Here is a 115,343-nt window from a genome sequence, read left to right as displayed (position 1 = left end):
AACCGAGCAGGCCTATTGCGTCGATCAAGTGCTGACGCAGGTTTGCCAAGGATTCAGGGGAAAGATCCGGGCCGTGTTGTTCGAACCACACGCTCATTGCTGCCTTGCCGCAGGAAATGATGGATCCGGCCAAGGCCCGCAAATAGAGCTCGTTGGTGTCCGGTCCCAAGCGGTGCCGGGCGGCGTCGATGATCTGCGTGGTGCAGTGGTCCCAAGCTTCGAGTTCGGAGCGTGCCAAGGCCCGGTTGTCCTGGGTCAGGCTGAAGAGCTCGGCCATGGGGGAGACCGTCATGGGGTCAGCCAATGCCATCAGGGCAGCGCGGGCGGATTCGAGGATAGGTTCACCTGACGGGCGCAGGCGGAACTGTTCCAGCGCATGGTCCAGGAAGCCCTCGGTCACGGAGGCCAAGGCGGCTTCGAGGCTGGGGAAATAGTTGAAGAACGTCCGCCGGGATACGCCGGCCTCTTCCGCGATGTCCTCCACCGTGAAATTTCCAACTCCCTTGCTGCGCAACACAGCGAGGGCCGCGTCAGCGATCGCTTGGCGGGTGGCCAGTTTGTTCTGTTCCCGGCGCGAGGGGAGCGCAGCGGTTTCGAGAGTGCTCACTTAGTTACACTAAGTGCAACTTTGCACTCTGGGCAAGTTAAATTTTCGCTCACCAGAGCAACCGGCCGGAGACGCCTGTGCGTCGCCGGCCGTTGCTGACTGCCCTACTGCTGGAAAGGTTGCTGGGGAGAGTGCGGAGCGGGCTGCTGGAACTGTCCGGGCGCTGGCGGTGCCGGCGGCGGCGTTTGTCCCGGCGTCGCGGGCTGCTGGGCGGATTGCTGGGCTGCGGCGCTGGTCAAGTAGATCGATTGTCCTGTGGCACCGGGCTCGCCTTCGGCCAAGGGGATGGCGAAGACCGCGGTGCCATAGGCGCACACCTCGGTCCAGTTGCCGCCCATCTCGGACGTGTCGAAGCGCATGGCCACGATCGCGTTGGCGCCACGCTGCTGCGCCTCGTTGACCATGCGGGCCATGACTTCCTGGCGGCTCTCATAGAGGGCCTTGGTCATTTCGGGCAGTTCGCCGCCGCCGAGGGAGCGGAAACCGGCCATCACTTGGGCGCCGATATCCCGGGAGCGGACGGTGAGGCCCATGACTTCGCCAAAGACCGCGTCGATCCTGTGGCCCGGAATCTTGTTTGAGGTGACGATCAGCATGGACAAAGCCTATCCAGAATTCACCCGTTCGCACCGTTAAAAGGACGAATCCCCAGGCCATTCCCGGGGATTCGTCCTTGCGATGGTGGGCCTCCGCTAGGCCTTGGCGTCCGCGAGTTCGCGACTCCTGTCAGCCGGCTCCGAAGAGACTGCGTCGTCCTCAGTGGCGAATGCCTTTCCCTTGCGGGGCGCGTTGTAGAGCGATTCGTCCAGGATGCCCTGGCGTTTGGCGACGATAGCGGGAACCAGAGCCTGTCCGGCCACGTTGACAGCTGTGCGGCCCATGTCCAGGATGGGGTCGATAGCCAGGAGAAGCCCGACGCCGGCGAGCGGCAGTCCCAGCGTGGACAGGGTCAGGGTGAGCATGACCACGGCGCCCGTAGTGCCCGCAGTTGCCGCAGAACCAAGAACCGAAACCACCACGATCAGCAGGTACTGGCTGATGTCCAGGTTGACGCCGAAGAACTGGGCCACGAAGATCGCCGCAACGGCCGGGTAGACGGCTGCGCAACCGTCCATCTTGGTTGTCGCTCCCAGTGGGACGGCGAATGAAGCGTAGCCCTGGGGAACGCCGAGGTTACGCTCCGTGACGCGCTGCGTGAGCGGCAGCGTGCCGATCGAGGAGCGCGAGACGAATGCCAGCTGCACGGCCGGCCACACGCCCGAGAAGTACTGCTTGACGGACAGTCCATGGGTCTTGACCAGGATGGGGTAGACCACGAACAGCACCAGGGCAAGGCCTACGTAGATCGCCACTGTGAACTTGCCAAGCGAGCCAATGGTGTCCCAACCGTAGACTGCCACAGCGTTACCGATCAGGCCGATGGTGCCCAGCGGGGCGATCCGGATGATCCACCAGAGGACCTTCTGGATGACGGCCAGGGCGGAGGCATTGAGGTTCAGGAACGGTTCGGCTTGCTTGCCGACCTTGAGGGCTGCGACTCCGACGGCGATGGCGATCACCAGGATCTGCAGGACGTTGAAGCTGACCGAAGTGCTAGCACCACCGTTGGTAACGGTGGTGCTAGCGCCCAGGCCCAAGAAGTTCTTCGGGAACAGGCCGGTGAGGAAGGCCCACCAGTCGCCGGTGGTCCCGGCATATTCGGCCTTCTTGGTGATGCCCGTACCGGCGCCCGGCTGCAGGAGCACGCCTAGTCCGATGCCGATCAGCACCGCGATGAGCGAGGTGATGGCAAACCAGAGCAGGGTGTTCCACGCCAGCCTAGCCGCATTGGACACCTGGCGAAGGTTCGCGATGGAACTCACCACGGCGGTGAAGATCAAGGGCACGACGGCGGTCTGCAGCAGCGAGACGTAGCTGGAACCGATGGTTTGCAATGTGGCGCCGAGTCCGTTGGGAGCCGTCTTGGTGCTGCCGGTGGCCTTGGCTAAAAGGCCGAGCGCCAGGCCGATCACCAGGGCCGCGATGATCTGGACGCCGAAGGACGTTGCCCACTTGGGAAGCCGGGACGCAGTCGTGCCGGCGGAAGTCAAAGTGTTGGATGAATTGCTCACCGGAACAAACTAGGCCCCGACAAATACCACCGCGACCCGACGTTGAGAAATGTTACGTTATCAAATTCGAGCAACTACCCAAGAAGCTTGCGAATTCGCCGCCGATTCACCCATTTATGAAGTTATTCCCAGACAGAATGTGGGAAAGATCTCGTATGGTCAACCCATCTAGTCCCCACCGCCACCCTCGCCTCGCAAGCTCGGCCAGGGAACCCTGGCGGCGTGGGCCCCCGCATTTGTTGTCGTTTTGAGCGTTCAAAACGACAACAAATGCGAGTCAGTTGGGTCACCCCAGCAAAGCGCGCTTGAGCGTATCCAGGCCAACAGAGCCGATGTTCAGCGCGTCTGTGTGGAAGGACTTCAGGTCAAAGCCGTCGCGGCGCTCAAGTTCAGCCCGGATCTTCCCCCACAACCGTTGGCCTACCTTGTACGACGGGGCCTGCCCCGGCCAGCCGAGGTATCGGGTGAATTCGAACTGGAGCTGGCCCGCGCTGATGGGAAGGTTGGCCTTCAGGAATTCGAAGCCCTTTTCCGATGTCCATGGGCCGCTGCCCCAACGCTCCGGTACTTCCAGCTCAAGGTGGACGCCGATATCGAACACCACGCGGGCTGCGCGCATGCGCTGCATGTCCAGCATGCCCATGTGGTCGCCTGGATCCTTAAGGTAGCCGAGCTCCAGCATGAGCTTCTCGGCGTACAGGGCCCAGCCTTCGCCGTGTCCGGAGACCCAGCAGACGTTGCGCCGCCAGTTGTTAAGGAGCTCGCGGCGGTAGACGGCGGTGGCCACCTGGAGGTGGTGACCGGGCACGCCTTCGTGGAAGACCGTGGTGGTCTCGGCCCAAGTGGTGAACGTGTCTTCGCCTGCGGGGACGGACCACCACATGCGGCCAGGCCGGGAGAAGTCGTCCGAGGGGCCGGTGTAGTAGATGCCGCCTTCGTCTGTGGGCGCGATACGGCATTCGAGCGTCTTCATGATGTCGGGGATGTCGAAGTGGACGTCAGCCAGTTCGGATACTGCGCGGTCGGAGAGTTCCTGCATCCAGGCTTTGAGGGCATCGGTGCCCTTGATCTGCCGGCCTGGATCGTTGTCGAGGATTGCTTTGGCCTCCTCGATGGATGCGCCGGGCTTGATTTGCTCGGCCACGCGCTCCTGCTCGGCGATGAGCCTGTCGAGTTCCTGCACACCCCAGGCGTAGGTTTCCTCCAGGTCCACTGTCGCTCCAAGGAAGGAACGCGAGGCAAGAGCGTAGCGCTCGCGGCCCACGGCGTCCTTTTCCGGCGCAAAGGGCAGGAGCTCCGCTTGGAGGAAGGCGGCCAGGCGCGAGTATGCGGACCGCGCGACGGCGGTACCGGCGTCGAGCTTTTCCTGCAGTTCCGCCGGCAGCGGCTGGCCGTCGATGGCGGCTCCGGAGGCTAGCTTGGCGAAGAAGCCGTCCTCGGCCGCGTATTTGCTGGTCTGTTCGATGACGATCTTGACTTGGCGGACCGCGGAGACTTTTCCTGCGTTCAGGGCGAAACGCAGCGAGGCGATGTACCCATCGATCGCCGCTGGAACGTTGGCCGCCCGGCCGGCGATGTGCTCCCAGTGTTCGGCTGTGTCGGTGGGCATGAGGTCGAAGATCGCGCGGATGGTTTGGGCCGGAGATTCGATGTTGTTCAGCTCCGCGGCGTCCCAGCCGGACTCGTGGATCTCGAGTGCCAAGCCTAGCCGTTCGCGCATCGCGTCAAGGGTGATGGCATCGGAGGCGTCCGTGGGTTCGAGGGCGGCCAGCTCGTCGAGCGTTCGGCGTGCTGCCTTGGCGAATGCCGCCGCGCCCGCGGGCGAGAAATCCTGGTACTCGGTTTCGTGTCCGGGCAGGCCGAGGGTAGTGGCGAGGCTCGGATTGAGGGCAAGGAGGGTGTCCGTGTAGGCGTCGGCGACCGCGTCGATGGCAGTCTGGAGGCGTGCCGGAACTGTGTTAGGAGTAGTCACTCCAAGAGCCTAACCGCGACAAGAATCTTGTGAAAGGGTTGTTGCACTCTTCGGCCAACCCAACTGGCTGGCATTTAATGTCGTTCTGAGCCTTCAAAACGACATTAAATGCGACTCAGTTGGGTACCGCGGAACCTAGCCCCGACTCCGCTTCCAGGCGCCCGGCCCCGGGGTGGGGTCCAGGCGCAGTTGCTGCCGCCGCAGCCAGTGCCGGGTGCTCTGTTTTGGAGTTTCGGCTTCCTCCGGGGATCCCAGGGAGGCGACGACGGCGGCAAGCGCCGCGAGCTCTTCCGGCGTCGGGCTTCCCTTGACCACTGAAAGCAACGGCTCGGCCGGCCCCACGTCGGTGGAATCTGGCCCGGAGGCTGAAAGGTTCTGTTCGACGCTCACAGGGGGATGTTTCCGTGCTTCTTGGTGGGCAGGCTGGCGCGCTTGTCGCGGAGGGCGCGGAGGCCCTTGATGATCTGCAGGCGCGTCTCCGACGGCGCGATGACGGCGTCCACGTAGCCCAGCTCGGCTGCCTGGTAGGGGTTGAGGAGTTCTTCCTCGTACTGGCGGATGATCTCGGCACGCTTGCCCTCGACGTCGCCACCGGCCTCGGCGACGGCGGCAAGATCGCGGCGGTACAGGATGTTGACGGCACCCTGGGCGCCCATGACGCCGATCTGTGCCGTGGGCCAGGCCAGATTGAGGTCTGCGCCGAGCTTCTTGGATCCCATCACGATGTACGCTCCGCCGTAGGCCTTGCGGGTGATGACCGTCAGCTTGGGCACGGTGGCTTCGGCGTAGGCGTAAAGCAGCTTGGCACCGCGGCGGATGATGCCCTGGAATTCCTGGTCTTTGCCGGGCAGGAAGCCGGGGACGTCCACCAAAGTGATGATGGGAACGTTGAAGGCATCGCAATGGCGGACAAAGCGGGCGGCCTTTTCCGAGGCGGAGATGTCCAGCGTGCCGGCGAACTGCATGGGCTGGTTGGCCACGATACCGACGGTGTGGCCTTCAACCCGGCCATAGCCGATGATCACGTTGGGGGCATAGAGCGACTGCATTTCGAGGAAATGGGCGTCATCCACGATCTGCTCGATGACCTTGCGCATGTCATAGGGCTGGTTGGCCGAGTCCGGGATGAGCGCGTCCAGGGCGAGGTCGTCGTCGTCGAGCTCTAGTTCTTGCTCGTGCTCCAGGACGGGTGCCTCGGAGAGGTTGTTGGACGGCAGGAAATCCAGGAGTTCGCGGACGAACTCGATCGCGTCCGCTTCGTCGCTGGCGAGGTATGTGGAAGTGCCGGTGGTGGCATTGTGCTGGCGCGCACCGCCAAGGGTTTCCATGTCCACGTCTTCGCCGGTGACGGTTTTGATGACGTCAGGGCCGGTGATGAACATATGGGAGGTCTTGTCCACCATCACCACGTAGTCGGTGAGGGCGGGGGAGTAGGCGGCGCCGCCGGCGCACGGGCCCATGATGAGGGAAATCTGGGGGACGACGCCGGAAGAGTGGACGTTGTTCCGGAAGATGTCGGCGAACATCGCCAGCGAGGCGACGCCTTCCTGGATGCGCGCGCCGCCACCGTCGTTGATGCCCACCATCGGGCAGCCGTTGCGGAGGGCGAATTCCTGGACCTTGACGATCTTCTCGCCGTTGACCTGGCTCAGGGAACCGCCGTAGACGCTGAACTCCTGGCTGTAGATGGCAACGAGGCGGCCGTCGACAGTGCCATAGCCCGAGACGACGCCGTCGCCGAGGGGCTTTTTCTTTTCCATGCCGAACGCGGTGGAGCGGTGGACTGCCAAGGCGTCGAATTCTACAAAGGAGTCTTCATCGAGGAGCAGGTCGATGCGTTCGCGGGCGGTGTTCTTGCCGCGGGCATGCTGCTTCTCGATGGCTTCGGGGCCGGAAGGTTGTTCTGCACGGGCCTGGCGGTCGCGGAAGTCGGCAATCTTTCCCGCTGTCGTTGTCAGATCGTGGCTCATCAAATGTCTCCGGCTCTGTAGCTGATTTACGCTGGCACTGCTTCGTTAGGCATGCGCTCTTAAGTAGCATCCGTACAAAGTGCGGGCCCTGTTGGCTAGTCTAATGACGCAAAAGCCACAGACCGCTGTAGAAACCCTACAATTTTCCGACTTCAAGTCGAGCATCAAGCAATGTTACTCGCCGGTAATATAGTTGGGCTACAGTGTCCTCATGACCTCAAGCAACGACGCTTCTGCAAACCCTGCCCTTCCTTACCAGGCACGTGGATCACTGAGGGGCCGCACCATCCTGATGTCCGGCGGCAGCCGAGGCATCGGCTTGGCAATCGCCACCCGCGCGGCCCGCGACGGCGCCAACATCGTTCTCATGGCCAAGACCGGAGAACCCCACCCCAAGCTGCAAGGCACGGTCTTCACGGCTGCCGAGCAATTGGAAGCAGCCGGCGGCCAAGCGCTGCCGCTCGTCGGGGATGTCCGCAACGACGGCGACGTTGCCGCGGCGGTTGCCGCCGCCGTCGAACGCTTTGGCGGGATCGACGTCGTCGTCAACAACGCTTCGGCGATCGACCTCTCCCGCACTGACGCGATTGACATGAAGCGCTATGACCTCATGCAGGACATCAACGTCCGTGGCACCTTTTTGCTGTCCAAGCTCGCGCTGCCCGCCCTGCGGAAATCCGGCAATTCTCACATCCTGACTCTTTCTCCGCCCTTGAACCTTGATCCGAAGTGGGCTGGCATGCACCTTGCCTACACCATGGCCAAGTACGGCATGAGCCTCACCACGCTGGGCCTCGCCGAGGAACTCAAGAACGACGGCGTGGCGGTCAACTCCTTGTGGCCCTGCACGCTGATCGACACCGCAGCCATCCGAAATATGCCGGGCGGGGAACAGATTGTCCAAGCCGCCCGAGGCCCTGAAATCATGGCCGACGCGGCCCACGCCGTCCTGACCGGGTCACACTTGACCGCAGGCTCGGCCGGTTCAACCAGCAAAACCGGCAACTTCTACACGGACGAACAGGTACTCAGGGCCGCAGGGGTCACAGACTTCACGCCCTACAGCCTGGGAGCCCCGGAGGAGAAGCTGGTGGCCGACATCTTCCTCTAAGCGGACATCTTCTTCCGGGACCAGCTTGGCTGGATAGGATTCTGTCTATGGACGCCGAACAGCCTGCCAGCAGCGAACCACGTGACCCGCGTTTGGGCCTGGACCGCGATGCCCTGCTTCACCCCGAGTTCCTCGCGGCCGCTGGTATTTCGCAACTGAAGATTGTCGAGACCACCGGCTCCACCAATGCCGATCTGCTGCGCGCTGTCACCACGGAACCCAAGGAGTGGACCGACCTCGCGGTCCTCACCGCCGAGCACCAGACGGCGGCGCGGGGCAGGCTCGACCGTCACTGGGAGGCTCCTGCCCGCTCGGCGATCTCCGTTTCGATCGTCCTGCGTCCCGTCAATTCCCAAGGCTTGCCTGTTGCGACCCAAAGCTACTCCTGGCTGTCCCTGCTGGGTGCGCTTGCCTTGCGGGAGACGCTCCTGGAAACGGCTGGCCTTCCCGCCGAGATCAAGTGGCCCAACGACGTCCTGGTGCGCGGCAAGAAGATCGCAGGAATCCTCGCCCAGATGGGGCCGATGGGGGACGGAACAGTTCCCGCCGTGATCCTGGGTACCGGCCTCAACGTGACGCTCCGCGGGGATGAATTGCCTGTCCCTACGGCGACGTCCCTCCTGCTCGAGGGCGCCACCACTACGGACCGCACCGTGATTCTCCAGAACTATTTGTCACGTTTCGCAGCGCTCTACCGCAGTTTCTGCAATGCCGACGGCGACCCGACTGCGGGATTGGCTGGCGGCTCGTCCCTGCACAAGCGGGTGGAAGCTGTCATGGTCACCTTGGGACGCGAAGTGAAAGCCCATCTGCCCGGCGACCTCGAGTTGGTGGGGCATGCGTCCAGGTTGGATGAGTATGGTTCCCTTTTGGTGGTGGACCATGGTGGCCGCGAGCACGTGGTGACCGCCGGAGACGTCGTCCACCTGAGGGCCACAGAAAGCGGTTATGCGTAGAGAGCTCCTGCGCGGGGAGCAAGTCATCGTGATCACGCGGCAGCAGCCAAGGATGCTCTTTGGTCCCGTTCTGGCATTCATACTGGTCCCCGCTGCGGCGGCCTTCGCCTGTGCATGGATAGTCAAAGGCGGACCGGCCAAGTTGCTTCCCGTCATCACGAGTGAGTGGACCCAATGGCTGGTGGGCGCGTGCCTGGCTATTGTGGCGATCGTGCTGCTCGGTTACAGCCTCCCCGCGTTCATTCGCTGGCGTGGCATACGGTACATCCTGACCAGCGGACGGATAGTTGCCCGTTTTGGAATGCTTCGCAGGGGCGACTGGCAGGTGCCGTTGGTCGCGGTGCGCAGCGTGGGGATCAAACAATCGCTGCTCCAACGGATATTGCGCTCCGGGAATATATCCTTGGATACCGGGCACCCCGGCGACGCCGTTCTTGCGGATGTCCCGGAGGTCGGCAAATTCAGGAGTTTCATCCTGGAAGCCATGGCCGAGCTTCCGGCGGGTGCCAGGTTTGAGCCCGGCGCGGTGACGGGGACTGACGGTGTTACCGAGTACCCGAATGAAGCGTTGCCCTGGGATGTGAGAGAAGGTGGAAGAGATGAGCGTTGACGAGCAGGAGCCTGAGTACATGGACCACGAGCCCGACGCCGTGCCCGAACCTTCCGTGGACCCCGCCGCGACGGGGGTCCTCCCCGTCGTGTCCCCGCCCACCGGCGCCCTGTCAGCCGAGCGGCTGGCCATCAAGGCGCTTGAAAGCAGGTTGCTAGGCGGCGAACGCAAACTCCGGCGACGTGAAGTGGCTGCGGGTGCAGGTGTCTCCTTGCTGTCCGCCCGCAAACTGTGGCGCGCGCTGGGTTTCCCCAACTTCGGAGACCAAGACGTAGCATTCACGGAGCGCGACCTCGCCGCGCTGTCCACCATTCTTGATCTTGTCCGTGCTGGCAAGCTCACCGAGGAAGCCGCCATTTCCGTGACGCGTGCCATCGGCCAAATGACCGACCGCATGGTGGTGTGGCAGGTCGAGGCGTTGATCGAGGACATGGTGGTGCAACAAGGCATCCCCGATGCGGTTGCTCGCAAGCAGTTGGTCAATGAACTGCCCAACCTCGTGGATGCCATGGAAGAGATCCTCTTGTACTCGTGGCGCCGCCAAATGAACGCCGGCGTGCAGCGCTTGGCCGTCCGCGCCGAAGCCGGCTTGCAGGCCAGCGAGGCAGGCCGCGAAGGCGACGAAGACGACGCCCCCTTGCCCTTGGCGCGCGCCGTGGGCTTTGCCGACCTTGTCTCCTACACGAGCCTGTCCCGCCGCATGAACGAGAAGACCCTGGCCCAGCTGGTCCAGCGCTTCGAGAACAAGTGCGCGGAGATCATTTCCATCGGCGGCGGACGCCTCGTCAAGACGGTCGGCGACGAAGTCCTCTACATTGCCGAGACGCCGGCCGCCGGCGCTGAAATCTCCTTGGCGCTCGCTCAGGCCTTCACCGAAGACGAAATCCTGCCCGAAGCCCGCGTGGCCATGGTCTGGGGACGGATCCTTTCCCGGCTCGGCGACATCTACGGCCCCACCGTCAACCTCGCGGCCCGCCTCACTGCGCTGGCGGAACCGGGAACGGTCCTGGTCGATGAGATGACGGCGGCAGCCCTGGGCCAGGACGAACGTTTCGTCCTGGTTCCCCAAACCGCTGAGAACGTTCGTGGCTTCGGGGAGATCCTCCCCGTCCGGCTTGCACGCGGCCTTGGCAAAGGCCTGGTTCTCGACTGATCCGGGAGAGGCGCTCATGGGGAGTCCTCCCCATGGCGTGCCCCGGGAACTTCGGCCTACGCTGGATTGCCTTCGTGGTTAGGCCGCTCTTGGAATAGCAGGGTCTCACATGCGATAGTCGTAGGGACTCAATTCCGCCGCCGTATGGGGGTACGGCGGAATCTCACGAGCACCGGCGCAAGCCGCAAAGTTCGAGGGCCGCCTGGGGGTGGCTGTGATGCAAGGGATTGAAACGCTGTGACGGCATTATTCGGCAAGTGGGGGCTCAAGAAGCGCCGAAGCAAGTTCATCACCATCACCGGTCTTACGGCGGCAACTGCGTTGCTTGTGACCGGTGCCGTACTGTACCCGGGATTCAAGACAGCCGAGGTTGATCTTAACGACGGCGGCGTCTGGGTGGTCAGCAAAACCAAGAACGCCGTGGGACGGTTGAACTATCCCTCCAAAGTCCTCGACGGCGCCGTCACCCCGGCCAGTACCAACTTCGATGTCCTCCAGGATGCCGGCGAAGTTTTCGTTGATGACGGCTCGGGGTCCACCATCAACCAAGTGTCCGCAGCGAACATGCGTCTCGGCGGCGACAAACAATTGCCGCCTTCCTCTGAAGTGAGTTTCGGTTCCCGGGTGCTGTCTGTGACGGATCCCGTCCGGGGGAAGGTGTGGGCACTGTCCCCCTCCACGGTCAACGCTTTCAACGAGGGATCCACCGACGCCGTCCTTCTAGGTTCGGCAGGGACGGTTTCCGCGGTAGGAACCGACAACCGCATCTACAGTGCAGACCCGCAGAAAGGCGAGGTCACGGTCACAACGGTGGACGCCAACGGTGAAAAGACGGACGCCCAAGTGACCCGGATTGAGGAACTCAAGGGAGCAGGAGACCTCCAGATAGCAGTGGTGGGGGACGAGCCCGTGATCCTGGATGCTGCACGCGGGAACCTTTTCCTGCCGGGCGGTCGCCGTCTTTCGCTGCAGGATGCCCGCGATGCCAAGCTTCAGCAAAGCGGCGCAGAAAGCGGTTTCGTGGCCATTGCCACCCAAAAGGCGCTCATCAAGCAGCCGCTCGATGGCTCCACAGCTGCCACCGTGACCTTCGATGGGCAGGGCATTCCCGCCGCGCCGGTCCAGGTTTCGGGCTGCGTACATGCGGCTTGGGCAGGCGCCAACAAGTACATCCGCGATTGCGCCAATGATGCTGACGACAAGAACGTGGACGTTCCGAAGGCCAGCTCGGCCCCAAGCTACGTCTTCCGGGTCAACCGCGATCTGGTGGTGCTCAACGACGTGAACTCGGGCAACGTCTGGTTGGTCAACCAGAACATGCAGCTCGTCAACAATTGGGATGATGTGGTCCCGCCCAAGAACCAGTCCAACGACCAGGACAAGGATTCTGCGGATAACAACACTATCAACGTCCTGCCGGACCGTACCAAGCCCAATAGGCCGCCCGAAACCAAGCCCGATGAGTTTGGTGTGCGGCCCGGGCGCACCACCGTCCTTGGTGTGCTGGATAACGATACGGACCCCGACGGCGACGTACTCACCGCCTCGGTAGGCGGCAACGGCCCTAAATCGGGCGTCCTGGAGAGCATTTACGGCGGCTCGGCCTTCCAACTAACCGTGCCCGCCGATGCCAAGCCGGGTACGGAAACCTTCGACTACAGCGCCGCGGACGGCCGCGGGCTGTCCGCGAGCGGAAAGGTCACGCTCCACGTCGTGGGTCCCGACGAGAACAAAGCCCCGGTCTTCAAGCGCTCCGATCCCACCACGTTGCTGGTCGAGCAGGGCAAGACGGTGAGCCAGAACATTCTTTCTGACTGGATGGACCCGGACGGCGACGACCTTGTCCTGATGGATGCCAAAGCCGACAACGAACAGGACCAGGTCAAGATCCGCAGGGACGGGCTCCTGACGTACCAGGATTCGGGGGCCACACCGGGTAAGAAAAACGTCACCGTCACCGTGTGGGATGGCCGCGCCACCACAACCGGCCGCGTGGTGGTCAACGTCCAGCCTCCGGGCGCCCTCGCTCCGGTGGTCAACGCCGATCACGTCACCGCCGTCGTCGGGCAGGATCTGGTGATCTCGCCGCTGAAGAACGACGTCGACCCCAACGGCGGCGCCTTGCGGCTCGCCCATGTGGAGGCCGCGGGGCCGGCGGAACTCGGTCCCGTGACCGACGGCGGAACGTTCACCTTCCGCAGTTCCACTCCGGGACCGGTGTACTTGAGCTACATTGCGAGCAATGGCCCGCAGAGCAGCCAAGGCCTCATCCGCGTCGATGTGGAATCCGGCAAAGATACCGGTTCGCCCGTGGCCGTGCATGATGTGGCCCTTTTGCCGGTAGGTGGCAGCGTCCTCGTGGATCCGCTCGCGAACGATTCCGACCCATCCGGAGGAGTGCTGGTCCTGCAGTCGGTCTCGCTGCCGGAGAACAGCACCGTCTCGGTCAACGTGATCGACCATAGCGTGCTCCGCGTCAGCGACATCGTGGGCACCAAGGAACCGCTTGTCTTCCACTACACGATGTCCAACGGCCGCAAGTCAGCCACCGGAACGGTATCCGTCGTCCCGGTGCCGGCTCCTGCCGTCGTGGAGGCTCCGCAGCCCAAGCCTGACGAAGTCAACGTTCGGGTCAACGACGTCGTCACCATTCCCGTTCTTGCCAACGACACTCACCCGCAAGGCGAGAAACTCTCGGTGGATCCTGTGCTCGCCCAGCCCATTCCCGAAGCGGACGGCAAGGCATTCGTCTCCGAAGACACCTTGCGGTTTATCGCCGGTCCCGTTCCAAAGACCGTGCGCGCCATCTACAACGCCGTGGATCCGCAAGGGCAGAAGAGCGCGGCCGCTGTGACCATCCACGTCCTTCCCCTTGAAGGGGCCACGAATTCGCGGCCCCAGCCGCAGAACCTTACTGCCCGCGTGGTGGCCGGTGGCACCGTCAGGATTCCAGTGCCCTTGGACGGCATCGACCCCGACGGCGATTCCGTCCAGCTGACCGGAATCGACAGCACTCCCGGCATGGGAACCGCGACTGTGGGCAGCAACTTCATCGACTTCGTGGCCGCCGGCGACGGTGCGGGCACGGACACCTTCCGCTACAAGGTGGTCGACCGGCAAGGAGCAGTCAACACCGGAACCGTGACGGTGGGCATTGCTCCTCGCGGCGACGAGAACCACAAGCCCGCCCCTGTGGACGACGAGGTGAACGTCCGCCCAGGCCGGCAAATCGCGGTGGACGCCCTTGCCAACGACACCGACCCTGACGGCGACCCCGTCGGAATCAAGGGCGACAGCATCGAGGCCGACCCCGCCCTGCAGGCCCACGTCAGCAAGAGCAGCGGAAGGATCCTGTTGACGGCGCCCAACAAAGAGGGCACGGTCAACGTCGGGTATTCCGTGGTTGATGACCGCGGCGCGGTGGGAGACGCAAGCATCCGCGTGATCGTCAAGAATGACATCCCGCTGCGGGCGCCCATCGCCCGCGACGACCGCGTGACATCCGCCCAGACCCTTGGCAAGACCGCCGTCGACGTGCCTGTCCTGAAGAATGACGAAGATCCCGACGGCGTCGGCGAGAATCTCAAGGTCTCCACGGACGCCGCAACGGCCAAACCCGGCCCCGACGGCCACGTCGTGGTGCAGCTGACCGAAAAGCCCCAGCTGATTCCCTACACGGTGGAAGACGTGGACGGTTTGAAGGCCACAGCGATCATTTGGGTTCCGGGCGTTGGGCAACAGATCCCGACCTTGGCAAAGGACGACATTATCGAGCTGCTCGCCGGCCAGTCCGTTACGGCGGATCTTGGAGAATGGGTGAAAGTCCGCGAAGGGCACAGCCCACGCCTGACACAGACTGACCGGATCAAGCTCATCGGTGCCGATGACGGGGACCCCGTGGCCAACAACGGCACCGCGATCAAGTACACCGCAGGCAAGGACTATGTGGGTCCGGGCTCCATCACCTTCGAAGTCACCGACGGCTCCGGCCCCGACGATCCCAATGGCTTGAAGTCCATCTTGAGTATCCGCACCAAGGTTCTCCCGGACCCGAACACTAACCATCCGCCCACCTTGCTGGGCAGCAGCATTGAGGTTCCACAAAGCGACACTGTGGGAACCGATTTGGCGAAGCTCACCTCGGACCCTGACCAAGACGACGTCCAGAAGATGCGCTACGAGATTGTCGGCGGCAGCCCTGCGGGCTTCACCGTTGGCATCGAAGGCCAGACCTTGAGGGCCTCGGCCGACAACGGGACTCGCCCCGGGACCAATGGAACCGTCCAGGTCAAGGCCAAAGATCCGCGCGGACTTGAAGCGACGGCAAGCTACAAACTCAGCGCGACGGCGTCGAACCGCCCCAAAGCGGTAGCCAACGACGACGTCGAGCCCAATGCGGCGGCCGGAAAACCGGTCACCATCAATGTCGTGGACAACGATTCCAATCCCTTCCCGGAAACGCCGCTGAAAGTTGTCAGCGTTGCAACTGAAACGGGCCAAGGAACTGCGGCGATCAGTGGAAACTCGGTGACGGTAAACCCAGCCTCGGGCTTCACCGGCACCATGGTGGTTTCGTACACGGTGGCGGACAAAACCGAGGAAACGTCCCGCTATGCCACCGCACGGATTCGCCTGACCGTCAAAGACAAGCCCCTTGCACCCACAACTCCCCAAGCACAGAGCGTGGGGGATAGCACCGCCTTGCTCAACTGGAACGCTCCGGCGGACCGCGGTGCACCCATCACCAAGTACACGGTGCGCGGAGAACGCTTCCAACAGGATTGCCCGGCCAATACGTGCACCCTCAACGGGCTGAGCAACAACGTGAAATACCACTTCACTGTGACCGCCACCAACGAGTTCGGTGAATCCGCGCCATCGGCGGCCTCAGCGGAAGTTCGGCCGGACGTGAAGCCGGACACCCCGGCTGCTCCGGTTTTGAAGTTCGGCGACAAGCAGCTCACCGTGACCTGGGTGGCTCCTGCCAGCAAGGGTTCGCCCATCAAGTCCTACGACCTCGAGATCTCGCCCGCGCCCCCAGGTCAAAACCCGCAGATCCAGAACCTGGCATCTGCCAGCTACGTCTGGAAGGGACTGCAGAACGGCGTTTCATACAAGGTGCGGGTCCTGGCACGCAATGATGCCAAGGAACCCTCAGAATGGAGTCCGTATTCCGCGGCAGAGGTTCCCGCAGGGGTCCCGGCAACGCCGTCGGCTCCTATGGTCTCGGGTGCACAACCAGTCGGGAACCAGAGCCAGTTGCGGGTTAGCTGGAGTCCGCCCAACAACAACGGCGACGCCGTCTCTTCCTACACGCTGACCACGCTGCGGGGCGGCGCCGTCGTCGCCACCCAACAAGTGCCGGCAACGTCGCAGAACGTGGTGGTGGATAACTCAGAGGCGGACTACACGTTCACGGTGTCCGCCACGAACAAGGCCGGGACGAGTCCTACCAGCCCGGGCTCGGCGCCCATCCGGGCGGCAGGCAAACCTGGCACCGTCAATAGCGGGACGGTCACGGCTCCCGGCAACAGCGGACAGCTCGACGTGACGTTCACCCCGTTGACCGCCGCGCAACGCAATGGCTCCCAGGAAACCGAGATCCGCTACAGCTACACGTCGAGCACCGGCCAATCCGGCTCCATCGCAGCAGGCGGGGGCACCATTTCCGGCCTGCCGAATGGGCAGAATGTCACGATTAATATCATTGCCACATCCATCAAGAACAACTTCTCCGGGGACTCCAAAGCGATCGGCACAGCCAATCCGTATGGCCCTCCGAACGCTCCGAATGTGGATGGCCAACAATCCCGTGCAGGCGATCAATCCGTGCACTGGACTTGGAACAACCCGGCAGCCAACGGCCGGAACATTCAGCGCTTCGAAGTGAGCTACGACGGCGGAGCCTGGACATCAGTTGGGCTAGCCAACAACTACGACCGCAACACAGGCAATTGGAATGTCACCAAGCAGCTTCGCGTCCGCGCGTGCTCGGTGGACTGCGGGCCGGCCGGAAGTGCCTCGGCGACATCGGGAGCTGATCCTGTGCCGCCCTTGTCCACCATCCAGGTCAAGGCCGCCGATCAGCGCAGTTGCCCGGGGAAACCGGGGCAGCCTGATTCGTTTTCTCCCAACCCCCCGAGTTGCGGGGTCGGTTGGGTGGAGCGGTCCTGGGGTCCTATCCAAGTTCAATGCTGGTCGAATATCTACGGCAACAGCACAAAGTGGTATCTCATGACCAACCAGGCGAAATCGGGCTGGTACGTGAAGGAGACAACCATCGACCTCGTCAGCGGCAACTGGCCAGGCAAATGCTAGCCCACGAATAGCCCCATGCCACTGAGAGCCCTACCAACAACAACACCAGGGAAGAAGAGGAACCACCCATGACAATGACAACCGAGCAGGCAGTTTGGTTTGCGGGGACATTCGAGAAGCTCGTTGCCAACGTCGGGCAGGCCGTGCTGGGCAAGTCGCACGTTATCCGGCTGACCTTCACGGCCATGTTGGCCGAAGGGCATGTGCTTTTCGAGGATGCGCCCGGCACCGGAAAGACGTCCCTGGCGCGTGCCCTCGCGGCCACAGTGCAGGGTTCACACAACCGCATCCAGTTCACGCCGGACCTGCTGCCGTCGGACGTGACCGGCGTGACCATCTATGACCAGAAGACGCAGAAGTTCGAGTTCCACAAGGGTCCGATCTTCAGCAACATCGTGCTGGCGGACGAAATCAACCGTGCATCACCCAAGACCCAGTCCGCCTTGCTTGAGGTCATGGAAGAATCCAGGGTCACGGTGGATGGCACTACCTACGAGGCAGGCCGCCCTTTCATGGTGATGGCCACGCAGAACCCCATCGAGCAGGCCGGCACCTACCGCTTGCCCGAGGCCCAGCTGGACCGTTTCCTCATCAAGACCTCCATCGGCTACCCGGATCACGCCTCCACGGTCCAGTTGCTGGGCGGAAGCAACCTCAAGGATCGCTCCAAAGACCTGTCGCCCCTTATCACCACCCAGGCAATTGCGGACATGGCGGATCTCGCAGCCACAACGCACATTGATACCGCCGTGCTGGAATACATCTCCAGGCTGTGCGAGGAAACCCGCAACGCGCCCGAGACCCGGTTGGGTGTCTCGGTCCGGGGCGCGCTCGCCATGGTGCGGGCAGCGAAGGTATGGGCCGCGGGCCAAGGCCGGAACTTCGTCCTGCCGGACGACATCAAGGAACTCGCCAGCGTGGTCTGGACCCACCGGTTCGTGATGGACCCGGAAGCGGAGTTCTCGGGTGCAACACCGGAAGCCATCCTGAACCGGGTCCTGGCCGACGTTGCCGCTCCCCAGCAGCGCGCCAGCGCCTGAACCAGCAACCCACAGCACCGGCACCACGAACAAAGGTCTTTATATGTCCACCGGCAAACCCTTTCAACGGGCTGCTGCACTACTCAAACGTCCTGCGGCGAAGCTGCGGGGCAAGGCGAAAGCCGGCCAGCTTAAACCGACCCAGTCAAAAAACACGCCGGCTAAACTCCACCCGGCCGCCGTCTGGGCAGAGGCCACCCAAGCAGGCGGTGAGTTGCTTGCCCCGGCATGGGAAAAGGCTTCTGGCTTCTGGCTGCGCTTCGTGTGGCCCGTGTTGTCCGTTGTCAGCGTCCTGGGGTGGCTGGTGCTGTCGGCGTCGCTTGCCTTGTGGATCGCGGGACAATCGTGGGGCTGGCAGGAAGCAAAATCGGCGGCGCTTGTGGCCTTCTTGCTCTTCATTTTCGCCGTGGCGTTCATCGTGGGGCGCTCGTCCTACGGGGTGATTCTGGACTTGGCGAGGACCCGTGTTGCGGTGGGTGACGACGCCGTCGGAAGTATTGCGGTCTCCAATACGTCGGCGCGGCCGCTGCTGCCGGCAGATCTCGAACTCCCCGTGGGCAGCAACACCGCTGTGTTCCACTTGCCTCGCATGAAACCGGCCCAGGTTCACGAAGACCTGTTCACCATTCCCACGGCACGCCGCGCCGTAATCGTCGTGGGACCGGTCCGCTCGGTACGGGCCGACCCGCTTCACCTCCTACGCCGGCGTGTTCTCTGGACCAGCCCCGTGGACCTGTTCGTGCACCCGAAAACCACCCCGCTCGCCGGATCGGCTGCCGGGTTCATCCGTGACCTCGAAGGCATGCCCACCACCGAGTTGTCCAGTGCCGACGTCTCGTTCCATGCATTGCGCGACTATGTGCCAGGGGACGACCGCCGGCATATCCACTGGAAGACCACGGCACGCACCAACAAGCTCATGGTCCGGCAATTCGAGGAGACGCGCCGGGCCCACCTCGCCATTTCCCTGTCCATCAATACGGATGAATACGCTTCCGACGCCGAATTCGAGTTGGCCATCTCGGTTGCGGCGTCGATTGGACGCCAGGCCATCCGGGAACAACGCGAACTGGACGTTCTGACCCAGAAAGGTCCGTTGCGCTGCGAAACCGGCCGCAATCTGTTGGATGACATGACCAGGATCGTGGGCGCACCCACGCGCAGGACCGCCGTCGACCTCGCTCGGACGCTGTCCGACACCGTGCCGAACGCATCGGTGGTGTTCTTCGTGGTGGGGAGCCATGTGAGTCCCACGCAATTGCGGTCCGCAGCAGCCTCCGTCCCACCGGGCGTTCGCAGCCTCGCGGTGCGGGTCCAATCGCGAGCCGCGCCCGCACGGGCAAATATTGCCGATCTGACCGTCCTGACCGTCGGCGACCTTGACGATCTTGCCTTGGTCCTTCGAAAGGCGGCCGCATGAGTTCCGCACCACCTGTCCGCTCCAGGACCCGTGCCAAAACCCCGGCCGCTGAGTCAGCCTTCGCAGACGGCCGTCCGCTCTGGCATTTCGCCGTCGACGCCGGTGCCTTGCTCTTATTGCTGTGCCTCGGGGTGTTGGGATTCAGCCTGAGTTTCGGCGGAGACCCGCACTACTTGCTGGCCGGGATCGGCGGGATCGTCCTGGGGCTCGGAATCGCGGCAGCCAACGCGCACCTCCGCCTAGGCATCGTGATCACGGCTGCGCTTGCTTTGGGTGCGTACATGGTCCTTGGTACCGCGCTCGCGGTGCCGGATGCCGCGCTTGCCGGAGTCGTGCCGAGCCTGGATTCCCTGCGCACCCTGCTTCTTGGCGTGGTGTTCTCCTGGAAGGACATGCTCACGGTGGGTGTCCCAGTGGGCACCGCCGGCGGCATGCTGATCGTTCCGTTCCTCAGTTCCCTGATTGCCGCCCTTGGCGCCGGACTGCTGGCTTGGCGGCTCAAAAGCCCGTACTGGCCGCTGCTGCCCGTACTCGCCTTGTTCGTCACCGGCATCTTGTTCAGCACGAGCGCAGGCTTCCTGAACGTGGAACGCGGCGTGGCCCTGACCATCGTGGCGATTGCCTGGGCGACTTTCCGTCGTGACGTTTTGCGCCGCAGGGACACGCGCTCGGTGTCTGCCAATCGACCTGGTTCTGCCAACCGTCTCGGCCCGGACGCCGGAGCGGCGCGCCGTGGCCGGATCCGCCGTCTGGGGACGGCAGCGACGGTGATCGCGGCCGCCGTCGGGATCACCGCCGTCGCTTCCCCCCTGGTCACGGCGAGCGATGACCGCAAGGTCCTGCGGAACAGCATCGTCCCGCCCTTCGACCCGCGTGAATACATCACCCCGTTGGCGAGTTTCCGCAACTTCGTCAAGGACAAGAAAGACGATGACCTTTTCAGCGTCAAAGGCCTCCCCAAGGACGGCCGGGTGCGTCTTGCGGCCCTGGATGCCTTCAACGGCATCAACTACAACATTGATCCGAACGGCTCAGGCAGCTTCAGCAGGGTAGGAGACGCCCGTTCGCTGAACACCCTGGCCGACACCGGAGCAGTGGGCACCGGGAGCGCATACACGCTGGATATCGCCATCGAGGACTACGAGGGCTTCTTTGTCCCGGGCGGCTTCCACACCACGGGGATCAGCTTTGCCAATGGTTCGCCCGCCGGATCCGGGCTGTATTTCAACTCCGGCACCGACACCGCTGTCACCACCAAAGGCCTTGCCAAAGGTGATGCGTACTCGGTGCAGGTTTCCGATCCTGGCAAGCTGGAGCATGGCCAGCTGACCCAGTACGACTTCGCAAAGATCAGCCTGCCAGCTCCCGAAGAGGTTCCGCCGGTGGTGGGTTCCCAGGCGAACGGACTCTCCGCCGACGCGCCGACCGCAATAGACCGGGTACGCCAGATCGAAGCACACTTCCAGAAATCCGGTGCCTTCAGCAACGGGCTGGTGTCCGACGGACAGCTTCCCAGCCTTCCGGGGCACGGCGCTGCCCGGATCCGGAGCCTGCTCACCGCGAAGCAAATGCTCGGCGACGACGAACAGTATTCTGTCGCGATGTCCCTCATGCTGCGCCACCTCGGTATTCCATCGCGCGTTGTGATGGGCTTCTACCCGGACCCCAAGAGCCCGGAGAATGGTGCCAGCCAGGTCCAGATCAAGGGCAAGGACGTGCACGCCTGGGTGGAGGTGGCCTTCGACCGGGTGGGCTGGGTTGCCTTCGATCCCACCCCTCCGAAGGACAACGTCCCCATTCCGCCGGATCCGCAGAACAAATCAAAGCCCAAACCGCAGGTGCTCCAGCCGCCGCCCCCGCCGCAGGAGCCTGCCCAGCTTCCTCCGGATTCCTCCCCGGACGCCTTGGACTCCGACGACAAGAAGAACAACCCCTGGCTGTTCTGGGGACCGTTGCTCGCTGCGATCGGCACCGCGTTGCTCCCCTTGGGCATCCTTGCCTTGCCATTGATGTTGATCCTGTTCTTGAAATCCCGACGCCGGAAGGGCCGCATGAGCGCAGGTGACGCTGCCCAGCGTGTCGGGGGAGGCTGGAGCGAAGTGGTCAGCCTGGCCACCGATATGGGCGCCGCGATTGACGGGAGGTCGACGCGAAGGGAATCGGCCTCCGTGATAGCTGGCGCTTTCCCGGAAACGGGAGCTAGCACAACGATTCTCGCCCACCGTGCCGACGCGGCGATCTTCGGGGCTGGACAGCCAGACGAGGACGAAGTGAAGGACTACTGGACCATCGTGGATTCTTCGCTCAACGACATCACAGGCAGCGTGGGGTTCTGGAAACGGCAGCAGGCCCGCTTCTCACCACGGTCCCTCCTCGCGGAAGCTCGGCTTGCCCTGCGCCAGGGCGGCCTGCGCCAAGGCTCCGCGCGCCAGGCCTCCGTGGGCGATGCCTCCGCTCGCGAGGGCAAGGTGAAGCCATGACCAGCGAAATCGAGCAATGCCCGGCTTGCCGCAAGACAGTTCCTCCAGGCGCGGCGTACTGCACGCATTGCGGCTCTCCGCTCAGCAATCGGGGCGCCAGGACCGGACGCAACATTGACCAGTCCCACAAAACCGTGGTGGATCGGGGCACCGGGCAGGCGCCACATCATGCCGGTAGGATCGCCATAGCGCCCGCAGCGGCAGGTCCTCAAGGGCCGTCATTGCCGCCAGGGCCTGGGGGAGGGACAACCATGAACGCCAAACTGGAGCTTGTGCCGGCATCCGCGGGCAAGCGGCTGGGAGCCGCCGTGTTTGACTGGCTTGGGCCGGCGGTGGTGCTGGGCATTGCCTTTGGAATCGGCTTCGCAGGCATCACGCAGAGCCGCAGCAATGGGTTCATTGTCTACGACACCGGCCTTCTCGTGCTTTTGGGCAGCATCGCATTGGGCATGACGATCGTGTACACCTGCGTCCTTTTGGGCCTCGAAGCCCATAGCGGTACCACCATCGGCAACGGCCTCATGGGCATCCGCAGCACTGATACTGACGGGTACGCACCCGGCGCCGGCGTCGTCTTTGTCCGCGGCATCATCACCGGCGGGATGCTTCTGCTCGCTGCACTGGCTTCCGCCGTCCTGTTGCTCCTGGGTTGGTTAGGCGTTGCTGTGCTCTTGCTGGTTCCTCTGCTGGCTCTCGCGGCCGCATGGGCTGTTGTTGTGGTGGTTTCCAACACGTGGGACAAGGACGGCAAGGCGCGCGGCTGGCAGGACAAGGCAGCGAAATCCTTCGTCTTCGACATCTCGGCCGGCCGCAACCCCGTGGTGACCGGGGGGATCCAGGGCCCCTACAGTTTCGCTCCCGTGGAATTGCCTCCCGTCCAGCACGTTTCCTCTCCGGCGGCCGTCCCCCACACCAACCCGGCAACGTCTCCGCCGTTGCGGCCGCAGGCTGTTCCGGCGCAGGGAAACACAGCGCCGTTGCCGCCGCACAATCGGAATCAATGGCAGCCTCCAGCGGCCGTCCGCCCCCTGTCCGGCATGGCCCAGCATCCGGACGACGACGTCGACCGCACCCAGTTGCGGCCCGACGCCCAGATGCCGCAAGCGCGCGCCGTACTGCGGATCCGGATGGACGACGGCCAGGACCTCCAAGTAGCCAACTCGGCCTTGGTGGGCCGGAACCCGGCAGCCATGGCTGGCGAAACAGTCGTGCAACTCATCGCTGTGGCCGATCCTGGGCGTTCCATTTCCAAGACGCACCTCCACCTGCGGGGCGATGGAGACGGCGTATGGATCACCGACCGCAATTCCACCAACGGAAGCGCGGTGACCACGCCGGACGGCGTCCAAACCCGGCTGCTTCCGGGCGAGCCTCTCTATATCCGCCCTGGTTCCACGGTTCATTTCGGTGACCGCACTTTTCACCTAGGACAAGCATGAACGCAAAGCCGGCAGCTTCCCCCGCAACCGCCCCAGAGTCCGGATTTGCCTTGAGCTATGGCTACGGCACAGATCGCGGACTCAGACGGGAACTCAATGAGGACTCGTTCATCGCCTCGGACCCCGTGTTTGCCGTGGCGGATGGCATGGGTGGACATGAGGCTGGCGAGATCGCGAGCGGGCTCTGCGTACGCACGCTTGGCAGCATGCCTCAATTGGCCACGGGGGTCCGTTCGGCGACGGCGGTTGAGTTGCAGGACTGCATCTTGGCCGCTGATTCCCGGATCCGTAGTGCAACCGGTGCCAGGGCCGGGACCACACTGTCCGGAGTCGTCGTCGTCGAGCAAATGGGCGTTCCGTACTGGCTGGTCATGAACATTGGTGATTCGCGGACGTATCGGCTCAGCCAAGGTGATTTCACCCAGATCAGCGTGGACCATTCGGAGGTCCAGGAGCTTGTGGAAGCCGGCAGCATTACGCACGAAGAGGCCACCGTACATCCACGCCGCCATGTAGTGACCCGGGCACTGGGCACCGGGGACGAGACCGAAGCGGACTTCTGGTTGCTGCCCATCCAGGAAGGGGACCGGATCCTGATCTGCTCGGACGGGCTTAACGGGGAACTGAGCGATGAGCACATGTTCCGTATCCTCAGCACAGTGGGACACCCGCAAGACGCGGTGGATGCCCTGATCCAAGCGGCGCTGCGCAGCGGCGGACGGGACAACGTCACCGCGGTCATCGTGGACGCCAAGAACGTGTTGAACGACGCCGGAGTGGCCACCACCGCGCCCCGTCCGGCAATCGACGCCGAAGACGAGAACACGCTCCCGCGGCAAGGCAACGGGGACGGCGGCAATGGCGGAAAATAGCTACATTCCCGGTGAATGGTTTGGAATCGTCCGTGCCGGCACCGTCGTGCTGCTGGGGCCCGGAACCCGGCCGGAGCTGGTGGGTTCGCTGTGGTCCCTCCTTGAACAGTCTCCCGAAGCCCACGAGGTCTTGAATGAGGTCACTGGCAGTTTTGGGGTTTCACTCACGCGTATTCCTCCCTTCGGCATTATCGATGTCAAGGACTCGCTGCGCGTTTTTCTTCGAGGAGACCTTGAACTCAGCGTTGCCTTCCCTTCCGGCGGGCAAAGTTTCCACGGCCGCGAAGTCACCACCTGGACCGAACGCAGGCTGGATGTGCCGCGAGGGTACCGGCTGGCGCTTGGTTCTTCGGGAGTATCGAGCACAGCGGTGGAACTTCCCTTAGCTGAGGGCGTCGTCATGCTCTCAGCGTTGGCCGTCACGGTGGGCGGCTCGTCCCAAGGTCCCGGCGCACCTGCAGCCACCGATCCCGTCTTGGTGTTCCAGGACGACGATCCAGGGTTGACCATAGCGCCCGGGCAGCCGCTACCCGGAAGGGTCCGGCCCGTTCCGGGCCCCCTGGACCTGGAGCCGGAACCAGTTCAAGAGGCAGCCAACAAGCCAGCCCACGACGGCGGTGCTACTGAGGCGGAGACTGCGTCAGCTCCCAGCGAGGTTCCGGTGCACACGGAAACCACCGACGAACTGGTCCACAACATTGAAACAACCAGCAGCTACGACCACCTCTGGGAAAAGACCGTCATCCGGAACATCGAGGATGCCGCCGTCAGGCTGGAGCCCGTGGCAGAGCAAGAGGAAGCACGGCTCCCCACACAGGAGCGGGACCAGGCTGGACCCCAGTCCGGACCTGAACCCCAGGACGCATCTCCGGCACCCGCCGTCGCACTTCAAAGCCCTTACCCACCCGCACAGGTGGCCGCCTCGGTCCCCGGCAGCGGCACCACCGACACCGGAAATGGCTTCGTAGACTCCGGCCTCATAGACTCCGTGCCGTGGGCTGTGGGATCTCCCAGTGAAGGGGCGCAGCGGCAGGCCGCACCACAGCAATCGTGGCTACCTCCCTCGCCCGGCCCCGTCCCGGAATCGCTGCCCGAAGGCGATGCAGGGAGAGGCGGTTGCGGGGGAGACGGTTCCGAGGACAACCACCCGCTGGACAGCGATCATGACGGCCAAACCATCATGAAGCCCGGCCTCGCGCTACTCCCCGCAGACCCTGCCGAACCGGCCCGGCATATGGCGCCCGCGAGTGGCCCCATGGTGCTCGCCAAGGTGTGCCAGGACGGCCACGCCAATCCGCCCACCTACTCCCAATGTGCTGGCTGTGGCCTGGGACTCCCCGGCGACGGAGTCCAGGTCCCGCGTCCGCGGCTTGGCCGGATGCGCTTGTCCAGTGGTGAATTGATTGACCTGGACCAATCTCTCATCATTGGGCGTCAGCCGTCCGTATCGCGGGTCCAAGGCGGCGCCATGCCGCGGTTGGTCCAAGTGGACAGCCCCGGAGGGGACATCTCCCGCTCCCACGTGGAGGTCCGGCTGGAAGGTTGGCACGTCATGCTGTGCGATCTGAAAGCAACTAACGGCACCACGTTGATCCGTGAAGGCCAGGCCCCGCGACGCTTGGCCCAGAACGAGATGGCCATCCTCCTGGACGGCGACATCGCTGAGCTGGGAGACAACATTTCATTGCGTTTCGAGGAGATCCTGTGAGTTCCAAGCGGCCTGCCGCACCGCCGCCGTCCCTTCCGGGGTACAAATACATCAGCCTGCTTGGTTCCGGCGGTTTCTCCGATGTCTACCTTTACGAGCAGGACCGGCCCCGCCGCAGAGTGGCCGTGAAGGTACTGTTGTCCGATCTCAAGACCGAGGGCGCCCGCCGACGCTTCGAGTCCGAGGCCAACCTTATGGCGCAGCTGTCCTCGCACCCGTACATCGTGACGATCTTCGAGGCGCAGAGCACCGAGACCGGTCATTCCTACCTGGCGATGGAGTACTGCTCCCGGCCCAGCCTCGACGTCCGTTACCGCCGCCAGCGATTCAGCGTTGACGAGGTCCTGGCGGTGGGAATCCAGGTGGCGTCCGCTGTCGAAACCGCACACCGCGCTGGAATCGTGCACCGGGACATCAAGCCAGCCAATATCCTGGTGACTGACTACAACCGTCCCGCGCTGACGGACTTCGGCATCTCCGGCACCATTGGCGCGGACGCGGATGATGACGCCGGCATGTCCATTCCGTGGTCCCCGCCCGAACAATTCCGCGGCGGTCCTGTCGCTGGCGTGCCCGTCGACGTGTGGGCGCTGGGTGCGACCCTGTACACGCTGCTTGCCGGACGCTCTCCCTACGTCATGCCGGGACAGGACAATTCCCAGCGGGAACTCATTGCCCGCATCACCAACACGCCCGTTCCACGGCTTGGCCGCGCCGATGTCCCGGAATCGCTGGAGCTCGTCCTCTCCACGGCCATGGCCAAGTCTCCGGGGTCACGCTATTCGTCGGCACACGCTTTCGCCCTTGCGCTGCAACGCATCCAGGCTGAGCTGAACCTCTCGGTGACGCCGTTCGAGGTCCTCGAGGAACCGGGCCACGGCGAGGAAACGCACCCCGATGACACTGTTGAGGAGACTCGGGTCCGCAGCATCGCCTCGATCGACCCCGACGGCGGGGGGACCGCGTCGACGGCGACCGCGCCGACTTTTCCGGCACGAACTTTCCCCACCGTCGGGAAGGGAGCAGAGGGCGCCGCGCCGGCCCAGCCGGCCGCGGCTCCGCGGGTTCCGGAGGAGCAATCCGAGGCCACGGTTTTGCGTGGTTGGGCGCCCGCGGCACCGGGTTTTACCGACCCTGGGCAGCGTGCGGTGCCCCGCGAAACAGTTGACGACGGCGACGTCGCGGCCACCGTCAACCGGCCCGCCTACGCGGAGGACATCCCGGACGAAGAACCGCCCGCCGACCACCGAAAACGCAATCTCTGGCTTGCCGCCGCCGGTGCAGCGGTGCTGGTGGTCGCCGCCGTCGTCGGGATCGCGCTGGGCAGCACTGCGCAGCCAAAGGCCCTTGAGACGGGGCCGTCACACAAGCCAGCCGACGCCGTGGACACCGCGGAAGTCCCGGGTGTGACGGGGTTGAAAGGCCAGCGCACGGCGGCGGGCAAGGTTGCTTTCACGTGGACCAATCCACAGCCGAAGGCCGGCGACACCTACAAAGTCCAGCTCCTCACGGACAGCCCCAAGAGCGAGTTCCAGTCCGTGAAGGCTCCATCGGTGGAGATCACGCCCGATCCCGATCCTGCCAAGCCCACGTGCGTGCGGGTCGTCATAGTGCGCGCGGACGGTGCCACATCGTCGCAAGAGGATCCTCCCAAGTGCGTCTCTTCGCAGTAGTCCGGACACGCACAACATTTTGAAAGCAGGGAGGCAGGAACCATGGGAGATCTCGCAATAGATTTCTGCGGGGAGTGGCACGAGCCATCAGACGAGGACGTCTTCAGCATCGGGCGCGAAGGTGACCTTGAAGTCGACGACAACCCGTATTTGCACCGCCGATTCCTGCAGATAGCGCGCTACGACGGCATGTGGTGGCTGAGCAACGTGGGAAGCATGTTGTCAGCTACCGTCGCCGACGGCTCGGGCGGCATGCAGGCCTGGCTGGCGCCGGGGGCGCGCATTCCGCTGGTCTTCAGCCACACGAACGTGATCTTTACGGCAGGCCCGACGACGTACGAGTTCGCCGTGCATTTGAGGACGCCCTCCTTCCGCCAGGAAGTGCGCGACGACGACTCCGCCGGGGATACGACCATCGGGCCCGTGGTCTTCACGGATTCGCAAAAGGCACTCATTGTCGCTCTCGCAGAGCCGATGCTGCGCCGCGACGGTACCGGATTCAGCGCCATCCCGTCGTCCTCTGAGGCCGCCAAGAGGCTCGGCTGGGCGCTGACCCGCTTCAACCGCAAGCTGGACAACGTCTGCGACAAACTGGACCGCGTGGGCGTCGTGGGGTTACGCGGTGGCGGCGGAAAGCTGGCCACCAATCGCCGGGCCAGGCTCGTTGAACACGCCGTCACATCGCACCTGGTGACGGCAGAGGACTTGTACTTGCTCGAAAAAATGAGGGGAGACGACGAAGGGTGAAAATCCGACTGACACTACGGCGTGATCCAGCCGAAGCCAAGGATCTCGCCGTCACCGTCGATGGGCGGGCCACCGTGGCGGACATCGCCAGCGAACTGTGGATCGCCGACCCTGAACGCAAGGGGACGGAACCGCCTCCGAACCTCTCCTTGAGGATCGACGAAGCTTTTGTTGGCGGCGGGATGAGCGGCAAGGTGCTCGACCCTACCGGGAACCTCCTGGAGTCCGGCCTCCGGCCCGGTTCCAAAGTCTCCCTGACGCAGGTGAGCGAGGAGTTTGCGACGCCGGGAGCCAGCCGCGGCCCCGCTGCGGCGACCTTGCGTGTGCTCTCAGGGCCCGACGTCGGGAGCGAGTTTTCGCTGCCGTTCGGCACCAGCTACATTGGCCGGGACCGCGACGTCGATATTCGTTTGTCGGACCCCATGACATCGAAGCGGCATGCCCGCGTCACGGTGGCGGAGACCGTGGAGATCGTGGATACCAACTCCGCCAACGGCCTCTTGATGGAGGGATTGCCGGTGGCGCGGGCCACCCTGAATTCTTCGGACACCATCACTTTGGGCGACACCACAGTGGGAGTCGTGGCGCTGTCCCGCAACCACGGCGGCGCCCCCACCTCGCCCTTGGTCGATTTCAATCGCTCGCCGCGCGTTGTGCCCCGTTTCGAGCCGTCCAAGCGGGTAGTGCCTGCTGGCCCCAAGCGCCCTGACCATCAACCGTTCCCGTATATTATGCTCGTCGCGCCCATGCTCATGGGCGGCATCATGTTCGCCCTCACCCAGAACATCCTGTCCGTGGTGTTCATGATGATGATGCCGTTGTTCATCGTCGGACACTATGTGGACCACAAGATGCAGTCCAAACGGCAGATGAAGGAAGGCCACAAGCATTTCCGCGCTTCCATGCTGGCCTTCCGCGAGGACATTGCCGAGCTGCAGAACATCGAGCGGTCCGTCCGGCTGCAGGAATCGCCGTCGGTGAGCGACACCGTGGATGCCATCTACAAGCTTGGCCCGCTCCTGTGGACCCACCGCCCGGAACACGCGGGCTTCCTGGGGGTCCGGTTCGGACTTGGCACGGCGCCGTCGCGTATTCCCTTCGAAGAGCCGGGCAGCAATGACACCGAGCCGGAATACATGAAGGAAATCCAGGAGTGCCTGCAGCAGGTGCGGGTGGTGGACGGGGTACCGATCGTGTCGCAACTGCGCACCTCCGGCTCGTTCGGCGTCGCGGGGGAGCGGGGCCTCGCGGACGATGTTGCACGGGGCATGATGCTCCAGCTCGTTGGCCTGCATTCGCCGGCCGAATTGGTGGTCACTGCAATGACGTCGGCCCGTTCCCGCGATCGCTGGGACTGGTTGCAGTGGCTTCCACACGTTGGTTCCGGCCACAGCCCCTTGGGCGGCGATCACTTGGCCGCGGGACCTGCGGCTGGATCGTCCTTGCTTTCCCGGTTGGAAGACCTGGTGGAGCAACGCGAAGCAGCGGCACGGGAACGCCGTCCCGCACTGCGGCCTGCCTTGAAGGGCGATAACAATGAGGTACCGGGACCAATCCTCCCGGCCATTCTTTTGGTCGTGGAAGATGACGCCCCGGTGGATCGCGGGCGCCTAACCCGGCTCGTTGAGCGGGGCCCGGATTCCGGGATCCACATCATGTGGGTCGCCGCCAATGTGCAGTCCTTGCCCGCGGCGTGCCGCGATTTCATGGCGGTCGACGGCGACCACGGCACCACCACTGCCCAGGTCCGGCTCGGACGGCATAACTACCCTGTGAGTTGCGAAAGCCTCGACGCAGGACTCGCCGCCCAGCTGGCCCGCATGATGTCGCCACTGGTGGATGTGGGAAAGCCCGTCGACGACGATTCCGACCTCCCGCGCGCCGTCTCCTATGCGACGCTCATCGGCAAGGATTTCCTCGACAACCCCCTTGCCGTGGCCGATCGCTGGCGGGAGAACAACTCCGTGCACGCCTCGGCCGTGCCTAACCGCAAGGACAACGGCAGCCTGCGGGCGCTAGTGGGTTCCAAAGGCGTGGAACCGTTCTACCTGGACCTCAAGAACGAAGGTCCGCACGCCCTCGTTGGTGGCACTACCGGCGCCGGCAAGTCCGAATTCCTGCAGTCCTGGGTCATGGGCATGGCCGCCGCCTACAGCCCGGACAGGGTCAATTTCCTGTTTGTGGACTACAAAGGCGGAGCCGCTTTCGCCGATTGCCTCCATTTGCCACACACTGTTGGCTTGGTGACCGACCTTTCGCAGCACCTGGTACGGCGTGCCCTGACGTCCTTGCGTGCCGAGCTCCATTACCGCGAGCACCTGCTGAACCGAAAGAAGGCAAAGGACCTCCTGGCCCTTCAGCGCGAGGCCGATCCCGAAGCCCCGCCCTACTTGATCATCATTGTGGACGAGTTCGCTGCCCTGGCCACCGAAGTCCCCGAGTTCGTGGACGGAGTGGTGGACGTTGCCGCGCGTGGCCGGTCCCTCGGCCTGCACCTGATCCTGGCCACGCAGCGGCCCGCGGGTGTCATCAAGGACAGCCTGCGCGCCAACACCAACCTTCGGGTGGCATTGCGAATGGCTGACGAGGACGACGCCACGGATATCCTCGGCGTCCCCACGGCCGCGTACTTCGACCCCTCCATTCCCGGCCGTGGCGCTGCGAAGACAGGTCCCGGCCGGATCCAGGGCTTCCAGACCGGTTACGCAGGCGGCTGGACCACCGAGAAGCCCCAACGTCCACGCATCGACATCGTCGAAATGGCCTTCGGTTCCGGCCCGAGCTGGGAGGCTCCTGCGCCGCTGGGCGGCACCAAAGAGGAACCGGCGGGGCCCAACGACATCTCGCGAATGACCACCAACATCATCCGCGCGGCCGATACCCTCGGCATCCGGCCCCCGCGCAAGCCGTGGCTCAACGAGCTGGCAACAACCTACGATTTCTCCAAGCTGCCCAACCCGCGTTCGGACGCCCGGCTGTTGCTCGGCGTCGCCGACGACCCCGCGCACCAAGACCAGCCCACCGTGTTCTACGAGCCGGACAAGGACGGCAACATGGCCGTTTACGGAACCGGCGGCTCCGGCAAGTCGGCCGCACTGCGCGGCATCGCGATTGCCGCCGCGGTGACACCGCGAGGTGGCCCCGTTCACGTCTACGGCATCGATTGCGGTTCCTCGGGACTGAAGATGCTCGACGGTTTGCCGCATGTCGGTGAGATCATCAACGGCGACGACGTCGAACGCGTCGGGCGGCTTCTGCGCTGGTTGCGGGACCTGGCCGAGGATCGGGCGGCCCGCTTCGCGGAGGTCCGTGCATCCACGATCGTGGAGTACCGCGAGCTGGCGAAGCGTCCGGAAGAGAAGCGCGTCTTCATCCTGGTCGATGGCATGTCGGCGTTCCGGGAAGCTTACGAATACAGCCGTTTGTCTGCGCTGTGGGATATCTTCCTGCAACTGGCCACCGACGGCCGTCCCCTCGGAATCCACCTGGTTGTCAGCGGTGACAGGCCCAACTCGGTACCGGCGTCCCTCCTCGCCTCCATTCAGCGGCGACTGGTCCTCCGCCTGACATCCGAAGACGACTACCTCTCGCTGGACGCTCCCAGGGACGTGCTGAATCCGGCGTCGCCCCCTGGCCGCGGAATTCTGGGAAACCTTGAAGTGCAGCTTGCCGTGCTCGGCGGAAACTCCAACCTCGCCCTGCAAGCCCGCGAAGTCAGCAAATTGGCCCAGGCAATGCAGCGTCAGGGAGTGGAACCCGCACCCCGGATCCAAACGCTGCCGGAGCTTGTGGATCTGGACATCCTCCCTTCCGGCACGGTGGATCTGCCCGTTGTCGGAATCGACGACGAAACCCTGGATCCGGCCACGATTTCAGCCAAGGGCCCGCTTCTCCTGGCCGGACCTCCCGGTTCCGGGCGCACAGTGGCGCTCGTCAGCATGGCCTACGCCTTGCGCCGCTCCAATCCCGGGACGGAACTCGTGTACATCGGCGCGCGGCGCTCCGCGGTGGCTTCGCTGAAGATCTGGAACCGCTCCTTGGTGGGGCTGGATGCCGTCGAGGAAGCCGCGATGGATTTGGTGGAGCATTCCACCAGGAACCCGGGGACCATGGCCATCTTCATCGAAGGCCTGACCGATTTCACGGATTCGCTAGCGGAGCCGTCCATCAACAATGTGGTGACCGCTTCCATCAAGGCCGATCAGTGGGTCGTCGGTGAGTCGGAGACCTCCACCTGGTCGCAGGCGTGGTCCCTTGCCCAGCCGTTCAAGTCCGGGCGCCGGGGCCTTCTGCTCAACCCGGGCGACGTCGAAGGCGATAGCCTGCTCAACACATCGCTAGGCAGGGTCAGTCCTGAATTCATCCCGGGGCGGGGCTACGTTGTTGGCCGTGGAAAGGTCAGGAAAGTGCAGATTGCCATGCCTCCTGAGAACAGGGGGTAACCGCCCGGCAACCGTGAGCCGCGGGCGGGCCGGCAAGGGTTTTAGGGAACGGGATTTGCGATACGCCCGGACTTTGTAGGAAGATTCCGGTCAATACCACCCCAACTCCGGGCGGCCTGTGCCGTCCTGCAGAGGTAAACATGACCCAACGCTCCTCCGCGCGCTCTGGCGGCGCGACCCGCGCCGCCGTGCGACGCCCGTTCTCCGTGGCCCTCGCGGGCATTGCCATGGCCATGGTGATGTGCGCTTTCCCTTTGCTTTCGGCCCACGCCGAGACCGTTTGCCTGCCCACGCAGGAAACGTGCGGACAACAGCCCGTAGCCCCACCGAGCGCAACTCCTGCGCCCGCCAAGTCGACGCCAGCGCCTAGCAAGCCGGGCCCACCGGCACCCGTCGTCCCGGTTCAACCCGCCCCCGTGGCTCCCGCCCCGGCGCCGGTCCCCACGGTCGAGGTCACCGTGGCACCGGAACCCAGCGTGACGCCGTCGGACGCTCCTGCAGCCTCAAGCTCCGCAACCGCCTCGGCAAGCCCGACGGCGAGCAGCGCCTCGCCGTCGGCGTCGTCCAATTGGGATACTCCTATCCAGGACGGGCTCAAGGCCACCCAGGCGGCTGCGGTGAGCGGCGCCAAAGGGCCGGGTTCGGACATGTTCGGCGTGATTGCCATCATGGGCGGTGTGCTCTTGGTGGCGGCGGGCGGCATAGCCTTCGCTTTGTGGAGCCGGAACCGGTTCTCGCACTGACAGTTCCTTGTCTTGGAACGGCCCTAAATTGTCGGTGATTTACGGCAAGATAGGTACGTGAGCACAGCAGAGAGCGAAACCGCAGTTCCGGCCGAATCCGTGCGGGAAGAGTACGAAAACCTGGCAGACCTGGTCCGCAAGTACCGTTATGCGTACTACCAGGAAGATGCGCCAACGGTCTCGGATGCCGAGTTCGACTCCCTGTACCGCCGCCTTGAGGAACTCGAGGCACTGCATCCCGAGCTCGTCTCCAACGATTCCCCCACGCAGGAAGTGGGCGGCGAAGTGTCGGCCGCGTTCGCCGCCGTCGAGCATCTTCAGCGGATGTACAGCTTGGAGGATGTGTTCTCGCTGGACGAGCTCGAAGCGTGGGTCCGCAAGGCCGAGGCTTCGGTCGAGAAGCTGGGCACGGCGGCTACCCGCATTGCATGGCTGACTGAGCTGAAGATCGACGGCTTGGCAGTGAACCTGCTCTACCGCGATGGCAAACTGGTTCGGGCCGCCACGCGCGGAGACGGCACTACGGGCGAGGACATCACCCACAACGTGCTCACCATCAGGGAGATCCCGCGCCAGCTCAGCGGAAGTGGCTTTCCGTCCGAGGTGGAAATCCGGGGCGAAGTCTTTATTCCGTCCAAAGCTTTCGCTGAATTCAACGAGGCCCTGATCGAGGCCGGCAAGGCGCCGCTGGCCAACCCCCGCAATGCCGCGGCCGGCTCCTTGCGGCAGAAGGACCCGGCGGAAACGGCCAAACGTCCGTTGCGGATGTTCGTTCACGGCATCGGCGCCCGCGAAGGCCTCGATTCCAGCAGCCAGTCCGAAACGTACAAGCTGCTGGAGGAATGGGGCCTGCCGGTCAGCCCGTACCTGAAGGTCTTGGACTCCTTCGAAGAAGTCTTGGACTTCATCAAGCACTTCGGCGAACACCGGCACGACCTCCTCCACGAGATCGACGGCATCGTGGTCAAGATTGACGACTTCGCCACCCAGCGTGCCCTCGGGTACACCTCGCGCGTGCCTCGTTGGGCCGTCGCCTATAAATACCCGCCGGAGGAAGTCCACACCAAGCTGCTGGACATCCAGGTCAACGTTGGCCGCACCGGCCGCGTGACGCCGTATGGGGTGATGGTACCGGTCAAGGTCGCCGGCTCCACCGTCGAGATGGCCACGCTGCACAACCAGGATGTCGTCAAGGCCAAGGGCGTCATGATCGGCGACATCGTGGTGCTGCGCAAGGCGGGCGATGTCATTCCTGAGATCGTCGGGCCGGTCCTTGCGCTGCGTGATCAGCAGGATCCTCCGGTGCGCGAGTTCGTGATGCCGACGGAATGCCCGTCCTGCCACACGCCGCTGGCTCCGGCGAAGGAAGGCGACGTCGATATCCGCTGTCCCAACGCGAAGTCCTGCCCGTCCCAGTTGCGTGAGCGTGTCTTCCATGTCGCGAGCCGCGGCGCCTTCGACATCGAGGCTTTGGGCTGGGAAGCTGCCATCGCTCTCACCCAGCCCGCGGAGCCGGAAACGCCGCCCCTGCGCAATGAGGCAGCTTTGTTCAGCCTCAAGCCTGAGGACCTCGCCGAGGTCCGGATCCGCCGCGAGAAGCGCTCCAAGGGGGTAGGCACGGGAACGTTCGATCTGGTGCCGTATTTCTATTCCAAGGCCACCGCGAAGACCCCTTCAAAACCTACGGCCACCACGGAGAAACTGTTCAAGGAACTCGAGAAAGCCAAGACACAACCCCTCTGGCGCGTTTTGGTTGCCTTGTCCATCCGGCACGTTGGCCCCACCGCGTCGCGGGCGCTGGCCACGGCCTTTGGGAGCATGGAAGCCATCCGGGCCGCCCCTGAAGAGGAGTTGGCCAACGTTGACGGAGTGGGGCCGACCATTGCGGTAGCACTCACGGAATGGTTTGCCGTGGACTGGCACCAGGAAATCGTGGATAGCTGGGCGGCAGCCGGTGTCCGCATGGTTGACGACCGTGACGCCGGCATACAGCGAAACCTGGAAGGCCTCACCATTGTGGTGACGGGATCCTTGCCCACCCTGAGCCGGGACGAGGCCAAGGAAGCCATCATCATCAGGGGCGGTAAGGCCGCCGGTTCGGTTTCCAAGAACACCAGCTACGTGGTTGCGGGTGAAAACGCCGGGTCAAAGCTGGACAAAGCTGAACAGCTCGGCATCCGCGTGCTGGACGAGGATGGTTTCAGAGCGTTGCTCGATGGCGTGCTTGAACCGGCCGACGGTGCTGCACAAGATGAAGACGCAGCCGTCACTGTGGCCGAATTGGAAGCTTCCGAATGACGGCTGATGTCTTGGATCTTCTCGCCGTTGCCCGCGCAGCCGCTGAGGCCGGAGCTGGGGTTCTTGCCCGCCGGCCGGCAAGCGGCAACGCGGCGGGAGATCTCGGCGTCGTGAACAAAGGCGACGCCGGCGACTGGGTGACTGCCTTCGACGTCGCCGCGGAGAACGCAGTGCGGGAAGCCATTACCGCGGCCCGCCCGCACGACACCATCACGGGCGAAGAGCATGGCACCACCCGGCCGGAGCAGCCCAGCGGCTATCGGTGGTCCATCGACCCACTGGACGGCACCACGAACTTCATCCGGAACATTGTCTACTACGCCACGTCCGTGGCCGTTGCAGATGCCGACGGCGTGTGGCTGGCCGGGGTAGTCAATGCCCCCGCCTTGGGACGCGTCTACTCGGCCGCTCGTGGGCACGGGGCTTGGCTTGAAGAAAAAGGCCAGCGTACCCAGTTGAGCGGGCCGTTGTTGGGCCGGACCGGGCTGATCGTGGCCTCCGGGTTCAGTTACGATCCTGCCACGAGGGCCGAGCAGTTCGCCGGGCTCGGGACCCTCATGGAAGGCTTCGCTGATCTTCGTCGCTTGGGCTCTGCCGCGCTCGATCTCTGCCTCGTGGCCGATGGAACCCACGATGCCTTCGGAGAGCGCGGGCTCAACGAACACGACTACGCTGCGGGTGCCCTGATTGCCGAAGAAGCCGGTTGCTGGGTCCGCCGCCCGCGGTTGACCAGCCCGCTGGACGGCGGCCCCACTGACGCAGACCGCCTGGAAGCCTGGACCTGCGCAGGAACCCTGGAACTCTCAGGCAAGTTCCCGCTCTAACCCTTCGACGCTCGCTCACTTGTGTTGGTCTTTGGCGGGACGCTCGCTCACGTATGTTGGTCTTTGGCGGGACGCTCGCTCACGTATGTTGGCCTTTGGCGGGACGCTCGCTCGGGAGGCCCGACCGCCATCAAGCGCCCGCTCGGACGAGGGACTCGTCGGCGGAGAGGCGATTCGCAGGGCGCTCCAAGCCGTAATGTTCCCTCAGCGTGTTGCCGGCGTACTCCCTGCGGAACAGACCCCGCTTACGCAACACCGGTACCACTTGGTCAACGAAGGCTTCGAGCCCTGAGGGCAACACAGCGGGCATGATGTTGAAGCCATCAGCTGCGCCGTTTTCGAACCACAGTTGGATCTCGTCGGCCACTTGCTCCGGGGTGCCCGCGAAAGTCAGATGTCCCCGGCCGCCTCCCAGCCGGCCGATCAGTTGGCGTACCGTGAGCTTCTCCCGTCGGGCAAGCTCCACAATGAGCGTGTAGCGGCTCTTGGCGCCTTCGATCGAGTCCTCGTCCGGAAGATCGGCTGGAAGCTGGCGATCCAGAGGCAGATCCTCGGGCTTCACCCGGAGGGTCTTGGCTAGCTCAGCCCTCGCGTATTCTGGCCGGATGAGCTCATCCAGTTCACGCTCAAGGCGCAGCGCTTCGTCCTGGGTTGAGCCGATCACGGGGACAATCCCTGGCAGGATCTTGATGCTCTCGGTCGTCCGGCCCAGCCCGATGGTGCGGGTCTTCAGATCGGTGTAGAACGCTTGGGCGCCCTCCAAGGTTTGCTGGGCAGTGAACACGGCCTCGGCGTAGCGGGCGGCTAGGCTTTTGCCGTTCTCGGAGGAGCCCGCTTGGACAATCAGGGGATGGCCTTGGGGAGAGCGTGGCACATTGAGTGGTCCGCGGACCCGGAAGTGCTTGCCGACGTGGTCGATGGGCCGGACCTTGGCTGAGTCTGCCCAGATGCCGCCTTCCTTGTCCGCAAGCACGGCGTCGTCCTCCCAACTGTCCCAGAGCTTGGCGGCCACCTCCAGGAACTCGGCTGCCCGTTCATAGCGGGTCGCATGGGCGGGCTGATCGTCGATGCCGAAGTTCCGTGCGGCTTCCGGTCCGGCTGTAGTCACCACGTTCCAACCTGCCCTCCCGCCACTGACGAAGTCCACCGAGGCGAAGCGCCTGGCCAAGTTGAAGGGATCGTTGTAGGTGGTCGACGCCGTGGCGATGAGGCCGATCTTTTCGGTGGCAGCCGCAATTGCGGTGAGCAGCACCGTCGGTTCGAGTTTGCCCGCGGGCCGGCGTCCGACATCGCCGAAGATCACGGGGGAGTCGGCGAAGAAGATAGAGTCAAACGTGCCGCGCTCGGCGATCCGCGCAAGGTTTTGGTAATGCCGGATGTCGGTGCTGGCGCGCGGGTTGCTTTCAGGCAAGCGCCAGGACGCCTCGTGATGGCCGGTGCTCATGAGGAATGCGTTTAGGTGGAGTGTGCGTTGCTGGGGGCTCATGTGGGTTCCTTTCGTTGTGGCCTGGCCGCCAATCAACCACGAGACACCCGCCCCGCGCCAGCACTGCGAAACCTTCCCGCAACAGCAGGAAACCGGGCTTCACAGCCGGAAACCGGACTCAATCTGGCGCCACGGGAAGCAACGTTCGGGAGCAGACCGCGATGCTCGCTCACTTATATGGGCTATTCCCTCAACGCTCCTTCACATGTATCAGGGCGAGCACATCTATCTGAGCGAGCGATGGGGGATTGGGGTGTATATCTGCAGGAGCGTTGGGGGATTGGGGTGTATATCTGCAGGAGCGTTCGGGGGGGCGGGCGGACGCGGCGCCGCCACCGAGACTGACGCCCCCGGTGATAGTTCGGTCACGGAAACGGCGCTTTGGTAGGCCCGGCACTGCGGACGCGACTACCATGGATCAGTGCATTCGCAGATTTCCGTCCGTCCCGCCTTGCCCGAAGACTACGACGCCGTAGCCCGCATCACGATGGCCTCCTACGTGACCGCCGGCTACTACGGCAGCCCGGACCACCCGTATCTGCAGAAGCTCCGCGATGTGGCAGGCCGTGCTCGGCACGCCGACGTTTTCGTCGCCGAGCGCGACGGCCGAGTCATCGGATCTGTCACCTCGGCCAAGGCAGGCGGCGACTTTTCGGACATCGGATTCCCGGACGAGCTCGAAATGCGCACCCTGGTGGTTGACCCCGAAGTGCAGCGCTCCGGAGCGGGACGGGCACTTGTGCAGGCAGTAGTTGACCAGGCCCGATCCATGGAGGGCATCAACGCTGTTTCCCTCACCACGGGCGCCACGTGGGAAAGCGCCAACGCGCTCTATGCCAAGACCGGTTTCGAGCGCGAGCCCGAACGCGATTGGTTCGTCCCGGGGACCGACATAAAGCTGTTCGTTTACCGGCAGGATGTCCGTCAGCCTTAAAGTTTCCTCGTAAAGTCCCGGCCATCGTGCCGGGTGCGGAAAACTGAGAAAGGCGCGGCATGCGCAAGACATTCGGCACGGGTTCGGTCTGGGAACAGACCCTTGGATACTCTCGTGCGGTCCAAGTGGACAACACACTCTTCATTTCGGCCACGGCGGCGTCCGGGCCTGATGGCATTGTGGGCGACGACTTCTACTCGCAGACCAAATACATTCTCGAAAAGCTCGAAGCGGTCCTGGCCGACGCCGGGTTCTCCTACGAGGACGTCGTGCAGTCCAAGCTGTACCTAACGGACATCAGCAAGTGGGAAGACGCCGGTCGCGCGCATGGCGAGGTCTTCGGCGAGATCCGCCCCACTCTCTCCCTGGTCCACGTCCTGCCGTTCCTCGACCCGGAAATGCTCGTCGAGATCGAGCTGGTAGCCCAGAAGAGCGCCTAAGCAGCCCAACTAACTCGCAGTAGATGTCGTTTTGACGCCTCATAACGACATCTACTGCGAGTCAGTTGGGTGGGCTGCTACTTGGGGGAGAGCCGCGCGGGGACGCCGTAGCGGTGTTCCGGGCGGCCCGTGGTGCCGTAACGCAGTTGGATCTCGACGGCGCCGTCGTCGGCAAGCGAGGACAGGTACCGTTGCGCCGTGGCGCGTGAGACACCCACCCGTTCCGCCACTTCTGCCGCGGAGTATTGTTCCCCCGGTGCCAAGGAGTCAAGCACGGACGCTTCGGTTGCCGAACGAGGCTTGCCCGACGGCGCCACGTCACCGGCGATGAGTGCCCGTTTGGCCCGCTCGATGGTCTCCTGGTCCACTGCATGCTGTTGACCGAGGATCCGCCGGTAGCGGGCATAGGAACGCAGCTGCTGCGACAGTAATTCGGCGGTGAACGGTTTCAGGAGATAGGCCAAGGCTCCGCGGCGCAGGGCTGTCCTGATGGACACGGCATCGGAGGCCGCGGTCAGCATCATGGCATCCACATCGAGTTGCCCTAGGAGATCCAGGCCCGAACCGTCCGGCAGATACACATCCAGCAACACGAGGTCCGGCCGGAGACTGTGCACGGTCTGCAGCGCCTGAGCCGTGGATCCCACCGGAGCCAAGGCCAGGAAGCCGGCCACGGAATCCACGTAGGCTGCATGGAGCTTGGCGACGTGGAAGTCGTCATCCACTATCAACACCCTGAAGTCTTCGCTCATTGGTGTCCTTCCTTCGGTTCAGTTGCTGTGGGATGTTCGGTCAGCGGGGCATCGCTCGGCGCGCCGGTGACCCCGGGCATGGTTGCCATGAAGACGGCGCCTGGACCGCCGGGGGAGCCGGGCTCCAGGACGCGCACATCGCCTCCGCGACGCCGCGCGAGCTGCCGCACCAACGCGAGCCCCAGTCCCTGCCCGCCTGGGCTGGTGATTCCGCCTTCGGCTGGCTCCGCCGTCGTGAATCCTTCCACGAACACCCTCTCTGGCTCGACCTCGCCGAGACCGTCGCCGGAGTCCGCGACGACGATGTGCAGCGTGCCGCCGTCGGGCCCCGGTTGGTCAAGCAGCTCAACCTCCACCCAGCGTTGCGTCGAAGAGCCGGCGACGGCGGCGTTGACGGCGTTGTCGATCAGGTTGCCAAGGACCGTGGTGACGTCCTGCGGCTCGGTGACATGACCCCGCACCAAGGTTTCGGGACCGATACGCAAGGTCACGCCTCGCTCATCCGCCTCCACGCCTTTCGCGCCGACGAACGCCTGCAGATAGGGATCCTGCAGGAGCTCGGCCTGCTGCACAGGAAACTTCAGCGGGCCGGTGGCGGAGATCCTGGCGAGGTAGTCCTTGGCCTGGCCGTGTTGGCCGATGCTCATGAAGCCGGCGATCGTGTGGAGCTGGTTCGCGAACTCGTGGCGCTGGGCCCGCAGCGCGGCAGACATGGTGCCGACGGCGTCGAGCTGGCGCGTCAGCTGCTGCAGTTCGGTGCGGTCCCTGAGCATGACCACCCAGCCGAGATCCTCCTTGCGGTGCAGCGCCTTGCGGGCATTGGCTACGAGGACCCGCCCGGCGGCGACGATTTCCACAGCTTCGGCGTCGTGCGCCGACGGCTGAGTGAGTGCCTTCAGTTGGGCCGGGACGGCGGCCCTTTCCCAGCTGGTTCCCGTGAGGACATGTCCATCGGTGGCGCCAGCCATGGCGGGCGAACCGGGAGTTCCAGATTCTTCCGGCATGCCCAGCAGGCGCCTTGCCGCAGCGTTGAAGACCGTGATGCGCCCATCGGCGGAAACGCCGATCACGCCGTCGTCCACGCCTTGAAGCACGGCTATCTGGTCATGTACAAGGGTGCTGATTTCTTCGGGTTCGAGGCCCAGCGTCAGGCGTTGCAATCTGCGGCGCAGGAGGAATGACGCTAGGACACCGGCAACCAGGGAGCCCGCGGCCGTGAGCGCAATGGGGACGATGTCCTCGGCAAGGCTTTGGCCGAGCGACTCCACGGAATATCCCACACTGACTTCGCCCACCACGGTCGCCGCGGAACCGGGAGCCGCGGCGGAATCCGGCGCGAAGACCGGGACCTTGGCGCCCGCGGATGGTCCCAGGGTCCCGGTGTTCCGGGTGGTGATTTCCTTTCCGGACAGGGCATCCGAGGGGTCCGTGCTGACCCGTTCGCCAAGCCGGGCTTGGTCCGGGTGCGCCAGCCGCAGGCCGGTCTCGTCCGTGACCACCACGAACAAAGCGCCGGTGCGGCCCCTGGCAGCCTCGGCAGCGGCCTGGATGGGTCCGGCCGCGAGCACCGCAGGAGGCGGGGTTCCCGGCTCCTTGCTGATGGCTTGGACCTGGGATCGAATCACGGGGTCCGAGGCCACGGTGCGCGCCAAGGTCAGCGCCTGGTTTTCCGCCTCCGCGCCGATCCGCCCATAGACGAGCCACGCATGGACGGTGCCGCTAAGCAGCACCACCAAGAGGACGACGCCGAGCTGCAGGAGCAGGGTCTGCGTTGAGAACCGCAGGGCAAGCCTGGGCATCTTGCCTCCTTCCGGCTGGGATTGGCCGGCTGGAGCGGGGCAGCAGCGGCGCTGTATTTCTACGTCTACCTCTCCATTGAAGCATTGAGCACAATGAGCAAAATGCTCTCAATCAGCAGTATGTCCATCAAATCCCACAAACGCCTTGCTGTGAGCGTCGCCACTATACGTTCTGTATCGCGCATCACATCGACGTGATGCCGTTCACTGTAGTAAGGAGCCGGCTGTGCTGGTATTGCTTGGATTCGCAATGATTGCGGTGTTCATGGTCCTGATCATGACAAAGAAGTTGACGCCCGTTCTGGCGCTAATCATCGTTCCCACCATTTTTGGCTTGTTTGCCGGTGCCGGCCTCGGCATCGGAAGCATGGTGATGGATTCGATGAAGTCCATGACGTCCACGGCCGCCCTTTTGATGTTCGCGATCGTGTATTTCGGACTCATGATCGACGTCGGGCTGTTCGACCCGCTGGTAAAGTTCATTCTCCGCAAGCTGGGCAACGACCCCGCCAAAGTGGTCCTGGGTACCGCCATTCTGGCTGCCGCTGTTTCGCTCGACGGCGACGGCTCCACCACCTTCATCCTCACCACCGCGGCGATGCTGCCCGTCTACCTCCGTTTGAAGATGAGCCCCGTGGTCCTGACCTGTGTGGCCGGCCTGGCCAACGGCACCATGAACATCCTGCCCTGGGGTGGCCCCACGGCCCGCGCGGCCACCGCCCTCAAGATCGACGTCAACGACGTGTTTGTTCCGATGGTCCCGTCCCTCATCGCGGGCCTGGTGGTCGTCTTTGTCTTCTCCTGGCTCTTGGGCCTGCAGGAACGTAACCGCCTCCGCGCCACCGCTCCCGAGATCTGGGGCGATGTCGCCGACGCCGGGGACGTGTTCGACGGCGGCACGCGCCGCGGCGGTACCGGCACCGGATCATCGCGTGGTTCCGGCTCCACCCCCACTGCAGCTAAGCCTGGCACCGGCGGAGGCGCCGGCGTCGGCGTCCTGGAACGCACCGAAACCTTGGTGGACCTTGCCGACACCGGTTTGGCCGACACCGCACTCGATCCCAACCGCAAGACCCTGCGCCCCAAGCTCTTCTGGTTCAACCTCGGCCTGACCGTCGCAGTGATGGTCATGCTGGTGGCCAACCTGGTGCCGCTGCCCTACGTCTTCATGGTGGGCTCCGCTATCGCCCTGTTGGTGAACTTCCCCAAGGTCAAGGAACAAGGCGCGCAGCTGGTGGCCCACGCGCCGTCCATCGTGGCCGTGGTCAGCATGGTCATGGCCGCAGCCGTCCTCACGGGCGTCCTCAACGGCACCGGCATGGTCAAGGAAATGTCCGCGTGGCTGGTCCACATCATCCCCGCCGAGATGGGTCCCTTCATGGGCGTGATTACCGGCCTGCTCAGCATCCCGATGACGTTCTTCATGAGCAACGACGCCTTCTACTTCGGTGTCCTCCCGGTCCTGAGCGAAACCGCCGCGCACTACGGCATCAGCGGCGCAGAAATGGCCCGGGCCTCGATCACCGGCCAGCCCTTCCACCTGCAGAGCCCCCTGGTCCCCGCGATCCTGCTTCTCGTCTCCCTGGCCAAGGTAGAACTCGGTGACCACCACAAAAAGGTCCTGTGGCGCACAGCGGTCATCTCCATCGTCATGCTGGCAGTAGGCATGCTGACAGGAGCCATCGGCATCGGGTAACAAACCAACCACCCGCACCAGGCAACGCGGGGTCACTTACAGCCCATTCCGGACCTCCGGATGGGCCGTAAGTGACCCCGCGTTGTTCGTTGTCCAACCAACGTAGACTAGTCCGGAAAACCATTTGAACTTTGCAGGGGAGATCCATGGCTGCGATCAACCGTGACGACGTCGCGCATCTTGCGCGTCTGGCTCACATTGAAATGAGTGCCGAAGAGCTGGACAGGATGGCCGGCGAGCTTGCTGTCATCGTGGACTCGGTGAAGTCCGTCAGCGAAGCCGCCGGGGACGATGTCCCGGCTACGTCCCACCCGATTCCGTTGAACAACGTGTTCCGCGAGGACGTCGTGGGCCACACGTTCACGGCCGAGCAGGCTTTGTCCGGGGCTCCTGATTCCTTCGAGGGCCGCTTCAAGGTTCCGGCAATCCTGGATGAGGACTAAGCGAATGACTGAATTGAACAACTCCGAACTCATCCGCTTGTCCGCAGCACAGTTGGCCGCCAAGCTGGCCGCGCGCGAGGTCACGTCCGTCGAGGTCACCCAGGCGTACCTGGACCGCATTGCAGACGTCGACGGGCAAGTCAATGCGTTTTTGCATGTCAACGCTGAAGAGGCGCTCGCCGTCGCCGCCGAGGTGGACGCGATCCGCGCCGCTGGTGGTGCCGAAGCCGAGGCGTTGCACGAGCTCGCGGGCGTACCCATCGCCGTCAAGGACCTCATCGTGACGATCGGCCAGCCAACCACGGCCGGTTCCAAGATCCTCGAGGGCTGGCACAGCCCCTACGACGCGACCGTCATCAAAAGGCTGCGGGCGGCGAAGATGCCCATCCTGGGCAAGACCAACCTGGACGAATTCGCCATGGGTTCTTCCACGGAACACTCGGCGTACGGCCCCACCCGCAACCCGTGGGACCTGGACCGCATTCCCGGTGGCTCGGGCGGTGGCTCCGCGGCCGCCGTCGCCGCTTTCGAAGCTCCGCTGGCCCTCGGCACGGACACCGGTGGATCCATCCGCCAACCCGGCGCCGTCACCGGCACAGTTGGCATGAAGCCCACCTACGGTGCTGTTTCCCGCTACGGCGCAATCGCCATGGCGTCTTCGCTGGACCAGATCGGCCCCGTATCGCGGACCGTGCTGGACTCGGCCCTCCTGCAGGAAGTCATCGGCGGGCACGATCCCTTCGACTCCACCTCGCTGACGGACCCTTTCGACACGCTCGTTGCCGCAGCCAAGACGGGCAATGTCACCGGCATGAAGATCGGCATCATCAAGGAACTCCACGGCGAGGGCTACCAGGCCGGCGTCGAGAACCGTTTCAACGAGTCCCTTGAGCTTCTCAAGGAGGCGGGCGCGGAAATCGTCGAGGTTTCCTGCCCCAACTTCAAGTACGCGCTGGGCGCCTACTACCTGATCATGCCGTCCGAGGTCTCCAGCAACCTAGCCAAGTTCGACGGCGTCCGCTACGGCTTGCGTGTCCTGCCCAAGGACGGCCCCATGACAATCGAACGAGTCATGGCCGCTACCCGCGCCGCAGGCTTCGGCGATGAGGTCAAGCGCCGCATCATCCTGGGCACGTACGCCCTGAGCGCCGGCTACTACGACGCCTACTACGGCTCGGCCCAGAAGGTCCGCACGCTCATCCAGCGTGACTTCGAAGCCGCGTTCGCCCAGGCAGACGTCCTGATTTCGCCCACGGCTCCCACCACTGCCTTCAAGCTGGGGGAGAAGCTGGACGATCCGCTGGCAATGTACCTCAACGACGTCGCCACCATCCCGGCGAACATGGCGGGGATTCCCGGCTTGTCCCTCCCGGGCGGCCTGGCTGACGAAGACGGCCTGCCCGTAGGCATCCAGCTGTTGGCGCCTGCCCGTGAGGACGCCCGCCTGTACCGCGTGGGTGCTGTCCTTGAATCCTTGCTCGAAGAGAAGTGGGGCGGCCCCTTGCTGGACCGCGCCCCTGTACTGAAGGCGCCCGTTCTCGATTCCAGCTCCACCATCGCCGGAGGTTCCAACTGATGTCTACCGACGCCATCCTCAGCTTCGAAGAGGCCATGGAGAAGTACGATCCCGTCCTTGGCTTCGAGGTCCACGTGGAGCTCAACACCAAGACCAAGATGTTCTCCTCCGCCCCGAACGTCTTCGGGGACGAGCCGAACACCAACGTCAACGAGGTGGACCTTGGCATGCCCGGCGTCCTGCCCGTGGTGAACAAGACGGCAGTGGAATCCTCCATCAAGATCGGCCTTGCCCTGAACTGCAAGATCGCCGAGTCCTGCCGCTTCGCCCGGAAGAACTATTTCTACCCGGACACCCCAAAGAACTTCCAGACGTCCCAATATGACGAGCCCATCGCGTACGACGGCTACCTGGACATCGAGCTATCGGACGGTACGGTGTTCCGCGTCGAGATCGAGCGTGCACACATGGAGGAAGACGCCGGCAAGCTGACCCACATGGGTGGCGCCACGGGCCGCATCCAGGGTGCCGACTACTCGCTGGTGGACTACAACCGGTCCGGTGTTCCGCTCGTGGAAATCGTCACCAAGCCGATCGAAGGCGCCGGTAGCCGTGCCCCTGAACTCGCCAAGGCCTACGTTGCCGCTGTCCGCGAGATCGTCAAAAACCTCGGCGTTTCCGACGCCAAGATGGAACGCGGCAACGTCCGTTGCGATGCCAACGTCTCGCTGCGCCCGCACGGCCGCGAACGCTTCGGCATCCGTTCGGAGACGAAGAACGTGAACTCGCTGCGCGCCGTCGAGCACGCCGTCCGTTACGAAATCCAGCGCCACGCCGCCGTTCTGGACTCCGGTGAGCCGGTCATCCAGGAAACGCGCCACTGGCATGAGGACACGCGCACGACGACGTCGGGCCGGGCAAAGTCCGACGCGGACGACTACCGCTACTTCCCGGAGCCGGACCTCGTTCCGGTCCTCGCGTCCCGTGAGTGGGTTGAAGAACTCCGCGCCACGCTGCCCGAGCCGCCCGCGGCCCGCCGCAAGCGGCTCCAGGCGGACTGGGGCTATTCGGACCTTGAGTTCCGCGACGTCGTGAACGCCGGCGTCATGGACTCCATCGAGGAGACCATCGCCGCCGGTGCCAGCGCCTCCGTGGCCCGCAAGTGGTGGATGGGCGAGATCGTCGGACGCGCCAAGACGGCCGACGTCGATCCCTCCGAACTCGGCGTCACGCCGGAAACCATCGTGGAGCTCAACAAGCTCGTCGAGGGCGGCAAGATCAACAACAAGATGGCTTCCCAGGTGCTCGAGGGCGTCCTCGCCGGCGAGGGCACCCCGGCGGAGATCGTCGAGAAGCGCGGCCTCGCGGTCGTGTCCGACGACGGCCCGCTGCTGGAAGCGATCGACGCCGCACTGGCGGCCCAGCCGGACGTGGCGGAGAAGATCCGCAGCGGTAAGCTTCAGGCCATCGGTGCGATCGTCGGCGGAGTCATGAAGGCCACCCGGGGGCAGGCCGATGCCGGCCGCGTCAAGGAGCTGATCCTGGAGAAGCTCGGCGTCGAGGGCTGATTCCCCACCGCCTCCCAACCCAACTAGTCCCCACCGCCTCCCTAACCTCGCTTCGCTCGGCCAGGGAACCCTGGCGGCGTGGGCCCGGCAGTTGTTGTCGTTATGAGCCGTCAAAACGACAACAACTGCGACCTAGTTGTGTCTGGATCCACAGCCCTCACACAGCTTCAAGGCTCATCATGGAGTCATCAGTTCTTTGCTGCCCGCCCCTTACCGGTACGGGGAGGAGCGGAGAGAGGATTCGGCCGTGTCCACCATGACTCCGGGGCTTCGCAAGGCCCTCATCGCCGGCGGTATCGCCGTCGTCTTGAGCGGCGGTGGCGTGGCCGCAGTCTGGGCTGCCGGCCAGATCATCCCTTCGTACGTGGGCGCTGCGCCTACGAGCACAGCGTCGCCCGGAACAACGGCACCCGCCACCCCGTCACCCGGCAACGCCAAGCATTTTCCGGTACTTCCACGCGGCTTCGCAGGCCCGGGGATTCACGGTGAGTTCACTGTCAAGAACAAGGACGGCACGTTCACGACTATGGTGACGCAGCGCGGCACCGTGCAGTCGGTCAGCGCTGCGAACATTTCCGTGAAGAGCGATGACGGCTTCACGCAGAGCTACGCGATCACGTCGTCAACTACCATCGTTAAGTACCCTACAGCCGGAACGGGCACGCAAGGGCGTCGTCCATCGCTTCAAACCATCAAGGCCACTGACCTGAAAACGGGCGACACGGTTGCAATCTCCGGCACGAAGAGTGGCACTACAGTAACCGCCAACCGCATCATTTCAGGTACCCTGCCGGTTGCGCCCAATGGCGGCGGACGGCGGCTGGGCTACGGGGGCAGTGTCTAGGAAGGGGCCGCGGCGAGCCGGTCCCGCACGTGCCGGAGCATCGTGGTGACAGGCGCCCCGGGCACCAGTTCGCCGTCCCGCACGAAGCCTTCCTCGCGGCCCTGGAGGGTTTCCACCATGCGTGCGCGCCAAAGCTGCAACAACTGATCCGACTCGGGCTGGCCGGCGAGGTTGAGGCACTCGTGCGGGTCGGCGTCGAGATCGAAGAGTTCCTCCACGCCCTTGCTGGGTCCCGCAGATATGGGGCGAGCGACACGCCGTCGACTGAGTCGGGAATGTCCACCCCCGCGAGATCCAGGAGCGTAGGCATGACGTCGCGCAGCTCCACCACATGGTCCACGACGACGGCGCGAGCCGAGTTCCGCTGGGACGCCGCGTCCGCGATGATGAAGGGAACCCGCGCGGAACCTTCGTAGGGCACCGCCTTGCGGAACATATGGTGATCGCCCATCATCTCGCCGTGGTCGCTCGTGAAGGCAATGATGGTGTTGTCGTAGAGGCCGAAGTCCACCAGCGATTCCTTGATGCGGTTGATCTGGAGATCGATTTGCGCCATGAGTCCGTAGTAGCCTGCCCTGGCGCGGTGGACGGTGCGGTCCGGGAGCTCGCCGAAGGCTGCCTGATAGTCTCCGTCCTTCCTGAACTCGTCCCAGTGGTGCTCCCAATTTCCCTCGACTGGCCGGTATTCGGGGATGTCCAAATACTGCTCGAAGGCCCAGCGCGGAGGATCGTAAGGCGGGTGCGGCCGGTGGAAGGACAGGTAGAGGAAGAAGGGTTTGGTGGGGTCCCTCCGGTACATCCACTCCACGGCTTGGGTGCCGATCCAGTGGCTCGGGTGCAGTTGCTCGGGCTTGTCCCAGGGCCGGGCCACCACGGAATTGCAGTTGACGCCGTGGTCGAAATATTCCGCATCAGGGGTCTGACCCGGCTGGCGGCGAAGCCATGGAACATAGTCGTCAAAGAATCCGAAGTCCTGCAACTCGGGCAGGAACACACGTGGGCGTGGCGGAGTAGCCCTTCGAGAAACGAACTCCTTGGCGGGCCAGTTCGTCCAGGTGGGGTGTTTCCACGTAGGGGTGTCCGGCGGCGGAGAGACAGCCGCCCCGCCATTCGTCGACGCATATCAGGACGACGTTCGGTTGGCCCGTGGCGATGGCTTGCTCCTGGTTCTCTAGCGTACGCTACTTGGTCGCATACGCAAGAATCTGATTTAAGTTGGCTGATTTCCGTCAACTATTGTCAGTTTTGATCGCTTCGTCAAGGGCGGGCCACGTAGACTGCCTCGCGCCCGGTGACGAAATCTGATCTTCCAATCAAGTTTCAATCATGATCTTGCAAAAGGAGACAGGCGTCACTTATGGTTTGTTAAACGGTTAACGAACGTGGCAGTCATCACATGGCCATCCGAAACGTCGCCCCGGTTCCAGTGAACCCACCACGCGCCACGAAAACACGAGGAGAACGCATGAACTCGACGACGGAAGAAGCCCCGGCGCTGCCGGAGGCAGACCGCGTCCCGGCCCATGCCGAAGGGAAGCGGCTGAGCCGAGGCAGGCTGAGGCGGAGCAAGGCTCCCGTTCCCACCGCGCAATCGTTTAAGTCCCGGCTGCGACGCGACAAGCAGATGCTCCTGATGATGCTCCCGGGCATCGCGTTCCTGCTGTTGTTCTTTTACGTTCCCATCCTGGGCAACGTGATCGCGTTCCAGGACTACCAGCCCTATCTCGGCATCGGCGACAGCCTGTGGGTAGGTTGGCAGAACTTCGTGGACCTGTTCGGCAACCCGGACTTCGTCCACGCGTTCTGGAACACCCTGTACCTGGCCGCCTGGCAACTGGTCTTCCTTTTCCCGGTGCCGCTGGTGTTGGCATTGATCGTGGATTCACTGGTGAGCGCCCGGGTACGGAAGGTGTTCCAGAGCATCGCCTACCTGCCGCACTTCCTGTCCTGGGTACTGGTCATCGCTTTCTTCCAGCAAATGCTTGGCGGAGCGGGGTTTGTGAACAACACCTTGCGGCAATTCGGTATGGACGCCGTGCCGTTCATGACCAATCCTGAGTCCTTCCCTGTCCTCGTGGTTGCCCAGATGATCTGGAAGGACGCCGGTTGGGCCATGATCATCTTCCTCGCTGCACTCGCCAGCATCGATGCATCGCTGTACGAGGCAGCAGCGGCCGACGGGGCAGGCCGTTGGCGTCGCATGTGGCACATCACGCTCCCCGGGCTCCGTCCTGTCATCGTCCTCCTGCTCATCCTCCGTATCGGCGACATCCTCTCGGTGGGCTTCGAGCAGTTCATCCTCCAACGCGACGCAGTCGGGGCCGGAGCAGCGGAAGTCCTGGACACCTTCACGTATTACACCGGCGTCATCGGCGGCGGATGGAGTACCGGCGCCGCCGCCGGCCTCGCCAAGGGAGTGGTCAGCGCACTGCTGATCTATGCCGCCAACAAACTTGCCCATCGCTTCGGCGAAGACGGAATTTTTGCGAAGAAGGTCGGCTAGCCGCCCGACTGGCCCAGCCGGCACGCCCGCCGGGCCGCCTCACCCCGTCCGGAATTCGCACAAGGAGAACACCATGGCAACCACACTGCCCGCCAGAAAGACCCCTGCCTCCAGCGAGGCCACCCGCAAGGCCACCCGCAAGGTCGTCCGCAAGGTCAAGGAACTGAGTTACAACCCCAAACGGCCCGTCTGGAAAGAGCGGCCGTCGCCTCTCTACCAAACCATCAAGGCGCTGGTCCTGATTGTCTTCAGCGTCTCCATCCTGACGCCCATCCTGTTGGTCGTGTCCACCTCCCTGGCGGACAACGATCAGCTCATGCGGGCAGGTGGATTTGTCCTCTGGCCCGAACGGCCAACGCTGGACGCCTACGTCACCATCTTCAAAGGCCCCATGGTCATCCAGTCCCTCGGGGTGTCCTTGTTTGTCACCGCCATCGGCACGGTCTTGGCCCTCTTCGTCACCATCACCATGGCCTATGCCACCAGCCGTACAGTGCTGTTTGGCCGTCCGGTGATCCTCGGAGTGCTGTTTACCCTGCTTTTTGCCCCCGGGCTCATCCCGTCGTTCCTGATGATCCGCCAACTGAACCTCTTAGATTCCTTGTGGTCCCTGATCCTTCCCGGCATCTTCGGGGCCTTCAACTTCGTGGTCATGAGGTCCTTCTTCATGAACATCCCCGGTGAACTGATCGAGAGCGCACGGATCGACGGCGCCACCGATTGGCAAATCCTGTGGCGGATCGTGATGCCGCTCTCCAAAGCCGTGATCGCCGTCGTCGGGCTGTTCTACGCGGTGGGTTTCTGGAACTCATTCTTCAACGCCCTGCTCTACATCAACGATCACAGCAAATGGCCCATCCAGCTGCTCCTGCGGAACTTCGTCGTGCAGGGCAGCGGCGCCGCCGATCAGCTGGGAATCACCACCGCGCCGCCGCCGCAATCCATCCAGATGGCCGTAGTGGTAGTGGCCCTGGTCCCCATCCTCATGGTCTACCCATTCCTGCAGAAGCACTTCGCCAAGGGCGTCATTACCGGCGCAGTCAAGGGCTAACGCCGGCCCAAGCAAGAATCCCCGCACTTTTCACGCAACGAAACGCACCACCCACACCACCTCAGAAAGGGTTCTGCCATGACCAGTACCATCCCAGGCACTTCCGGCGTCAGCAGGCGCGGGTTCCTCGGCCTCGCCGGGTTGACCGTCGCTACCGTTGGGCTCGCCGCGTGTGGCGGAGGAGCCGGCGGAGCCGGAAACGGGGGCGCCGCTGCCTCTGCTTCCGTCAAACTGCCGACCTACAAGGAATTCACCGGCCTGACCCCGGACCTCCCCGGCAACGCCAAGGGCTTGCAGTCCGCGTACTTCAAGCTCCCCACACCGGTGCAATCCGTCACCTCCGTCCCGCTCAAGGGCAAGGTCACCGGCCTCACGGAGACCTTCGACACGATGAGCCCGGGGATGAAGGACAACGCCTTCTGGCAACGCCTCAACGCCAAGCTCGGCGGAGACCTGGAGCTGCAGATCGCCGAGGACATCGGTGACGGATACCCTGCCAAGTTCGCCACCGTCCTGGCCAGCAACGACCTCCCGGACATGATGTGGGTTCCGCCGAACCAGGGCATCCCCAATGTCGGTCCCATGCTCGAAGCCAAGTTCCAGGACCTCACCAAGTACCTTTCAGGGGACGCGGTCCTCGAGTACCCCAACCTCGCGGCGCTCAAGCCGGACTCCTGGAAGACCGCCGTCGTGAACGGCAAGATCTGGGGGGCTCCGATTCCGAGCACTCCTTTCGGCCAGGTCTACCTTGGCAACCACGCAACGTGGGACAAAGTGGGCGGTTTCAGCGCCAGCAATGCCGAGGAGTTCCTCGCGAAAGCCAAGGAAATCACGCGTCCGGGCGAACAGCGCTACGCCCTGGAACCGGCGTACATCAATGCCCTGCACATGGTCACCGAGTGGTTCGGCGCCCCGAACGGCTGGGCGGTGGGCAAGGACCGGTCCCTGAAGCACTTGTATGAAACGGATGCCTACGCGGCCGGCGTCGAGTTCACGGCGAAGATGTTTGCCGCTGGCGTCTTCTACCCGGACACGAAGGCCACAGACATCCGCAACCGCGTAGTCAACGGCACCGTTGGCGCGCAGGTCATCGTTGGTCCGCACGGCATGCGCCAGTACCGGGCCTTGAGCGAAACGGCGCAGTTCGACATCCTGGTGCCGTTCAGCGCGGACGGAAAGGCCAAGCCTACGTATGACATGGGCTACGGCACGGTCGGATTCACGCCGTTCAAGAAGGCCGACGAAAGCAAGATCCGCGAACTGCTGTCCCTCATCAACTACTTGTCCGCACCGTTCGGCACGGTCGAGTATATGCAGAAGAACTACGGCGAGCTCGGCAAGGACTACACCCTGGACCAGAAGGGCAGCCCGCAGATGACCGAATCAGGAGATACCAACATCCCCGGACTCGCGTCGGCTTTGAACATCATGTCCAGCCCGGAAAACGTCATCTTCAACCCAGGCTTCGATGAGGACACCAAATACATCATCCAGCAGGAACAGAAGCTCCTGGACCTGGCGTGGCGGAATCCGACCAACGGCACCTACTCGGACACCAACTCCAAGGTCGGGGCGAAAATCCAGGCGCCGTTCCGGGACAAGGTGGTGGACATCATCACCGGACGCGCCAAGATGGACGAATTGAAGGACGCGCTGAAGCGCTGGAAGTCCGACGGCGGAGACAAGATCCGTGACGAGTACCAGGCGGCATTGCCGTCCGACGTCCCGGTCTTCGGCGCCTGACGGGGCCAGACTTCTAGAAAATGATCGCCAGCGGTGGCGGTATCATTGCCGCCACCGCCGATAGGGGGAGACATGGTCAAGGCCACGGGCGCCGGAGTGCGCCCCACGATCCGCATGGTTGCGGCAGAAGCAGGGGTCTCCACGGCCACGGTGTCGTATGTGATGTCCGGACGCCGCGGGGAGGGCGGGCCGGGCGTGTCCGATTCGACGGCGGAGAAGGTGAAGTCCGCCGCCGAACGGCTCGGCTACCGCCCCAACCAAGCGGCCAGGGCTATCCGCACTGGACGGACCAACACGGTCATCCTGTCCCTGACCATGCTCTCCGATCCGTGGTCCTTGTCCGTGATCGAAGCCGTACAGCGGGCCGCCGCCCCCCTGGGCATCACCCCCATGATCCTCGGCGACGCGGACTGGGCCCGGGTCCTGCAAAGCCAGAATGCCGACGCCGTGTTCGTGGACGCCGTCCGCGGACCGGACCGGGGCGCCCTCGAGGAACTCGCCGGGCGTGGCACCACCTTGGTGGTATTCGACGAGATTCTCGAGCCTGCCGGTTTCGACGTCATTCGTTCCGTTGCCGGTCCGGGTTGCAAGCTTGCCGTGGAGCATCTTTTGAACGGCCACCGCGAGGTGGCGTGTTTGGTGCCCGCAGGCAGCGGGCGGCCCTTGGGCGGCCCGCGGTACCACGCCTACACCTCGGCGCTGGAAGAGGCCGGAATCCCTTTGAACAAGGACTTCGTGGGAACCTTCGACGGCACCACGCTCGGGGCCTATGCCGCTACCATGCGCCTGCTCAGCCTGAAGGACAGGCCCACGGCGATCTACGCGGTGACAGACTTTGCCGCCGTCAGTGCCATCAACGCCGCACAGCGCCTCGGTCTGACGGTCGGCCGGGACGTGGACATCATCGGTGTCGGCAACACCATTGAGGGCGAGCGGATGTCGCCGTCGCTGAGCACCGTGGGTCCGGTGGACTTCTTCGATCGGATTGCCCACCTCCTCCTGAAGCGAGCCGTCGACGGCGGTGCTCCCCGTGGCGGAGCGGGTGCCGGTCCCGCGGTCATGGACTTCCCCTGGCACCTGTTCGTGCGGGAATCGGCACCGCATCGCACCGCCGCAACACGACTTTTTTGAGAACCAACAGAAGGATTCACCAGCAAATGGAAACGGTTGACATGAAGATTGGCTTGGTGGGCTTCGGCCTGCGCGCGGGGCTGTGGCGCCACGCGCACAAGCCCGGCCAAGGCTCGGAAGTCACCATCGTGTGCGACACGAGCGAACGAGGCCGCTCGGATGCGTCCGAGCGCATCCCCACGGCCCGCGTGACGGCCGACCTTGAAGAGCTCCTGAACAGCGGTATCGACGCCGTTCTGGTCCTTACCCCGGACAACCAGCACGCAGCCGTCGCCGTCCGCACGCTCAAGGCAGGAATCCCGACGTTTTGCGAGAAGCCCCTTGACGTCACCATCGAAGCTGCGGACCTGATCCTGCGGACCGCCTACCAAACCGGCACCAGGCTCTATGTCGGCCACAACATGCGGCACATGCCCGTGGTAGTCCAGATGCGCCAGCTCATTGAAGAAGGCAGGATCGGCGAGGTCAAGGCCGTTTGGTGCCGGCATTTCGTGGGCCACGGGGGAGACTACTACTTCAAGGACTGGCACTCCGAGCGCGAGAACGTCACGTCGCTCTTGCTGCAGAAGGGGGCGCACGACATCGACGTCATCCACTGGCTCGCCAACGGGTACACCAGGCGCGTCTCCGCCGTCGGGGATTTGGCCGTCTACGGCTCGGTGACCAAGCGCAGCGACAACAGCGGCAAGCGCATGGGCGAGTGGTTTTCGATTGACAACTGGCCGCCCACCGAGCAGCAGGACCTCGCCGAGACCATCGACGTCGAGGACATCTCCATGATGAACATGGTCCTGGACAACGGTGTGCTGGCGTCCTATCAGCAGTGCCACTTCACGCCGGATTACTGGCGGAACTACACCGTAATCGGAACGAAGGGCAGGATCGAGAACTTCGGCGACGGTCCCGGGGAGCTGATCAAGGTCTGGACCACGCGCACCAGCGGTTTCGCTGAGCCGGATGACGTGATCGAGATCCAGGATGGCGAAGGCGGCCATGGGGGCGCCGATCCACGCCTGATCGCGGAGTTCCTCCGCTTCGCTGCCGAGGGCGGGCAGACCCAGACCAACCCGATCGCAGCCCGCCAGGCGGTTGCGGCCGGCGTTCTGGCCACGGAGTCCCTGCGCGGTGATGGTTCCGCCCGCGAAGTTCCGGCCCTGCCGCAAGACCTCGTGGAGTATTTCGAAGCCGGCCAGCCTGCCTTGGTCCCCAAGTAGCTTGCCAGTTGGATGAGGCGGTGCAGCGTCAGGCTGCGCCCGCTAGCTCGGTCATGACGGTCTGCAGTGCTTCGCAGACCGTCATGACCGATTTCCGTTTCAGGGTTTCCGGCCTGGCCAAGATGTCGATCTTGCGCACCGAATTCACCCCCGCCAGCGGACGCAGCACCACCCCTGCGTCCAGAACGCGTTGGGCAGTGAACCGCGGGAGCAATCCGATTGCTCCACCTGCCGCCACGAGCGAGGCCACCGTGGAGTAGTCATTGATGCGGTGGAGGACTTCCGCGGGCCGTCCGCTGACGGCGACGACGGCGGCCAGCACGTCCGCGGGGGAGTAGCCGGCGCGGCTGGTCACCCAAGGCTGCCCGACGACGTCGGTCGGCGCGAGTTGGCGGCGTTCCGCGAGCGGGTGGCCGGCGGGCAGCGCGACGTCGAGCGGTTCGTCGGCGAGCGGGATCACGGCTACCTTGTCGGTGGGCCACCCGGGGCTGTGTTCCATTCGATGCGCGAGCACGAGGTCGTACCGCGCCGCGAGTCCGGGAAAATCTTCTTGCGCTACGTCCTCGTCGGCGAGTTTCAAGCGGGGGACGCCGCGTTCAAGACTCGCGCTGCCGCGGGCTTTGGCCAGCAAGGCCACAAGCGGCGCGAACAGCGCTTGGCCCGCACTGTGGAAGGCGCTCACGGTCACGGTGGAGCCCGGGGAGTCGTGGTACGCGCCAATGGCCGCCCGGGCGTCAGCCATGGCGCTCACGACGGCGGCTCCGGCGTCGGCGAGGACCCGGCCCGCATCCGTGAGCACCAAAGCACGGCCTTCCTTGCGCGTCAGTGGCACGTCGACGGATTTCTGCAGGAGCGCGAGCTGCTGGGAGACGGCAGACGGCGTGACCATGAGTGTCTCCGCTACGGCCTTGACACTGCCAAGATCTCCTAGTTCCCTGAGCATCTGGAGCTGGTGTACTTCCATTTAGTAAATGCTAAATCGTTGATTGAGAAAAACCTAGTTGTGCTAAACCGTTAGTGGGGCTTCAATGAAGTGAAACGGCACACAAACGGCCCATCCCCTGAGTTAGGAAGACCCATGAAGGCTCTCTACAAGTCCGGTCCACACGCGGGTTTTGAACTCGTCGAACGTCCCGAACCGGAAGCCGGTCCCAGCGACGTGAAGATCCGGGTCACGACCACCGGTATTTGCGGGACGGACCTGCACATCCAGTCCTGGGACGCCTGGGCGCAGGGCATCATCGAGGCTCCGTTGATTGCTGGCCACGAGTTCTACGGTGAGGTGGTGGCGGTGGGCGAGGACGTCCGCGACGTCAAAGTCGGTGACCGCGTCTCCGGTGAAGGCCACGTGGTGTGCGGCATTTGCCGCAATTGCCGCGCCGGCCGCCGTCAGATGTGCATCCACACGGTGTCGGTCGGCGTGCAGCGCGATGGCGCCTTCGCCGAGTTCGTCGTCATCCCGGAGACCAACGTCTGGGTCCACCACGATCCCTCCGTCACTCCCGAGCTCGGTGCCATCTTCGACCCCTTCGGCAACGCCGTTCATACGGCCCTGAGCTTCCCCCTTGTCGGTGAGGATGTGCTCATTACAGGTGCGGGACCCATCGGGCTCATGGCAATCGCCGTCGCGCGCCACGCCGGTGCCCGCAAGATCGCCATTACGGACGTGTCGGCCCCCAGGCTCGAGCTGGCCCGGAAGATGGGCGTGGACCTCGCCGTCGATGTTTCGAAGATGCGCGTCAAGGACGCCCAGCGCGAGCTCGGCATGCTCGAAGGGTTCGACATCGGCTTGGAAATGTCCGGACATCCCACGGCGCTGCCTGAGATGATCGACAACATGAACCACGGCGGACGCATTGCCATGCTTGGCCTGCCTAGCCAGTCCATCGATATTGACTGGGGCAAAGTGGTTACCCATATGCTGACCCTCAAGGGCATCTACGGCCGCGAGATGTATGAGACCTGGTACGCCATGAGCGCCATGCTGTCCTCCAATCCCACACTCCACCGCAACATTTCCGCGGTCGTCACGGACAAACTGTCCGCTACCGACTGGGAAAAGGGCTTCGAGATCGCCCGCGCCGGCACCGGCGGCAAGGTAGTCCTCGACTGGACCGAAATCTAGTGGCCGTAAAGTCCGCCAAACCAGCACCCTACTCCCAGTACCAGGAGCCACCAATGTACTCAAGCATCAAAGACCAGCTGCAGGGCGAACTGGAAGAGATCCGAACCGCAGGACTCTTCAAGACCGAACGCCACATTGATTCGCCGCAGGCCAGCCACATCTCCGCCGGGCAGCTCGGCCAGCCCGCCAACACCGTCTTGAACTTCTGCGCCAACAACTACCTGGGCCTGGCAGACCACCGGGACATCATCGCCGCCGCCAAGGCCGCCATGGACGCGCGCGGCTTCGGCATGGCATCCGTCCGCTTCATCTGCGGCACCCAGGACCTGCACCTCGAACTCGAAGCCCGGGTCTCACAGTTCCTCGGAACTGAAGACACCATCCTGTTCTCGAGCTGCTTCGACGCCAACGGCGGAGTCTTCGAGTCCTTGTTCGGGCCCGAGGATGCCATCATCTCGGATTCCCTAAACCACGCCTCCATCATCGACGGCATCCGCCTCAGCAAGGCCAAGCGCTTCCGCTACGCCAACCAGGACATGGACGATCTCGAGACAAAGCTCGTAGAGGCCGCGGGTTCCCGCCGCAAGATCATCGTCACGGATGGCGTCTTCTCCATGGACGGCTACCTTGCTCCGCTCGAGGCCATCTGCGATCTCGCGGAAAAGCACGACGCGCTGGTCATGGTGGACGATTCCCACGCCGTCGGCTTCATGGGAGCCACGGGCGCGGGAACCCCGGAACACGCGGGTGTTTCCGACAGGGTCGATATCTACACCGGCACGTTCGGCAAGGCCCTCGGCGGCGCCTCCGGTGGGTACGTCTCCGGGCGCGGCGAAATCATCGCCATGCTGCGCCAGAAGGCCCGCCCGTACCTGTTCTCCAACTCTTTGGCCCCGGCCATCGTTGCAGCCACCATCAAGGCCATCGAACTGGTCCAGGGTTCCGGCGAACTCCGCTCCAAGCTCTTCGAGAACGCTGCCCTGTTCCGCCGCCGCATGAGCGAAGAGGGCTTCGAACTGCTCGACGGCGAACACGCCATCATCCCGGTGATGTTCGGCGACGCAGTGGTTGCCGCGAAGGTCGCCGACGAGATGCTCCACCATGGAGTCTTCGTCACGGCGTTCAGCTACCCCGTGGTGCCCAAGGGCGCCGCTCGGATCCGTGTGCAGCTCTCCGCAGCACACAGCGCCGAGGACGTCGAGGCGTGTGTCGAGGCGTTCGTGAAGAGCCGCGAAGCCGGGGGGCTCTGAGTTCCCATGATCCTCACCATCCTGGGCGGCGGGGGATTCCGGGTTCCCCTGGTCTATTCAGCGTTGCTGGCGGACCATGAACCCGGGCGCGTCACAGAGCTCAGGCTGTTCGATGCCGATTCCGCGAGGCTCGACGTCGTGGACAGAGTCCTCGCCGACATGGCCGAAGGGGTGCCCGATGCGCCTTCCGTACGGCTTTTCACGGAGCTGTCTGAGGCGTTGCCGGGTACCGACTTCATCTTCTCCGCCATCCGGGTGGGCGGTTTGGAGGGGCGTGCAGCCGATGAACGGATTGCCCTTGATCACGGGGTCATAGGCCAGGAGACCGTGGGCGCAGGAGGGATTTCCTATGCGTTGCGGACCATCCCCGTGGTCCTGGACATTGCCGAGGCGGTCAAGAAGCACGCTCCGGGCGCTTGGTTCATCAACTTCACCAATCCGGCGGGTGTCATCACCGAGGTCATGACAGGAGTCCTTGGCCGGAAGGTGGTGGGGATCTGCGATTCGCCGGTCGGGCTGGCGAGACGCGCCCTGGCCGCGGCCGGAATCCACCGAGGTGCGGCGGCGTTTCGCGATGGGTCCGTGGAGATCGACTACATCGGACTGAACCACCTGGGTTGGTTGCGTGGGCTGGTGGTTGACGGCGAGGACGTTCTGCCGCGCGTCCTGGCCGACGCGAACGCCGTCGAGTCCTTTGAAGAAGGCCGGCTGTTCGGCGCTTCGTGGATCCAGGCACTGGGCGCGGTTCCCAATGAGTACCTGCATTACTACTACTTCACGCGGGAAGCGCTCGACGCCGATCGGCGCGCTGAAACCACGCGCGGCGCCTACTTGGCGAGGCAGCAATCGTCCTTCTACAGCGGGCTAGGAGAAGGATACGACGGCGGTGCGGAGCCCACCCTCGGGGATCCGTCCTCGAAGCCTGCCCTCCGGCTCTGGGAAAAGACCAAGCTTGATCGCGAAGAGACGTACATGCAAAGCAACAGGGTCGCGGCCGGTACCTTCGAGCGCGACGCCGAGGACCTGGTGTCGGGCGGCTACGAGACCGTTGCTTTGGCCATCATGCGGGCCATCAGCCAGGGGGAAACGGCCCGCCTGATCCTGAACGTCCCCAATAGGGGAACCCTGGCTGAGCTCGATGCAGACGCCGTCATCGAGGCACCCTGCCTTGTGGATGCGGGTGGAGTCCGCTTGCTCCCGGCCAAGGCGTTGCCGGACTACGCGCGAGGACCGGTGATCAACGCCAAAGCCGTGGAACGCGCCACGATCGACGCCGCGCTCACGGGTTCCCGGCGTTCCGCTTACAAGGCGATGGCCATGCACCCCCTCGTGGACTCGGTCAGGGTGGCGGAAGCGCTCCTGGATGACTACATCCGTCATTTCGGGCAGCTCCAGTACCTTCGCTGAACCCCTTCGCTTAAGCCCTGTCCCGGGAAGGATCAGAGGCCTAGTATCTGCAGCATGGACAATGATGCAGCACAACCTGCAACCGAGGTTTTGGATTCCCAGCAATGCTGGGATCTCTTGAGGGGCGTGTCCGTCGGTAGGCTTGCAGTGTGGCTCGGAGACCACCCCGACATTTTCCCCATCAATTACGCCGTGGACCAGGGGACGGTTGTCTTCAGAACCCGTGCGGGCACAAAGCTCACGGCGGCCTTGGGCGAATTCCCGGTGGCGATGGAGGTGGACGGCGTCGACTCGAACACCGGAGTCGCATGGAGCGTCGTACTCCATGGCAAAGCAGCCCCCGTCAAGCAAATCGACGACGTGGTCAACTCGTTCTCCTTGCCGCTCTTTCCTTGGGAAGCCGGCAAGAAGGACCATTTCGTGCGGGTTCCCGCGGACTCGATCTCGGGGCGGCGCTTCACCGTCACGGAGCCGCTCACATGGTGGACGCCGTACAGCGGGATCAAGCGGTCCGCGGTGGAATAGGCGCCGCTGGAGGCCGTAACCGGCCCTCTCGCACCAGGTCTCCTCGCGACCGGTCCCCTCGCATATAGGCCTCCGCGCTGACAGGATGGAGGGATGGCTGCAAATTATGATGTGGTAATTGTCGGCGGCGGCATCGCCGGATTGTCCCTGGCCTCGGCGCTCGCCGGCCAATGTTCGGTAGCCTTGGTCGAGGCCGAACAAACACTGGCCTACCACACGTCTTCCCGCTCAGCCCGGCAGTTGATCCCGAGTTACGGACCCGCCGTCGTGCAGGAACTTACTATCAGGACACTGGAACTGATGGCGGCCCGCGACGCCGAGTTGCCGGTACCGGTTCTGGAACCGCGGTCCTTCATGTTGGTGGGCGACGAAGCGACGGTCACGGCAGAGGCCAGCGGGCACATGCATCCCATCACACATGCAGAGGCCCTTGATCTGTGCCCGGCACTGAATCCCGGATCTTTCACTGCCGCTGGCCTCGATACGGGATCATTCGCCTGCAACGCGCCCGTGCTGTTGGAAGATCACCGACAACGCGCTGAGGCCGGGGGAGTGGACATCATCACCGGAGCGCGGGTCCATTCGGCCCAACGCCTCGGCTCCGGCTGGCAACTGGGCGCCGGGCTGGAAGGCTTCCAGTCCGCCGTCGTCGTCAATGCGGCGGGTGCCTGGGCGGACGAACTCGCGGTGCTCAGCGGGGTGGAGAAGCTGGGCTTGCAGCCGTTCCGCCGCACGGCGGCGATCGTCGACGTCGAACGCCCCCTTCCGCCCGGTACCCCCATGGTGTGCGCCGCGGATGACTCCTACTACTTCCGGCGCGAGGGTGAACAAGTGCTCATTTCGCCGTCGGAGACGGTGCCGAGCGGCCCGGAAGACGCGCGGCCGCGGCCCGGGGATGTGGAAGCGCTCGTGGTCCGGCTGAACTCGCTGACGTCGATGGGCATCCACTCCGTGGCCAAGGCTTGGACGGGGTTGCGCACGGAAGCTGCCGACGGCGTCCCGGTGATGGGTTTCGACGCCGAGGCTCCCGGCTTCTTCTGGCTCGCGGGCCAAGGCGGCTATGGTTTCCAGACCTCCTCCGCGATTGCTGAGCTCGCGGCCGCCGAGATCCTGGGCTCCGTATCCGACGCCGGTCCGGTATCCCGGACACCTAGGGAGCTTGCCGCCACCCGTTGGTCCATCCGCCGTTGAACAATAGGTTCATGAGCGGACAGACGAGCACACTGATCAGCAACATCGGCGAATTGATGACCCAGGACGTGGACCATCGCGTCCTCAAGGACGCCGCCGTGGTGATCGAGGGTGAGCGTATCTCCTGGATCGGCCCTGCGTCCGAGGCTCCCGCCGCGGACGGGCGCGTGGATGCCGAGGGCCGCGCCGTGCTTCCGGGCTGGGTGGATTCGCATTCGCACCTGATTTTCGCAGGGGACCGCACCGCCGAGTTCGAGGCCAGGATGGCCGGCCAGAGTTACAGCGCCGGTGGCATCGCCGTCACCACCGGTGCCACGCGCGCTGCAAGCGATGAGGAGCTGATCCGCCTCGCCGCCGGACGCGTGGCCGAAGCCGTCTCCCAAGGCACTACCTACCTCGAGAGCAAGACTGGCTACGGACTGGATCTCGAGAACGAGGCCCGGAGTGCCCGCATCGCCGCGGCTACCGTGGACGAAGTCACCTACTTGGGCGCGCACCTGGTCCCGGCCGGCGTCGATGCCGAGGAATACACGGACCTCGTCTGTGGCCCAATGCTCGACGCCGTCCGCCCTTACGTTCGCTGGGCCGATGTTTTCTGCGAGCGCGGCGCTTTCACCGAAGAGCAGTCTCGCCGCGTCCTGTCGGCCAGCCGCGACGCGGGCCTGGGGCTGCGTGTCCACGGAAACCAGCTTGGTGAAGGACCCGGTGTTCAGTTGGCCGTGGAGTTCGGTGCGGCCAGCGTTGACCACGTCAACTACCTTTCCGAGGCCGATATCCAGGCGCTCGCGGGGACATGGAGCGGCTGGGACGCCTCCTCAGGAACGGGCCAGCGCGGCACGGTGGCCACCTGCTTGCCTGCTTGCGATCTCTCTACCCGCCAGCCGCTCGCCCCGGGTCGCGCGCTGATCGATGCCGGAGTCCAGATTGCCTTGGCCGCGAACTGCAATCCCGGCACCTCGTACACGAGTTCGATGGCCTTCTGCGTCACCACCGCGGTTTTGCAGATGCACTTGAGCGTCCACGAGGCCGTCCGGGCGGCCACGTATGGCGGCGCGCTCGCTTTGGGACGGGAGTCGGGGAACGACGTCGACGGCGAACGGGCGGTGGGTTCGATCGCCGTCGGGCACCGTGCAGACCTTCACATGCTCAAGGCGCCGTCGGCCACGCACCTGGCGTACCGGCCCGGAATTCCGCTGACCTTCGGCGTGTGGCGGGCGGGAATCCGCGCGCTCTGACCATCGCGGGGACTGTGTTTACAGTCCCCGCGACAAGCTACCGGACGGGCTGGCTTTCTCCGGGACCTCCCACTCGTCATGAGCCAGGCGGCGGGCCCGATGAGGGGAACGAAGATGATCAGCAGAAGCCAGAGTAGGGTTTCCCGGTTCGTCAGGGTCTTTGCGTTGCGGGCAAGCGATACCAGAGCCCAGATGAACAGGCCGATTGCGATCAATGCGAACATGGCTGCAACAACCTCGTATCCGGTAGGCGCGAGCACGTCATTGCAGGCTGACATTGACAAGAACATCGGGCCCCCTCAGATGTTGACGAATCTATCTAATGCTCGAAACTGATTTGCATGGTCAGGATCGGCGCCGGTCCTAGGCCGATCCTAGGCAGCCGTCTCCACATGTAGGTGTGGATTTCCGTCGAAATGAGTGCAAATACTGGCGAATTTGAGTGTTGTGCAGAAGATTCTCTGTGGGTAGGAGCGTTGGATCCGACCCGGGGCGCCACGACACCTGCAACACCAAGCAGGGCACCTCCTTCGGGAGGAGCCCTGCTTTTTCTTTGGCGCATCCAGGGCTCCTTAAGATGCTTGTGCGATTGAAAATGATCGTTTAGTGTTTATATGGATCATAAAACGTCAAATCGTTGAGCGTTGAAGAGTGCGTCGAACAAGCGCGGACAGGAATGGTAAGTGCGATGAGTAACAACACCCTCGGGGCCTTCATGGAAGAAGAGCTTGTTTCGCAGCCCGAGGTCTGGCGGCGGGCCATCGAGCAATGCAAACTTGAGCAAGCCAAGGCAGGGCAGCTGCTGCCTGCTGATGGCGAGCGGATCGCCGTCGTCGGTTGCGGTACCTCATGGTTCATGGCGCAAAGCTATGCCGCGGCCCGCGAAGCCGCGGGCAAGGGCGTCACCGACGCTTTCGCGGCGTCGGAAGCTTTCCTTAACCACAACAGCACCGGGCGCCAGTACGACGCCGTCATCGCCATCACCCGCTCCGGCACCACCACGGAGGTACTTGGGCTTCTGGAAGCCTTGCGCGGGAAGGTCCGCACTGTTGCGGTGATCGGCGACGTGAATTCTCCTATCATTGCCTTGGCCGACGCCGTGATCGGACTCTCGTACGCCGACGAGAAGTCGGTGGTCCAGACCCGCTTCGCCACCACAGCACTGGTGTATCTCCTCACGAGCCTGGGCATCGAACTCGGCACCGCCATCGAGCACGCCCGCACCGCAGTGACGGAGCCTGTTTCCCAGGAGTTGCTCGACGCCGAACAGTTCACTTTCCTCGGCACCGGCTGGACTGTCGGCCTGGCCCACGAAGCCGGGCTCAAGATGCGCGAAGCAGTGCAGGGCTGGACTGAATCATATCCGGCGATGGAATACCGGCACGGCCCCATTTCCATTGCTGCCCCTGGCCGGGTCACGTGGCTCTTTGGCGCACAGCCCGAGGGATTGGATGCCGATATGGCCCGGACCGGCGCCCTGTACGTCAATACCGGCAAGCACCCTCTCGCGGAGCTGGCACGCGTCCACAAAGTCACCTTGGAGCGGGCGCGCGTGCGCGGCCTCAACCCGGATTTGCCGCGCAACCTCACGCGCTCTGTCGTCTTGAACGCCACGGCCTAGGTCTTCCCATGGTTCTCGGAGCCGCTGAATCCGCAGTCCTGGCCTTCGACGTCGGCGGAACGGACCTGAAGGCAAGTCTTGTCGACGCGGCCGGGAATGTCCTGGGGTTGCGCCGCGTCGCAACGCCACGTGATGCCTTGCGGCCTGGCGATGCGATCCTGGACGCCATTGCCGCGTTGGCTGCTGAGTTTGCCGCTGAATTCCCCGGCCACCCGGCGAAAGCAGCCTGCATTGTTGTTCCCGGAATCGTGGACTCCGACACCGGAGTGGGTATCTACTCGGCGAACCTGGGGTGGCGCAACTTTCCCTTCGGGGAAAAGGCCACGCAGCGCCTCGGACTCCCCGTGTCTTTCGGCCATGATGTCAGCACGGCGGCCGAGGCCGAATTCCGCTTCGGAGCGGCCCGCGATTTTCGAAATGTCGTGGTGATGGTGGTCGGCACCGGGATCGCTGCCGCTGTCATTTCCGACGGGTACCCGGTGCGCGCAGGCGGCTTCGCGGGGGAACTGGGCCACGCCCTTGTTCCGGACCCCGACGGTCCCGGCCACACGATCCTCGAGGCCGTCGGTTCCGCCGGAGCGATCGCCCGGCGCTACAGCGACAAGGCCGGAACTCCGCGCGCCGGCGCCCGTGAAGTTCTGGAGAAGGCCGCGGCAGGCGACGCGCTCGCGGCGCGGATCTGGGCCGACGCCGTGGATGCCCTCGCCTTCAGCCTCAGTCAGTGCGTCAGCATCATCGGCACTGAAGCCGTGGTGGTGGGCGGCGGTCTTGCCGAAGCGGGGGAGGGACTCCTGGAGCCGCTGCGCTCACGCCTTGACGAGCTGCTCGACTTCCAACGCCGGCCCATCATCATGCGCGCCGAGCTTGGCCAGGACGCCGGCTTGCTGGGCGCTGCGATGAGGGCACGGGCCTTGCTCCCTGCGGCGAATGCCGCCTCCGGCACGGGGACGAGGCCATGAAGCGGGTCATCACGGTCACGCCCAATCCGGCAATCGACCTCAGCTACCACGTTGCCGGGATTACTCCCGGCGCAAGCCATCGCGTGGCCGCACCCTTGAGCCGCGCAGGCGGAAAAGGCCTCAACGTTGCCCGGGTGGCTCACCAGCTGGGCCACCCCGTGCTGGCTCTCGCGCCCTCGGGCGGCACGGCCGGTGCGGAATTCGCCGCAGAACTCCGCAGCAGCGGAGTACCGCATCGCCTGATTCCGGTTGCCGCGGAGACCCGGCGCAGCATCGCACTCGTGGACACGGTGGGCGGCGAAACCTCCATCTTCAATGAACAGGGGAATCCCCTCCAGCCGGCCGAATGGCAGGCGCTGGCCGCCGCCGTCGTCGAGGCCCTCGACGGTCAAGGCGCCGGAGTGCTTGTCGGATCCGGCAGTCTGCCGCCGGGAGCGCCGGCGGACTTCTACCCTGCACTGGTGCGTCTGGCGCACGACGCCGGGATCCCCGCCGTCGTCGATACCTCCGGTCCCGGGATCATCGCCGCCGCTCGGGCCGGGGCGGATCTGCTCAAGCCCAACAACCACGAACTCCTCGAAGCAACCGGGGAGAGCAGCCTGGAGGCTGCCGCACGGCAATTGATCGCTTTGGGTGCCAAAACGGTCCTGGTCAGTGCCGGCGCCGACGGCATGCTTGCGTTCCACCATGCGGCCCCGGGTGGCTATTGGAGCGCACGGCTCCCGGAGCCACTCAGCGGCAACCCCACCGGAGCCGGCGACGCCGGGGTGGCGGCGGCCGCAGTCGCGCTCGCGAGCGGAGTCTCCGACATTCCCACGATCCTGAGCAGGGCCACGGCATGGTCCGCCGCTGCGGTGCTCATGCCCGCCGCCGGCGAGATCTCGCCGCTCTACGCGGACCTCGAAAATCAACTCATTCTTAGCTGGAAGGAGACCCTGTGACCCTCGTCAGCACACGGGAACTCATGGACAATGCCGCGTCCAATGGCATTGGCCAAGGCGCCTTCAACGTCATCCACCTCGAAACCGCAGAGGGCCTGGTGGCCGGAGCGGAGGCGGCGGGAGTCCCGTTGATCCTGCAAATCTCGGAGAACTGCGCCCGCTTCCACGGTGGACTCGTACCGATTGCCCGGGGCGCAATGTCCATCGCCCGGGACGCTTCTGTTCTCGTGGCCCTGCACTTGGACCACGCCGAATCCGAGGAGCTTGCCTTGCAAGCCGTTGACCTTGGTTTCGGTTCCGTGATGTACGACGGCGCGCATTTGCCTTACGACTGGAATGTTGAAGTCACGCGCCGGGTCGCCCAGTACGCCAAGGAACACGGTGTCTACGTTGAGGCCGAGCTCGGAAAGGTCGGGGGCAAGGACGGCGCCCATGCTCCTGGAGTCCGAACGGATCCTGCCGAGGCCCGCTCCTTTGTGGACGCGACCGGGGTTGATGCCCTCGCCGTCGCGGTCGGTTCCTCGCACGCCATGACAGAACGGAGCGCCACCCTGGACTTGGCGCTGATCACCCGGCTGAAGCAGGCCGTCCAGCTACCGCTGGTCCTTCATGGTTCCTCGGGCGTAGCAGATGAGACGCTGGTGGCGGCAATCCGGGCCGGTATGACTAAGATCAACGTATCCACACACTTGAACGGGTTCTTCACCCGCGCCGTCCGTGAGTACCTGGATGCCAACCCTTCCGTGGTGGACTCCCGCAAGTACATCAAGGCCGGACGGGATGCCCTCGTGTTGGAAACCGCACGTTTGCTGACGCTGTTCGCGAAAGTGAATTAGCCTCAATTTCCGGAAGGTTCGTGATGACCCGCAACGATCGACTGACAGCCATCCTTGATCTCCTCGCCGAGTCAGGGCATGTTGAGGTCGAGGATATCGTGACCCGCCTGGGCGTCTCACCAGCCACGGCGCGCCGTGATCTCGACAGCCTCGCCAAGCAAAGGCTCCTGAGCCGTACCCGCGGCGGTGCAACCACGGGATCAGTTGCCTACGAGCTCCCAGGGCGTTACAACAGGGATGATCACGCGGAGGCGAAGCAGCAGATTGCCCTGGCCGCTTCCGAACTCATCGTGCCCGGGGCCGTGATCGGACTCAGCGGTGGGACCACCAATACGGCCCTGGCCCAGGTCTTGTCCACCCGCGAAGACCTCAACGCTCCCTCCAACCGGCCCATGCTGACCGTGGTCACCAACGCCATCAATATCGCGGCCCAGCTTGCCGTGCGCCCCAACATCAAGATCATGGTCACCGGTGGCATCCTGAACCCGCGTTCGTATGAACTTGTGGGGCCCTATACGGATGTCATCATGCAGAAGGTTGCCCTGGATATCGCCTTCATCGGCGTCAACGGAGTTGATCCGAAGATCGGCCCCACCATCACGGACGAGGGCGAGGCCATGGTGAATACCGTCATGGCACGCCGTGCGACGGATTCCTATGTCCTGGCCGATTCCACGAAGATCGGCAAACGCGCGTTCGCGGCGATGGCCGGGTACGATTTCCGCCGGCTCATCACCGATTCCGGGATCACGGCAGAAGACAAGGCCGCGTTCGAAGCGAGCGGCACTGAAGTGATCGTGGCCAAGGACGCTTAGCTCGGAGCCTGCCCGTCAGAAGACCACCGGGGGAGCGTTCAACACGGTTTCGTCTGTGCTGCGCTGCACCCACTGGCTGAACGGCGTGTCGAGATCGTACTTGTCCTGATCGTTGCGGACAAGTGTCCGTAGCTCCGCGTTGCCCGGGTTGTTGAGGGACTCGAAATACTCCACCGACCAATGGAACCACCGCATGCAGAAAAGACGCATGGTGAGGCCGTGGGTCACCAGCAGGGTGTTGCGCGCGTAATCGGGTTTTTCCCAATGCCGGTACAGGGTTTCCATGAAGGACGAAATGCGGTCGTAAACATCGGAACCGGATTCTCCTTCGCGGAACCGGTAGAAGAAATGGCCGTAGAGGTTGCGAAGCTCCTTTTGGTCCCCGATGTCTCCGGCGATCTGGAAGTTTGCCCAGTCCTGTTCACGCAGCCGGGGTTCCTCGATCACCCTCTCCGTGAGGTTGCCCAGATTGAGTGCCTCAAGGGTTTGGTATGCCCGAAGGTACGGCGAGACGTAGACGCACACCGGCTCGCCGTCGAGCTTCTTGCGCAGTTCCCCACCTGCGGCCCGCGCCTGCTCGATCCCGAGCTCCGTCAAGGGGATGCGGTAGTCGGGGACACGGTTGTAGATGGAAGTGTCGGCGTTGGCGGCGGACTGGCCGTGCCGGATCATGAAGATTCGTGCTGGCGCGCTCATCCCACCAAGCATAGGGTCCGCTGCCACCGGTGCCGTGCAGGCGGCCCTCGGAGAATGAACTCCCGGGAAAACATCAGCCAAATGCAGGCAAGATAGGAGCATGCTCCTTGCCTCAACGCGCCGGCTGCGCGCCGAAGTGCTGATTGTCCTTGGCCTGTCCTTGGGCCAATCGGCCGTGTACTCCGTGGTGCAGTTGTTGGACAAGATGACTCGGGCGCCCCTGTCCCAGGCAACGTCTACCCTCAATCGTTCCCAGAACACCCGTGAGTACTTCGATCTCACATACCAGCTGCTCGATATTGCGTTCGCACTGGTCCCCGTGGTGCTGGTGTTCTACTTCCTGTCGATCCACCGCCAAACGGCGGAGAGTCCCTCAGGATTCACCCGGCTGGGCTTCAACTTCGCCCGGCCAGGCCGCGACGCGCTCCAGGGACTGGGTCTCGCTGCGCTGATCGGAATCCCGTCACTGGGCCTCTACGCGGCCGGTCGCGCCCTGGGAATCACGACGGCGATCATCCCCAGCGGCCTGGACTCCTACTGGTGGACGGTGCCTGTGCTGGTCCTGTCCGCTGTCCGGCACGCCGTCGTCGAAGAAGTCATCGTGGTTGGCTACCTTCTGGACCGTTTCGGGAAGTTCGGATGGAGCACTCCGCTGGCGATCGGGCTCAGTGCGCTCCTGCGCGGCAGCTACCATCTGTACCAAGGCTTCGGACCCTTCATCGGCAATGCGGTCATGGGTCTGGTGTTCGGCTGGATTTACACCCGGACCAAACGGGTCATGCCGCTCGTGGTGGCGCATGCGCTCCTGGACATCGTGGCGTTCGTCGGCTTCAGCGTCTTCGGCAAGGCAATCGGACTGGGATAGGGGGTGCAGCGACGGGCGTGAGCCATCCTCTGCATGCTCGCTCGTTCCTCGCTTAGACGCATGCTGCCGGATGCCACAAGCCCGCCGCGTTGTGCGTTAAGTTGAGTTTAAAAGGTTTCGGCCGCCATCGCGGTGACGTCATTGGCACCCGCATATGGCGGCCGAAGTTTTCCGGGCCATCCTGGCCCGATGGTCCGTCAGATGGTGACGGCTCCGTTGGCGGTTTCGAACGTTACCGACATGATTCCCGGCGTTCCGTGCGGAGCCATCCATTGGACTGCGACGTCCTCAAGGGGCTTTTCTACGGGTTCTCCCAGCCACTCGGTGACGCGTTCCGCCGAGCCGGCAATGGTGAGGCTGGACATCTTGACGTCACTTGGGTAGACGAGGGACGGATGAAGCGAGGGGTCGCCCTCCCAACGGAGCAAGTACGGGACCTGCGGATCGGCGATGAGTCCCAGGATGCCGATTTGCGACCAGACGAGCTCGCGGCCGTCCGGAAACTTGCGGTTACCGGGGACAGCCGCGCGTCCGAGTCGGTGTTCGAATGGGCTCAGGTCGTCAACAGCGACGCACCAACCCATCCAGCCACCTCCTGCAGCGGAGCGTGCACGGACGGCTTGTCCAAAAGGTGCCTTGTCAGATGCCGGGTGGTCAAGGACCTCGACAACTTCCAGGTATTTGTGGTCAGCAAGGGGGATGATCATGTTCCGGGTACCGAAGCGCGGGTGCACTCCGCCCCGGACTGCGTCCACTCCCAATGCTGCGGAAATCCGCTCGGTGGTGGCCAGTAGGCCATCTCGTTCACAAGCGTAAGAGACGTGATCCATGCGCATGGCTTCATCTTGGCACTTTGTGATGGAGCTCTCAGCTAAGTCAAGCCTAACCAAGGTGGGATGTATCGAAAAGGCAGCTCAGGGTCACTTCGGGACGCGCCAGGACCGAAAACTACTGCTTTCGTCACAAAGCTTCCGGAGCCCGCAATGGCCTCCCTAGACTGGCGGCAACCAGGCCGGCAACAGCAGGCCCGCAGGCTAAATCACGGCCGAGAGCCCCGAGCAACCAGGAGTCCGCATGTCCCAAGGATGGTCATTCGAAACGCGCCAGATCCACGCCGGCCAGGAACCGGACGCCGCCACCGGGGCCAGGGCGCTCCCCATTTATCAGACCACCTCGTTCGTCTTTCCCAGCGCCGAAAGCGCGGCCAACCGCTTCGCGCTGGCCGAGTTGGCGCCCATCTACACGCGGATTGGCAACCCTACGCAGGATGCCGTGGAACAGCGCATAGCGAGCCTCGAGGGCGGTTTGGCGGCACTCCTGTTGAGTTCCGGCCAGGCCGCGGAGACGTTCGCCATCCTCAACGTCGCCGAGGCTGGCGACCACGTCGTCGCCAGCCCGAGCCTCTACGGCGGCACCTACAACCTGCTGGCCCACACGCTGAAGAAATTCGGGATCTCGGTGACCTTCGTCGAGGATCCGGACAATCTTGACCAGTGGCGGGACGCGGTCCAGCCAAACACCAAGCTGTTCTTCGCTGAAGTGGTCTCCAACCCCCGTCAAGACGTGCTGGATATCGAGGGCGTCTCCCGGACCGCGCACCAGGCCGGAGTTCCGCTCATCGTGGACAACACCCTGGCCACGCCTTACCTGATCCGGCCTATCGAGTGGGGTGCGGACATCGTGGTGCATTCGGCCACCAAGTACCTGGGTGGGCACGGAGCCGCCATTGCCGGCGTCATCGTGGACTCCGGCAACTTCGATTTCGGCAAGGATCCTGAGCGCTTCCCCAACTTCAACACCCCGGACCCCAGCTACAACGGCCTGGTCTATGCTCGCGACCTGGGCAAGGACGGCGCCCTGGGCGCCAACCTCTCCTACATCCTCAAGGCCCGGGTCCAGCTCTTGCGCGACCTCGGCTCGGCTGTTTCCCCGTTCAACGCTTTCCTGATTGCCCAAGGAATCGAAACCCTCAGCCTGCGGGTGGAACGCCATGTGGAGAACGCCACCAAAGTGGCGCAATGGCTCGAAGAGCGCGACGACGTCGAATCCGTCGCCTACGCAGGCCTGCCTTCCAGCCCGTGGTTCGAACGCGGCCGGAAGTACGGGCCCAGGGGCACTGGAGCTGTTGTGTCCTTCACCATCCGCGGAGGGATCGAATCCGGCAAGCGTTTCGTGGACGCCCTGGAGCTTCATTCCCACGTGGCAAACATCGGCGACGTCCGTTCCTTGGTGATCCATCCTGCGTCCACCACCCACAGCCAGCTGACGACTGAACAGCAGGCCGTGGCAGGAGTTACCCCGGGCCTGGTGCGGCTGTCCGTCGGGATCGAGCACGTTGACGACATCCTTGCGGACCTCGAGGCGGGCTTCCGGGCAGCCAAGGGCGCTTAGGCAGCCCCCACTGACCGAAGGAGGCCGGCTGGCGATGCAGAATGAATCTTCGCCGGCCGGCCCCATCAACGTCTTTTGCATGAACAAAACGCGGCGAAGTGTCACATAGATGTCATAATCTTCGTCAGAAGGGGTCCGGTTTTCCTAGACTCTTCGTATAGGTCATGAGTGCCAGCGACAGCCCCGGCTTGCTGGCCGGCAACCCTCCTTTCGCGGTGGGGTGCCCCGGGTGAAGACCTGGCCCTTCGCTTTGTTGGCGGCGGGCAAGCGCGATGTGAGGTGTCAACGAATGACAATTGCTGCAACAGCCATACCCCTTTCCGGGACCCAAGACGGAACGCTCAGGTATGTTTCCGTGGGCGGACTCGAACTGGAAGCCGGAGGTTTTCTCCCCGATGTCGTCCTCGCGTACGAGACTTGGGGGCGGCTCAACGCCGATGCTTCCAACGCCGTGCTGGTGGAACATGCCCTGACCGGCAGCACGCACGTTGCCCGCGGTGAGAGCGACGAAGAAGGCTGGTGGGAGCAACTCGTTGGACCCGGCGCAACCATTGATACGGACCGCTACTTCGTGGTCTCCGTCAACATCGTGGGAGGCTGCTACGGCAGCACCGGTCCGTCGTCGTGCTCGCCCGATGGCAAGCCGTGGGGATCCCGTTTTCCGCTGGTGACGCTGCGGGACAGCACCACGGCGGAAGCCCGCTTGGCGGACGCCCTGGGAATCCGCAGCTGGCACACCGTCGTAGGCGGATCCATGGGCGGTGCCCGCGCACTCGAATGGGCCGTTAGCTATCCGGACCGCGTCAAGCGATGTGCTGTGATTTCCATCGGGGCGTACAGCACTGCCGAACAGATCGCATTCGCCCAGGCCCAGACGCTCGCCATCCGGCAGGACGCCGACTTCAACGGTGGTGACTACTATGGCCAGGCCGCGCCCGAGGCGGGGTTGGCCCTGGCCCGTCGGATCGCCCACATCACCTATCGTTCGGCGGATGAACTGGACTTCCGCTTCGGCCGGAACGCCCAAGGCGCCGAGGCGCCACTTCAGGCTGCCGCGTTGGGGGACCGGGGCCGCTACCAGGTGGAGAGCTACCTCGACCACCAGGGAAGCAAGCTGGTCCAGCGCTTCGACGCCAACAGCTACATCGCCATCACCGAGGCCCTCATGAGCCACGACATCACCCGCGGCCGGGGTGCCTTGGCGGATGCGCTTTCCGTGGCGACCGCCAAGTTCTTTGTTGCCGCGGTGGACTCGGACCGGCTCTACTTCCCTGAGCAATCCCATGAACTGGCCAAGGCCTTGCCCGGCGAGGTCTCAGTACACGTGATCGAGGCACCCATCGGGCACGACGGGTTCCTCACTGAAATCGGCCAGCTCGGCCCGCAGCTGCGCGAGGCATTCTTCGGCTGACGCTGGATAAAGCGCGTTTGCTTCGGCTGAATCAGCCGTTCATGATCTCCTGGCGGAGCTTCATATAGTCCTCCATGGCAATTTTCCCGTCGCTGTACTGCTGGTCGAGTTCGGCCAGTTTCCGGGCCCGGTAGCCGTGGGGCGCGGTGTTCGGCAGGGGAGTAGCCGACGACGGCGGAGCGGCCTGCGGCGCGGGCGTCGCCACCGGGGGCTGCGGCTCAGCCGGGATGATCACCGGAGGTTGTGCAGGGTATCCGTAAGGGTAGTTCTGAGGAGGAATGTTCTGCGGAGGGAAGTCCCGGAGCCTGCGCTGGCGGGAGCGGTTGTACATGCGGATCCCCATGGGAATCAGCCAAGAGCAGACGATGATCCAGAAGATCAAATTGTTCACGGTGGAGGCCTCCTAGGTCTTTCTCCAGCTTAGCCCCGCCCCCTGTGGCAAGCGTCGTGGTCTTCCGTCAGCTCCGAGGCAAAACGGTGTCGGCCGGTCCGAAGACGGGCCCCGGCGTCGGGCGTTTTGGCAAGATTCCGTCGCCTGAGGACTGGTGCCGGATCCGGCGGATGACCCACGGCACAAAATACTCCCGCGCCCATACGAGGTCTCCGGAGCGCGCTTCGCGCCAACTGCGCTGGGGCAGTGGCTTGGGAAGGAGCGGCTCGAGATTGTGTGGAACATTGAGGGAATCGAGGACCATGGTGGCGATCGTGTGATGGCCGAGCGGCGAGAAATGCAGGCGGTCTTCATCCCACATCTGCGGGTTGGAAAGTTGCCGCAGCGACCACATATCCGCCACCACAGCATCGTGGCGGGCGGCTACAGTTCGCAGGTTTTCGTTGTAGATGGCAACCTTGCCGCGGATCCGCCCAAGGACTGACGAGACGGTGTCGGGTCCGTTGAAGAGAACCACGGTGGCGCCTCCGGAACTTAGGGTCTGTACGGTGGCGTCGAGTTTCTCGGCCAGGGCATCTGGGTCGCCGCCGGGACGGATGAGGTCGTTGCCGCCTGCGGAGATGCTGACAAGGTCCGGCTTAAGGTCCATGCACGGGCCAAGTTGTTCGTCCACGATCTGCTGGAGCAGGCGCCCCCGGATCGCCAAGTTGGCGTAGGCGAAATCGCGGTGGCCGCGGCTCAGTTCCTCGGCCACCCGGTCGGCCCAGCCGCGATGTCCCCCGGGCCTGTTGGGCTCGGGGTCGCCGATGCCCTCGGTAAACGAATCACCCAAGGCCACGTAGCGGGTCCACGGATGAATCCGCTCATCCGCGCCTCGCTCCACCGTGGAATCAGTGCCACTCACGTCCATATCCTGCCTTTTGCTGCAACGCTACGCGCCCGTAGCTTGTTACTCATGGGTAACTGTAAGAATAGTCCCATGAGTCAAGCTTCCGCCTTTCCTGCCCCTGCTTTTCCTCCCCCGGTCGTTTTGTGGTCCCACGAAGAGGAGGAACGGGCTGGAAAGCCGTTGCTGGTCCTGTTGCACGGTTACGGATCCAACGAGCAAGACCTTTTTAGCCTCGCAAGCCTGCTGCCCCGGGAGTTCGTCGTCGCTTCGCTCCGAGCCCCGATCGCCACGGGCCCGGGCTTCACGTGGTTCCCGCTGACGGCGTCCATCGACTACTCGCTCGACGCCGTCAAGACCGCGGCCGAGTATGTGTTTTCCTGGCTGGATTCGCTCAAGTCCAACCACAGCTCGGTGACGCTCCTCGGGTTCTCGATGGGGATGGCCATGGCCACCTCGCTGCTCCGGCAGCGGCCGGCCGACTTTGCCGCCGTCGTCGGGCTTTCAGGCTTCGCCGTCGACGCCGATGCGGACCCCGCGTTCCGCGACGCCGAACTGGACGGTTCCGTGCCGCTCTTCTGGGGACGGGATCAACAGGATCCAGTCATTACCCCGGACAAGATCGAATACACCATGGGGTGGGTGCGAAAGCACACAGACCTGACCAAGGTGCTCTACACGGGTATGTGGCACGGCATCAACCAGCAGGAAATCGGCCACGTGGGCGAATTCCTGGAGCACAAGGTCCTCAACAGCAAATAGGAGTTTGTGCACAGATCATGTCCCTCAAAACGGGGCTTAAGGGACATCAGCTGTCCGCAAACTCTAGGAATCCTTCGCGATCCGCACGGTTTGTCCGTTGACGGTCACGGTATCGCCGGCATGGAGCTGGCGGCCGCGTCGTTCGTCGATCTCGCCGTTGACTTTGACCAACCCGTTCTTGATGAGCTCGGTGGCCTCCACGCCGTCCTCCACCAGGTTGGCGAGCTTCAGGAGCTGGCCAAGGCGGATCATGTCGTCACGGATGGGGATTTCTTGAATTTCCGGGTTGTTCATACATGCCATGATGCCTGAAGTAGGGTGGTGAAAGTGCCGCAACAGTCCCGCCCCGTGACCAAAACAACCTCCCGGACTTCGCTTCCTTTGCACACCGGCCTGCTGCTTGCCGTGGCTACTGGTCTCGTGATTCCCCTCCAGGGCCGGATCAACGGCGCGCTGGGGGCAACGCTCGACGACGGCATCGCGGCCGCCGTCGTGAGCTTCACCACGGGGCTGGTAGTGATCGCCGCGATCGGACTGGCGTTCCCGAAAGGCCGCGCTGCCTTGCGAAGGATCCTGCCCGCCCTCAAGGAGCGTAGCTTTCCCCGGTTCTACGTCCTGGCCGGCGGGATCGGCGCGCTATTCGTCTTTGCCCAATCGTTTACCGTCGGCCTGCTGGGCGTGGCCTTGTTCACGGTGGCCGCGGTGACAGGCCAGACCCTCAGCGGGCTCCTCGTGGATCGGCTTGGCATCGGACCCGGCGGCAAACGTTCGATCACGGGGGTCCGGATCCTCGGTAGCGTCCTGACGATTGCCGCCGTCATCTGGGCCGTCTCGCCGCGCCTTGGGGCGGCCGCCGACGTCGGATCCTTGCTTCTCCCCATCCTCCTGCCCGTCTTGGCGGGTTGCCTCATGAGTTTCCAGCAAGCCATGAACGGCACCGCAACCGTGCACTACGGCAGCCCTATCGCCGCCACGCTGGTGAATTTCGTGGCCGGCACGGTCATCCTATGGATCGCCTGGCTCATCAAACTGCTGTTGGCCGGTCCCGGCCACGGGCTGCCCGCCGAATGGTGGTACTACCTGGGCGGTCCGATGGGCTGCATCTTCATCGGCCTGGCCGCCCTGCTTGTCCGCAGCCTGGGCGTGCTGGTGACGGGACTGGGGATGATCGCCGGCCAGTTGCTCGGATCGCTCGCGCTGGACCTGGTCTTCCCGGCACTCGGAACGGTGGTGGCGTTGCCCACGGTTCTTGGCACCTTGCTGACGCTGTCCGCCATCATCGTGGCCACGTTGCCTTGGCCGAAGGGTGCGCTCGCTTCCCGCGGTTACGGAGGCAGGACAGCGGCGAAAGGCCGGTAGGCTAGGACACGCAGCTTTCTGCGCAGCACTTCCCCAAAAACAGCGTTTCCCCTTAACGACTGTTCCCGTAGAGCATAACCACGGACCGCACCCAGCGGCCCTGTAGAACATTGGAGTACCCATGGCAGCAAAATCCGTCCTCGACCAGGTCATTTCCCTCTCCAAGCGGAGGGGCTTCGTGTTCCAGGCCGGTGAAATCTATGGTGGCTCCCGCTCTGCGTGGGACTACGGGCCCCTCGGTGCTGAGCTCAAGGAAAACATCAAGCGCCAGTGGTGGCAGAGCGTTGTCCGCGGTCGCGAAGACGTAGTGGGCCTGGACTCCTCCGTGATCCTGCCGCGCCAGGTGTGGGAAGCGTCCGGCCACGTCGAGGTTTTTTCGGACCCGCTGGTCGAGTGCCTTTCCTGCCACAAGCGCTACCGTGCCGACCACCTCTTGGAAGAGTACGAGGAAAAGAAGGGCCGTCCTGCCGAAAACGGCCTCAAGGATATTGCCTGTGCCAACTGCGGCACCCGCGGCGAATGGACTGAACCGCAGGAATTCTCCGGCCTGCTCAAGACCTTCCTGGGCCCCGTGGCCAGTGAAGAAGGCCTGCACTACCTGCGCCCGGAAACCGCGCAGGGCATCTTCGTGAACTTCAGCAACGTTCTCACCACATCCCGTAAGAAGCCGCCGTTCGGCATCGGCCAGATCGGCAAGTCCTTCCGCAACGAGATCACGCCGGGCAACTTTATCTTCCGCACCCGCGAGTTCGAACAGATGGAAATGGAATTCTTCGTCGAGCCCGGCACGGACGAGGAATGGCACCAGTACTGGATGAAGGAACGCATGTCCTGGTACACCGGCCTGGGCATCAAGGAAGAGAACCTGCGCTTCTTCGAGCACCCCTTGGACAAGCTCAGCCACTACTCGAAGGGCACCACGGACATCGAATACCGCTTCGGTTTCCAGGGCTCCGAGTGGGGCGAGCTCGAAGGCATCGCCAACCGCACCGACTTCGACCTGTCCACGCACGCGAAGGCATCGGGCACGGACCTCAGCTACTTCAACCAGGCCACCAACGAGCGTTACACGCCATACGTGATTGAGCCCGCCGCCGGCCTCACGCGGTCCTTCATGGCCTTCCTGATCGACGCCTACACCGAAGACGAGGCACCCAACGCCAAGGGCGGCGTCGATGTCCGCACTGTCCTGAAGCTTGACCCCCGCCTGGCACCGGTCAAGGCGGCCGTGCTTCCGCTGAGCCGCAACGAGGACCTGTCCCCGAAGGCGAAGGACTTGGGCGCCCAGCTGCGCAAGAACTGGAACATCGACTTCGACGACGCTGGCGCCATCGGCCGCCGCTACCGCCGCCAGGACGAGATCGGTACTCCGTTCTGCATCACCGTGGACTTCGACACCCTCGACGACCAAGCGGTCACGATCCGTGAGCGCGACACCATGAGCCAGGAACGTGTGTCCCTGGACAAGGTGGAGGCCTACCTGGCCGCGCGACTGATCGGCGCCTAGGCGTGTCCATCGAGTACCGCGAATGGCGTGATGGCGACGACCTCGCGCTGTTGGAAATGTGGGGTGGGCCCGAGACTCTGCCGGCCCAGCAGTTCCGGGCAGCCCTGGCTCCGTCGAGCAATGGCGGTCAGGGCCAGCCTTGGCGCCGGTGCATCGTGGCGGAAGACGTCGTTGACGGCATCGGCATCCCGGTGGCTGCAGGTGTGGTCCACGAGGCTTCCCTGCATCCGGAACGGCTTTGGGCCTACATCGAGGTTGCCAAGGATCATCGCCGGAGCGGGATAGGGGCCACGCTCCTGACTATGCTGCGACGCGAAGCTGAAGTGTCGCCGTCGGGGGTTACCAAGCTGCGGAGCAAAGTGGAGCCCGGCACCCCCGGCGCCGCCTTCGCAGAGTGGGCAGGGCTCGCGCCTATCCAGCGCTCACAGCTTGTGGTGGTGGATCCCGAGCCGCTGAGGCTTCCGGTGTTTGGCGACGGTTCTGAGGAGGCGGCATCCGAGCAGGTTGAAGACCTCGCCACAGGATCCGTGGAACTGAGCGACGTCGTCGGCCGCTACTTCACTGCCGTGCACCACTGGGACAGCCCCGGCGAACTGGGCATCCCGACGGTGCAGCGGCTCTTCCTGGACGATCTGACGGGGGCACACGGTGCGCTCGTATTGCGTGCGCCGAAGGCCAGTGCTTTTGGTTCGGGCGTTCCGGCCACCCGCAAGGGCAAGTTGCAGGCCTTCGCCATCAGCTATGCGCAGGGCAGCTCGGACGAACCCTCGGAAGTGTTCCTGGGCCACGAGCCGCGTTTGCAGGATGACGAGGCGCGCGAGGTGGTCCGTGACCTGCTGGCCCTTATTGCCTACCAGCACCCGGTGCTCCTTGAAGTGGACGATTCCATGACGGCCCTGCGCGCCGTCGTCGATCCGCTGCTGGAATTGGGTAAAGCGAAGCTCCGGGGTGCGGACACCTTGGTGGTCAGCGAGTAGCCGTTTTTGCCACATGATCCTGCCTTCGCCGTAGCTACGACGTGGGCGGGATCATGCATTTAACAGCATGTCCCTGGTTTCAGCGGGGCCTGGATGATTCCAGGGGACCCCTGGCAGCGTCCACGCTGGCGCCATAGTATGGATCCTGTTCCCCACTGGTGATCGACACCGCTGCCGCACTCGCGGTGCGGACTGCAAACCTGTATGAAGGGCGGTCCCAGGCATGCACGCGGCCGATATTCGCCAGCTCTTCCCCGGACTTGAGAGCACCATCTACCTCAACACCGCCACCATAAACGTCGGATGCACCCCCGCCAGGGCAGCCTTCGAGCTGGCCGTCGAGCGCTGGTCCGCCGGTCAATTCGACTGGATGGAGGCCGAACGGGCAGGGGAGGACGCCCGCGCCATATTCGCTGAGATCGTCGGCGCCACGGCTGGGGAGATCGCCATAGTTCCGGCCGTGAGCACAGCCGCGGGGATTGTGGCCGCCAATTTGCCGACCGGGAAACCCGGCGAGAACATCGTGGTCGCTGAAAACGAATTTGCCTCGAACTACTATCCCTGGCTCCTGCTCAGGGAACGCGGCTACGAGGTCCGCGCCGTGGCACCAGGTGCCGACGGAGTGTCCGCCGAGGCGTTCGGGCGAGCTGCCGACGGCGGCACCCGCCTCATCGCTGTGAGCGCCGTGCAATCGTCCAACGGCTATCGGGCCGACCTGGCCGCGATCAGCCGCGTCGCTGCCCGCTCCGGCGCCTGGTTCTTCGTCGACGCCTGCCAGGCAGCCGGCGCGGTACCGCTCGACGTGGTGCGCGACGGTGTCGATTTCCTGGCCGCTGCCAGCCACAAGTTTTTGCTCGGCTCACGGGGTATGGGTTACCTCTATGTCCGCCGCGAACTGCTCCACCGCCTCAGGCCGATCGTGCCCGGCTGGAAGGCCGCCAGAAAGCCGGCCGAGAGCTTCTATGGGCCGTCCATGGACCTGTCGCCCACGGCGTCGAAGCTCGACGCCTCGCTAGCTTGGTTTCCCGCCCTGGCCGAGCGATCGGCGCTTGGCATCTTCCACCAGTTCGGGATCAACGCCCTGCTTGATCGCAACGCCCAGCTCATCCGGCGCTTGCAAGATGCGCTGGCGGCCCAAGGCACCGCCTTCAGTCCCTTACCGGACCAGCGCTGCTCTACTATCGTCTCTATCCCGGTGAATGACACAGAGGCAGTCATGGAGCGGTTCCGCAAGGCCGACGTTGTGGCCTCGGCCCGCGCGGGCAGGATCCGTCTCGCGGTACATTTCTACAATCTGGAAGAAGAGCTCGATCGCGTGGCCGAGCTAATCGGACGCGCGTGATGCCGCGCCGCCCCACGTAGGCTTGTGGGCATGAGGTTTTGCAGCTAATGGGTCACGGACACTCACACAGTCACACAGAGAACTCGGAGCTAAGCCCACAGGCGCTCGCGGCACGTAAGCGGGCCAACTGGCTCCTGGTGGCTGTCCTGGCCCCGCTTGCCGTGCTCACGATCGTTGCCATGCTGCTCTTGTGGCCGTCGGGGAGCAAGGAAGGGATCACCTTCGCGAGCCCTTACGCAGCTGCGCCGGGTGTGACGTTCGATACCGGCAAGATCCAAGCCGTCACGCAGGAGAGCTGCTCCCAAGGCGCTCAAGCTCCGGGGACGGACCAAAGCAACGGTGCGCAACAGCAAGGTTCCCAGTGCACTTTCGCGTCCACCCAGCCGGACAAAGGCGGCAGTCCTGTCAAGGTAGTGATCAACCCGGACGTCGCGAAGTCGCACGGCGTCAAGGTGGGGGACAGCATCCGCTACTTGAACCTCTCCGGCGTTCAGGGCGCAGCGGCAGGCAACGGCTCGCCGTCGTACGTTTTCCTGGATTTCGTGCGGAACGTTCCCATGGCTCTCTTGGCGATCCTGTACGCGGTGGTGGTCATTGCGGTGGCCCGCTGGCGGGGCTTCCGGGCGCTGCTTGGCTTGGCTGGAGCCTACGTGGTGCTGGTCAGCTTCATGTTGCCGGGACTGGTGGAGGGCAAGCCGCCGCTACTCGTAGCGTTGGTTGGCTCCACCGCAATCATGATGGGGGTGCTCTACTTCGCCCACGGCTTCTCGGCCAGGACATCCACCGCGTTGTTGGGCACCATCTTCGGCCTCAGCATCACGGCGCTGTTGGCAGCATGGGCCACGGACGCCGCCAACCTGACCGGAGTCGGTAGCCACGACGCCGCGGCACTCGTGAACATGTCGGACAAGATCTCCATCTCAGGGATCATCTTGTGCGGTCTCATCATCTCGGGGCTGGGCGTCCTGAACGATGTCACCATCACCCAGTCATCGGCTGTATGGGAACTCTACGAACTCGCTCCAGAGACGAGCGCACGCACGCTGTTCACGTCCGCCATGAGGATTGGCCGTGACCACATCGCCTCCACGGTCTACACCATCGCTTTCGCCTACGCGGGCGCCGCGCTTCCGATCCTGATCATCGTCATGCTGTACGACCGCCCGCTGGTTGATGCCCTCACCAGTGCAGAGTTGTCCGAGGAAGTCATCCGCACGTTGGTGGGCTCCATCGGCCTGGTGTTGGCCATCCCCGTGACCACGTTGATCGCGGTGCTGGTGGTCAAGGCGACCGGTTCCCGGCGGCTCGCGGCCGCCGGCGCTGCGGGTCCGCAAGCAGCCGACGACGACGGCAACGTCCGTGAGCTTGAAACAGCACAGTCCGCGGACGCGTTCGAATCGTTCGACACCGGCGAACTTGCCGCCGTCGTCATGACGAGGCGCGCACGCCGGGAAGCGGAGCGCCGCTAGCGCCGCATGACATTTGTCATCCCTCATTGGTGACACACGCCCCGGGCACAGTCCACGGCCCCAGGCTTGGATGGGTAATGGAGCAAACCATCATCCAAGGAGCGTCATGACAACAACGAGTGTGCCGGCCGTCCACGCCGCCGGATTGCACAAGAGTTTCGGGAAGGTCCACGCCGTCCGCGGACTGGACCTGACCGTGCAACCGGGGGAGGTGGTGGCGTTCCTCGGGCCCAACGGTGCGGGCAAGACCACCACTATCGACATGATCCTCGGATTGAGCGCCCCGGACCAGGGAAGCGTTTCCATCTTCGGCCACACTCCCCGGGGAGCCATCGCCCGCGGCCAGGTCGCAGCCGTGATGCAGACCGGCGGCTTGCTGCGGGACATCAGCGTCCGCGAGACCGTGCAGCTGAACGCCGCGATGTTCGATTCTTCCCGCCCCGTGGACGAAGTCCTGGCGCGGGCGGGCATCCTGGAGATCGCCGACCGCAAGGTGGAAAAGTGCTCCGGCGGCCAGCAGCAGCGCCTGCGCTTCGCCATGGCTCTTGTCTCCGATCCCGGGTTGCTCATCCTGGACGAGCCCACCACCGGCATGGACGTCGCGGGACGACGCGACTTCTGGACCGCCATCAGGACCGACGCCCAGCGCGGACGGACCGTCATCTTCGCCACCCATTACCTCGAAGAAGCCGACGCCTATGCGGACAGGATTGTCCTGGTCCGGCAAGGCAGCATCGTTGCGGACGGCACCGCCGCCCAGATCAAGAACCTTGCCTCGGGCCGTACCGTCAAGGCTTCGCTTCCGGCAACAGAGCGCGGGCTGCTCGCCGGGATGCCGCCGGCGGAGAGCATTGAGTACGACGGCGGTCGCCTCACCGTCCGCACGGGCGACTCGGACGCCGTCGTGCGGTACCTGCTCAACAACACGGGCGCCCACGACGTCGAGGTGGCGGCCAACAACCTTGAGGAGGCCTTCGTCGCCCTCACCGGAGACGATGCCGTGCCGGAATCCGCAAACATCACTTTTGAAGGAGACCTCGTATGAGCACGGCAACCGCGATCCAGGACAGGAAGCCATCCGCAGGCGGGGTCAACCGAACGTTTTTGTGGATCGAGATCAAGCGGATGCTCCGGAACCGCCGGACCATCATCTTCACGGTGTTCATGCCAGCCGTTTTCTTCTTCATTTTCGGCCTGTCCAACAAGGACAAGCTCCTGCCCAACGGACACAGCTACGGCCAGTACATCCTCATCAGCCTGACGGTCTACGCGGCCATGACCGCTGCGACGGGCGCCGGCAGCCAAGTGGCAGTGGAACGTGCCCAGGGCTGGAGCCGCCAGCTTCGACTCACGCCCCTCCTGCCTGGTGCGTACATCGCGGTGAAAGCCTTGGCCGCGCTGACGCTGTCCCTCGTTGCCGTGGTGGCACAGTTCGTCATCGGTGCCCTGGCCGGTGTCACCATGGATGGCCAGACCTGGCTGACAGCGGGGTTGGTGGCTTGGCTGGGTTCCCTGGTCTTCGCGGCCCTCGGCTTGTTCGTCGGATACCTCATGCCGAGCCAGAACGTCATGCAGATCCTCGGCCCGGCCCTGGCGATCCTTGCCATGCTCGGTGGGCTGTTCATGCCGATCGAAATCATGGGGGAGACCTTCGGCAACATCGCCAAGTTCACGCCCGCATACGGGATCGGGCAATTGGCCCGGAGTCCCATCACCGGCGAGTTCGATTGGGCGTGGATTGTCAACGTGGCCACCTGGCTCGCGATCTTCGTGGCCGGGGCTGCGATGGCGTTCCGCCGCGACACGAAACGTGTCTGAACCGGCCGCTAGGGTAAGCACCATGACGAGCAACGCAGGCGGAACCTCCTTCAGGGACGTGTTCACCGGAAACGTGTTCAGCGGCACCATGTTCCGCGGTCCCGGGCCACGAGGCTGGTTCATCGGTGCGGGACTTTCCATCCTGCTCTGGGCCTGGCCTACGTGGAACCTCGTGTGGTCCGTGGACGAACCGCTGGCCTGGAAAGCGGTGGCTTCGGCGTCCCTGATCGTGTTCTTCGCTGCCTACGCCTTCCTGCCGCAGATCAGTTGGCGCCTGGGCGTCCGGGCGGGCATGGTGTCCGTCGGTATCCTGCTGGCGCTGAACGGGGCGATCGTCTTCCTCCTCGGAAGGGAGGCCTTGTGGACCTGGACGTTCCTCGCCTGCGCCATCGCGATGACGTCCCTTCCGCCGCGCACCGATTTCTTCCTCATCGTCACCTTGTCCCTCGCCTCCTTCACTACGCAGCTGGTGACGGGCAACGGGGAGCAGGCCTTGCTCCAGGCCGGGATCATCTTGTCCCTCGGCCTCATGATGTCCGCCTTCGCGCGGCTGATCCGGCAGACCGCACGGCTCCGGGAAGCGCAGACTGAGCTCGCCGACGCAGCCGTCGCCGCTGAGCGCAGCCGCGTGGCCCGGGACATGCACGACATCCTGGGACACTCCCTGACGGTGATCGCCGTGAAGGCCGAGTTGGCCGGCCGGATGCTGGACACCGTCCCCGGCGACCACCCTGCCCGGGACCGGGCGGCTGCCGAGATTTCCGAGGTGCAGGACTTGGCCCGCGGTGCGCTCGCCGACGTCCGGGCCACAGTGGCTGGATACCGCGGCGTCAACGTCCTGGCGGAGCTCGCCGTTGCCCGGACGGCATTGGAATCGGCCGGGATCGACGCCGAATTGCCAGGCACCGTGGAACAAGTTCCGGCGAGGCACAGGGAACTCTTCGGTTGGGTACTGCGCGAAGGCATCACCAATGTGGTGCGGCACTCCGGCGCCGCACGCTGCCGCGTCCGGTTGACGGCGTCGAGCGTTTTGGTGGAGGACGACGGCGTCGGCCCGGCTCCCGGGGGCCGCTCCGGGAACGGACTGGCCGGGATCCACGAACGCGTACGTGCCGCCGGGGGAACAGTCAGTATTGGGCCGAGTGACCTGGGAGGGTTCAGATTGGCGGTTGAAGTATGAGCATCCGATTGGTGATCGCAGACGACCAGGCACTGGTGCGCGGGGCGCTGGCGGCTTTGCTGGGACTGGAGCCGGACATCGAGGTGGTCGCTGAACTGGGCGACGGGACAGGGGTGGCAGCCGCCGTCGTCGAGCACTCCGCCGATGTGGCAATGCTCGACGTCGAGATGCCCGGCCTGGACGGGATCAGCGCGGCAGCGGCTGTGCGGCGGGCGGCGCCATCGTGCCGCGTCCTCATGGTCACAACCTTCGGACGGCCCGGCTATCTCAGGCGGGCCATGCTGGCAGGAGCCTCCGGGTTCGTGGTCAAGGACACCCCGGCGCGGCAACTGGCCGAAGCCGTGCGCCGTGTCCACCAGGGCCTCAGGGTGGTGGACCCCGTGCTCGCCGCGGAATCATTGACTGCTGGGGACAGCCCACTGACCGAACGCGAGGCGGAGGTGCTCAAGGCGGCGTCCGACGGCGGAACGGTGGCCGATATCGCGAAGTCGGCGATGCTCTCCGAAGGGACCGTCCGGAACTACCTCTCCGCCACGATGGCCAAGACCGGTGGGCGGACCCGTGCCGAGGCCGTGCGGATCGCCGAGGACAACGGCTGGCTGCTCTGAGTTCTGTGCGCGACGTCGATTTGCCCCGCTTTGAGACAATGGACGGGTGACTGTAGTAGCAACACCCCCTTCGCCCAAGCTCGAGCTGCCCCCGTTGCAGCTTGGCCGGATCACCGTGGACACCCCCGTGATCCTTGCGCCGATGGCCGGGATCACCAACTCGGCGTTCCGCAGGCTGTGCCGTGAATACGGCGGCGGCCTGTACGTCGCCGAGATGGTGACCTCCCGGGCCCTGGTGGAGCGCACCCCGGAATCGTTGCGCATCATTTCCCACGACGACGACGAAAAGGTCCGGTCCGTGCAGTTGTACGGAGTGGACCCTGTCACCGTGGGCCAGGCCGTACGCATGCTCGTCGAAGAAGACCGGGCGGACCACATCGACCTCAACTTCGGCTGCCCCGTCCCCAAAGTCACACGGCGCGGCGGCGGATCCGCCCTTCCCTGGAAGATCGACCTCTTCACCTCCATCGTCCAGACCGCGGTCAAGGAAGCCTCCAAGGGCGATATCCCGCTGACCATCAAGATGCGCAAGGGCATTGACGAGGACCACCTCACGTACCTCGACGCCGGCCGCATCGCCCGCGATTCCGGCGTTGCCGCCGTCGCGCTCCACGGACGCACTGCCGCACAGTTCTACTCCGGTCAGGCCGACTGGTCCGCCATCGCACGCCTGCGTGAGGCCCTTCCGGACATTCCCGTGCTGGGCAACGGCGATATCTGGTCCGCCGAAGACGCAGTGCGCATGGTGCGCGAAACCGGGATCGACGGCGTCGTGGTGGGCCGCGGCTGCCAAGGCCGCCCGTGGCTTTTCGGTGACCTCCAGGCCGCCTTTGAAGGCAGCGATCAGCGCCACCGCCCGGGCCTGCGCGAAGTCGCTGACGGCGTGTACCGTCACGCCGAGCTCATGATCGAAACCTTCGGCAATGACGAGTACAAGGCGCTGCGCGAGATCCGCAAGCACATGGCCTGGTACTTCAAGGGCTACGTGGTGGGCGGGGAACTGCGCGCCAAACTGGCCACCGTGCCAACCCTCGAGGTCCTGCGCGAGCTGCTGGACCAACTGGACCTGGACCTGCCCTACCCGGGCATCGACTCCGAAGGCCCGCGCGGACGCGCAGGTTCGCCGAAGAGGCCAGCTTTGCCCAAGGACTGGCTGCTCAGCCGGCAGATGGACGCGGACCAGACCCGCGACATCGCTGCGGCCGAATTGGACGTTTCGGGCGGCTAAAGCGCGGCTTCGGTCGACGCGTGCACGCGCACGGCCGGAGTCGTGGAAAACTGGCTGCATAGGCACTGGTTGTATCGACACCGGCGCACGGCAAGCGGAGGAGGCGGATACCCATGGGAACTGAAGCGATGTCTGCGGCACGCACAGCCGAAAACGCAACGGGCATTCCAGGCTATGTGGAGGCCGACTCAGCACGCTGGGTGCAGGAGCCTCGGAAGAATACCTACCGTTCGGACTTCGAGAGGGACCGGGCAAGGGTGCTGCATTCTTCCGCCCTCCGCCGGCTCGGGGCGAAGACCCAAGTGGTTGCCCCGGATACCGATGATTTCGTGCGCACCCGCCTGACGCACAGCCTCGAAGTCGCCCAGGTGGGCCGCGAGCTGGGCCGTGCGCTCGGTTGCGATCCCGATGTTGTGGACACGGCGTGCTTGAGCCACGATTTGGGCCACCCGCCCTTCGGCCACAACGGGGAATCGGCCCTCAACGAGGTAGCTCACGGAATCGGTGGCTTCGAAGGCAACGCCCAGACCCTGCGCCTGCTCACGCGGCTTGAACCCAAGGTCCTCACCGCCGACGGCCAGCCCGCCGGGCTGAACCTGACCCGCGCCAGCCTTGACGCGGCCTCCAAATACCCGTGGTCCGCCGTCGACGCCCCCGTCATCCACGGACAGCGGAGCAGCAAGTTCGGAGCCTATGAGGACGACCTGCCCGTGTTTGCCTGGCTTCGTGACGGCGCGCCGGGCAACCGCTCCTGCATCGAGGCCCAGGTCATGGACCTGGCCGACGATATCTCGTACTCCGTACACGACGTTGAGGACGCCATCGTTGCCGGCCATTTCCAGCTGAAGTGGCTGGACAATCCGGACCACCGGGCACGGGTGGTGGGGTACACCAAGCAGTGGTACCTGCCCCACAACGATCCCGCTGAGATCGATGCCGCTTTGGCCCGACTCGAAGCCACCAGCGTCTGGGTCCGTGAGGCAGATGGCAGCCGCAAGGCGATGGCAGCGCTGAAGGACATGACCAGCCAGTTGATCGGCCGCTTTTGCCAAAGCGCCCTGGAGACGACGCGGGCGCACTTCGGCCCGGACCACCTGACCCGGTACGGCGCGGAACTCATGGTTCCGGAGGAAACCGTCACTGAGATCGCGGCCATGAAGGGCCTCGCCACGACATTTGTGATTTCCACCGACCATCGGCAACCCGTCTATGAGCGTCAGCGCGAAGTCCTGCACGCCCTGGTTGGCGTGCTCAATGCGAGCGGAGACCGGCATCTGGAACCGATGTTCGCCGCAGACTGGCGGGACGCACCCGACGACGGCGCCCGGCTTCGCGTCGTCATCGACCAGGTGGCGTCGCTGACGGACGCTTCGGCGCTGGCGATGTACGAACGTCTGGTGGGCAGCCTGCCGTCGCTCTGGTAGGCGTGAGGCTGAACCGCCCGAATTTGTTGATCTGACATCAACTAATATTGATTCGTGGCTGGCCTAATAAAACGTGAAGATATCGACGAAGTACGCCAGCGCACCGATATCAAGGAAGTAGTGGACGGCTACGTCACCCTCAAAGGTGCGGGCCTGGGCACCTTCAAGGGCCTGTGTCCCTTCCACGACGAGCGCTCGCCGTCGTTCACCGTCCGCCCCCAAGTAGGCCGGTACCACTGCTTCGGCTGTGGTGAGGACGGCGATGCCATCTCGTTCGTCCAGAAAATGGACCACAGCTCCTTCCACGAAGCCGTGGAAAAGCTCGCAGCCAGGATCGGCTACGAGCTGCGCTACGAAGACGGCGGCACCGGCCCCAACCGCGAAGAGGTCGGCAAGCGCCAACGGCTGCTGGATGCCCACAAGATCGCCGACGAGTTCTTCCGTGCCCAACTACTCACGGCAGGTGCCGCCGAGGGCCGCAACTTCCTCCACGGTCGCGGTTTCGACCGGACCGCCGCCGAACAGTTCGGCGTCGGCTACGCGCCGCAGGGTTGGGACTCGCTCCTGAAACACTTGCGCGGACGCGGATTCACGGACGCCGAGTTGAAGCTCACGGGGATGTTTTCCGAAGGCAACAGGGGCATCTACGACCGCTTCCGCGGCAGGCTCATCTGGCCCATCCGGGACATCGCCGGCGACACTATCGGCTTCGGAGCCCGCAAGCTCTACGAGGACGACCAGGGCCCGAAATACCTGAACACTCCGGAGACCGTGCTCTACAAGAAGTCCCAGGTCCTCTACGGAATCGACCTCGCCAAACGGAACATCGCCAAGGACCGGCAACTGGTGGTGGTGGAGGGGTACACGGACGTCATGGCCTGCCACCTTGCCGGAGTCGGTACCGCTGTGGCCACGTGCGGTACCGCCTTCGGCACGGACCACATCAAGATCGCCCGCCGCTTACTGTCCGACGACGGCACCGGGGGAGAGGTCATCTTCACTTTCGACGGCGACGCCGCCGGGCAGAAAGCGGCATTGCGCGCCTTTGAGGAGGATCAGCGGTTCGTCGCGCAGACATACGTGGCTGTGGAGCCCACCGGGGCCGACCCTTGCGATTTGCGCCAACTCAAGGGGGATGCGGCCGTCAGGGACTTGATCGGTACCCGCCGGCCCCTCTTCGAATTCGCCATCCGGGCGTCCCTCAAACGCCACAACCTGGACACAGTGGAAGGCCGCGTGGCGGCGCTGCGTGAGTCGGCCCCTGTGGTTGCGCAGATCCGTGATTCCGGCATCCGCCCGGCCTATGTCCGGGAGTTGGCAGGCTGGCTCGGCATGCCCATCGAGGAAGTCAGCCGGGCAGTAGGCCTGGCTGCCAAGCGCGCTGCTTCCGGTGAACCAGTGGCGGGGGCTGCGGGAGCACCGGCGACGGGACACGGAGCAACGGCGACCCACGCCGGCCAGCCGGCGGCAGCACCGCCGTCGGACGCTCCCATCGCCTTCATGCGCCCGGATCCCCGGGATCCCATCGCCGCCATGGAGCGGCAGGCCCTCGAAGTGGTCATCCAGAACCCTGCTGTCCTGGGAGGCGAAGCTGCGCTTAGCGGTGGAGCATGGGAACGTTTTGAGGCATGCCATTTCGTCACTCCGGCCTACTCCGCGGTACACACGGCTGTCCGGGCCGCCGGACTGGCCCACGCGGGGGACCCGGTGGCCTGGGTGGAAGGGATTCGCCAGGAGGTTCCGGAACCGCTCCAAGGCTTGGTCTCGGAGCTTGCCGTGGTGCCCCTGCCGGCCAGCACTCCCGAAGCGCTTCAGCGGTATTGCCGCGACATCCTGGCCAGGCTGTTCGAACTGCAGATCACCAGGGTCAAGGCGGACAAGATGGGCCAATTGCAGCGACTGGATGCCTCGGCCCAGCCGGAGGAGTTCCAACGCCTCAACCGGGAACTCATGGAGCTGGAAATGCAGCGCCGCGCCCTCCGCATGGATAGCTAAGGGCTTCAACAGCGCCGATTTCGTTTCCCGCCGGGCCTTTGTTAGGCTAATACACGCTTCATTCCTCCGTAGCTCAATTGGCAGAGCATTCGACTGTTAATCGAAGGGTTACTGGTTCAAGTCCAGTCGGAGGAGCGCTACTCAAAAATCCCCGTCCTCAGTAGAGGGCGGGGATTTTTGGCGTCGGGGTTTCCCTCAATGCCTCCGGCCGTGCATTGGCCCCATGGCCCCGCGGCTCAAACGATCCCGCGAGGCCTCGAACCATCTCGCCTAGAGGCCGCGACGCCTAAAGGCACACGGGCCGGAATGCGGGGTCCGCCGGACTATCCTGCTGGCTCAGGGCGTTCATGACCCATTGGTGAACCACCGGATCGTTGGGGGTCTGGTCGTGCTCGATCAGATCCAAGGGGCAGGCGTCCTGGATGGTGATGTTGGTGACCTGGGCTGAGCTGCCCGCCAGGGACTGGCTTTGGTACGGTGTCACCACTTCGTCGTGTGTTGTGGAAATGACGGTGTAGAGCGGGCCGTGGACGGTGTCCCCGATGGAATTTAGTTTCGTGAGGAAGGCCGAACCCGCCTGTTGGTCCATACATGCCTGGCAGAACGGGCTGAAGAGCTGCATTTCCGAGGGTGTGGAGTCCGGCGGCGGGACGATCAGTCCCTGAGTCCCGTGGTTCGACGGGGAGATTCCGACCAAGTGGTGGACCTTCTTGGCGCCGCCAAGGAACCCCATGTAGTAGCGCGGCATCATCCCGCCCTGGCTGTGGCCCACAAGGTCCACCTGCCGCGCGCCCGTGGCCGCGAGAACGGCGTCAACGAACGGTGCCAGTTCGCGGGCCGAATCAGCAATAGGACCCGAGGCATAGACTCCATTGACCTCCCCGTAGTTGAGCGCGAACACGCAGTAGCCCTGCGACTTCAAGACGGGGGAGAGAGTGCTCCAGTTCTTGGCCATGTTTTCAAAAGTTCCCGGCACCAGCACTACGGGGTAGGGGTGCGCCGAGCTCGGCGTGCAGGCCCAGTCGTTGGCTCCCGGAGGTGAGACATCGGTGGTGTCGGCTGAGGCGGCTCCCGCTCCCGCGAAGAGTGAGAGTACAAGCACCACTGTCGCCAGCAGTGCGGACCGTTTTTGCGCTGTCATAGAGCAATTCCAATCATTGAGATGTTCCCTTGTGGTGATTCGCATCACATCCCCCGCTTCATGATGTTACTGACGGGTAATCATCAAATGCAATTTTGTGTACCCAAAATGAGAAAACGTGCAAAAACCGACAGGGTCCAGACGCGCCTGTATCGCATCCGGGGGTGGGGACTGGTTCAAGTCCAGGCGGAGGAGCGCTACGTCAAAAATCCCCGTCCTCTGATGAGGGCGGGGATTTCTGGCGTCTGATTCAGTCACCCGTTGGTGAGGGTGACGTCGTCGAGGTACATCCAGGTGTCGTCCGCGGGGCTGGAGCCGTCGAGGTGGACGTTGAACCAGAGGGTGATGGTCTGGCCTTTGTAGGCGGAGAGGTCGGCGCTGAACTGGGTCCAGGTGCCGTTGTTGTTGCAGAGTTTGAGCAGGCTGCCCAGGACCGTGCCGTTGGTGGTGCGGACTTGTGCTTCCATCCAGTCGTACGGGCAGGCGTTGCCGGTGCAGGGGTCTTCGGCGCTGTGGGGCTGGTACCAGAAGGACAGGGTGGAGGTCCCGGTGGCGGGGACGGTGATGGTCTGGGACAGGCTGCTGTCACCGAGTGGCTCCGTTCCGGAGGCCAGGCCCAGGAGTGCGGAGCCGGTGCCGGTGTGGGCGGTGGTGGAGGCCGCGGGTGCCCTGACGCCGCCGGTGGTCCAGGAGCTCAGCCCGGACTCGAAGCCCCCGTTGGTGATGGTCGAGGTTGTTGTCGCGGTCGGGGTGACCGGCGCCGAGGCGGCCGACGCCGGGGAGGTTCCGACGGCGTTGGTGGCGGTGACGGTGAAGGTGTAGGCGGTGCCGTTGCTCAGCCCGGTGACGGTGGTGCTGGTGGCCGGGGGTGTGCCGGTGACGGTGACCGGGGCCAGGGTGGTGGTGCCGGCGTGCGGGGTGACGGCGTAGGAGGTGATCGGGGAGCCGCCGTTGGCCGGGGCGGTCCAGGACACGGCCGCGGAGGCGTTGCCCGCGGCCGCGGTGACCCCGGTGGGGGCGGCGGGCGCCGTGGCCGTCGCGGTCGGGGTGACCGGCGCCGAGGCCGCCGACGCCGGGGACGTGCCGACGGCGTTGGTGGCGGTGACGGTGAAGGTGTAGGCGGTGCCGTTGCTCAACCCTGACACGGTGGTGCTGGTGGCGGGCGGGTTCCCGGTGACGGTGACCGGGGCCAGGGTGGTGGTGCCGGCGTGCGGGGTGACGGCGTAGGAGGTGATCGCGGAGCCGCCGTTGGCCGGGGCGGTCCAGGACACGGTCGCGGAGGCGTTGCCCGCGGCCGCGGTGACCCCGGCGGGGGCCGCGGGTGCGGTCGGTGTTGTCTGGGTGTTGGTGAGGGTGACGTCGTCGAGGTACATCCAGGTGTCATCCGCCGGGCTGGCGCCGTCGAGGTGGACGTTGAACCAGAGCACGACTGTCTGCCCGTTGTATGCGGTCAGGTTCGCGCTGAGCTGGGTCCAGGTCCCGGAGTTGCTGCTGAGCTTGAACAGGCTGGCCAGCGTGGTGCCGGTGGTGGTGCGGACCTGTGCTTCCATCCAGTCGTAGCGGCAGGTGGTGCCGGTGCAGGTGTCATCCGCGGTGTGGGGCTGGTACCAGAAGGACAGGGTGGACGTCCCGGCCGCGGGCACGGTGATGGTCTGGGCCAGGCTGCTGTCACCCAAAGGCTCCGTTCCCGAGGCCAGGCCCAGCAACGCCGAGCCGGTGCCGGCGTGCGCGGTGGTGGAGGCCACGGGTGCCCTGACGCCGCCGGTGGTCCAGGACGTCAGCCCGGACTCGAAGCCGCCGTTGGTGACGCCGGGAACCGGCGCGGCCGGGGTGACGGGCGCGGACGCGGCAGACGCCGGGGACGTCCCGACGGCGTTCGTCGCCGTCACCGTGAACGTGTACGCCGTGCCGTTGCTCAACCCGGTGACGGTCGCCGTCGTCGAGGGCGGACTTCCGGAAACCGTCACCGGAGCCAAAGCCGTGCCGCCGGAAGAAGGCGTCACCGCATACGAACTAATCGGGGAACCGCCGTTGGCCGGCGCCGTCCACGACACCACCGCGGAAGCGTTCCCCGCCGTCGCGCTCACCCCGGTCGGTGCCGCAGGCGCGGTCGGCGCCGCCGGGGTGACGGGCGCCGAGGCCGCAGACGCCGGGGACGTCCCGACGGCGTTCGTCGCCGTCACCGTGAACGTGTACGCCGTGCCGTTGCTCAACCCGGTCACGGTCGCCGTCGTCGCGGGCGGGTTCCCGGAAACCGTCACCGGAGCCAAAGCCGTGCCGCCCGCATGCGGCGTCACCGCATACGAGGTAACCGGAGAACCACCATTAGCCGGAGCCGTCCACGACACCACCGCGGAAGCATTCCCCGCCGTCGCAGTCACCCCTGTCGGAGCCGCAGGCGCCGTCGCCGCGGCCGCGACAGTTACCGGGTGCGTGACCGTCCCTGTCAGCCCGCCGCTATCCGTCACCGTCAGCTTCACCTGGTACGTTCCCGCCGCGGCGTAAGTGTGCGAAGGCTTCACGCCGGTTCCCGCGGGGGACCCGTCGCCGAAGTCCCAGCTGTAGGAGGCTACGGTGCCGTTCGGATCGGTCGAAGCTGAACCGTCAAACGTCGCCGTCAAACCTGACGTCGAAGATGTAAAGGCGGCCGTCGGTGGCTGGTTTGGCGTATTCCCCAGGGCCTGGGCAACCGTTTGTACGGACGTTGTCCCGTTGGCCGTTCTCGCCGCGAGCCATGTGATGAAGGTGCTGAAGAGCGAGGGGCTGATGGTCAGGGTGGGGTCTGTCCCGACGGCAATATGGTGGAAGGTGAATTGGACCCATCCGCCGCCCGGCTCGGCGTTGGTGACCAGGTCCTCAAGGTTCTGCAGCGTCCAAGTGCTGTCGACTTCATCCGGCGCCGCTGTGTTGTAAGGATTGGCCGGGGGAAGGGTCTCTGCGAAAGGGCAACCCGAGCAACTCGCGGGCGAGCGGATGTCACCCAGATTGCGCGCACTGGCAAAACCGCAATTCTTGACGATTTGCTCTACAGAGGAGTTTTCCGCCGCGAACGGATAGGCAAAGTCGGTGGCATTGAACCCCCAGCTGGCAAGGGTGGTCCGTCCGCCGCAAACCTCGTTGGTGGCTGCCGAAGTGGACAAGGTGGTGAGGTCCGGGTGGGTGATGGTGTGGCCACCGATCTCGTTGCCGTCCGCAGCGATGCTGTTCAGATTGGCTCGGGTGAGCCACGACGGATTATCGATCCAGCTGGTCGTAATGAAGAATGTCCCGTGCAATCCATGGGACTTCAGTACCTGTTCTGCCGCGAGTTGATCGTCATTGCCGTCATCGAAGGTCAGGCTGATGATTGTCTTCGGCAGTGCCGCCTGCGCAGGGGCTCCGATGTAGACCATCGAGTACCCGAACAACATCAGGACGGACGCAGCCGTGGCCCAACGGAACCATGGGCTGCGAATGCCAAGCACCTTCTTGCGCCAAGCCGTAGTGCGCCCCTGCCGTCGGAACGACGCCATTGACTGCCGGAACAATATGGTCAGGAGCCGCATCGGCTTCCCCTTTGGCTGAACAGACCGGGTCAGTAACCCCAGGTCCGGAGCCTATGGGCTAGGCACGGCACGGGTTAAGAGTGGGCGGTACCTGTTTTGGGCCGGCCCCGGCTCTCTTCACTCGGGCTCGAAAACGGGTACTGGAAGGCCGACGCCTTAGCCGAAAGGGGAGTAGGTGCCGTCTGAGACGAGTTCGATAATCCCTTGGGGTGGAGTCACGATCGGGCCGTGGCCCGGCAGGATGGTCTCGGCGCCCAACTGCCTGAGGACCTCCAAGCTTGCCCAGGTCTCTGCGGGGCGGTGGTGGAAGACTGCGGGCAGCATCTGCGGCCCGGAGGCCGGGCTGATGGCATGGCCTGTGATCAGTGCATCCCCTGTAACGATGGCCCTCGCCGATGGAACCAAGAAGGATACGTGCCCGCTGGTGTGGCCGCCAGTGGCAATGATTTGGGGACGTCCGGGAAGCGCGTCCAAAGTACCCTGGGTCATTGCTGCGACCTTCGGGACCGCGACGTCGGACAAGCCCCCGGATCGGACGGCATGTATCGCCCACGCGCCCACTCTGGGGCGGAGGACGCGCCAGCCGAGATCCTTGACGCTGATTTGTTCGAGGATCTCCCGGCGGACATTTGGCAATTCCGCTTGGTGCGCAAATACTGGGATGCCCATTGCGGAAATTCTCGCGGCATTGCCGATGTGATCGGAGTGGCCGTGCGTCAGGAGAACCGCCGCGGCATTTGCCACAGACAGCCCCAGGAAATTGATGCTGGATTGGAGCAATGGCCAGTTCCCGGGATAGCCCGTGTCAATGAGGGTGAATTCCCTGTTCCGCCTGAGGATGGTCCAGTTGACTGCGGGGCCTTCGACGAAAAAGACGTCTTGGGCAACTTCCTTCACGTTGTCCTCAGGGGACCACTTCTTCGACATGTTTCCTTCCCTTCGTAGGAGCCGGACCATCCTACCTCTGGAGGGGCGTCAGCTTCGCGGCATTCGCTATACCCGGGAGGGGTATCACGCAGGGCGTCCGCACGTGATCCTGAGTCGATTTCACTTGCGGCAAAACCTTTGCTAAAGTCATAACCGCTTCATTCCTCCGTAGCTCAATTGGCAGAGCATTCGACTGTTAATCGAAGGGTTACTGGTTCAAGTCCAGTCGGAGGAGCGCGAAGGCCCCGCACCGGTTTTACAGGTGCGGGGCCTACTTTTTTGCTTCGATTTGTCAGATTTTGCTCAACATTCAGACGAAATCCATCTCCACTTGCAGGAATCTCGCCGCCTCGGCCACGGCGTCCCGGAAAGCCTCGTCCTCGGTGGGGGGCGTCCTCGGTTCCCGCGGGTGCCATTCGTGGGCAGCGGAGTGAACGCGCGTGAATCCGCCGCCAGGGGGTGCGTAGAAGATTCCGAAGCGTTGGACGGGCCATTCGGGCGAGGTTTCCGGAGCCACGAGCAAGGCCGCGCCGTTTGTTGGATTGAACCATTGGGCAATCGGGCGGCGGCGGTCCTCTGTGAAAAGTCCGGCCGCATAGAGGGCCGCGGACTGGGGGCTGGTCACCGTGCACAGGCGATCCCACCACAGCGGCAGGATGCCGTCATCCCTGCGCTGCCATGGGGCTGGAATAGGTTGCAGTTCCTGCCAACGGGGCACATCTCAACTTTATCGCCGGGCCATGCCCTGCAACACCCCTCGACCCATCGGGCGGCCCGCTTAGTCCCGCTTCCAGGGCCCGGGATTGATCCGGTAAAGAATCGCAGAGCCGACGACGGCGCCCACCAGGGCTCCGAACGCGGCGTTTCCGGCCCCGCGGCCCAGCAAGAAGCCGACGACGGCGCCGAGCATCGCCCCGAGGAAAAGGCCGCGGCCGTTGCGGTGCGGTTTGCGAGTCATGGGTTGAGCCTACTTGCCCGCACGACACGTCCGGTCCCCGCTCATCGGTGGATGGATTTGCGTATTAGTGGATGGAGGGGACAGCGCGAGGCCGCACAACGAGCCAGAGGGCTGCCACGGCGCACGCGAGACACACCGCCTGCACGGCGCCCATGGGAATGGCGGAGCCGACGCCCAGCCAGCCAACCACCGGCGGAATGATGCCGGCCATCAGGAAGTTCGAGGCACCCAGCAAGGAGGCCGCTGTTCCGGCCTGCGCACCGTGGTTGGCGAGGGCAATGACCTGTACGCAGGGGAACATGAACCCGGTGGCCAGGATGCAGAACCACAGTGGGACCATGACGCCCCACAGGCCGAAGTGCAGGAGATCGAACACCACGATCAATGCGGCCATCAGGAGCATCCAGGCCGTGGCAAAGGCCATGATCCATTGGGGTGCAACCCGTTTGATGACCCTCGAGCTGATCTGGACGCCGGCGACGATGCCAAGGGAGTTGACGCCGAACAGCAGTCCGTATTCCTGCGGAGAGAAGTTGTACACCTGTTGGAACAGGAATGTCGATGCGGAGAGATACGCAAACAGTCCGCCGAAGTTGAATCCGCCAACGAGCAGCATCCCCACGAAAATCCGGTCGGCGAAAACGGCCTTGTAACGCTGACCCGCCGTCGATGTCGTCTGCCGGCGAAGCTCGGCAGGATAGGTTTCCCGGATGAGGAACACTGCGGCGATGATCACCAGGATTCCGTAGCTCGCCAGGAAATAGAAGATCCCGGGCCAGGGCATTACCAACAGCAGTTGTGAACCAATGATCGGAGCCAGGATCGGCGCGAGGCCATTGACCAGTGACATCCGGGAGAACATCCGCACCATGGCATAGCCTGCGAAAAGATCCCGGACCATGGCCATGGCCACCACGCCACCCCCTGCCGCGCCGATGCCCATGAGGACGCGGAACAAGGCGAGCGTGCTGATGTCCGTGGACAATGCGGCGCCGAGGGAGGAACCGATGTGCAGGGCCGTCGCAAGGATCAAGGGCATGCGGCGTCCGAATTTGTCGCTGAACGGGCCCACCACCAATTGCCCGATGGCGAAGCCCACCGTTGTACCGGTCAATGTGAGTTGGATCGCGGCGGCCGAGACGTCGAAATGATGCTCCAATGCGGGGAACGCCGGCAGATAGAGGTCCACCGTAAACGGACCCAGGGCGGTCAAGGCGCCAAGTAGCAGGATGTAGAGGAGTTTTTCGCGTCGGCTGAGGGAATCGCCCGGTACAGGGGGAGTGTTCACGATTATCAATCCTATGTGCGACAGATCATATTTATCAGGGATGGCAAAGGCGCGCCGCAGGACTGTCCCGGAAGTTGAGGCTGAAGCTGAATGGTAGTTTTGTGGACAGGTGCGCGTGGGCGGTTGTTTCGCCTCCGCGCCAGTGCCGGGTAGGAGCAAGTAGGAAGCAGTGAGGCGGAACCAATGAGTGGACGTCACAGCGGCCGGGCCGGCCAACGCCAGGGCATTTCGGCATTGCCGAACACCCTCAAACTTGCGGCTCGGCTTGCGCCGCGGCAGCTCAATGACGAAATCAACATGGCTAAGCTTGAGCTCAAGGGCAAAGGCAAGCATCTGGGTGTTGCGGGGGCATTCGTTGGCGTCGCGCTGATCTTCCTCTCTTTGCTCGTCATCGCTCTGGTGGTGGCCGCGATCCTAGGCCTGGCCACGGTCATGCCAGCGTGGCTCGCCGCGCTCGTCGTCGCTGCAGCGTTCCTGCTGATCATTCTTGTGGGAGCCCTCATTGGATTCCTCTCGTTCAAGAGGGCTATGCCGCTTGTACCTGAGAAGACCATCCGCGGGATCAAGCACGATCTTGGCATCATCACGGAGGGGACGTCGTTCGACGCAAGCGTCCTGGACCCCTCGTCGGAGGCCTATAAGGCTGCGGAAGCAGCGAAAGCCGCCGCGGCCGAGCAGGCCAAGGCCGAAAAAGCCGCCAAGGCAGAGGCACACAAGGCCGAGCAACCGCCCGCCCCGAGCGAGGCCGAACTGCTCCGCCGTCTGGAGCAGCGCCGCGAACACCTCGCGGACGTTCGTGATCAGCTCGGCGTCGAGCTCGATGTCAAGACCCAAGGAAAGGCCCTCCTGGACGCTGCAGGGCAAAAGTTCGACGACGGACGCCAGTTTGCGGCCGACAAACTCGCAGATCTCGGTGAGAAAGTTCCGGCAGGGCTGGCGGAGCGGCTCGCCGCCCGCTGGAAGGAGCTGCTTCTCTTTACCGCGTCCGCCACGGTGGCTGCAGTGGGACTACGGAAGCTGTTCAAGAAGTAATAGGACGGTAAGCAACCACACCAGCCGCGGACTAGGGAAAGGGGGACAGGTGAAGTTCATCGGTGCAGGCGCCCGCCCGGGCCAGCCGCAGATCGACCACGATCTCATCTTCACCGTCCCCAATTTCCTGACAGTCCTGCGTTTCATGGGCGTTCCGCTGTTTGTGTGGCTGGTGCTGTGGCGGAAGGAATACGGTTTCGCCGTCCTGGTTCTTGCCATCATGGGTGGCACGGACTGGGTAGATGGCTACGTCGCGCGGCGCTTCAACCAAGCGTCCAAACTGGGCCGCATCCTGGATCCCGTGGCAGACCGCCTGGCACTCATCACCGTCGCTGTCACTTTGGTGATCGCCGGCGTCGTTGACTGGTGGTATCTCGCCGCACTGGTCGTGCCCGACGTCGTCCTCGGCACCGCCTCCTTGTTCTATTTCCACAGCCACCCCGACCTCCCGGTGAGCCGGATCGGCAAAGTCCGGACCGCGTTCCTGCTCCTTGGCACTCCGCTTCTGGTCCTTTCCAAGCTCGCGATTCCCTTCACAGGTGTCTACTTCGTCACTGCTTGGGTCTGCCTCGGTTTGGGCCTCGTGGGCCATTGGGTAGCTGCCTACAACTATTTCTGGGCGATCCTCCGCAAGGGCAAAGAGCTCAAAGCCAACGACGGCGGTCGTAGCTGATGGTCTGGTTTGCAGTTCTTCTTGCGGTGCTTGGCGCCTTCTGCCTTGCCATTGGTGCCCAGCGCCAGGGCAGCGCGGTCAAAGCCGATACCGGTGGACTCGCCTTGAGTTCCCAAGGATTCTTGAGACTTCTCAGGAATCCACGTTGGATGTTGGGCCTGCTGTTGCTTGCCTTGGGCATGGGCATGAACGCCATCGCCTTGGTGTCGGCTCCCCTGACCGTGGTTCAGCCCATCGGTGCCATCGCTTTGGTGATCACCACGGTGGTCAACGCCAAGGACCAAGGCCTCAGCATCAATCGCGGCACCGTGGTGGCGATCTCGGCTTGTGTGACGGGTTCTGCCCTGTTCGTCCTGTTGGCGGTCAACGCCACCCAGGAGAACCACCACGTCAGCGGCGAGGACGAAATAACCATCGTGCTCCTACTGGCTCTCGCCGTCGGGCTCTTTGGAACTTTGGCTGTCATGTTCCGGCACCGCATGAGCGCCTTCGTGTACATCCTGGGCGCAGGTGTCTTGTTCGGATTCGTCGCCGTACTGACGCGCATTATTGGCCGGCACCTTCTGGATCCCAACGGGCATTTTCTGCTGAATGTGCAGTGGTACACGGTGGTGGCCATCGCCGCGGCCGGCGGGCTCGGTTCCTGGTTCGTGCAGAGCGCCTACTCCGGCGGCCCGCCGGATCTGGTGATCGCAGGGCTCACTGTGATCGACCCCATTGTCGGGATCGCCATTGGGATCGCTATTTTGGGTGAGCTTCGTCCCGATGTCCACGCCGTGCTCGCAATCGCCATGGCTGTGGCCGCTTCCCTTGCTATCGTGGGGGTTATTGCCCTGAGCCGGCACCATCCCGAGGTCACCAAACGGAAACGTGACGCGAAGGCGGCAGCGAGCCGGAAGGCCTAGGGCAACGCTCAACAAACCGTGCCCCGCACACCCGCGGCAGGCAGCCGGCGAAGACGTCGTAGGGCAATACGCCTTGCGATGTTCGCACCGTGACCATCAGGAGTTCTCCACGTGACCATTCCCGAAACCAACAAACCTCTCACCATCCTGATTGCGGCAGACACATACCGGCCGCAAGTCAACGGTGCTGCTCAGTTCGGGTACCGGCTTGCCAAAGGCATGAAGGCGCGGGGGCACGACGTCCACGTGCTGGCCTGCCGGGCGGACAACGGCAAGAGCTTCACCGAATTCGCGGACGAAGCCACGGTGCACCGTTTGAAGTCCCACGGTGTCTTCACGCACGAGTACTTTCGGATCTCCTACCCGTGGGAAATCAAGAAGGACATCGCGCTGCTCTTCGATAGGGTCAAGCCGGACGTCGTGCACATCCAGAGCCACTACATGATCGGCGAACACGTTCTCTACGAGGCCAAGAAGCGCGGGATCCGGATCGTGGCCACTAACCACTTCATGCCCGAAAACCTGAACCCGTTCTTGCCGTTCCCGCAGTGGTTCAAGGACATCATCGGGCGCGTGTCGTGGAAGGACATGGGCAAGGTCATGGGCATGGCCGACGTCGTCACCACGCCCACTCCGCTGGCGGCGAAGGCCATGCACCAGCACGCCTTCCTCCGCAAGGTCCTGCCTCTGTCCAACGGTATTGACGCCGCTGCTTATGAACTGCAGCCAGGCGAAGAGATTGAGCCGCATGCCAACCCCACCGTCCTCTTCGTCGGCCGCCTTGCCGAAGAAAAGCACGTGGACGTGCTGATCGACGCCGTCTCCAAGACGCCGGCCGATCTCAAGGTGCACCTTGAAATCGTCGGCGGCGGCGAGGTCCGGGCCGCATTGGAGGCACAAGCCAAGCGCCTGGGCCTGGGGGAGCGGGTCAGGTTCCTGGGCCTTGCGAGTGATGAGGACCTGAGGAAGGCGTACATTCGCGCCGACTTGTTCTGCATGCCCGGGACGGCCGAACTGCAGTCCCTCGTGACGCTCGAGGCGATGTCGGCGTCGACGCCGGTTCTTCTCGCCAACGCGATGGCGCTGCCGCATCTGGTGCGCGAAGGGGAGAACGGGCACCTGTTTACCCCGGGCGACAGCAACGAGCTGGCAGCCCGGATCACTGAACTGTTTCGTTTACCGGCCGGTGAACTCGAAGCCATGGGCAAGGCGAGCCGCGCCATGGTGGAGCCCCACAGCATCGAGGGCACGCTTCAGACCTTTGAAGACCTGTACCGCGGCGCGGCCTACGAGGACAAGGTCGTCTAAGCCTGGCACCGGTTTGGACTGAGGGATGGCCTGGTGTGCGCCTGAGCCTTGGAGATGACTATTATTGCTAGAGTGTTTTGGCCCGGGGAGCTTCCCTAGGAACCCTCCGCCAGGCACTTTACGGGGCTATAGCTCAGCTGGTTAGAGCGCGGGACTCATAATCCTAAGGTCCTCGGTTCAAGTCCGAGTAGCCCTACCCGAAAAGAGCCCCTGAGCTGCGGAAACGCAGCTCAGGGGCTCTTTCATTTTGACGTTCTGAGGTAGCCATCCACCGGAAACCCACCGGAAACGAATCAAGCTAGTTGCCGAACGCCTCCAGCAGCGAGGTGTTATCCGGTGCCTCGTGCGTCTTCTGGACGTAGTGCTTCTTTGTCACGTTTTCGCTGGAATGGCCAAGCTGGGCGGAAGCGACAGCGACGCCTGACGAGGCCTCCAGCAGGGTTCCAACAGTCTTTCTGAAGGTATGCGGGGTAACCCATTGGAAACCAAGATCGTCACTCGCGGAGCGCCACTGCTTGCGGAAGTTGTTCGGATCGCGCAGCGAACCAACGGCCGAGGGAAACACGACGTCCCACGGATTGGCCTCCGGTTGCCCAATTTTCCGTCTCAGGAGCATTTCCACAGCGAAAGACGGCAGGAAGTACCTTTGACGGGAATTGGCGCTCTTAGGGTGGTCCTGGATGGTCAGTCCCTGTTTAGGCATGTAGACAATCGTTCCGTTGACTGTGACGGTGGGCTTTTCGGATTTTAGATCGACGTCCTTCCACCGTATGGCCAAGGCCTCACCGATGCGTGCGCCCGTGGCGAGCATGATGTCGATGACGTCGAGGATGTCGACAGCGTCGGGTATCGGCCGGCCTGCTTCTTGTCGGCCTCCCATTGCCTGAGACCCGCACGTAATGCCCAAACCTCTGTCACTGTTAGCGCCCGGACTTCCTTGTGATTTGTCGGGATCGTAGCCACATCCCGCAAGGGGTTCCCATCCAGGGCGCCGTGGCGCGCTGCGAGGCCGAGCATTCCAGACAGCACCGTTTTGCATAGCTTTGCCGTGGCGTTGCCATGTTTGATACGCATGGTCTTGAGGAAACGATCCAAAGTGGAGACCGTTGCTTCGCGAATCCGCAGGCCTCCGACGCCGGGTGAAGCGTAGTTGTCGAGGATGTCCCTGTATCGACGGCGCGTATTGAGTGCGCGATCAGCGTCCTCAAATTCCGCCCACCAAATCAGACCGAGCTTGGTGATTCGTGTGTCTGACGTGATGTCTTCGCCAGCGGGCATGGCACGCTCCGTGAGCGCTGCAATCAGCAGTCGTTCGGCCTTTCCACCTTTGTCGTTTTTCGACGTGGCCGCCGCCCGAGCCTCCACTTTGCGGGTGACGCCGTCGAAGTCCCGGAATCTGGCCATCGCGCGCCAGACACCTGGCGATACCTCATCTCGGCTGATCTTCCCCCAGGTTCCGATCTGCAGCGGCGGTCTAGGCATTGCCCGCTCTCCCTTCTCGCCCGATGGCCCTGTTCGAGCTCAGTTTAAAGCTGCCAACCGACATTTCTTAGGCCTGGTTCTCGGTTGAACGGGACGTCAAACCAGCTATCAGGTTGCTTGGCGACTGCCGCGCGTGATGCCTCTGCAATGAGTTGTTGAACGCCCGTGGTCTGCGACAGCCGTTCCCTGTCGGAGTCCTCAGGGATGGGTCCGAGCGGGAGTGGCGAGTCGTCGACGCCCCATCTGTCGCGGTAGAGAGCAACTGTGCCAATCACCCTCTTGAGGTCATCCTCACGCATGGTCGGTGGAAGAGCGCCGAGAAGGTTTCGCTTCCATTCGGTGTCGAGCATCTGGGCTGCTTTCGTGATGGTGTAAGTCCTGCGTTTGATCCGTTCCACGACTTGGCCGATCATCTTCGCGACGTCTGGCCGGACGGTGCGGATCGGCTCGGTCAGTGGATCAGTCTCGTGAGCGGCAATCCCGTTCCGGAAGGAAAGGAGCCGAGAGTGGAGGACAGCCGCCGGATCCTGTGCCGAGGCGATTGTTTCTAATGCCTCTAAGACAACGTGCTCTGCAGTTGCTCGGCTGGCGACTGTGGATCGCCGCCATGCTGCCACCGTCGCACCCCAGGACTGGGATTGTCTCAGCTCGTCGACTAGTTCTGGCGCGTGGCGCTCAACGAACCGGGCGAGATCTTCAGCTGCCGCGATTTGTGCCAAGTAGTCGTACTCGGCACTGAGCCGTTCCAGGCTGTCTGCTTTTGACTGCTCGGCCTCCCGGATTTCATGAGCCGCGCGTTCAGCGCCTTCGGCAGCAAGCAGTTCTTCCAGAATCTCCCGCCATGACGATTGCAAGGAGGGATCAAGTGGCTCATGGTCGGTGGGCTCATTTTCGCTGATGTACGCGTTGTTACCTCCACGGCCCCGGGTCATGCTCACATAGAAAAGTTCACGTGTGAGCCCGCCCTGTGTGACGACGGTGTGACCTGCGTCGACCGTGATCCCCTGGGAGCGATGGGCCGTCGTCGCGTATCCAAGCTCAACTGCGGACTCGACATGGTCCCGGCCCAGCGTGACTGCGGCGCCTGTGTCCCGGCGGACTGCGGTGAGCGAGCCGTGGCGCCCGCCTGTGCGGACGACGTCGAGCATGGTCCCATTTCGGATGAAGTCGCCACTGCTGTCGACGATGGAACGATCATTGTGTCGGGCAATGACGACAACGCCCGTACCTGCACGCAGTCCGTCGCTGAGCGGCACCGTCTGTTCCGCGTCGACCACACCCTGGATGACGCGATCGGCCTGCGCACGCTGGTTCAGCATGCTGACGGTGTCATTATCGGCTGCAATGAGAATGGATGACTTGCCGTCGTGGATGTCCGCCTGCCAGCTCAGATACGCCTGGTCGACCATGTTGAGGTATGCGCCGTGTCGGATGCGTCCGTTCCGCTCATACTCGTCGATGGCGGCGGAGTCCCCGGCGCGGAACTTCAGGGAGGCATCCTGCTCCCAAAGCTGCTCGAACCGCAAGACGGTGCTTAGCCGCACCGTCTTGCCTTGCCGGTCCAGCCAGCCGAGGAGACCGCCGGCATCGATCGCATCCAGCTGCCCGGGGTCGCCCACCAGGAGCAGCTTGGCGCCGGCGTCCCGGGCCTGCTGTACCAGCGCAGATAATTGAGGTGTAGATACCATGGAGGCCTCGTCGACGACGACCAACTGATTCGGATGAAAACGCCACCTGTCCTGTTCGGCAGCTAGCCGGGCAGCCTTCTGTATCAGCCGAGTGGTCTGGGGGCTTCGGTCAGACGCGGAGCGTTTGAGCCGTTGCTCGGCATCGAAGAACCGTGCTGCACGGCTTCCGGCGCCCTGGCCGACCGACTCGTAAAGCCACTTCGCGACATTGTCTGTGACCATCGACAGCTCACGTCCAAGAACCTCGGCGCTCGCCGCCGCGGGCGCCAATCCGACCACGGTGCCGGCTCCGAATTCTGCTTCCCACGCGGCCTTGAGCGCGCCAAGGGCTGTGGTCTTTCCGGTACCGGCCGGGCCGACGACTGCGTCAAGTCGGTTGCCGCTGAGGAGGACGTTTGCCGCTGCCGCGCGTTGGTCCGTGTGGAGCTCGTGCCGGCCACGGTGTTTGTAGCTGGCGAGGTTTTCCATGGCGACGTCCGCGCTCACGATCGGTGCGCCGTCGTCGTTCCTTGCTCCCATGACGATGTCCTCGTTGGCGAGGGTCGCCGCGTCCGTGTAGAGGCGGGCGCCGTGGAAGTCGAAGATGCTGTGTTTTGCGAAGACGAGATCGGGCAGCGCGTTGGCGGGGAGGGTGTAGCGGTTCTCGTTGAGTGGCACGGATTGGGTTTCGGCCGCGGTGGCGACGGCGTCAATCATTGCTTTTCGGTCCTCTGGTGTGTGGCAGCGGATGTCGGCGCAGACCCGCTCGGCTTCGGCGAGGAGGTTCCACCGGTTCCAGGTCGCACGCCTGGCCGCGACGCGCTCCCGGGTCAGGGACGCGACGGTTTCGATCCAGTTCGCCGTGAAGTCACAGACGCGGAAGGGGGCTCTTTTGGAGCGTCGCACGGTGTTGGCGAGCGTGAGGCGCGGATCGAAGCCTTTGGCGGCGGCGCGGGCCTGCCATTGCGCGGAGAGTTGATGGAGCGGCGCGACTGTTTCCGGTTTGGGGGTTCTTGTGGAGAGGGTTGCCTGCTGGCGGAGTTTGAGGGTGGTTGTTGCCGTCGGGGGAGTCCCATGCTGATCCGGTCCATTCGGCGACGAGGCGGTCGGTTTCCAGATCGATGAGGGGGGAGCGGTTGGAGAATTCGCGGATCAATGCATCGTCAATGCCGGTGAGTTGCTGGCTCGGGTTGTGGGTGTGGGTGGCCGGTGCGCGGATTTCGGTGTCCGTGCCCAGGTTCCGATGCAGGGCGTCGAAGAGGAGACCGTTGTAGTACTCGCTCGCAGCGACCGCGGCCTTGTAGAGCGTTCTTGAATCCAGGGTGACCCAGGCGCCATCGGTGATGCGCTGGACGCGGTTGGCGATGACCAAGTGAGTGTGGAGCTGCGGATCCCCGGCGCGCGACTCCCAGTGATCGAAGGCGGCGGCGATCGCGCCGTGGGTGCCGAGGTGGGCGACGCCATTGCGGCCGGCGCGGGTGTGGATGACCGCTTCTTCGAGCCATTGCAGCGTGGCATTGACGGCTTCGTGGTGGGTTTGCAGGATCTGGTTTTGGACGGACCGCGGGCTCAGCGCCCAGAGCACCGAAACGGACTTGGGGACGCTGAAGGTCAGGTCGAACCCGACGACGGCGTGACGCGTTCCAGTCCGTCCTTGGCTGTTTTGGACAACCGTGGGCTGGCCGTGCGGACGGCCCAAGGGAGTGCCTGTGTCGGGGTGGGCGGCGTGATCAAAGAGAGCTTTCGCGTCGGTTTCAGTAACGGCGTCTCCGGTGTTGCGGCTGATGCCAGGCAGGCCGGAGCCGAGCCAGCGGCCCTGCGGTGTCCCGGCCTTCATGTAGTACGCCGTGGCATCAACCGGAGTGACGGTCCGGTCGTCCATCATGGTCGTCTTGAACAGGTACTTCATCCCCGACTGGGCGGAGAGCCGGGCGACGGACATCGTCATTGGTTCGGCGCTTTAGCTTGACCGCTAGTGGCCGTCCAGCCGCGTCGGCGGAACGGCGCTTCGGTGCTGCTTTCGCGTCCGTAACCTGCGCTCTGAGAAGGGAAGAGCAGGCTGCGCCCAACCCGTACGACGTGCTCGGCGTCAGCTCGCTCAAAGTCCTGACCAATCCGGTACTTTTGTTCCCGCTCACGACGATTCATGGACGTCGGGTCAAACTGCGACATGACTTACCGTGAGCCAGCGCTCACGGTGTTGCCTTGGATGCCAGAGGTGTAACTGATTTAGCTGATGCGGAAGATCCTTCTGCGTGCAGACTGGGTGTGCTTCGGGGCGTGGTCGTGCATGTCGGACCCTTCAGCGAGAGGACGATGGAAATCTGCCGGTTGCGTGCGACGCACGCCGCACGGAAATGGAACCCGAAGTGCCACCTCATTCCATGACAGACCATCTCTTAGCGGATGGACACGCTCAGCGGTATTCCTTGGCGTTCATCCGCGCGGCAGGCCCTTGGCGAATAAGCCGATGCGTGATGCCCGCCCCGCCAGATCAAAAGCCTTGGAGTTATGCCCCGGATATTTACTAGGCTGGCTCGACCCCGACATCGCCTCCGAAGCTGACGTACGTGCGCGTGCTGGACGCCATACCCGAATCACAACTCGGCGTTCACGCAGGATCTGTCACACCATCGGCCTGCGTCGCTCGGCAGTTTCCCAGGTCTGTGGAAGGCTGTTATCAGAGGGGCGGAGCTCCTACCGTGTCGTACATGGCGTAGTCGTCCGTGGTGACTGTGCCGTTGTTGAACAGGCTCAGGCCGAAGCTGACTGCGGTGGCCCCGGCAGGGAGTGCCGGCGTCGTGAAGCTTGCCTGGGTGTAGGCGCTGGCGGCAGCCAGCCACGGTCCGGAGGTCCAGTAAACCCAGGTGCCGGTGGCGTCACGATAATACAGGGCGAACTGTGTGACGGCTGTGGAGGTGTACCAAGCACGCACCGAGTAGGTGTGTCCTGCGACGGCCTGAGGCGCACAGGTACTGCTGTCCATCGTGGGAAGCAGTTTCGCATCACCACTGGAATAGCCCGTGATGGTGAGCTTCTCCGCCTTCGTACCTGTGTGAGCCGTGGCTACGGTGCTGAACACGGCCGTGTTGGTGCCGTATCCGCCGGCCTGCCAGCACAGCGGGAACGAGCCCGACCCGGCCGTTTCAAGGCCCGGATTCTGGACCAAATTGCCTCCCGCCGGCGGGGGCGGCGGGGGCGGCACGACGGCGACGTCGTACATTTCGTAGTCGTCGGTGTTGATGGTGCCATTGGTTTGGATGTTCAGGCCCCAACTGATACCTGAGGCACCGGCCGGTAGGGGAGGTGTGGTCCAGGTGGCCTGGGTCCAGTTCGTCGCGGCGCCGATCAAGGGGCTTGCGGTCCAGTATTTCCAGAACCCGCTACCAATACGGTAATAGAGTTCGAATTGGGTTGCCGCAGTGGATTTATACCAGGCTTTCAGCTGATACGTATGTCCGGGTGTTCCCGTCGGTGAACAGCCGCCCAGGTCCAGGGCGGGCAGGAGTTTCGCGTCCCCGGACACCCAGCCGGTCAGGGTGAGCTGCTCGGCGTTCTTACCAGTGTGGCCGGGGGAAACAACGGCGAAGGCAGGGGTGTTGGTGCCGTAGCCGCCTGCGGCCCAGCACTGCGGGATCGTGTTGACCAGGGTTTCCAGGCTGGGGTTTTGGATCATGTTCGTCCCCGGAGGGGGTGGTGGGGGTACGGCAGGGCCCTGGACAGCGGGCTTCTGGGTGCCGCCGACGGTCTGGTCCACGGTCTTCACGGCAACCGTACCGGCCGTCTTTTGTTGGGCCAGCCAGGTGGCGAACTGGTTGAACAGGGTGGGGGTGATCGTCAGCGTGGGGTCCGTGCCGACGGCGATGTGGTGGAAGGTCAGCTGGACCCACCCGCCGCCGGTTGTCTGGGCGTGGGTCACCTGGTTCTCCAGATTCTGCAGGGTCCAGGTGCTGTCCACCTCGTCCGGTGCCGCAGTTACGTAGGGATTGGCGGGCGGGATGGTGTCTGCCGCGGGAAGTGTCGCCGAGGCAGGGTCCTTGCTGGCGGCGTCGCCCAGGCCGCGGGCGCTGTTGAAGCCGCACTGTTTCACCAGGGCCTCGGTGGCCGGGTCTTCGGAAGCGAAGGGGTAGGCGAAGCTGGTGACTTTGAAGCCCATGTTCATCAGTGCCACGCGGCCGTTACAGATCTGCCGGGTCGATTCAGCGGGGGGCAGGTACACAAGATCCGGGTGGGTCACGGTGTGTCCGCCGATCTCATTGCCGTCGGCGGCAATTTGCTGCAGGTTGGCGGTGGTCAGGTAAGTGGGCTGGTCGATCCACCCGGTGGTGATGAAAAACGTGCCGACCAGGCCCAGGCTCTTCATGGTGGCTTCGGCTGTCAACTGGTCCGCGTTGCCGTCATCGAATGTCAGCGACACAACCGTATTCGGAGCAGCATGCGCCGGGGCGGCGAACCCCACTCCAGCCAGCAGCCCTGCTAACACCAGCGCCGTGCTGCCGAAAGCGGTCCAGCGTTGGCGAAAGTGTCTATCGGTCCGCAATCCCCGATGGTCGGGTCCCGCGCGGCCATCACGTGGCGGTACCACTGCCTCCTGTTGCTCCTTCGTGGTCCTCATGGTCAATTCCTCCCCAGCCTAGGCAACGCAAAAGCAGCCCGGTGATCCCTTCTGGGCGCTCCAAGACGGTGCCGTTTGAAAGGGATTCCGATCAGGGTTCCCAACCGGCGGTAACCGGTGCCCGGGAATCATTCGCACTCGTACCTGAGAGACTACGACCAGCAGTAGCTATGGAAACGAGTAGCCGACACTCGTTCTTCTGACGCTTCCGTTAGGTAGAACTTCTGATGTAGCTAGTTAGTTTGTCCAGATCGGCTTCTTGAGCTGTGGTTTTCAGGTCCGCGGGGTCTGTCTGCACGTGGGACGGGTACCTAGAGCTGGTGTGAGCCGTTCTTGCGATCGCCAGCGCGCGCTCGCCCGGGTCCGTGGAGGAAGGAGTGCCCGTGACGCTGCCTGCAGTCGACAAACATAAACAGCCCGAACACGAGCACAGAATCCCGACCCGTGCTTTTACGTCGAAGTCTGCCGCCGGGCTGGTCGTAGGCCTCGCCCTCGTTGCACTGTTCGCGGTCGTTCGGGTGCTGGCACCATCCACGCCGGAGAATTTTGGGCTTCCCAACGCCGCCCGTGACTTTGCCACGCTGTCGATCAGTGTCGTCGTCGAGTCCTTGCCGTTCGTTTTCCTCGGGATTGTCCTCTCGATCGCCGTCCAGGTCTGGCTGCCGGAGGGCATGCTGCTCCGTCGCCTGCCTCGGAGCCCGGTGTTGCGGAGGCTGGTCCTTTCGCTTCTGGGAATGCTGCTGCCGGTCTGTGAATGCGGGAATGTTCCACTGGCCCGCGGTCTGGTGGTCAAGGGCCTCACGGTCGCGGAATCGATGACTTTCCTGTTCGCGGCACCCATCCTGAACCCCGTAACCATCGTCACCACCGCGCAGGCGTTTGGCTGGAACAACGGCATCCTGGTCTCACGCGTCCTGGGCGGTTTCTTCATCGCCAACCTTGTCGGCTGGATCTACAGCCGGCATCCGCGGCCCGGGGAACTGCTGACCACCAGGTTCCAGGAAACCTGCAACCTGGCAGACCACGACGGCGGCGCCGGCAGGGTACAGCGCAGCGTGCAGATGTTCTCGCAGGAGACGCGGGCAATGATGCCGGCCCTGTTTATTGGTGCGGGCATGGCGGGGCTGATCCAGGTTGCCGTTTCCCGCGAGGTGCTGGTCGCCCTGGGCAGCAACCCCGTCTGGTCTGTGCTGGCGTTGATGTTGCTGGCCTTCGTCGTGGCGATCTGCTCAAACGTGGATGCCTTCTTCATCCTGTCGTTCGGTGCAACCTTCATGCCGGGAGGCATCGTGGCTTTCCTCGTCTTCGGGCCCATGATCGACGTAAAAATGCTTGCCCTGATGCGCACCACGTTTACGGCGAAAACCCTCCTTCAGCTCAGCCTGCTGGTGGCACTTTGCGCCGCGGTCCTCGGATTGGCGGTCAACTATGGTCATTAGGCGGCTCGTGAGCCGGTGGCAGGGCGTGGTCCTGAGCCTGATCGGCCTTACAGCTACGATCTGGCTGGGCCTGTCAGGGCAGCTTGCCTTGTATATCCATCCTCGGTATTTCGTGTTCACAGTCATCATGGCTGTGATCGCAGGGGTGCTCGCCCTGGCGGCCTTCGCCTTGGTCCCCGGGACCAGCGACGCCCCCGACGACGGGCACACCCACGACGGTGACGCCCACACCGACGCCGACGGCCCCAGCGACGGGCACGGTTCGCGATGGGGCTGGGTGTGGCCGGCCGGAAGCGTGCTGACCATCATCGCCGCCGTCGTCGCCCTGCTGATCCTGCCGCCGTCGACCCTTACCACCGCAACTGTCGCCCAGCGGGACCTCAACGGTTCGGCGTCCGCCCTCACCCTGAAAGCACCCGCACTGCCCGGCAAGGGAGACTACTCCGCGTTCACGGTGAGGGACTGGGCATCGCTGCTTCGGTCCGGCGCAGGGCAGGACTTTTTTGCCGACAAGACTGCCACCGTGACCGGGTTCATCAGTGCGGACAAGACAGATCCAAACGTTTTCTTCGTGACCCGTTTTGTGGTGACCTGCTGCGCTGTCGATGCGCAGCCGATTGGCGTTCCGGTTTATCACCCCGGGTGGCAAAACGACTTCAAAACCGACAGTTGGGTCACGGTCACCAGCAGCTTTCGCGCCAACCCGAACGCGGCCAGTCCCGAGGCAATCGTTCTGATACCGGACTCCATCAAGTCCACCTCTCAGCCGGCGCAGCCCTATGTCTACTAAGCGCCGTCCCGTCTCAGCCAAACGGGCTGCAGCGATTGCTGCCGCCGCAGAGCTGCTGGCGGGACGCCGTTTCGCCCGGCGCCTTTACGGCACCATCGCGATCCTTGCCGTCCTCGCGGGCGGGTTGACGGTAGCGAACCTTTCGAAGCTGCCGCACCCCAATTCCACCCCGGCCCTGGCCCGCTCCACCACTCCTGCCAGCTTTGCGTTGTACACCCTGCAGAGGGACACCGGTAAAGACAACTCAGGGCTTAAGAAGCCGGACACCATTCTCGGCACAAGCCTCTCCGGCAGTGATCAGGGCACTGTCATTGTCAGCGCCCCCCGGATCCAGGAGTATGCCGCCCTGCCCTCCGCCCTCGCCGTCGTCACACTCAACGATGACAACACGAGCTCACTTGAGATGGTCCCCCTCACCGGCGGCCCGCCAACGCTTGTTCCACTGCCGAGCCTGGGGACGGTGGCCAACCTTCATGCGGCTGGGTCCAAGAACCTCATTGGCTTCACCTTCACCGCCTCTTCAGGCACTGGCCAGTACTGGAAAACACTCTTCGTCTACGACGTCGACAAACCGTCCGCGGCTCCGCGGGCCGTCCAGGGCATCCACGGTCCGGTCACAGCGACTGACTGGCGCTTTGTCCCCGGCGCGGCCACCTTGGTGGCGCAGACCGACGACCAGTCCATGTTCCTCATTGACCCGCTGGACTCCGGCAAAGTGTCGCCTCTGGGCACGCATGCCGGAATCCTCGGATTCCCCGGCAGCAACGAACTCGCCGTTGCCGACCCTGGGCTGAAAAAGGGCGTAGACCCGCCACGGTATTCGACCCTCAACCTCACCACCGGGACATCCACGCCGCTCACCCTCCCCGGCGCTTTCGTACCCGATGCCGCGAACGGGGTCACCACCACCGCGAGCCAGCCCACGGTCCTCGACACTTCCGGCCAGTACCTGCAGGTAGTGCGAAAGTACGACGGCGGAAAGGAAGCCTCCGTAGTCAACCTCACCGACAAGAACGGCCCGCGCCAGCTCTACCAGCCTGACGCCGCCTGGTCACGCATCCTGGACACCTGCACCTCTCCGGCCGGCGACTACCTCGCCGTCGAAACAGCAGCACCGCAATACACGGGAGACCAATACCCCGTCCGCCCCGAACCCACCCCCATCCGGACAGACCTCGTGGACTTAAAATCAGGCACCATCCTGAAAAGCGTTCCCGGGTTTCTCCCCAGCTGGTGCGGTTGATCAAACCTTGGCAAACACAATCTGAGGGTACTGGCAAACGCCAGCCGGCTCGCTGGATCATTGCCGGAAGATGCTGACGTCTGGGCGAGCGGAAGGGTTGTTGAACGTAAGCCGCCCTACGGACGGGACGGTCACGACCACCGAGCCGCTAACAGGGACCACTGCCGCAAGGACATCCGGCCGGACACATCGGAGACCTCCAAAACCGTTATGTGCATTGGCAAGAAGATGCGCAATAGCGAACCGCGCAGTCAGCTGCTTCGACAGGGTTACCCGGGCTCGGTCCGCATCCGAGAATACCGCCGAATACGCATGGCGAGGACCGCGGGCTTTCTGGAAGGCGGACCCCTGCAAGTAGTCCAGCGAGTGGCTGGTGAGCCAGCCAAGTAGCAAGTCGAGTGTTCACATTCACTATGGATGCGGCCACAATATGACGAGCGCTCCCGGTCTGGGAAGTGCGCCTGTTTCCGGGGGTGGTTTTGGGTAAGCATCATGAGTCGAGCCGGATAATCCGCGTCGTACTCTCGAGACGCGTTTTCCTAACTGCCACCGTGATCGTCGCTGCTGGCTCTGGTCAAGGCGAACCGGGCATGTGGGTCACCGGTGGTGCTGCTCCCGGCATGCTAGGGACATTGCCCACAAATTCGTCGTCGGGACCTGTGCCGGCGGGCGACAACGCCGCGGTATCCTTCGAGCGCTCTGCGGTCCAGACGCTCGGCAAGGACGGAACCGGGAACCTCAATGTCGCTTCGTCTTCCCTAGACCGCCCGGGCGCCGGGAAACTGTACGCGCCGCTTGAAGTGCTGGTTCGGAGCTCTCCGTTCGGTTTCAGGATAGACCCCTTCACAGGATTACCGGGGGAGTTCCACTGGGGCCAGGACTTCGCCGCGCCCTGCGGCACGCTCGTCTACGCAGCCGATGCCGGCGTGGTCCGGGCCGTGGGCTGGCACCCGTGGGGTGGCGGCAACCGCGTGGAAATCGACCACGGCAACGGCCTCGTCACCACGTACAACCATCTGCAAGGAATCGCTGTCGTCAACCGGCAACCGATACGGGTGGGTCAGGTCATCGCAAGAGTCGGAACCACAGGTTCCTCCACAGGCTGCCATCTGCACTTGGAGACCCATCTCAACGGCGTTTACACCAACCCGATGAACTGGACGTTCCTGCCAACCAAGCAGGTGGATCCCCTCGGCGACATCTCCATGGTCAGCTACCAGCCAGGTTCCGGAACCGCGACTTCGCCGGGGTCTGTCTGGTCCGTCCCTGGGGCCGTGCCCACTGATCCGGGGGCCGCGCCGCCCACACAGACCGTCACGGGTGGCGTCCAGGAGGGCAAGGTCCCGGCCCAGCCCAGTACCCCGCCTCCCGCGTCACCAAGCGCAACGCAGAGCCCCACAGGCACGCCGACGCGAACGCCGACGGCCACCCCCACCGGTTCACCGACACCGGCGGGCTCACCGCCGACTCCGACGCCCACGGGGACGGGCTCACCGACACCG

92 protein-coding genes, 3 tRNA genes and 1 riboswitch (1 of these 96 running past the window's edge) are annotated in these 115,343 nt (G+C 64.0%); of the genes, 67 read left to right on the top strand and 28 right to left on the bottom strand.

Annotated elements, in window-relative coordinates; translation table 11 throughout:
* From HNP00_RS04030 to HNP00_RS04005, 6 genes are all read right to left on the bottom strand, one after another.
* A protein-coding gene (locus tag HNP00_RS04030) for a TetR/AcrR family transcriptional regulator (RefSeq protein WP_184736187.1) crosses the window boundary here: on the bottom strand, positions 1-607 show its 5' portion. 98 nt of this gene lie to the left of the window's left edge; 607 of the gene's 705 nt are visible here — the first part of the coding sequence; it begins with the start codon at positions 605-607; the stop codon falls past the left edge of the window.
* Positions 608-711: 104 nt separating this feature from the next.
* Positions 712-1,203 carry a YbjQ family protein gene (locus HNP00_RS04025; protein ID WP_184736184.1) on the bottom strand — a complete coding sequence of 164 codons (492 nt, stop codon included), beginning with the start codon at positions 1,201-1,203 and terminating at the stop codon, positions 712-714.
* Positions 1,204-1,299: 96 nt separating this feature from the next.
* Complete coding sequence (locus tag HNP00_RS04020; protein WP_184736182.1) at positions 1,300-2,718, bottom strand: dicarboxylate/amino acid:cation symporter; 1,419 nt, start codon at positions 2,716-2,718, stop codon at positions 1,300-1,302.
* Positions 2,719-3,004: 286 nt separating this feature from the next.
* Entirely contained in the window at positions 3,005-4,690 is a 1,686-nt protein-coding gene (locus HNP00_RS04015) for a DUF885 domain-containing protein (protein ID WP_184736180.1), read from the bottom strand.
* A gap of 135 nt (positions 4,691-4,825) precedes the next feature.
* Entirely contained in the window at positions 4,826-5,080 is a 255-nt protein-coding gene (locus HNP00_RS04010; RefSeq protein WP_311770492.1) for an acyl-CoA carboxylase epsilon subunit, read from the bottom strand.
* Positions 5,077-6,660, bottom strand: a complete 1,584-nt coding sequence (locus HNP00_RS04005; RefSeq protein ID WP_184736177.1) for an acyl-CoA carboxylase subunit beta — start codon at positions 6,658-6,660, stop codon at positions 5,077-5,079. Before HNP00_RS04005 ends, HNP00_RS04010 begins: the two co-directional genes overlap by 4 nt.
* A 211-nt stretch (positions 6,661-6,871) precedes the next feature.
* On the opposite strand from HNP00_RS04005, the gene HNP00_RS04000 reads away from it, so the two are divergent.
* The 17 genes from HNP00_RS04000 to HNP00_RS03920 all read left to right on the top strand — a co-directional run bounded on the left by HNP00_RS04000 (position 6,872) and on the right by HNP00_RS03920 (position 36,494).
* The gene (locus HNP00_RS04000; protein WP_184736175.1) at positions 6,872-7,771 is read left to right on the top strand and encodes an NAD(P)-dependent oxidoreductase; all 900 of its coding nucleotides are present in this window, start codon (positions 6,872-6,874) and stop codon (positions 7,769-7,771) included.
* A gap of 47 nt (positions 7,772-7,818) precedes the next feature.
* Positions 7,819-8,727: a biotin--[acetyl-CoA-carboxylase] ligase gene (locus HNP00_RS03995; RefSeq protein WP_184736173.1), complete on the top strand. Its 909-nt coding sequence runs from the start codon at positions 7,819-7,821 to the stop codon at positions 8,725-8,727.
* Positions 8,720-9,337 carry a PH domain-containing protein gene (locus HNP00_RS03990; protein WP_184736171.1) on the top strand — a complete coding sequence of 206 codons (618 nt, stop codon included), beginning with the start codon at positions 8,720-8,722 and terminating at the stop codon, positions 9,335-9,337. The genes HNP00_RS03995 and HNP00_RS03990 overlap by 8 nt, the downstream gene beginning before the upstream one ends.
* Complete coding sequence (locus HNP00_RS03985; protein ID WP_184736169.1) at positions 9,327-10,490, top strand: adenylate/guanylate cyclase domain-containing protein; 1,164 nt, start codon at positions 9,327-9,329, stop codon at positions 10,488-10,490. Before HNP00_RS03990 ends, HNP00_RS03985 begins: the two co-directional genes overlap by 11 nt.
* Positions 10,491-10,727: 237 nt before the next feature.
* The gene (locus tag HNP00_RS03980) at positions 10,728-16,808 is read left to right on the top strand and encodes an Ig-like domain-containing protein (RefSeq protein WP_184736167.1); all 6,081 of its coding nucleotides are present in this window, start codon (positions 10,728-10,730) and stop codon (positions 16,806-16,808) included.
* A gap of 68 nt (positions 16,809-16,876) precedes the next feature.
* The gene (locus HNP00_RS03975; protein WP_184736165.1) at positions 16,877-17,848 is read left to right on the top strand and encodes a MoxR family ATPase; all 972 of its coding nucleotides are present in this window, start codon (positions 16,877-16,879) and stop codon (positions 17,846-17,848) included.
* Between the two features lie 43 nt (positions 17,849-17,891).
* Entirely contained in the window at positions 17,892-19,268 is a 1,377-nt protein-coding gene (locus HNP00_RS03970; RefSeq protein WP_184736163.1) for a DUF58 domain-containing protein, read from the top strand.
* Positions 19,265-21,748 (top strand): transglutaminase domain-containing protein, encoded by a 2,484-nt coding sequence (locus tag HNP00_RS03965; RefSeq protein WP_184736161.1) that lies wholly within the window; start codon positions 19,265-19,267, stop codon positions 21,746-21,748. The genes HNP00_RS03970 and HNP00_RS03965 overlap by 4 nt, the downstream gene beginning before the upstream one ends.
* A 251-nt stretch (positions 21,749-21,999) precedes the next feature.
* Positions 22,000-23,187 carry an RDD family protein gene (locus HNP00_RS03960; protein WP_260404749.1) on the top strand — a complete coding sequence of 396 codons (1,188 nt, stop codon included), beginning with the start codon at positions 22,000-22,002 and terminating at the stop codon, positions 23,185-23,187.
* Complete coding sequence (locus HNP00_RS03955; protein WP_184736157.1) at positions 23,184-24,059, top strand: PP2C family serine/threonine-protein phosphatase; 876 nt, start codon at positions 23,184-23,186, stop codon at positions 24,057-24,059. Before HNP00_RS03960 ends, HNP00_RS03955 begins: the two co-directional genes overlap by 4 nt.
* On the top strand, positions 24,046-25,767 hold the full coding sequence (locus HNP00_RS03950) for an FHA domain-containing protein (protein WP_184736154.1): 1,722 nt from the start codon (positions 24,046-24,048) through the stop codon (positions 25,765-25,767). Before HNP00_RS03955 ends, HNP00_RS03950 begins: the two co-directional genes overlap by 14 nt.
* Positions 25,764-27,440 (top strand): serine/threonine-protein kinase, encoded by a 1,677-nt coding sequence (locus tag HNP00_RS03945; RefSeq protein ID WP_184736152.1) that lies wholly within the window; start codon positions 25,764-25,766, stop codon positions 27,438-27,440. Before HNP00_RS03950 ends, HNP00_RS03945 begins: the two co-directional genes overlap by 4 nt.
* 42 nt (positions 27,441-27,482) lie before the next feature.
* Positions 27,483-28,187 (top strand): hypothetical protein, encoded by a 705-nt coding sequence (locus tag HNP00_RS03940; protein ID WP_184736150.1) that lies wholly within the window; start codon positions 27,483-27,485, stop codon positions 28,185-28,187.
* On the top strand, positions 28,184-32,629 hold the full coding sequence (locus HNP00_RS03935; RefSeq protein WP_184736148.1) for an FtsK/SpoIIIE domain-containing protein: 4,446 nt from the start codon (positions 28,184-28,186) through the stop codon (positions 32,627-32,629). Before HNP00_RS03940 ends, HNP00_RS03935 begins: the two co-directional genes overlap by 4 nt.
* Before the next feature lie 140 nt (positions 32,630-32,769).
* Positions 32,770-33,372, top strand: a complete 603-nt coding sequence (locus tag HNP00_RS03930) for a hypothetical protein (protein WP_184736146.1) — start codon at positions 32,770-32,772, stop codon at positions 33,370-33,372.
* A gap of 57 nt (positions 33,373-33,429) precedes the next feature.
* The gene (ligA, locus tag HNP00_RS03925) at positions 33,430-35,670 is read left to right on the top strand and encodes an NAD-dependent DNA ligase LigA (protein WP_311770491.1); all 2,241 of its coding nucleotides are present in this window, start codon (positions 33,430-33,432) and stop codon (positions 35,668-35,670) included.
* On the top strand, positions 35,667-36,494 hold the full coding sequence (locus tag HNP00_RS03920; protein ID WP_184736144.1) for an inositol monophosphatase family protein: 828 nt from the start codon (positions 35,667-35,669) through the stop codon (positions 36,492-36,494). Before ligA ends, HNP00_RS03920 begins: the two co-directional genes overlap by 4 nt.
* Positions 36,495-36,624: 130 nt before the next feature.
* Here HNP00_RS03920 and HNP00_RS03915 read toward each other — a convergent pair whose 3' ends face one another.
* The gene (locus tag HNP00_RS03915) at positions 36,625-37,980 is read right to left on the bottom strand and encodes an LLM class flavin-dependent oxidoreductase (protein ID WP_184736142.1); all 1,356 of its coding nucleotides are present in this window, start codon (positions 37,978-37,980) and stop codon (positions 36,625-36,627) included.
* 421 nt (positions 37,981-38,401) lie between these two features.
* Here HNP00_RS03915 and HNP00_RS03910 point away from each other — a divergent pair, with 421 nt between their 5' ends.
* On the top strand, positions 38,402-38,914 hold the full coding sequence (locus HNP00_RS03910; protein ID WP_184736140.1) for a GNAT family N-acetyltransferase: 513 nt from the start codon (positions 38,402-38,404) through the stop codon (positions 38,912-38,914).
* A 59-nt stretch (positions 38,915-38,973) separates the two neighbouring features.
* Entirely contained in the window at positions 38,974-39,354 is a 381-nt protein-coding gene (locus HNP00_RS03905) for a RidA family protein (RefSeq protein ID WP_184736138.1), read from the top strand.
* 77 nt (positions 39,355-39,431) lie between these two features.
* Here HNP00_RS03905 and HNP00_RS03900 read toward each other — a convergent pair whose 3' ends face one another.
* Positions 39,432-40,106, bottom strand: coding sequence for a response regulator (locus tag HNP00_RS03900; protein WP_184736136.1), 675 nt, complete (start codon positions 40,104-40,106; stop codon positions 39,432-39,434).
* Entirely contained in the window at positions 40,103-41,905 is a 1,803-nt protein-coding gene (locus tag HNP00_RS03895; RefSeq protein WP_184736134.1) for a sensor histidine kinase, read from the bottom strand. The genes HNP00_RS03900 and HNP00_RS03895 overlap by 4 nt, the downstream gene beginning before the upstream one ends.
* 226 nt (positions 41,906-42,131) lie before the next feature.
* On the opposite strand from HNP00_RS03895, the gene HNP00_RS03890 reads away from it, so the two are divergent.
* The 5 genes from HNP00_RS03890 (at position 42,132) to HNP00_RS03870 (ending at position 47,972) form a co-directional block, all read left to right on the top strand.
* Positions 42,132-43,601, top strand: coding sequence for a CitMHS family transporter (locus tag HNP00_RS03890; RefSeq protein ID WP_184736132.1), 1,470 nt, complete (start codon positions 42,132-42,134; stop codon positions 43,599-43,601).
* A 146-nt stretch (positions 43,602-43,747) separates the two neighbouring features.
* Positions 43,748-44,044, top strand: coding sequence for an Asp-tRNA(Asn)/Glu-tRNA(Gln) amidotransferase subunit GatC (gene gatC, locus HNP00_RS03885; RefSeq protein ID WP_184736130.1), 297 nt, complete (start codon positions 43,748-43,750; stop codon positions 44,042-44,044).
* 4 nt (positions 44,045-44,048) lie between these two features.
* Complete coding sequence (gatA, locus tag HNP00_RS03880) at positions 44,049-45,620, top strand: Asp-tRNA(Asn)/Glu-tRNA(Gln) amidotransferase subunit GatA (RefSeq protein WP_184736128.1); 1,572 nt, start codon at positions 44,049-44,051, stop codon at positions 45,618-45,620.
* The gene (gatB, locus tag HNP00_RS03875; protein WP_184736126.1) at positions 45,620-47,128 is read left to right on the top strand and encodes an Asp-tRNA(Asn)/Glu-tRNA(Gln) amidotransferase subunit GatB; all 1,509 of its coding nucleotides are present in this window, start codon (positions 45,620-45,622) and stop codon (positions 47,126-47,128) included. Before gatA ends, gatB begins: the two co-directional genes overlap by 1 nt.
* A 256-nt stretch (positions 47,129-47,384) precedes the next feature.
* On the top strand, positions 47,385-47,972 hold the full coding sequence (locus HNP00_RS03870) for a hypothetical protein (protein WP_221451179.1): 588 nt from the start codon (positions 47,385-47,387) through the stop codon (positions 47,970-47,972).
* On the opposite strand, the gene HNP00_RS03865 is transcribed toward HNP00_RS03870, so the two are convergent.
* Together HNP00_RS03865 and HNP00_RS23135 are read right to left on the bottom strand one after the other, a co-directional pair.
* Positions 47,902-48,966, bottom strand: coding sequence for a sulfatase-like hydrolase/transferase (locus tag HNP00_RS03865; protein WP_311770490.1), 1,065 nt, complete (start codon positions 48,964-48,966; stop codon positions 47,902-47,904). The two genes, HNP00_RS03870 and HNP00_RS03865, sit on opposite strands and share 71 nt — an antisense overlap.
* Positions 48,929-49,096: a sulfatase-like hydrolase/transferase gene (locus HNP00_RS23135; protein ID WP_311770501.1), complete on the bottom strand. Its 168-nt coding sequence runs from the start codon at positions 49,094-49,096 to the stop codon at positions 48,929-48,931. Before HNP00_RS23135 ends, HNP00_RS03865 begins: the two co-directional genes overlap by 38 nt.
* A gap of 341 nt (positions 49,097-49,437) precedes the next feature.
* Here HNP00_RS23135 and HNP00_RS03860 point away from each other — a divergent pair, with 341 nt between their 5' ends.
* From HNP00_RS03860 to HNP00_RS03840, 5 genes are all read left to right on the top strand, one after another.
* The gene (locus HNP00_RS03860; RefSeq protein ID WP_184736122.1) at positions 49,438-50,475 is read left to right on the top strand and encodes a sugar ABC transporter permease; all 1,038 of its coding nucleotides are present in this window, start codon (positions 49,438-49,440) and stop codon (positions 50,473-50,475) included.
* 73 nt (positions 50,476-50,548) lie between these two features.
* Entirely contained in the window at positions 50,549-51,526 is a 978-nt protein-coding gene (locus HNP00_RS03855) for a carbohydrate ABC transporter permease (protein ID WP_260404748.1), read from the top strand.
* A gap of 78 nt (positions 51,527-51,604) precedes the next feature.
* A complete protein-coding gene (locus HNP00_RS03850; RefSeq protein WP_184736120.1) occupies positions 51,605-53,269 on the top strand; it encodes a sugar ABC transporter substrate-binding protein in 1,665 nt (554 codons plus the stop codon).
* 72 nt (positions 53,270-53,341) lie between these two features.
* Entirely contained in the window at positions 53,342-54,400 is a 1,059-nt protein-coding gene (locus tag HNP00_RS03845) for a LacI family DNA-binding transcriptional regulator (protein ID WP_184736118.1), read from the top strand.
* Between the two features lie 26 nt (positions 54,401-54,426).
* Positions 54,427-55,614, top strand: a complete 1,188-nt coding sequence (locus tag HNP00_RS03840; protein ID WP_184736116.1) for a Gfo/Idh/MocA family protein — start codon at positions 54,427-54,429, stop codon at positions 55,612-55,614.
* A gap of 28 nt (positions 55,615-55,642) precedes the next feature.
* Here HNP00_RS03840 and HNP00_RS03835 read toward each other — a convergent pair whose 3' ends face one another.
* Positions 55,643-56,578, bottom strand: a complete 936-nt coding sequence (locus HNP00_RS03835; protein WP_184736114.1) for a LysR family transcriptional regulator — start codon at positions 56,576-56,578, stop codon at positions 55,643-55,645.
* A 114-nt stretch (positions 56,579-56,692) separates the two neighbouring features.
* On the opposite strand from HNP00_RS03835, the gene tdh reads away from it, so the two are divergent.
* From tdh to hutI, 6 genes are all read left to right on the top strand, one after another.
* On the top strand, positions 56,693-57,739 hold the full coding sequence (gene tdh / locus HNP00_RS03830; RefSeq protein WP_184736112.1) for an L-threonine 3-dehydrogenase: 1,047 nt from the start codon (positions 56,693-56,695) through the stop codon (positions 57,737-57,739).
* 53 nt (positions 57,740-57,792) lie between these two features.
* A complete protein-coding gene (locus tag HNP00_RS03825; RefSeq protein ID WP_184736085.1) occupies positions 57,793-58,989 on the top strand; it encodes a glycine C-acetyltransferase in 1,197 nt (398 codons plus the stop codon).
* Positions 58,990-58,995: 6 nt separating this feature from the next.
* The gene (locus HNP00_RS03820; protein WP_184736083.1) at positions 58,996-60,396 is read left to right on the top strand and encodes a 6-phospho-beta-glucosidase; all 1,401 of its coding nucleotides are present in this window, start codon (positions 58,996-58,998) and stop codon (positions 60,394-60,396) included.
* 54 nt (positions 60,397-60,450) lie between these two features.
* Entirely contained in the window at positions 60,451-60,921 is a 471-nt protein-coding gene (locus HNP00_RS03815; protein ID WP_184736081.1) for a pyridoxamine 5'-phosphate oxidase family protein, read from the top strand.
* Positions 60,922-61,014: 93 nt separating this feature from the next.
* Positions 61,015-62,112 carry an FAD-binding oxidoreductase gene (locus HNP00_RS03810; protein WP_184736079.1) on the top strand — a complete coding sequence of 366 codons (1,098 nt, stop codon included), beginning with the start codon at positions 61,015-61,017 and terminating at the stop codon, positions 62,110-62,112.
* Positions 62,113-62,123: 11 nt separating this feature from the next.
* Positions 62,124-63,347, top strand: coding sequence for an imidazolonepropionase (gene hutI, locus HNP00_RS03805; RefSeq protein ID WP_184736076.1), 1,224 nt, complete (start codon positions 62,124-62,126; stop codon positions 63,345-63,347).
* Here the strand turns inward: hutI and HNP00_RS03800 are convergent.
* Complete coding sequence (locus tag HNP00_RS03800; RefSeq protein ID WP_260404777.1) at positions 63,251-63,571, bottom strand: PLD nuclease N-terminal domain-containing protein; 321 nt, start codon at positions 63,569-63,571, stop codon at positions 63,251-63,253. The genes hutI and HNP00_RS03800 overlap by 97 nt on opposite strands.
* 464 nt (positions 63,572-64,035) lie before the next feature.
* Between HNP00_RS03800 and HNP00_RS03795 the strand changes: the two genes are divergently transcribed.
* Genes HNP00_RS03795 through HNP00_RS03775 form a run of 5 tightly spaced genes read left to right on the top strand, consistent with a single transcriptional unit; the run spans position 64,036 to position 68,519 of the window.
* Entirely contained in the window at positions 64,036-64,968 is a 933-nt protein-coding gene (locus HNP00_RS03795; RefSeq protein ID WP_184736075.1) for an SIS domain-containing protein, read from the top strand.
* Between the two features lie 8 nt (positions 64,969-64,976).
* Positions 64,977-65,927 carry an ROK family protein gene (locus tag HNP00_RS03790; protein WP_184736072.1) on the top strand — a complete coding sequence of 317 codons (951 nt, stop codon included), beginning with the start codon at positions 64,977-64,979 and terminating at the stop codon, positions 65,925-65,927.
* Positions 65,924-66,868, top strand: a complete 945-nt coding sequence (locus HNP00_RS03785) for a 1-phosphofructokinase family hexose kinase (protein WP_184736070.1) — start codon at positions 65,924-65,926, stop codon at positions 66,866-66,868. Before HNP00_RS03790 ends, HNP00_RS03785 begins: the two co-directional genes overlap by 4 nt.
* On the top strand, positions 66,865-67,704 hold the full coding sequence (locus HNP00_RS03780; protein ID WP_311770489.1) for a class II fructose-bisphosphate aldolase: 840 nt from the start codon (positions 66,865-66,867) through the stop codon (positions 67,702-67,704). Before HNP00_RS03785 ends, HNP00_RS03780 begins: the two co-directional genes overlap by 4 nt.
* Positions 67,705-67,727: 23 nt before the next feature.
* Positions 67,728-68,519, top strand: a complete 792-nt coding sequence (locus HNP00_RS03775) for a DeoR/GlpR family DNA-binding transcription regulator (RefSeq protein ID WP_184736068.1) — start codon at positions 67,728-67,730, stop codon at positions 68,517-68,519.
* Positions 68,520-68,534: 15 nt separating this feature from the next.
* Here HNP00_RS03775 and HNP00_RS03770 read toward each other — a convergent pair whose 3' ends face one another.
* Entirely contained in the window at positions 68,535-69,215 is a 681-nt protein-coding gene (locus HNP00_RS03770; protein WP_260404747.1) for a histidine phosphatase family protein, read from the bottom strand.
* Positions 69,216-69,315: 100 nt separating this feature from the next.
* Here HNP00_RS03770 and HNP00_RS03765 point away from each other — a divergent pair, with 100 nt between their 5' ends.
* Positions 69,316-70,080 carry a CPBP family intramembrane glutamic endopeptidase gene (locus HNP00_RS03765; protein ID WP_184736066.1) on the top strand — a complete coding sequence of 255 codons (765 nt, stop codon included), beginning with the start codon at positions 69,316-69,318 and terminating at the stop codon, positions 70,078-70,080.
* Positions 70,081-70,277: 197 nt separating this feature from the next.
* On the opposite strand, the gene HNP00_RS03760 is transcribed toward HNP00_RS03765, so the two are convergent.
* Entirely contained in the window at positions 70,278-70,916 is a 639-nt protein-coding gene (locus HNP00_RS03760) for a VOC family protein (protein ID WP_184736064.1), read from the bottom strand.
* 238 nt (positions 70,917-71,154) lie between these two features.
* Here HNP00_RS03760 and HNP00_RS03755 point away from each other — a divergent pair, with 238 nt between their 5' ends.
* A complete protein-coding gene (locus HNP00_RS03755; RefSeq protein WP_184736062.1) occupies positions 71,155-72,471 on the top strand; it encodes a bifunctional o-acetylhomoserine/o-acetylserine sulfhydrylase in 1,317 nt (438 codons plus the stop codon).
* 160 nt (positions 72,472-72,631) lie between these two features.
* A riboswitch (SAM riboswitch) is annotated at positions 72,632-72,747 on the top strand.
* A gap of 13 nt (positions 72,748-72,760) precedes the next feature.
* A complete protein-coding gene (locus HNP00_RS03750) occupies positions 72,761-73,882 on the top strand; it encodes a homoserine O-acetyltransferase (protein ID WP_184736060.1) in 1,122 nt (373 codons plus the stop codon).
* A 31-nt stretch (positions 73,883-73,913) separates the two neighbouring features.
* Here the strand turns inward: HNP00_RS03750 and HNP00_RS03745 are convergent, their stop codons facing one another.
* Complete coding sequence (locus tag HNP00_RS03745; protein WP_184736058.1) at positions 73,914-74,273, bottom strand: hypothetical protein; 360 nt, start codon at positions 74,271-74,273, stop codon at positions 73,914-73,916.
* A 67-nt stretch (positions 74,274-74,340) separates the two neighbouring features.
* Positions 74,341-75,183 (bottom strand): SGNH/GDSL hydrolase family protein, encoded by an 843-nt coding sequence (locus tag HNP00_RS03740; RefSeq protein WP_184736056.1) that lies wholly within the window; start codon positions 75,181-75,183, stop codon positions 74,341-74,343.
* A 69-nt stretch (positions 75,184-75,252) separates the two neighbouring features.
* Between HNP00_RS03740 and HNP00_RS03735 the strand changes: the two genes are divergently transcribed.
* Complete coding sequence (locus tag HNP00_RS03735; RefSeq protein WP_184736054.1) at positions 75,253-75,921, top strand: alpha/beta hydrolase; 669 nt, start codon at positions 75,253-75,255, stop codon at positions 75,919-75,921.
* A 63-nt stretch (positions 75,922-75,984) separates the two neighbouring features.
* Here the strand turns inward: HNP00_RS03735 and HNP00_RS03730 are convergent, their stop codons facing one another.
* Positions 75,985-76,215: an RNA-binding S4 domain-containing protein gene (locus HNP00_RS03730; RefSeq protein WP_184736051.1), complete on the bottom strand. Its 231-nt coding sequence runs from the start codon at positions 76,213-76,215 to the stop codon at positions 75,985-75,987.
* Between the two features lie 54 nt (positions 76,216-76,269).
* Between HNP00_RS03730 and HNP00_RS03725 the strand changes: the two genes are divergently transcribed.
* The 13 genes from HNP00_RS03725 to HNP00_RS03665 all read left to right on the top strand — a co-directional run bounded on the left by HNP00_RS03725 (position 76,270) and on the right by HNP00_RS03665 (position 90,963).
* Positions 76,270-77,280, top strand: coding sequence for a DMT family transporter (locus HNP00_RS03725; RefSeq protein ID WP_184736049.1), 1,011 nt, complete (start codon positions 76,270-76,272; stop codon positions 77,278-77,280).
* Positions 77,281-77,401: 121 nt separating this feature from the next.
* The gene (locus HNP00_RS03720) at positions 77,402-78,787 is read left to right on the top strand and encodes a glycine--tRNA ligase (protein WP_184736047.1); all 1,386 of its coding nucleotides are present in this window, start codon (positions 77,402-77,404) and stop codon (positions 78,785-78,787) included.
* Between the two features lie 2 nt (positions 78,788-78,789).
* Complete coding sequence (locus tag HNP00_RS03715; protein WP_184736045.1) at positions 78,790-79,764, top strand: GNAT family N-acetyltransferase; 975 nt, start codon at positions 78,790-78,792, stop codon at positions 79,762-79,764.
* 223 nt (positions 79,765-79,987) lie between these two features.
* Entirely contained in the window at positions 79,988-81,106 is a 1,119-nt protein-coding gene (locus tag HNP00_RS03710) for an aminotransferase class V-fold PLP-dependent enzyme (protein ID WP_184736043.1), read from the top strand.
* Positions 81,107-81,153: 47 nt separating this feature from the next.
* Positions 81,154-82,575, top strand: a complete 1,422-nt coding sequence (locus HNP00_RS03705; protein WP_184736041.1) for a YibE/F family protein — start codon at positions 81,154-81,156, stop codon at positions 82,573-82,575.
* 106 nt (positions 82,576-82,681) lie between these two features.
* Positions 82,682-83,620: an ABC transporter ATP-binding protein gene (locus HNP00_RS03700; protein WP_184736038.1), complete on the top strand. Its 939-nt coding sequence runs from the start codon at positions 82,682-82,684 to the stop codon at positions 83,618-83,620.
* The gene (locus tag HNP00_RS03695; protein ID WP_184736036.1) at positions 83,617-84,393 is read left to right on the top strand and encodes an ABC transporter permease; all 777 of its coding nucleotides are present in this window, start codon (positions 83,617-83,619) and stop codon (positions 84,391-84,393) included. The genes HNP00_RS03700 and HNP00_RS03695 overlap by 4 nt, the downstream gene beginning before the upstream one ends.
* Positions 84,394-84,415: 22 nt before the next feature.
* Positions 84,416-85,573, top strand: a complete 1,158-nt coding sequence (locus HNP00_RS03690) for a sensor histidine kinase (RefSeq protein ID WP_184736033.1) — start codon at positions 84,416-84,418, stop codon at positions 85,571-85,573.
* Positions 85,570-86,181, top strand: coding sequence for a response regulator (locus tag HNP00_RS03685; protein ID WP_184736031.1), 612 nt, complete (start codon positions 85,570-85,572; stop codon positions 86,179-86,181). Before HNP00_RS03690 ends, HNP00_RS03685 begins: the two co-directional genes overlap by 4 nt.
* A 46-nt stretch (positions 86,182-86,227) precedes the next feature.
* Positions 86,228-87,409 carry a tRNA dihydrouridine synthase DusB gene (gene dusB, locus HNP00_RS03680; protein WP_184736030.1) on the top strand — a complete coding sequence of 394 codons (1,182 nt, stop codon included), beginning with the start codon at positions 86,228-86,230 and terminating at the stop codon, positions 87,407-87,409.
* Between the two features lie 113 nt (positions 87,410-87,522).
* The gene (locus HNP00_RS03675; RefSeq protein WP_184736028.1) at positions 87,523-88,833 is read left to right on the top strand and encodes a deoxyguanosinetriphosphate triphosphohydrolase; all 1,311 of its coding nucleotides are present in this window, start codon (positions 87,523-87,525) and stop codon (positions 88,831-88,833) included.
* 54 nt (positions 88,834-88,887) lie between these two features.
* On the top strand, positions 88,888-90,828 hold the full coding sequence (gene dnaG, locus HNP00_RS03670; RefSeq protein WP_184736026.1) for a DNA primase: 1,941 nt from the start codon (positions 88,888-88,890) through the stop codon (positions 90,826-90,828).
* Between the two features lie 62 nt (positions 90,829-90,890).
* Positions 90,891-90,963 (top strand) — tRNA-Asn (locus HNP00_RS03665).
* A gap of 151 nt (positions 90,964-91,114) precedes the next feature.
* On the opposite strand, the gene HNP00_RS03660 is transcribed toward HNP00_RS03665, so the two are convergent.
* From HNP00_RS03660 to HNP00_RS03650, 3 genes are all read right to left on the bottom strand, one after another.
* Positions 91,115-91,969 carry an alpha/beta fold hydrolase gene (locus tag HNP00_RS03660; protein ID WP_184736024.1) on the bottom strand — a complete coding sequence of 285 codons (855 nt, stop codon included), beginning with the start codon at positions 91,967-91,969 and terminating at the stop codon, positions 91,115-91,117.
* Between the two features lie 254 nt (positions 91,970-92,223).
* Positions 92,224-95,514, bottom strand: a complete 3,291-nt coding sequence (locus HNP00_RS03655; RefSeq protein WP_184736022.1) for a fibronectin type III domain-containing protein — start codon at positions 95,512-95,514, stop codon at positions 92,224-92,226.
* 156 nt (positions 95,515-95,670) lie between these two features.
* Positions 95,671-96,441 (bottom strand): MBL fold metallo-hydrolase, encoded by a 771-nt coding sequence (locus HNP00_RS03650; RefSeq protein WP_184736020.1) that lies wholly within the window; start codon positions 96,439-96,441, stop codon positions 95,671-95,673.
* A 162-nt stretch (positions 96,442-96,603) separates the two neighbouring features.
* On the opposite strand from HNP00_RS03650, the gene HNP00_RS03645 reads away from it, so the two are divergent.
* Positions 96,604-96,676: transfer RNA gene (locus HNP00_RS03645), tRNA-Asn, on the top strand.
* 75 nt (positions 96,677-96,751) lie between these two features.
* On the opposite strand, the gene HNP00_RS03640 is transcribed toward HNP00_RS03645, so the two are convergent.
* From HNP00_RS03640 to HNP00_RS03630, 3 genes are all read right to left on the bottom strand, one after another.
* The gene (locus HNP00_RS03640) at positions 96,752-97,159 is read right to left on the bottom strand and encodes a hypothetical protein (RefSeq protein ID WP_184736017.1); all 408 of its coding nucleotides are present in this window, start codon (positions 97,157-97,159) and stop codon (positions 96,752-96,754) included.
* A 60-nt stretch (positions 97,160-97,219) separates the two neighbouring features.
* Positions 97,220-97,399, bottom strand: coding sequence for a YMGG-like glycine zipper-containing protein (locus HNP00_RS03635; RefSeq protein ID WP_184736015.1), 180 nt, complete (start codon positions 97,397-97,399; stop codon positions 97,220-97,222).
* Between the two features lie 64 nt (positions 97,400-97,463).
* Positions 97,464-98,693 (bottom strand): multidrug effflux MFS transporter, encoded by a 1,230-nt coding sequence (locus HNP00_RS03630; RefSeq protein ID WP_184736705.1) that lies wholly within the window; start codon positions 98,691-98,693, stop codon positions 97,464-97,466.
* A gap of 177 nt (positions 98,694-98,870) precedes the next feature.
* On the opposite strand from HNP00_RS03630, the gene HNP00_RS03625 reads away from it, so the two are divergent.
* From HNP00_RS03625 to HNP00_RS03605, 5 genes are all read left to right on the top strand, one after another.
* On the top strand, positions 98,871-99,719 hold the full coding sequence (locus HNP00_RS03625) for a phage holin family protein (RefSeq protein ID WP_184736013.1): 849 nt from the start codon (positions 98,871-98,873) through the stop codon (positions 99,717-99,719).
* A gap of 49 nt (positions 99,720-99,768) precedes the next feature.
* A complete protein-coding gene (locus HNP00_RS03620) occupies positions 99,769-100,392 on the top strand; it encodes a CDP-alcohol phosphatidyltransferase family protein (RefSeq protein WP_184736011.1) in 624 nt (207 codons plus the stop codon).
* Positions 100,392-101,297: a DMT family transporter gene (locus tag HNP00_RS03615; RefSeq protein ID WP_184736009.1), complete on the top strand. Its 906-nt coding sequence runs from the start codon at positions 100,392-100,394 to the stop codon at positions 101,295-101,297. Before HNP00_RS03620 ends, HNP00_RS03615 begins: the two co-directional genes overlap by 1 nt.
* A 111-nt stretch (positions 101,298-101,408) precedes the next feature.
* Positions 101,409-102,605: a glycosyltransferase gene (locus HNP00_RS03610; protein ID WP_184736006.1), complete on the top strand. Its 1,197-nt coding sequence runs from the start codon at positions 101,409-101,411 to the stop codon at positions 102,603-102,605.
* 122 nt (positions 102,606-102,727) lie between these two features.
* A tRNA-Ile gene (locus HNP00_RS03605) sits at positions 102,728-102,801 on the top strand.
* Between the two features lie 102 nt (positions 102,802-102,903).
* Here the strand turns inward: HNP00_RS03605 and HNP00_RS03600 are convergent.
* The 4 genes from HNP00_RS03600 to HNP00_RS03585 form a co-directional block, all read right to left on the bottom strand.
* Complete coding sequence (locus HNP00_RS03600) at positions 102,904-103,485, bottom strand: site-specific integrase (protein ID WP_184736004.1); 582 nt, start codon at positions 103,483-103,485, stop codon at positions 102,904-102,906.
* A 646-nt stretch (positions 103,486-104,131) separates the two neighbouring features.
* Positions 104,132-106,660 carry an ATP-dependent RecD-like DNA helicase gene (locus tag HNP00_RS03595; protein ID WP_184736003.1) on the bottom strand — a complete coding sequence of 843 codons (2,529 nt, stop codon included), beginning with the start codon at positions 106,658-106,660 and terminating at the stop codon, positions 104,132-104,134.
* Positions 106,623-107,702: a MobF family relaxase gene (mobF, locus tag HNP00_RS03590; RefSeq protein WP_184736000.1), complete on the bottom strand. Its 1,080-nt coding sequence runs from the start codon at positions 107,700-107,702 to the stop codon at positions 106,623-106,625. Before mobF ends, HNP00_RS03595 begins: the two co-directional genes overlap by 38 nt.
* Positions 107,703-108,434: 732 nt before the next feature.
* A complete protein-coding gene (locus HNP00_RS03585) occupies positions 108,435-110,171 on the bottom strand; it encodes a polysaccharide deacetylase family protein (RefSeq protein ID WP_395893776.1) in 1,737 nt (578 codons plus the stop codon).
* 587 nt (positions 110,172-110,758) lie between these two features.
* Here HNP00_RS03585 and HNP00_RS03580 point away from each other — a divergent pair.
* The 4 genes from HNP00_RS03580 to HNP00_RS03565 all read left to right on the top strand — a co-directional run.
* Entirely contained in the window at positions 110,759-111,808 is a 1,050-nt protein-coding gene (locus tag HNP00_RS03580; RefSeq protein ID WP_221451170.1) for a permease, read from the top strand.
* 7 nt (positions 111,809-111,815) lie between these two features.
* Entirely contained in the window at positions 111,816-112,598 is a 783-nt protein-coding gene (locus tag HNP00_RS03575) for a TIGR03943 family putative permease subunit (RefSeq protein WP_184735996.1), read from the top strand.
* On the top strand, positions 112,588-113,841 hold the full coding sequence (locus HNP00_RS03570; protein WP_184735994.1) for a hypothetical protein: 1,254 nt from the start codon (positions 112,588-112,590) through the stop codon (positions 113,839-113,841). The genes HNP00_RS03575 and HNP00_RS03570 overlap by 11 nt, the downstream gene beginning before the upstream one ends.
* A gap of 590 nt (positions 113,842-114,431) precedes the next feature.
* Positions 114,432-115,343 (top strand): M23 family metallopeptidase (locus HNP00_RS03565; RefSeq protein ID WP_221451133.1); only part of this gene is annotated, 912 nt, incomplete at its 3' end.

The organism is Arthrobacter sp. AZCC_0090 (assembly GCF_014207375.1).
GTDB lineage: Bacteria > Actinomycetota > Actinomycetes > Actinomycetales > Micrococcaceae > Arthrobacter.
This window is presented reverse-complemented; position numbering and strand designations above follow the sequence as displayed.

Excerpts from the sequence above, each read along its gene's own strand:
- HNP00_RS03740 (WP_184736056.1), bottom strand. The coding sequence starts at position 75,183 with ATGGACGTGAGTGGCACTGATTCCACGGTGGAGCGAGGCGCGGATGAG.
- HNP00_RS03940 (WP_184736150.1), top strand. The coding sequence starts at position 27,483 with ATGGGAGATCTCGCAATAGATTTCTGCGGGGAGTGGCACGAGCCATCA.
- HNP00_RS03905 (WP_184736138.1), top strand. The coding sequence starts at position 38,974 with ATGCGCAAGACATTCGGCACGGGTTCGGTCTGGGAACAGACCCTTGGA.
- HNP00_RS03660 (WP_184736024.1), bottom strand. The coding sequence starts at position 91,969 with ATGACAGCGCAAAAACGGTCCGCACTGCTGGCGACAGTGGTGCTTGTA.
- HNP00_RS03785 (WP_184736070.1), top strand. The coding sequence starts at position 65,924 with ATGAAGCGGGTCATCACGGTCACGCCCAATCCGGCAATCGACCTCAGC.
- HNP00_RS03835 (WP_184736114.1), bottom strand. The coding sequence starts at position 56,578 with ATGGAAGTACACCAGCTCCAGATGCTCAGGGAACTAGGAGATCTTGGC.
- HNP00_RS03810 (WP_184736079.1), top strand. The coding sequence starts at position 61,015 with ATGGCTGCAAATTATGATGTGGTAATTGTCGGCGGCGGCATCGCCGGA.
- HNP00_RS03710 (WP_184736043.1), top strand. The coding sequence starts at position 79,988 with ATGCACGCGGCCGATATTCGCCAGCTCTTCCCCGGACTTGAGAGCACC.
- HNP00_RS03635 (WP_184736015.1), bottom strand. The coding sequence starts at position 97,399 with ATGACTCGCAAACCGCACCGCAACGGCCGCGGCCTTTTCCTCGGGGCG.
- HNP00_RS03795 (WP_184736075.1), top strand. The coding sequence starts at position 64,036 with ATGAGTAACAACACCCTCGGGGCCTTCATGGAAGAAGAGCTTGTTTCG.
- tdh (WP_184736112.1), top strand. The coding sequence starts at position 56,693 with ATGAAGGCTCTCTACAAGTCCGGTCCACACGCGGGTTTTGAACTCGTC.
- HNP00_RS03955 (WP_184736157.1), top strand. The coding sequence starts at position 23,184 with ATGAACGCAAAGCCGGCAGCTTCCCCCGCAACCGCCCCAGAGTCCGGA.
- HNP00_RS03790 (WP_184736072.1), top strand. The coding sequence starts at position 64,977 with ATGGTTCTCGGAGCCGCTGAATCCGCAGTCCTGGCCTTCGACGTCGGC.
- HNP00_RS03685 (WP_184736031.1), top strand. The coding sequence starts at position 85,570 with ATGAGCATCCGATTGGTGATCGCAGACGACCAGGCACTGGTGCGCGGG.
- HNP00_RS03870 (WP_221451179.1), top strand. The coding sequence starts at position 47,385 with ATGACTCCGGGGCTTCGCAAGGCCCTCATCGCCGGCGGTATCGCCGTC.
- HNP00_RS03720 (WP_184736047.1), top strand. The coding sequence starts at position 77,402 with ATGGCAGCAAAATCCGTCCTCGACCAGGTCATTTCCCTCTCCAAGCGG.
- gatA (WP_184736128.1), top strand. The coding sequence starts at position 44,049 with ATGACTGAATTGAACAACTCCGAACTCATCCGCTTGTCCGCAGCACAG.
- HNP00_RS03775 (WP_184736068.1), top strand. The coding sequence starts at position 67,728 with ATGACCCGCAACGATCGACTGACAGCCATCCTTGATCTCCTCGCCGAG.
- HNP00_RS03975 (WP_184736165.1), top strand. The coding sequence starts at position 16,877 with ATGACAATGACAACCGAGCAGGCAGTTTGGTTTGCGGGGACATTCGAG.
- HNP00_RS03990 (WP_184736171.1), top strand. The coding sequence starts at position 8,720 with ATGCGTAGAGAGCTCCTGCGCGGGGAGCAAGTCATCGTGATCACGCGG.
- HNP00_RS03820 (WP_184736083.1), top strand. The coding sequence starts at position 58,996 with ATGATCCTCACCATCCTGGGCGGCGGGGGATTCCGGGTTCCCCTGGTC.
- HNP00_RS03915 (WP_184736142.1), bottom strand. The coding sequence starts at position 37,980 with ATGAGCCCCCAGCAACGCACACTCCACCTAAACGCATTCCTCATGAGC.
- HNP00_RS03705 (WP_184736041.1), top strand. The coding sequence starts at position 81,154 with ATGGGTCACGGACACTCACACAGTCACACAGAGAACTCGGAGCTAAGC.
- mobF (WP_184736000.1), bottom strand. The coding sequence starts at position 107,702 with ATGACGATGTCCGTCGCCCGGCTCTCCGCCCAGTCGGGGATGAAGTAC.
- HNP00_RS03920 (WP_184736144.1), top strand. The coding sequence starts at position 35,667 with ATGACGGCTGATGTCTTGGATCTTCTCGCCGTTGCCCGCGCAGCCGCT.
- HNP00_RS03855 (WP_260404748.1), top strand. The coding sequence starts at position 50,549 with ATGGCAACCACACTGCCCGCCAGAAAGACCCCTGCCTCCAGCGAGGCC.
- gatC (WP_184736130.1), top strand. The coding sequence starts at position 43,748 with ATGGCTGCGATCAACCGTGACGACGTCGCGCATCTTGCGCGTCTGGCT.
- HNP00_RS03930 (WP_184736146.1), top strand. The coding sequence starts at position 32,770 with ATGACCCAACGCTCCTCCGCGCGCTCTGGCGGCGCGACCCGCGCCGCC.
- HNP00_RS04000 (WP_184736175.1), top strand. The coding sequence starts at position 6,872 with ATGACCTCAAGCAACGACGCTTCTGCAAACCCTGCCCTTCCTTACCAG.
- HNP00_RS03570 (WP_184735994.1), top strand. The coding sequence starts at position 112,588 with ATGTCTACTAAGCGCCGTCCCGTCTCAGCCAAACGGGCTGCAGCGATT.
- HNP00_RS03995 (WP_184736173.1), top strand. The coding sequence starts at position 7,819 with ATGGACGCCGAACAGCCTGCCAGCAGCGAACCACGTGACCCGCGTTTG.
- HNP00_RS03845 (WP_184736118.1), top strand. The coding sequence starts at position 53,342 with ATGGTCAAGGCCACGGGCGCCGGAGTGCGCCCCACGATCCGCATGGTT.
- HNP00_RS03765 (WP_184736066.1), top strand. The coding sequence starts at position 69,316 with ATGCTCCTTGCCTCAACGCGCCGGCTGCGCGCCGAAGTGCTGATTGTC.
- HNP00_RS03755 (WP_184736062.1), top strand. The coding sequence starts at position 71,155 with ATGTCCCAAGGATGGTCATTCGAAACGCGCCAGATCCACGCCGGCCAG.
- HNP00_RS03700 (WP_184736038.1), top strand. The coding sequence starts at position 82,682 with ATGACAACAACGAGTGTGCCGGCCGTCCACGCCGCCGGATTGCACAAG.
- HNP00_RS03615 (WP_184736009.1), top strand. The coding sequence starts at position 100,392 with ATGGTCTGGTTTGCAGTTCTTCTTGCGGTGCTTGGCGCCTTCTGCCTT.
- HNP00_RS03690 (WP_184736033.1), top strand. The coding sequence starts at position 84,416 with ATGACGAGCAACGCAGGCGGAACCTCCTTCAGGGACGTGTTCACCGGA.
- HNP00_RS03800 (WP_260404777.1), bottom strand. The coding sequence starts at position 63,571 with ATGTTCGCATTGATCGCAATCGGCCTGTTCATCTGGGCTCTGGTATCG.
- HNP00_RS03625 (WP_184736013.1), top strand. The coding sequence starts at position 98,871 with ATGAGTGGACGTCACAGCGGCCGGGCCGGCCAACGCCAGGGCATTTCG.
- HNP00_RS03950 (WP_184736154.1), top strand. The coding sequence starts at position 24,046 with ATGGCGGAAAATAGCTACATTCCCGGTGAATGGTTTGGAATCGTCCGT.
- HNP00_RS04025 (WP_184736184.1), bottom strand. The coding sequence starts at position 1,203 with ATGCTGATCGTCACCTCAAACAAGATTCCGGGCCACAGGATCGACGCG.
- HNP00_RS03675 (WP_184736028.1), top strand. The coding sequence starts at position 87,523 with ATGGGAACTGAAGCGATGTCTGCGGCACGCACAGCCGAAAACGCAACG.
- HNP00_RS03735 (WP_184736054.1), top strand. The coding sequence starts at position 75,253 with ATGAGTCAAGCTTCCGCCTTTCCTGCCCCTGCTTTTCCTCCCCCGGTC.
- HNP00_RS03770 (WP_260404747.1), bottom strand. The coding sequence starts at position 69,215 with ATGAGCGCGCCAGCACGAATCTTCATGATCCGGCACGGCCAGTCCGCC.
- HNP00_RS03655 (WP_184736022.1), bottom strand. The coding sequence starts at position 95,514 with ATGCGGCTCCTGACCATATTGTTCCGGCAGTCAATGGCGTCGTTCCGA.
- HNP00_RS03695 (WP_184736036.1), top strand. The coding sequence starts at position 83,617 with ATGAGCACGGCAACCGCGATCCAGGACAGGAAGCCATCCGCAGGCGGG.
- HNP00_RS03600 (WP_184736004.1), bottom strand. The coding sequence starts at position 103,485 with ATGGGAGGCCGACAAGAAGCAGGCCGGCCGATACCCGACGCTGTCGAC.
- HNP00_RS03985 (WP_184736169.1), top strand. The coding sequence starts at position 9,327 with ATGAGCGTTGACGAGCAGGAGCCTGAGTACATGGACCACGAGCCCGAC.
- HNP00_RS03960 (WP_260404749.1), top strand. The coding sequence starts at position 22,000 with ATGAACGCCAAACTGGAGCTTGTGCCGGCATCCGCGGGCAAGCGGCTG.
- gatB (WP_184736126.1), top strand. The coding sequence starts at position 45,620 with ATGTCTACCGACGCCATCCTCAGCTTCGAAGAGGCCATGGAGAAGTAC.
- HNP00_RS03650 (WP_184736020.1), bottom strand. The coding sequence starts at position 96,441 with ATGTCGAAGAAGTGGTCCCCTGAGGACAACGTGAAGGAAGTTGCCCAA.
- HNP00_RS03895 (WP_184736134.1), bottom strand. The coding sequence starts at position 41,905 with ATGCCCAGGCTTGCCCTGCGGTTCTCAACGCAGACCCTGCTCCTGCAG.
- HNP00_RS03730 (WP_184736051.1), bottom strand. The coding sequence starts at position 76,215 with ATGAACAACCCGGAAATTCAAGAAATCCCCATCCGTGACGACATGATC.
- HNP00_RS03850 (WP_184736120.1), top strand. The coding sequence starts at position 51,605 with ATGACCAGTACCATCCCAGGCACTTCCGGCGTCAGCAGGCGCGGGTTC.
- hutI (WP_184736076.1), top strand. The coding sequence starts at position 62,124 with ATGAGCGGACAGACGAGCACACTGATCAGCAACATCGGCGAATTGATG.
- HNP00_RS03840 (WP_184736116.1), top strand. The coding sequence starts at position 54,427 with ATGGAAACGGTTGACATGAAGATTGGCTTGGTGGGCTTCGGCCTGCGC.
- HNP00_RS03750 (WP_184736060.1), top strand. The coding sequence starts at position 72,761 with ATGACAATTGCTGCAACAGCCATACCCCTTTCCGGGACCCAAGACGGA.
- HNP00_RS04005 (WP_184736177.1), bottom strand. The coding sequence starts at position 6,660 with ATGAGCCACGATCTGACAACGACAGCGGGAAAGATTGCCGACTTCCGC.
- HNP00_RS03965 (WP_184736161.1), top strand. The coding sequence starts at position 19,265 with ATGAGTTCCGCACCACCTGTCCGCTCCAGGACCCGTGCCAAAACCCCG.
- HNP00_RS03900 (WP_184736136.1), bottom strand. The coding sequence starts at position 40,106 with ATGAGCGAAGACTTCAGGGTGTTGATAGTGGATGACGACTTCCACGTC.
- HNP00_RS03760 (WP_184736064.1), bottom strand. The coding sequence starts at position 70,916 with ATGCGCATGGATCACGTCTCTTACGCTTGTGAACGAGATGGCCTACTG.
- HNP00_RS03970 (WP_184736163.1), top strand. The coding sequence starts at position 17,892 with ATGTCCACCGGCAAACCCTTTCAACGGGCTGCTGCACTACTCAAACGT.
- HNP00_RS03860 (WP_184736122.1), top strand. The coding sequence starts at position 49,438 with ATGAACTCGACGACGGAAGAAGCCCCGGCGCTGCCGGAGGCAGACCGC.
- HNP00_RS03815 (WP_184736081.1), top strand. The coding sequence starts at position 60,451 with ATGGACAATGATGCAGCACAACCTGCAACCGAGGTTTTGGATTCCCAG.
- HNP00_RS03825 (WP_184736085.1), top strand. The coding sequence starts at position 57,793 with ATGTACTCAAGCATCAAAGACCAGCTGCAGGGCGAACTGGAAGAGATC.